We start from the raw sequence: 112,381 nt of genomic DNA, 5'->3' as shown, positions 1-112,381 counted from the left end.
GCCGTCGGCGGTTTCGTCATCCCGTTCGGCCTCGGCTACGCGGCCGGCGTCGTCCTCGGGGTGTCGGTGGGAGCGGCGCTGTTTCTCGGACTGGCGATGGCGGCGACCTCGCTGGCGACGAAGTCGCGCATCCTCTCCGACCTCGACCTGCTCGACACCCGCATCGCGGGGGTGCTTCTGGGCGGCGCGCTCGTCTCCGACGTGGGCGTGCTCGTCGCGTTCGCGGGCATCATCGGCTTCGTCGAGGCCGGGTCGGTCGACCCGCTGAGCATCGCCGTCATCCTCGGCAAGGCGCTGGCGTTCTTCGCCGTGACGCTGTTCATCGGCGACCGCTTCCTCCCGCCGATGTGGACGAAACTCGAAGCGCTCCGCGAGCAGTACGGCTTCGTCGACAAGACGACGGCGTTCACGTTCGCGCTCCTCGTCGCGCTGGTGTTCGCCGAACTCGCCGCGCTGGCGGGCCTCCACATGATCATCGGCGGCTTCATGGCCGGGATGTTCCTCCGGCAGGCCGACATCACGCCGGGGCTGTACGAGCACATGGAGAACGTCATCTACGACCTCGCTATCGGCTTCTTCGCGCCCATCTTCTTCGTCACCGTCGCCTTCGAGCTGACGTTCGACGTGTTCACGCAGAACCTCGGACTGCTCGTGCTGCTGGTCGCCATCGCGTTCGTCGGGAAGATCGTCGGGTCGTGGCTGTTCTCGCTACCGACGAAGCTCACCTCCCGCGAGGGGCTGGTCATCGGCTTCGGGATGAACGGCCGCGGCACCGTCGAGATAATCATCGCCTCCATCGGCCTGTCGGCGGGCATCATCGACCAGCAGATGTTCTCCATCCTCGTCTTCATCGCCATCTTCACGACGGCGCTCGTTCCCGTGACGATGACGTGGGGCGTCAAACTCCTGGAGTCGGCGGGCGAACTCGTCCGACTCGACGAGGACGAGACGGCCAGCACGGCGGACTGACCGCTCTCGCCGACCGGGAAGCGAACCGAACCGAACCGAATCCGCGGAGAAGAGCTACTCGGCGTGGGCGTCCTTGACGCCCTCGACGGTCTCGCGGACCGCGTCGACGCCCTCGTCGTGCAACAGGTCGCCGACGACGATAACGTCCGCGTGCTGTCCCATCTCGTAGGCGGCGTCGTAGCTGCGGATGCCGCCGCCGTAGAACAGCGTCGAGTCGTCGAGCGCGTCCTGCGCGGCCTGCACCTTCTCGGTGTCGCCGTACATGCCGGAGTACTCGACGTAGACGATGTCCTGGCCGAACATCTTCTCGGCGACGGCGGCCCACGCGGCCACGTCGTCGACGGTCTGGTCACAGTCGGCGTCGGTGAGTTGCGCGACGGAGGCCTCCGGATTGAGGACGATGTACGCCTCGGTGTGCGTGCGCTCCCAGTCGAGGCCGTTCTCGATACGGACCCACTCCTTGTGCGCGCCGGTGACCCAGAAGGAGTCGCCGGCGTTGAACACCGTCGGGATGAGGTAGCCGTCGAGGGCGTCGTCGTCGACGACGACGCCGGGGTTCGACGGTTCCTGGTACAGCGGTACGTCGTACTCGGCGCAGGCGTCGACGACGCGCTGCATCTTCTCGGTCGTGATGTCGAGCGTGCCGCCGATTTCGATGGCGTCGGTGCCGGTCTCGCAGGCGTCGGCGAACGTCTCGCCGTCGACGAGCGGTTTGTCGGGATCGATTTTGAGGATGTGGTCCCACGATTCCCACGGCAGAGTCATTGGACTGTGTACTCCGGGGAGTCGTTAAAAAGAGTGCGGAACGATGGTTCCGGACGACCAGCGACCAACGCGTCAGGGAGTCTTCGAGGCGCTGACGCTCCCCGCCGTCGACGACGTGCGTGACGGACTGGAGCGGTATCTGGAGACGAAGGAGCGCGTCGACGAGTTGGAGGCGAAAATCGAGAAGTCCGACGACCTCGTCGGCCAGATAGTGTACGAGCTATACGGACTGACCGAGGAGGAAATCGAAATCATCGAGGAGGCGGTGGCGGACGAGTAGTTCCTCTGTGAGTGAGGCCGCTGAGAAGGTAACAAGCCGGTCTACTCCCTCAACTAAACTCGGTCTCGGGTAGCGTCGAAACTGTCCGCTCCACAGTCGTCGCAGGTGATTCGGATCCAGTCGTTCGGGATACTGGAATGGATTTTCACGTCGGAGCTCTTGCATTCGGGACATGACACCCAGCGAGCCAGTTCTTCGTTCATAACAGCTCCAACGTTTCTAGCGTTAGAAGGACCTCTGACAGTAGCACACTTACTGCGAGCGAACGAAGTGAGCGAGCAGGCCGACGACTGAACGGAGCGAAGCGAAGTGAAGGAGAAGTGCTTTTGGTCCAGCTTTTACCGAGCGAGCGGAGCGAGCGCAGAGTAAAAGGTGGGGGTTAGTCCGCTTTCGCCTGCCAATCCCGAATCGTATCCGCACCCACGCCTTCGACGCTCGCGGCCACGTCGTCGGGGTCGGCGTCTTTCAGTCCCGGCACGTCCGCGATTCCGGCCTCCCTCAGTTTCTCGGCCGTCTTCTCGCCGATGCCCGAGATGCTCTGGAGTTCGTCGCCGCCGACCTGCTGGGCCTGGTACTCGCGGTAGTTGCAGATGGGACAGCCGAGTTCCCACGGTTCGTCGCCGTTGTGAACCACGAGGTGGGGAAGTCCGTGTTCCTCGCACTCCTCGTCGGTGACTTCTATCTCGCCGCGGCGCGGCAGCGGCAGCGAGTAGTCGCACTCCGGATAGCGCGTACAGCCGACGAGCCGAGAACCGGAACGCAGTTGCTTGATTGCCAGTTCCCCCCCATGCTCTTGGCCGCACTCGGGACACTCGCCGATTATCAGGTCGTCCTGCTCGTCGGCTTCGTCGGCCTTGCACTGCGGACAACCGTGGACGAACGTCTTCCGTCCGGCGAGCATCTTCACGTGGTGGAGGCCGTGCTCCTCGCACTCGTCTTCGAGGATGAGCGGCTTGCCCGTCGACGGGAGCGGAAGGGTGTACTCGCAGTCGGGGTAGCCGTCGCAGCCGACGAAGTACGAGCCGTACCGGCTCTTGCGCACCAGCAGGTCCTCGCCGCACTCCGGACACGGGCCGAGCGTCTTGTCCGCCTTCAGGGATTTCTGCAGCTGCTTACCCAACTCGTCGCCCGACTCCATCAGCCCCTCGAAGACGGTTTCGAGCATCTCGCGGGACTCTCTCGTCACGTCCTCGAAGTTCTTCTCGCCGTCGGCGATGGCGAGCATGTCGGATTCGAGTTGGGCGGTCATCTCCTCGCTCACGATGCGGTCGGCGAACTCCTCCGAGGCGCTGACGACCGCGCGCGCGAGGCGGGTCGGCCGCGGCGGGTCGCTCTCGATGTAGTTGCGGTCGTACAGTTTCTGAATCACGTCGTGGCGGGTCGCCTTCGTCCCGATGCCCATCTTCTCCATCGTCTCGATGAGTCGCGACTGGCCGTAGCGCCGCGGCGGTTGGGTCTGTTTGGCCTCGAAGCGCGTGTCGGTGACGGCGAGCTCCTCGCCCTCGGAGACGTCGGGGACGAAGCTCTCGGTGTTGTTGAAGTACGGGTAGACGGCGTGGTAGCCCTCCTTGACGAGCCGCTTCCCGTTCGCCTTCAGCGACAGCGGGTCGCCGTCGGCGTCGACGTCGGCGACGACGCGGAGGTGCTCCCACTTCGCCGCCTCGGCGACGGTGGCGAAGAAGCGTCGGACGACGAGTTCGTACACCTCGTACTCGTCCTCGGAGACGTCGGCCGAAGACGGCAGTTCGCCCGTCGGGTGAATCGGCGGGTGGTCGGTCGTCTCCTCGTCGCCTTCCGTCGGGTCGAGTTCGTCGAGTTCGAGCAGCGACTCGGCGTCGTCGCCGAAACGACGGGTGCCGACGAACTCCGAGACGAGTTCTTCAGGATCCAAATCGTCGGGGTAGACGGTGTTGTCGGTGCGCGGGTAGGTGATGTAACCCGCCGTGTAGAGGTCCTCGGCGATGCTCATCGCGCGCTGGGCGGAGTAACCGATACTCCCCGCCGCGCGGATGAACTGCGTGGTGTTGAACGGCGCAGGGGGCTTGTCAGTCCGCGTGCGGCGGCGAACCGACTGCACCGTCGCCGACGACGCGGTCCGGAGCGTGTCGTACACCTCGTTCGCCGTCTCCTCGTTCCAGACGCGCTCGGCCTCGTTGCCGTCCTCGTCGGGGTAGAAGTACTGCGCCTCGAAGTTCTCGCCCGATTCGCCTTTTTCGAGGTCCGCGAACAGTTCCCAGTAGTCCTCGGGGTCGAACGCGTCTATCTCGCGCTCGCGGTCGACGATGAGCTTCAACGTCGGTCCCTGCACCCGACCGACGGAGATGAAGTCGTCGCCGAGTTGGCGGGCCGACAGCGAGAGGAAACGCGTCAGCGCCGCGCCCCAGACGAGGTCGATAATCTGTCGTGCTTCGCCCGCTGCCGCGAGGTCGAAGTCCAGGTCTTCCGGATTCTCGAACGCCTCGGTCACCTCGTTTTTCGTGATGGAGGAGAAGCGCACCCGGTCGATGGGGACGTCCTCGTTCACGTCGCGGACGAGTTCGTACGCCTCCTTCCCGATGAGTTCGCCCTCGCGGTCGTAGTCGGTGGCGATAGTCACTCTGGAGGCGTGGCGGGCGAGTCGTCGCAGTGCGGCGACGATGTTCTCCTGCGTCGGGTGTTTGTCGATGGGCGCGTCGATGAGTTCGACGGGTTCGACGTCGCGCCAGTCGTTGTACTCCGGCGGGAAGTCGACGCCGACGACGTGGCCCGACAGCCCGATGCAGCGCTTGCCGCCCCACTTGTAGACGTTGACGCCGTTCATCCGCTCGGCGTCGGCGGACTCGCCGCTGAGGATGTCGGCGATGCGCCTCGCGGCGTTGTCCTTCTCGGTGATTATCAGTTCCGGCCCCTTGCTCATTGGCAGGCGATATGCGAAGGGGCGGCCTAAACCTTTCGCGGTCGTTCACGGCGAAACCGCAAGCGGGCGTGGACGCGCGCACGTGGGCCTCGCGCGGCGCTCGCATGCTCGCGCGCGTAGTCGACTGTACGAACGTCGCGACGGGCCGGTTCAGACGTGCTCGTCCAGGAACGCCCGAATCCGCTCGAACTCCTCGACGAGGTTCGAGCGCGTCGTCGTGTGGTGGCCCTCGTCCTCGAAGACGAGTTTCTCGACCGGTACACCGCGTTCGCGCACTCGCTCGACGATCTGCTCCGTCTCGCCGACGGGGACGCGCGGGTCGTTCGCGCCGTGCTGGACGAACAGCGGGCACTGGATCCGGTCGACGTCGTGAATCGGACTGATGGCTCTCAGCAGCTCTCGGTTCTCCAGCGAGCCGTACTCGGCGCTGCGGTGGTCGCGCCGCCACTCGCCGGTGTTCTCCAGAAACGTCTCGAAGTCGGCGATGCCGACGAACTCGACGGCCGCGGCCCAGACGTCGGGATACTCGGTGATGGCGGCGAGCACCATGAACCCGCCGTAGGAGCGGCCGTAGGCAACGATTCGGTCGGGATCGACTTCCTCCTGTTCGTACAGCCAGTCGACGGCTGCTCTGATATCCTTCACCGAGTCCATCCGCTTCTCGCGGTCGTCGAGGTGGGTGTACGCCTTCCCGTAGCCCGACGACCCGCGGACGTTCGGTTCCAACACGGCGTAGCCCTCGTTGAGGAAGAACTGCTTGGTCGGGTAGAACCACGGCCGTCGCTGGTGCTCCGGTCCCCCGTGGATGTCGACGATGGCCGGCGTCGCGCCCGGTTCGGCGTCCTCGGGGAGCGTCCAGTACGCGGGTATCTCGCGGCCGTCGAAACTCTCGTATCGTACCGTCTCGGCGTCCCGGAACGTCGACCGGGGGATACCGACGGTGTCCAGCGGCGTCCACCGCGTCGGTTCTGCGGTCGCCGCGCAGTCGTCGTCCGACGCCAGTTCGCCGACGTAGACGCCGAACGGTTCGTCGTTCGCCGAGAAGGTGAACGCGAACCGCTCGCCGTCGGGACCGAGCGTCACGTCGGTAGCGACGCCCTCGCGGAGGTCGACTTCCGTCGCGTCGACCGCCGTCTCGTCGGTGAGTTCACCCGCGTACAGTTCGGAGTAGCCGTCGACGTTGCGGCCGTAGACGACCGTTCGAGAATCGCGGTCGAAGACGAACTCCTCCAGATTCCACTCGCCGCCGTCGGCGACCCCGGCGATCGTTCCCGATTCGAGGTCCAGTCGACCGAGGTAGCTCGTATCGGCGTCGTGGTTCGTCACCAGATACAGCGCGTCGCCGTCGGGGCCGAACGCCACGCAGTCGTAGCTGGCTTCGCCCTCGGGGGTGACGACGCGCGCCTCGCCGGTTTCGAGGTCCAGAACCGAGAGCTCCTGGTCGAAGCTCGCGTGCGCCTCGCGGAGCGCGAGCCGCTCGCCGTCGGGCGACCACCCGAGCACTTCGAGCCAGCCGTCGGACTCGAAGACGCGTTCGGCGTCGTCGGGGCCGCCGTCGCGCGCCTGGACGTACACGTCGAACGCCTGCGCGTCGCGGCGGTTCGAGGTGAAGGCGAACTGGTCGCCGTCGGGCGACCAGCCGCCCCACCCGTGTATCGCCTCCGGACGTTCGGTCAGACCGTGAGTCGTCCCGTCGGCGGCGTCGTAGCGGAACAACTGGTCGCGCTCGTCGCTGCCCCGGTCCATCCCGAAGACGAACTCGTCCCGTGTCGGCGACCAGTCGACGAACGAGATTCGCTCCTCGAACGCGGTGAGTCGCGTCGGCGGCGCACCCGCCTCGTCGAGCGTCCAGATTTGGGGGGTGCCGGTCGTGTCGCGGACGAACGTGAGACGCTCCCCGTCCGGTGAGAACGCGGGTTGCTGGGCGGCGTCGATGCCGAGGTAGCGAGCGACGTCGTACTGTGGCATGCTTGCACAGTGGCCGCGGGTCGGATAAGGATTCAGCATCCGGCGAGGGGTTGCCGCGAGTGCGGTGGCGACAGTGGTTGTCGCGAGGCAGTGGCGACGGTGGTTGCCGCGAGTGCGGTGGCGACGGCGGTCGCCGCGACCACCGCCCACGTCGCTCGCCGGAAGCCGTGGCCTTATGTGTCGAACCGCCGAGACTCACGAGAGAACGTGTCGAAGCAGAGCGAGAGCCGCATCGATATGACTACCGGCGCGATTTCGCCGAAACTCGTCGCGCTAGCGTGGCCGCTGGTCGCCGGCAACCTGCTCCAGACGTTTTACAACCTCGCGGATATGTTCTGGGTCGGCCGCGTGAGTCCGGAGGCCGTCGCCGCCGTCTCGCTGATGTTCCCCCTCTCGTGGATGTTCGTCTCGACGGCGATGGGCATCACGGCGGCGACCATCGCGCTCGTCTCCCAGCACGTCGGCGCGGGCAACGACCGAGAGGCCGACCACGTCGTCGGCCAGACCATCCTGCTCACCGTCGGCGTCGCGACGGTGCTGTCGGCGTTCGGCCTCGCCGTTCAGGAGCCGTTGTTGCGCGCGATGGGCGCGACCGGGCCGGTGTTCCCCGATGCGCTCGCGTACATCGAGGTCATCTTCCTCGCGCTCCCGTTCACTTTCTGTTTCTTCGCCTTTCGCGCGGCGCTGCAGGGCGCGGGCGACACGAAGACGGCGATGTGGCTCATGGTCGGCTCCGCCGGCCTCAACGTCGTCCTCGACCCGTTCCTCATCCTCGGCTGGTGGGTGTTCCCCGAGATGGGCACCCGCGGGGCGGCGGTTGCGACGTTCATCTCGCGGGCGCTCGTGACGGTTGCCGGGGTTTACATTCTCCTCCGCGGTGACTGGGGCGTCCGCCTCCGCGTCCCCGACCTCCGGCCCGACAGGTCGGTGCTGAGGAAACTTGTCGAGGTCGGCTACCCGGCGACGCTCGACGGGTGGGCGCGCAGTTTCGCCGCCGTCGCCATGGCGACGCTCGTCGCGCAGTTCACCGTCGCCGCCATCGCCGCCTACGGCATCGGCGTCCGCCTGATGTCCGTCTCGTGGACCGTCTCGGGGGCCGTGGGCCAAGCGACGGCGACGGGCGTCGGCCAGAACCTCGGCGCGAAGACGCCCGAACGGGCGGCGGAGGTAACGTGGAAGGCGATGGGCGGCACGATGGCCGTGCTGTTCGCCGCCGCGGCGCTCGTCTTCGCCTTCCCCGACGTGGCGATGCGGATCTTCGTCGGCGACGAGGCCGTCGTCGCCGAGGGGGTTCGCTTCCTCCGCATCATCGCGCCGTTCTGGGCGTTCTTCGGCGGGACGATGGTGATTCAGGGCGCGTTCCGCGGCGCGGGCCAGACGAAGGTGGCGATGGCGCTGTCGTTTCTCTCGCGGTGGATATTCCGGGTGCCGGTGGCGCTCGTCCTCGCGTTCGCGTGGACGGTGCCGTTACCGGGTGGGATGGCGGTTCGCGCGCTCGATTGGGGCGTCGACGGCCTCTGGTGGGCGTTCGCCGTCGGCGCGATGGCGGCGTTCGTCGTCGCCGTCGTCTGGTTCCAGCGCGGCGGGTGGCAGACGGGGGTTCTGGAAGAGTCCGAGTCGCGGCCGTCGGCGGCGGACTGATTCGGCGAACTCCGCCAATCACGGACGGAAGCTCTAGCGGCCGCGTCCACGCGAACGTCTCGCGGAGACCCGTCCGAGCGAAAAATCGGCTCCCCGACCGCGGGACTACGGCCTCGCCTCGAAGACCAGACTGGTTTTCGTCTCGGCGGCGCGGCGGAAGCGCGTGAACCCGGCCTCCGTGACGACTTCCCGCGTCCGTTCCTCGCCCGCCTGTGCGCCGAGACCGTACCCGACGTCCTGGCTGAGCGAGTTCGGCGTACAGGCGACCGTCGAGATCGAGTACGCGAGGCGACCGAACGGGGTGAGGTTGTCTTCGACTCGGTCCTCGGCGTACGGCTCGACGATCATCCAAGCACCGTCGTCGGCGAGTGTCTCTCTGACGTGAGCCGCCACGCCGACGGGGTCGCCCATGTCGTGAAAGCAGTTGAACATCGTCACGAGGTCGTAGTCGGTGCCGTCGTACCCTCTCGCGGTCGCCACCTCGAACTCGACGCGGTCGGCCACGCCCGCGGATTCCGCCCGCTCGCGCGCCACCGCTATCGACGCCTCGTGGTAATCGACGCCGACGACCGTCGACTCGGGATACGCTTCGGCCATGCGAATCGTCGGTGCGCCGTGTCCGCAACCGACGTCGACGATTCGCCCGCCCGCTCTCAGCGCGGCGTCGGTCCCGTCGAGCGACTCTATCCAGTCGATGAGATAGGCCCCGTACGACGGTCCGAAGAATCGCTCCGTGCCGTGAAACACGTCCTCGTCGTGTTCGTGCCAGCCGATACCCTCGCCCGTTCTGAACGCCTCGCGGAGTTCGGGTCCGACCTTGGCCGCCGACGCCACGAGCTGGAACGCGCCCGGCATGAACACCGGACTCTCCTCGTCGGCTAACACGTACGCCTGCTCGGGAGTGAGGCGGTAGCGGTCGGCCTCCGGGTCGTAGGTCACGTACCCGCCGGCGGCCTGCGAACGCAGCCACTCGCGGACGTATCGTTCCGCGGTGCCCGTCTCCGCGGCCAACTCGGCGGACGTAACCGGTCCCGCCTCGTCCAGCGCCGCGTACAGACCGAGTTCGTCGCCGATGACGGCCAGCGCCGCGTGGACTGTCGCACCGAGGTCGACGAGCGACGTTCCCACGAGGTCGTTCAGTTTCCGTTCGTCGATCGGGTTCGTTTCCGTGCTGGTTTCCGTCGTCATAGTGTGCCCGCCTCCCCGTGAAAATCGCTACGGGTGCACGTGTTAGATAGTTACTTCCCGACACACCGGCGGCTGCTGACGGTGAGTCATCCGGTGACGTTTCTGCAGCGACTGTCTCCCGTGCGGACGACGGTCGGGAGTACGGTGTCCGAGCCGAGCGCTACTCGTCCAGTCGCTCTCTGAGCATCCCGTTGACGCTGCCGGGGTCGGCGCTGCCGCCGGTTTTCTGCATCACCTGACCGACGAGGAAGTTGATAGCGCCGCCCTCGCCCGCGTGGTAATCCTCGACGGCGTCGGGGTTCTCCTCGATGGCCTCCTCGACGGCGACGACGACCGCGTCGTCGTCGGCTTTGCCGAGTCCTTCCTCGTCGATGACCTCGTCGGGGGCCATCTCGTCGTCGAGCATCCGCCGGAGGACGACCTCCTCGGCGTTCTTCGTCGTGATCTCGTCCTCGGCGACGAGTTCGACGAGGCGGGCGAACTCGTCCAGTCGGCTCTCGACGTCCTCGATGCTCATGTCGCGGTAGTTGAGTTCGCCGAGCAGGTTGTCGGCGACCCACGTCGCCGCGAGGTCGGGGTCGAACGTCTCTGCCACCTGCTCGTAGAAGTCGGCGACTTCCTTCGTGGAGGTGAGTTTCGAGGCGGACTCGGCGTCGAGGCCGTACTCCTCGCGGAAGCGCTCGCGCCGCGCGTCGGGCAGTTCCGGAATCTCGATGGTCTCCTTCCAGCCGGCGACCCGCAGCGGCGGGAGGTCGGCCTCGCGGAAGTAGCGGTAGTCCTTCTCCTCCTCCTTGGTCCGCATCGAGACGGTCGAACCGTGGGCCTCGTTGAAGTGCCGCGTCTCCTGTTCGACGGTCTTGCCGCGCTGGACGAGGTTCCGCTGCCGGGACGCCTCGTAGGTGAGCGCCTTCTCCGCGCCCTTGTGACTGGAGATGTTCTTCACCTCGGTGCGGTTCGCCTCGTCGAGTACGTCCTCGGGAATCGAGCCGTCGTCGCGAATCTCGTCGGCGGGGACGAGACTCAGGTTCGCGTCGATGCGGAGCGAGCCGTCGCGCGTGGAGTCGAACACGCCGAGGTACTCGAGCACCTCCTCCAGTTTCGCGAGGAACGACCGGACCTCCGACGGACTGCGGAAGTCGGGTTGGGTGACGATCTCCATCAGCGGCGTGCCGGCGCGGTTGTAGTCGACGAGCGTGTAGTCCGCGCGGTCGATGGCGACCGTCCGCGAGTCGAGGTTCCCCGCGCCGTCGCGGACGTGTTTGATGCTGCCGGGGTCCTCTTCGAGGTGCGCGCGGCGGATGCTCACCTCGCGGGTTTCGCCTTCGACGGTGAACTCCAGTGTCCCATCCTGACAGATGGGGGCGTCGTACTGCGTGATCTGGAAGTTCTTCGGCAGGTCGGGGTAGTAGTAGTTCTTCCGGTGAAAGCGGGTCTGCTCGGGGATGTCGGCGTCGAGCGCCTTCCCCACCTTGACGGCGGCCTCGACGGCCCCCTCGTTGAGCACTGGGAGCGCACCCGGGAGGCCGAGACAGGTCGGACAGGTTCGGGTGTTCGGTTCCTCGTCGGCGGCGGCGTCGGTCGAACAGCCACAGAAGATCTTCGTCGCGGTTTCGAGCTGGACGTGGACCTCCAACCCGATGACGACGGCGAGGTCGCGCTGTTCGAGCGCTTGCGCGGTCATTACGCGGGCTATGACGGCCGGTGGCTAAACAGTAACGCCTCGGCGCGCCCGCGGCGTGTGCCTCCGGCGCGTCCGTCGTCGACGAACTCACCGACGACCGGCGGGGTGACCCGGCCACGTAGTCACTCCTCGCCCGAATCGAATCCCGGAATTTCGACCGATTCGAGCGCTCTCGGCGAATCGTCCGCTCTCCGTCTGACGTACTTTTATGAAGACGGAGCAGCGGTGTATGTCCATGAGTAACCGGGTGGAGGAACTCGAATCCCAAGTGTCGGAACTGAGAGCCGCAGTCGACGGCCTCACCGAAGAACTCGTCGAGACCAAAGAACGACTGCGGCAGCTGGAGGCGGCGACCGACGCCGAACCGACCGCCCAGTCGTACGCCGGCGCGGAGGCGGCCGACGAGGCGTCGGCGTCCCCGCCCGAGCCGGAGGCCGAAGAAGCTAAATCCACCGAGGAGAAGGCTCAAGAAAGCGAGTCGGAATCCGACGAAAGCGACATCATCGTCGCCTGAGTCGGCGGTCCGACTCCTTCCACGAGCAACACATGCACATCAAAGAGCTCGTCCTTGACAACTTCAAGAGTTTCGGGCGCAAGACCCGAATCCCGTTCTACGAGGACTTCACCGTCGTCACGGGGCCGAACGGCTCCGGCAAGTCGAACATCATCGACGGCGTGCTGTTCGCGCTCGGCCTCGCCCGAACGCGCGGCATCCGCGCCGAGAAACTGACCGACCTCATCTACAACCCCGGTCACGAAGACGGGGAGTTCTCGGGCGGTGCCCGCGAAGCGAGCGTCGAAGTCGTCCTCGACAACGAAGACGGGACGCTCGACCGGTCGCAAGTGACCACCGCCGCCGGCACCGACAGCGTCGGCGACGTCGACGAGATCACCATCCGCCGCCGGGTGAAGCAGACCGAGGACAACTACTACTCGTACTACTACCTGAACGGCCGGTCGGTGAACCTCTCGGACATCCAGGACCTGCTCTCGCAGGCGGGCGTCGCCCCCGAAGGGTACAACGTCGTCATGCAGGGCGACGTGACCGAGATAATCAACATGACCGCGTTCCAGCGGCGCGAGATTCTCGACGAGATCGCGGGCGTCGCCGAGTTCGACGCGAAGAAGGACGCCGCCTTCGAGGAGCTCGAAACCGTCGAGGACCGAATCGGCGAGGCCGACCTCCGCATCGAGGAGAAGGAGGAACGCCTCGACCAACTCGCCGACGAACGCGAGACGGCGCTCCAGTACAAGGGGCTCCGCGAGGAGAAACAGGAGTTCGAGGGCTACCTGAAAGCCGCCGAACTCGAGGACAAGCGCGCCGACCTCGAACGGACCACGGGCAAAATCGACTCGAAAGAAGAGACGCTCGCGGAGCTCCGCGACGAGCTCGACACCCGACAGGGTCGACTCTCGCGGCTCGAAGACGAGTTAGAGGAACTCAATCGCGAGGTCGAACGCAAGGGCGAGGACGAACAGCTCCGCATCAAGCGCGAGATAGAGTCGGTCAAAGGCGACATCAGCCGCCTCGAAGGCCAGATAGAGAACGCCGAGGAGCGCAAGGAGACGGCCGAGAACGAGCGCCGGCAGGCGTTCGTCGAGATCGACCACAAGCAGGAGAAGGTAGACGACGTCGCGACGCAGATGCGGCAGGTCAAGGTCGAGAAGGCCTCGATAAAGAGCGACATCGTCGATAAGCGGACGACGCTCGCCGAGATAGAGGAGGAGATAGCGAACGTCGACACCGAGTTCGACGAACTCAAATCCGACCTCGCGGAGCGCCGCGAGCGCGTCGAGGAACTCAAATCCGAGAAGAACGAGAAGCAGCGCGAGAAGGACCGCCTGCTCGACGAGGCGCGGCGGCGCTCGAACCGCGTCAGCGAGGCGCGCGACGACCTCGAAGCGGCGCACGAGTCGATTCCGGAGCTCAAAGCGAAGCTGTCGGAACTGCACAGCGAACTCGACAAAGCCGAGAAGAACGAGTCGAAATCCCGGGAGATCGTCTCGGAGTTCCGCGAGAAGAAGCAGGCGCTGCAGGACGACCTGAGCGACGTCGAAGACGACATCCGCTCGAAGCAGTCCGAGTACGCCGAACTCGAAGCGCGCGCCGGGCAGAACGGCGACAACTCCTTCCCGCGCTCCGTGACGACCGTGTTGAACGCCGGCATCGACGGCGTCCACGGCGCGGTCGGCCAGCTCGGCTCCGTCGATGGCGAGTACGCCGTCGCCTGCGAGACGGCCGCCGGCGGGCGACTGGCGAACGTCGTCGTCGACGACGACGGCGTCGGCTCCTCGTGTATCGACTACCTCAAATCCAGAAACGCCGGTCGGGCGACGTTCCTGCCCATCACGAAGATGCAGAACCGTCGCCTGCCGCGGAAGCCGAAGGACCCCGGCGTCGTCGACTTCGCGTACAACCTCGTGGAGTTCGACGGTCGGTACGACAGCGTCTTCTCGTACGTGCTCGGGTCGACGCTCGTCGTCGAGGACATGCAGACCGCCCGGCAGTTCATGGGCGACTACCGCATGGTGACGCTCGACGGCGACCTCGTCGAGAAGAGCGGCGCGATGACCGGCGGTAGCCGCGGCGGGTCGCGCTACTCCTTTTCCAAATCCGGGGAGGGTCGCCTCGAACGCATCGCCAAGGAGATATCGAAGCTCGAAGACCGGCGGCGGTCGCTCAACGACGAGATTCGAGAACTGGAGAGCAAACTCGACGACGCCCGCGAGCGACAGTCGAACGCTGCCGACAAGGTGCGCGCCATCGAGGGCGACGTCGAGCGAGTCGAGGGCGACCTCGACGACGCGGAGTCGAAGATAGCGGAGTTGGAGGCGACGCTCGAGGAGCTGGAGGACGAACGCGACTCCGTCGACGAGGAGATGAGTTCGCTCGACGCCGAAATCAGCGACCTCGACGCCGAAATCGCCGACGTCGAGGGCGAAATCCAGGAGCTGGAGGCCGAGCTCGCCGACTCGAAGATTCCGGAGCTGACGAGCCGCGCCGACGACGTCCGCGCGGACATCGACGGCCTCGAAGACCGGATGGACGGGTTGGACAGCCGACTCAACGAACTCCAACTGGAGAAGGAGTACGCCGAGGAGGCCGTCTCCGACCTCGAAGAGACGGTCGAGAGCGCCCAGAACCGGAAAGCCGCCGCCGAGGAGAAGATAGCCGAGGCGGAGGCCGCCATCGAGGAGAAAGAGGCGGTACTGGACGAGAAACACGAGGCGGTCGAGGAACTCGAAGCGGAACTCGTCGAACTCAAAGCGGAACGGAGCGAGCTCCGCGACGAGCGACGGGAGGCGAAGAACGAGCGCGACGAGCAGAAGGAGACCGTCTCGCGGGCCGAGTCGCGGCTCGAATCCCTCGAGAGCGCCAAAGAGCGCCTCTCGTGGGAGATAGACGAGCTCGAAGCCGAGGTCGGAGAGTACGATCCCGAGGAGATTCCCGACCACGAGACGGTCGAGGAGAACGTCGAACGGCTCGAAGGCGAGATGGAGGCGCTCGAACCGGTCAACATGCTCGCCATCGACGAGTACGACTCGGTGAACGAGGACCTCTCGGACCTCCAGGAGCGCCGCGACGTGCTCGTCGAGGAACGGGACGGCATCCAAGCGCGCATCGAACAGTTCGAGACGCAGAAGAAGCGGACGTTCATGGAGGCGTACGAGGCCATCGACTCGCAGTTCCAGCGCATCTTCGAGCGCCTCTCGGCGGGGTCGGGCGAACTCCACCTCGAAGACCCCGAGGACCCGTTCGAGGGCGGCCTGACGATGAAGGCCCAGCCCGCCGACAAACCGATTCAGCGGCTCGACGCGATGTCCGGCGGGGAGAAGTCGCTGACTGCGCTGGCCTTCATCTTCGCCATCCAGCGGCACAACCCCGCGCCGTTCTACGCGCTCGACGAGGTGGACGCCTTCCTCGACGCGGCCAACGCGGAACGAGTCGGTCAGATGGTCGACGACCTCGCGGGCGACGCGCAGTTCGTCGTCGTCTCGCACCGCTCGGCGCTGCTCGAACGCTCCGAGCGCGCCATCGGCGTGACGATGCAGGGCGACAACGTCAGCGCCGTCACCGGGATTCGGTTCGACGCCGACGAGGAGGCGGAGGGAGACGAGACCGGCGGCGACGGAGACGACTCCGACGGCGGCGATGGGGACGACGGCGACGGAGACGCCGACGAGGGACTCGCCGCGGAGGTGAGCGCCGATGACTGAGTTCGCGGGGAACGGGGACGGACCCGCCGTCGACGTCGACGCTATCGACTCCGACGAAGACGAGGTCGAACCGGTCGAACTGCTCGTCCAACTCGCCGAGGAGGGCGAGATAGAGCCGTGGGACATCGACATCGTCGCGGTCACCGACGCGTTCCTCGAGCGCCTCGACGCGACCGACCTCCGTACGTCCGGCCGCGCGCTGTTCTACGCGAGCGTCCTGCTGCGGATGAAGAGCGACGAACTGCTCGCGCCCGAGGAACCCGACGAACCGGAACCCGAACCGTGGGAGATGGCGATGGAGGGCGGCGACGACGCGGCGCCGGGTTTCGACCCCATCGACGCGCTCGAAGACGAGATGGACCGCCGCCTCGAGCGCCGGAGCGCCCGGGGGTCGCCGGAGACGCTCGACGAACTCGTCCACGAACTCCGCGAGGCCGAGCGCGGGTCGTGGTGGAAGCGCTCGCGGGAGTACGACACCACCGCCTCGCCGCGCGGGTTCAGCCGCGGCACGCAGACGCTCGACTACCACGCCGCCGACGACCTGCGGCGAGACGGCGAGCCCGGCGAGGCCGACGTGACCGGGACGACGCACGACGAGCACATGGAGGACACCATCGAGGCGGTCGAAGCGCACCTCCGCGAACAGTACGAGAACGGGCGCGACGAAGTGCTGTTCGCCGAACTGCAGGGCGTCGGCGGGCGGCCCGTCGAGACGTACCTCGCGCTGCTGTTTCTGGCGCACCGAAGCGTCGTCACGCTCGAACAGGACGACCTCTTCGGCGACCTCTGGGTGCAGGCGAGAGACGAGGAACCGAAGAAGACGCCGGCGGTCGCGGACTGAGCTCTGTAGCGGCGCTCCGCGACGCCGGCGACGCGGCGAGATATCCGCCCGAGCCGTTTAGTCGAGTTCCATCTGCCGGGCGTGTTCGAGCCACTCCTCGAGCGACGACGAGTGGTAGCACCTGATCTCGCCCTGTCGGACGTCGTAGTCGACGACTCCGGCCGCATCGAGACGTGGCAGCTTCGAGTGGTGGACGTCGATCCGAACCTCGTTTCGGGAGGGAGTTTCGTCCGTCTCCGTTCCCGCTGCCTCGCACTCGCACACGGCGTCGACGACGTCTTCTACTCCGGTTACGTCGTTGTCCATCCCGTAGAGGTGATAGAGGACGTACCGAAGGCGAGCGACGCTCAAGAGCTCGAAGACGGTGTCGAGCTCCGAAGTAACCTCCTCGCGCCGTAGCAGTTGGTTCCCCACGTCGGCGGCGTTGTCCCTGGACCCAGTTTCTTTGAACTCATCGTCAGACATCCTACCCACAGTACAACGTCTTCGTAGTAAATGTTAAGGCCACCACATTATCAGGAAATCTAAAATTCGGTGTATCGAATTCGGAAGCGGTGCCCGAACCGGGAGGGCGCCGCCCGCTCGGTTCGGCCGTCCGGAGAAACGGATGCTCGGACAGTCGCTGTTCAGTCGAGGTAGTCGCCGACGAGGAGGTCGACACGCTCGCGCGTCTCTCGGGGGATGGCATCGGCGGGCGTGTTGATGGTGCCTTCGAGCGCGTCGTGTGCGCCGCACTCGAACTCCTCGGGGAGCGTACGGATGGCCTCCTCGACGGTCCGCTTGATGGCCTCCTGGTTCTTTTCGGCGTTCTCGAGGACCTCTTCGAGCGTCACCTCGTGGTCCTGTTTCCAGACGTCGTAGTCGGTGACGCCGGCGACGGTGGCGTAGGCGATCTCGGCCTCGCGGGCGAGTTTCGCCTCCGGCACCGCCGTCATGCCGACGACGTCCCAGCCCTGTCCGCGGTAGAACTCGCTCTCGGCGCGCGTCGAGTACTGCGGTCCCTCGATGCAGACGTAGGTGCCGCCCTCCTGAACCTCGGCGTCCGTGACGGACTCCGCGGCGTCGGCGAGGTGAGAGACGAGTTCGGGGCTGTACGGTTCGGTGATGGGCTGGTGGACGACGATGCCGTCGCCGAAGAACGTCGAGGTACGGTGTTTGGTGCGGTCGAAAATCTGTCCCGGCACGACGAGCGTTCCGGGCGGGAGCTCCTCTTTCAGGCTGCCGACGGCGTTGGAGGCGAAGATGTACTCGACGCCCAGTTTCTTGAACGCGTAGATGTTCGCGCGGTACGGCAGGTTCGTCGGCGACCTGCCGTGTTTCGGGCCGTGTCGCGGCAGGAACGCGACTTCGCGGCCCGTGTCGCCGAACTCGCCGACGGTGACCGGTGCGCTCGGCTCGCCGTACGGCGTCTCGATCTCCTCTTCTCGGGTGTTCGACAGCGGCAGTGCCTCGTAGATTCCGCTTCCACCGATGAAGCCGATCGTCATGGTCCTACTGGCCACCGTGCCCACCTAAGAACACTGGTTCTGTCGTCTTCGGTACCGTTACGCCCGAGTCGCACTCGGGCGGTACGGCAGGTCGAAACGTCCGACCGTCTCGACGACCGTCGCCGAGACGCCCGACCGTCACCGAGACGTCTGACCGTCGCCGAGACATCCGACCGTTGCCGAGACGTCTGACCGTCGCCGAGGCCGCTCTCGACCGGACGCCTCACAGTCCGAGACGGGGGCGGATTCGCCTCTGAAACCACGTCGCAAGTTCGATGCTCGGCCGTTCCCTCGTCAGTTTGTACATCGGCACGAGTTCCGGCGAGAGTTTCGACTTCGGCTGCCCGGAGCGCGGGTCTATCGCACCGTGTAAGTTGTAGCGGGAGACGCCCGCCTCCTTGGCGTCGCGGATGATCTGCCAGTCGAGCAGTTCGTTCGCCGGAACGTCCTCGAGCGGTCTGGCACCGCCCTTCCACCACCACGTCGTGTCGCCGAACTGAATCGCTATCTTCCCGCCGACGTACTCGCCGTCTCTCAGACAGACGTATGGTCGGGCCTGCTCGTCGGGGAACGCCTCGTAGTAGTCGACGACCTGTTCGGGACTGGTGTCGAAGTAGGTGATGTCCGACTGCTCGAACCGCGCCCGGATGTGCTCGGCGATGCGGGCCGCCTCGGAGTCGCCGCCGACCCGTACTTCGCACCCGGCGTCGCGCGCTTGGCCGATCGCGCGGCGGACCGACCGGGAGAACGACCTCTTGATCTCGTCGAGGTCGCGTTCGAGATCGACGATGTACGTCGCGTCCATCTCGACGTCGAAGCCGTTCCAGACCCACGGCCGGAAGTCGTCGTAACGGTCGGTCGTGTGTATCTGGAACCGGTCGGGGTCGAACCGGTCGTCGACCCACTCGATGCAGCCCTCGACGAACCGTCGGTGGCGACGCTCTCGCTTCCTCGTTTTGAGCTTCCCGTAGTTCGAGAGAATCGGCCCGAGGTGGAGTATCGATATCCCCTCCGGCGGGGATTTCACCAGTTCGAACGGCCCCTTCCGCTTCTCGAAGAACGGGAACAGTCCGACCGGTTCCTCGCCCTTGTAGCCGACTAACCGGTGGAGCGACGCGTCGGCCTCCGACGCGATGACGCGGAGGACGCCGGACTGGTGAAACGGCGTCGCCATCGGCGACTGTCCGACCAGATAGTCCCACTCGTCGTCGGTGCTCGCGTGTCGACGGATTGTCACAGTCATGCGAAAAAACCGATGCTGGAGGCTGTGGACGTCTTTTCCAGGTTCGTGGCTTCGCCTCCGAGGGAGGGCCGTCGCGGCGCGCTCTCAAGGAACGGGGCCGGGCGTCGACTCGACGCAACCGCGGTGCCGACTACCGAAGGGAGGCTTCCTCTCCGCGCTGTCGAGCGTCGAACGCCGAACCGGTGAAGCGGCATCCCCGCAGCCGACTGTTCGGGCCGTCCGTCCCAGTCGCGCTCTCTACACGCCGTCTCAGAGAGCCGCTCGGCCGATGTCGACATACGGAGTCGTCACCCGGTGCCCACATCAGTTCTTTCTAGAAGTTCGTGATTACCCGCGGCGCGTGGTATTCACCGCTGCGGACCAGTGTCGTCTGACAGATTGAGTCGACCAACCGGAGCGCGATACCCGACGGCGTCGCCGCAATCGTCGGGGTTAGGGCGTTAAAGCGGCAATTCAGACTGGTTCGTGGTAGCCACTATCAGGAGAGTTGAAGTAGTTCGCTGTATTTCACGTGACAGTGACAGCGCCCTCTTATAAAAGTGAGCTGACAGATGGCGACCTCGTCAGGCCGATGCTCCGGTTGGCAGTGCCAATGGTCGTCATCCAACTGCTCCAAGTGATGTACAACGTCGCGGACACGTTCTGGTTGGGTCTCCTCTCGGCGAACGCCGTCGGCGCGCTGAGCCTCGCGTTTCCGATGATCTTCTTTCTCATCTCCATCGGCGGCGGCTTCACCGCCGCGGGGACGATTCTGGTCGCGCAGTACACCGGCGCGGACAGCGACGGGTCCGCGGACCTCATCGCCGGACAGACCATCTCGTTCGTGACGCTTCTGGCGGTCGCTATCGGCATCTTGGGCTTCTTCGTCACCGACCCGATGCTCTCGCTGCTACCGACGGACGCCGAGACGGGCGCCGACATCGTCCCGCTTGCGGGTGACTACATGCGCCTGTTCTTCCTCGGATCGCCGTTTCTCTTCGGCTTCTTCATCTTCTCGTCGCTGATGCGCGGCTACGGCAACACGCGGGTTCCGATGCTCGTGATGGTCGTCAGCGTCGCCATCAACGTCGTCCTCGACCCGCTTCTCATCTTCGGCTGGTGGGTGTTCCCCCGGATGGAGATAGAGGGCGCAGCCATCGCGACGATTCTCGCCAGAGCCGTCGCGGCGGCCATCGGGATGTACGTCCTCTTCAACACCGACGTCGGTCCGGACGTTCGTCTCGAACATCTGCCGCTGCAGTTCGACCGCGTCCGCGACATCGTCTCGCTCGGCGTGCCGACGGCGCTCGAACAGTCCACCAGCGCGCTCGCGATGATCCTCATGACCGCGATGGTCGCCACGTTCCCGCCCGCCGTCGTCGCCGCCTACGGCCTCGGCAACCGACTCACCTCGCTCATCTTCCTCCCGGCGATGGGGATGGGGCAGGCCATAGACGCCGTCGTGGGGCAGAACCTCGGCGCGGGCAAACCGGAGCGGGCGGCGCGGGCGGCGAAACTCGCGACGAAACTCGTCGCCATCGTGTTGCTCCCGCTCGCCGTCGTCGCCGCCGTCACGCCCGAACCCATCGTCGCCGTCTTCCTCGGCGCCGGCGGGCCGCGGGCGGCGGAGACTATCGCCCACGCGAGCGACTACCTCCGCATCGCGTCGGTGATGTTCGTCTTCATGGGCGTCCTTCAGGTGATGCTCGGGACGTTCCGCGGCGCGGGCAACACGAAGACGGCGCTCGCCATGTCGGCTATCACGCTGTGGGTCGTCCGCCTGCCGGCGACGTACGTCCTCGTCTTCGTCGAAGGCTGGGCCGAGACGGGTATCTGGGTCGCCGTCGCCCTCGGCGACATCGGCGGCGCTATCGTGGCCGTCGCGTGGTTCACCCGCGGCACGTGGAAGAGCGCCGTCGTCGACACCGACGACGGGGAGTCCACGAAGAGCGAGTGCGCCGCCGACCGGACGCCGACCGACGACTGACGGGAGTACGGAACGAGTCCGCGGCAAACCGTCGCCGGAGCCGACACACAATCGTCAGAAGACCGCTTCGATGATCGATTCGAGCGTCTCCACGTCGTCGGTCAGCGAGACGCGCTCGTCGTCCGGGTCGTGCCGAATCACCTCGAACTCCGCTAACTTCGGCAGGTGAACGTGTCGCAACGTGATTTCGACTCGTTCGAGATGGTCCTCGGTGACGTCGCTCGGCGAATCGACCTCCCGAAGTGCGGTCTCGTACACCAACACCGGGAGCGTCATCGCCGCCTCCGCCTCGCGCAGCGCCAACAGCGCGTGTACTCGGCGCTGGCTACTGAGGAGTCTACTCGTCGTTACGGCTTCCGTGTTCGATTTCTGTGCCATTCTTTTTCCCCTGTTTCCGTTAGTTGAATTCGTGTGTAACAAGATATGATATCCCGCTGTCAGAATTACGTCCGGATAGACAGCGTCAGACGGGAAAAGACCGACCGTTCACTCAGTTCCACAAAAAGGCGTACAGAGTTCGGTTACGGGGTCGAAACACTGAGTAACGGCGACGACACCGCGGTTCCCTCCGTCACCCACATCCTCACACATCAATAATCGTTCATTTCGTGGTCTCGGCGTCAGGAGATACTCTCTCGTAGCGAGGGTCGACAGATATCGACGTTCGCGCTCGCTCGGCGACGGCGGTCGCAAACGCGGACTGAACAGAATGGATGAGAGTGACACGCATCTGACGGTGGTGGGGACCACGTTTCGATGCGTGCCGGTTACGGCTATGCAGTCCACCGATATGTGCTTTGTGTGATTAACTGAGTGAATCGTCGAGGAAACGGTCACGCACACGAACGGGAAGTATGGCCTCGCGTAATACAAACGCCTTTGCGGCTGGCTGAAAAAGAGAGAACGACCGTCTTCGAATCCACTCGGAGGCGATGGTGGGGACCATGAGTTCAGAAAATTCACAACAGCAAGCGGTTGGGTTGCTCCAACAACTCGGGTTGAAAGAGTACGAGGCGAAGTGTTTCGTGGCGCTCTCTCGGCTACCGAAAGGGACGGCAAAGCAGATAAGCGACATCGCGGATACGCCCCGGACGAGGGTGTACGACGCGATTCGGGTTCTGGAGGCCAAAGGGTTGGTCGAGATTCAACACACCAGCCCGCAGCAGTTCCGGGCCGTCTCGCTCGGAGAGGCGACGCAGACGCTGCGCCGACAGTACGAGAACCGCGTCGACCAGCTCTCGGCGATGTTGGAGGACATCGAGCCGGTCGAACTGGACGAGGACGACTCGACCTCCCAGGAGGTCTGGGGGCTGTCCGGGACGAGCACCATCGCGGCCCGAGCGAACAACCTCATCGAAAACGCGAGCGAGGAGGTCGTGCTGATCGTCGGGTCCGAGGGGATGCTGACCGACGCGCTCGTCGAGAGTCTGGACGATGCGACGGACCGAGGAGTGCCGGTGCTCGTCGGAACCGTCTCCGAGGACGTTCGAGAGCGACTACAGCAGCGGGTGGGCGACATCAACGTGTTCGTCTCCGAACTCAAGTGGCTCCACGAGTCGGAAGCCACCGACACCGACGACGAGGTCAGCATCGAGCGCATCCTCCTCGTGGACCGAAACACCATTCTACTGAGTTCGCTCGACCCGGGGACGATGAACGAACACGCCGTCTTCGGGCGCGGATTCGACAACGGACTCGTCGTCCTCACGCGCCGACTGCTGGCTTCGGGCCTCCTCCCGTCGCAGGACCCCGGCCGGAACTAACCGCCCGGCGTCGACGAACGAGGAACGACGAACGACGCGCGACGTTACGCGCTCGCCTCGCCCATCTCGTCTGCACCGCCGGGAATCACGCCGAGTTGTTCCATCATGCCCAGCGCGTGCGGACTGTTGAACTCCTCGGCGCAGCGGTCGCCGTCGAACCGGACGATGGTGATTCCCGGCGTCTCGACGCTCTTCCCGGTCGGCGGAACGTCCATCCCGCGGACGCGGAGCGTCCCCTCGTGCGTACCGGTGACCCGGTATCGGCAGACGACGCAGTCGTCGGCGACGATGAGGTCGTCGACGTGGACGGTGAGGTCCGGCATCGCCTCGCGGTACGTCTCGATGAGGGTTCGGTACTCGTCAACGCCGTGGAACGACCGTTCGAGCTGGTAGTGCGTCGAGACGTAGTCGTCGGCGAGCGCCTCGTCGAGGACGCCGTAGTCACCTTTGCTCCACGCTTCGTCGGCGACGCGGCGGAACTGTCTCTCCATCTGGGTTTGCGGTTCGGTGGTTGCCATATCTATCACCAACAATCGTTTACGACTCGCAAGGAGATAGAGACTCGTTACGGACGGCGCGAGCGCGGGAGTTTCGGCAAGCTGCCGCACCAAAACGGTAATTTACTCGCCGTAAGTAGTTAGAACCCTAACTCGCAGATACTGGTTTTATTACAAGTCAGCGGCATTGACTGGTATGTCTACCCAAGAAGTCGAACTCCGAAGTACGGTCGCGGGGTTTACTGCGGAAGGAAAGCTCCACACGCTGAGTGTCTGGTTTATCCTCGCGCTCCGGCTGATGATGGGGGTCGCGTTCCTCCAGGCCGGTAGTAGCAAGCTTCTGGGCGGCGAGTTCAGCGCCGCCGGCTACTTGGCGAACGCGCCGGCCGCCAACGGCAGTCCGGCCGCGGACCTGTTCGCCGCGATGGCGCAGACGACCTGGTTCATGGAGTTCGTAAACGTCGCCGTCCCGTGGGGACAGATCGCTATCGGCCTCGGCATCTTGGTCGGCTGCCTGACGCGGCTGGCAGCGTTCTGGGGCGCGTTCATGATGGTGCTGTTCTACCTCGGAAACTGGGACGTCTCCCACGGCTACATCAACGGCGACTTCGCCTACATGCTGGTGTTCCTCTCGGTCGCCGCCTTCGGCGCCGGTCGGATTCTCGGACTCGACAGATACATCGAACAGTACGAAGTCGGCGGCCGACCGCTCGTCGAACGGTACCCGTGGACGCGGTACTTGCTGGGCTGAACCACCGACCGGACGACCGCACCGACCACACCGACCGGACGACCACACCGACCGGAGCGGGAGTCGGCGACGCCTCTCGCGACCTTAAATCACCATCCCCGACTCTAACACGGCGATGAGAACCGTCAGCACCGGAATGCTGACGAGCGTCGTCGAGAAGACGACGGCGCTGACGTACTCCGCCGCCGAGAGGCCGCCGACGGTCGCGCCGTCGGAGAACTCGATGACGAGGATGAGCGGCGTGATGGCGGCGGGCATCGCGCATTCGAGGACGAAGACGCGCGCGACCGTCGGGTCGGCGAAGCCGAGCGCGAACGCGACGCCGAGACCGACGACGGGGGCGACGACCATCTTGAGCGCGTTGGCGACGCCGACGCGCGAGAGCGCGGAGCCGTAGTCGGTGTTAGCCAGCTGGATACCGAGGATGAGCAGCATCACCGGAATCGAGGAGTCGCCGACGAGTTGGACCGTCTCCATCGCCGCGCCGTCGACGGGCGGGACGACGCCGAGCCACCGCGCGGCGACGGCGGCGATAACGGCGTAGACGAGCGGGACGCGGAGCGCGCGTTTGAACCCGTCGAGACCCGCCGAGCCGCCGCTTCGGGAGGCGATGTAGACGCCGATGGTGTAGACGAGCACGCCCTGCACTGCGAGGTAGAGCACCGCCGTGCTGCGCCCCGTCGTACCGAACGCGAACTCCGAGAGCGGGACGCCGTAGTTGCCGGAGTTCGGGAACGCGCTGACGAGGACGAGCGCGCTCAGAATCGGCTCGGGTTCGCCGAGCAGTCGACCGATTCCCTCGGAGACGAGAATCATCGCGACAGTGTAGGCGGCGACGCCCAGCGCGACCCGGGCGAGCGTCCCGCCGCCGAGCGTCGTCGTCGCGAGGCTGTGGAAGACGAGCGCGGGCGCGAGTACGTAGAGGGTTACCGTGTTCAACGGCCCGGGGTCGACGTCTTGGGTCCGCCCGAGCAGAAAGCCGATGCCCGCCAGCGCGAGAATCGGCAGTATCGCGGTGGCGAAGATAGAGACCAGTGACACGCTCGAAGCCACCCGGGCGGCGATACCAAACGTTTCGGATGCGGCGACCCGCGCGGCGACTCAGCCGGCCGATTCGCGGCGAGCGGTCGCCCGGCGTGCCCACCGAACGGCACCGACGACGGTCGCCGCTTCGAGGTACGCGAACACCGCCCAGAACGCGAAGAAGAACGTGTAGGCCGGGACGCCGAACTCGTTGAACAGCAACGTATCGAGGAAGAACGCGACGACGTACGCGGGGAAAGTCGCATAGAGCACCGGTTCGACGAGGGCACCGACCCGATTGAGCACGAGGAGGGCGACGAAGACGGCGAACACCGCGAGTGTCGTCGTATCGACGAGCGTGCGGCGGAGGGGGACCATAGGCGAAAATATCCGTAGAATCACATAACGTTGGCGTCGACGGCTATGTGAGAACGGTTCGCAGCGTCTCGCCGAGTTACGCGCCGACGCCTTCGTTGTCGATGAGCCGCCACGCGCCCGACCCCGTGGTCTCGACGAACTCGCGGCGCTCCATCTCCGCCATCACTTCCTGGAGGCGGTCCGGCTGGGCAATCTCCATCCCGATGGGGTCGACGTCGTGGAACTCGTCGAGGTAGTGGCGCACGTCTTCGAGTTCGAACGTCTCCTCGTCGGCTTTCACCATCACGCCCGAGATGAGGTCGACCATGTCCTCGATGAAGTTCCAGGGGTAGACGATCCACGCCCACTGTTCGAGGCGCTCGCCGACGTAGTCCGGTTCGAACTCGCTGGTCTGCAGCAGTTGCAGCGTCGCCGTGCGGACCTCGTCGGCGTCGCGCTCGCGGACGTACTCGTCGGCGCGCTTGATGGAGCCGCCGGTGTCGGCGATGTCGTCGATGATGAGTACGTTCTTCCCCTCGACGCTGCCCTCCGGCATCGGGTAGCGGACCTCGGGTTCGCCCGACTTCTGGGCGGTGCCGACGTAGTGTTCCATCTTCAGGCTCGTCAGGTCGTCCAGCCCGAGGAAGTCGCACAGACACCGACCCGCGAACCACCCGCCGCGGGCGAGCGCGACGACCACGTCCGGTTCGAACGACGACTGTTTCACGTCGTCGCTCACGTCGCGGCAGAGTCCGTAGATATACTCCCAGTTGGTGATAGTGCACTTGAACTCGTCGGGGAGGTCGCTCATTTCCGACTGTGACTCTGCCACGGCCGCACATAAGGGTTTACAGGTAGTCTCGTCGGGAAACGGGCGTCCTCCCGACCGACTGGAGTTGGACGACCGCCGGCGTCTCCCGAACGGTCGTGGCTCGCTCAGCGTCCGTATCGGTTCTCGTCTCGGATGAGCGAGCGAACGCGCTCGTGGGTGTCGACGAACGCCTCGTCGGTTCGGCTCCGGGGGCGGTCGAGGTCGACGTCGACGATCTCGCGGACCGTCCCCGGCCCCGGCGTGAGGACGACGATTCGGTCGGCGAGCGTGACCGCCTCCTCGACGTCGTGAGTGACGAACAGAATCGTCTTCCTCGTCTCCTCCCAGATGCGCAACAGCCGGTCGTGGAGGGTGCTCTTCGTCTGGGCGTCGACGCTCCCGAACGGTTCGTCCATCAACAGCAGTTCGGGGTCGACCGCCAGCGCGCGGGCGATACCGACGCGCTGTTTCATGCCGCCGGAGAGCTCCCGGGGATAGGAGTCGCCGAAGCCCGAGAGACCGACCAGGCCGATCATCTCCTCGACGCGCGTCTCGCGTTCGTCGGGGGCGACGTCCATCTGCTCCAACCCGAACGCGACGTTCTCGCGGACGGTCAACCAGGGAAAGAGGTGGTACTCCTGGAAGACGATGCCGAGGTCACGCGTGGGAGCGGTCACCGGCTCGCCGGAGAGCAACACCTCGCCGCCGGTCGGCGATTCCAGCCCGGCGACGATGCGGAACAAGGTGGTCTTGCCGCTGCCCGACGGGCCGACGATGCAGACGAACTCGCCGGCGTCGACCTCGAAGTCGACGCCCTCGAGGGCGCGAAGTCCGTCGCCGTCACCGTCGCCGTCGTCACCGTCGCCGTCGTCGCCGTACACCTTCGAGATGTCGTGAACGGCGACGCGAGGAACTCCGTCGTTCATCGCCACGCGAGCAGTCGCCGCTGGACGCGTTCGAACGCCGAATCCACCACGAGGTAGACGAGGCTCATCAGTGCGATGTAGGCGATGACGACGTCGACCGAGAGGTTGTTGGAGGCGGTCAGAATCGTCCGACCGACGCCGGGAACGCCGAAGATTTCGGCGGCGAGGATGAGCATCCAGGAGCGCCCGACGCCGGTCCTGATGCCCGTCAGAATCTCCGGCGACGCGGCGGGCAGCACGACCTGTCGAATCTGCCCCCACGTCGAGTTCGCCCCCAGCGAGCGCGCGACGTCGATGAGGTCCTCGGAGACGCCCTGGACCCCGCCGTAGGTGGCGTAGTAGTTGATCCAGAACGCCCCCGCGGCGATGATGAACGCGGCGCCGCCGTGATTGATGCCGAACCACGCGATGGCGAAGCCGATGAGCGCGAGCGGCGGCACCGGTCGAAGCACCCGGACGATGGGCGCGGCCACGTCGTCAAGCCGTTGACTCCACGCCAGCGCCACGCCGAGCGCTACCCCCAGAACGGTCCCGACGACGGCGCCGGGCAGCCAGTGGGTGACGCTCTGACCCAGCGCGGTCAGCATCGACCCGGAGGCGAGTTCGACCCAGAACGTCTCCGCGACGACGTCGGGCGACGGCAGGACGTACGTCGGGCTGAACAGCGCGGCGACCCACCAGATGCCGAGGAAGGCGACGACGCCGGACGCGCCGCGGACGAGTCGCGCCCCGCGGTGGGACCCGCCGATGTCGAAGGAGTCACCGAACTCCGTCTCGATTTCCGTGCTCATCGGTTCACTCGAGACCGTCGTAGACCGAGTAGTCGAACACCTGCTCCGCGGAGAGCGTCGAGTCCGTCTTCCCCAACCGGTTCGCGTACTCGGCGAAGATCTTCGTCCCGCTCTCGATCTCGCGGGGGTCGGTGATAAAGTTAGACAGCGGCGACTCCATCGCTTGCCTGGCGACGTCGACCGGCAGCGACTGCTCGCCGACGACCGCGCTGGCGTGTTCCGCGGCCGTCTCCCTGTTCGAGGAGATGAACTCCGTCGCGCGCCGGTGTTGGCGGACGAACGCCGCGGCCGTGTCGGAGTCTCTGACTTCGTCGGCCATCAGCGTCACCGCGGCGGGTTGGCCGGGCATGAAGTCGGCCGCGACGTCGATGAACTGGTACGGGAGGTCGTTGGCCGCGATCTTCGTCGGCACCGGCTCCATGATGCTCGTCCCGTCGAACTCCTCGTTGGCGAGGCCCTGGAAGACGGCGTTGGCGCCGCCCGCGCCGACGATGTCGACGTGTTTGCCCGGTTCGAGGTCGTGCTCGTCGACGAGCCAGTACCGAAGGAGGATGTCCGGAACCGACCCCTCGGGGAAGGTGCCGAACGTGAACCGCTCGCCCGTCTCGCTGCGCCACTGCTCGAACGACCCCGCGGGGTCGTTCGGGTCCCACATCTCGGCGAATCGGTCGTGCGCCAGGATGCCCATCGGCTCCTCGATGTTGGCGGCGACGACCTTCGCGGCGATGCCGCGGTCGACGACGATCATCGCCGGGACGATACCGAACATCGCTACGTCGATGTCGCCCGATGCGTACGCCTTCACGATGCTCGGCCCGTCGGTGAACTGCTTGCCCTCGACGCTCGCGTCGAGTTCGTCGAAGTACCCCTCCTGGTCCATCACGAAGTACTGCATGTCGGGGTATATCGGCATGTACGCCACCGTGAGCGTATCCGACCCGTCGCTGCCGAGGACGCCGGTGCAGCCGGCGAGGCCCGTCAGGGCCGCGGCGCCGGAGCCGGCGAGGTACTCTCGTCGCGATAGTTCGCGACTCGGTCTGGTCATATCCCCGTTAGGGTCGGCTCGCTTATGCCGGAACGGCTGTCGGTAAGGGTCACCCGGAGTCTGGACGCCTCGCCGTCGAGAGCGCTCGCTCGAACGCGCCGTTGGTCGGCTGGAACGCCGAAAACAGTCGTTCCGGGCGCTCGGTGTCCGTCAGAGAAAGCGGTGGTTTTTACCAAAAACGGGAAACTATCTGATACGTCGGTCTGCACAGGCCCGACGCCGTACCGGTCGAGATGGTGTCCGAGCGGACCGCTCCGGCCGACGACCGACTGCGGCGCCCGCGGCGTTCACCACCCGTCCGGCGAGACGCCGACCAGTCCGGCGCTCACGTCCCAGAGCCGACGCCGCGTCGTCTCGTCGCCGACCGACGACGCCGGCCGAACCTCCGCGGCGTCGACGTAGACGCCACCCCGTCCGGCGGGCCCGGTGGCGTCGGCCGCGGCGAGGATGCTCTCGGTCCCCTCGTCGAGAGAGCGCGTGAACCCGAGCGGCAGACGAGAGAAAGCGGTGAGCAGCAGGCGACCGCGGAGCGACGCCCCGCGCGCGAGGTTCGTACTCGGGACGAAGCCGGGGTTGACCGCGGCGGCGGTGACGCCCGCGTCGTCGGGTCCGTCCCTCTCACCGAGTCGTTCGGCCAGTTCCTCGGTGAACAACACGTTGGCGAGCTTCGACCGCGCGTAGGCGTCCATCCCGTCGTAGCCGCCTCCGGAGAAGAGGTCCGAGAAGTCGAGTTCGCCGCGTTCGAGCAACCCCGACGAGACGGTGACGACGCGCGACGGCGCTGCGGCCCGGAGCAGCGAAAGCAACTCGTGCGTCAGCAGAAACGGCGCGAGGTGGTTGACGGCGAAGGTGCGTTCGATGCCGTCGGTAGTTAGCTCCCGAGACGACGAGAAGACGCCCGCACCGTTGACGAGCAGGTCGAGTCGGTCGTTGCGGGCGCGGAACTCGGCGGCGAGCTTTCGGACGGCCGACTGTGAAGCGAGGTCGGCTCGATAGAAGGCGACGTCGCCCTCGGTTCGCTCGCGGAGGTCGGCGGCGACCGTCCGGCCGCGTTCTCGGTTTCGGCCGACGATGGCGACCGACGCCCCGCGGTCGGCGAGTCGACGCGACACCGACGCGCCAAGACCGCTCGTCCCGCCCGTGACGAGCGCGACGTATCCGGCCGCGCTCTCGTCCGGCAGTTCCATACCCTCCGCTCGGTCGGGGCCGCCAAATACCCTCCTCCCGGCGAGGCGGAGCAGCGACGGGCCCGCTCGGGCGGTCGGTGCGTCGGTAGCTACATCCGTCCGACGACGAAACCGTGGACCATGGACGACGAAACGACGTTCCGCGAGGTGCAACGGTTCCGTCAGCGCTGGCTCTGGCTGCTCCTCGGCGGAGGGTTCGCGTTCTCCCTGCTTCTCGGCCCCGTCTCGATACTCGGCTTCGCCGTCTTCGCTGCGGTCGGGCTGTTGCTCTACAACGCCCGGCTGGAGACCGAAGTCCGAGACGACGGGGTCTACGTCAGATTCGCCCCGTTCCACCGCTCGCCGCGGCGAATCGCGTGGGAAGAGATCACCTCCGCGGAGGCGACGGCGTACAGTCCTATCGGCGAGTTCGGCGGGTGGGGCGTCCGGTGGCGGCCCGGAGCGGTCGCCTACTCGGTCAGCGGGAGCGAGGCCGTCCGCATCGAGCGGACCGACGACCGAGACGTCGTCGTCGGCTCGGAGCGCGCCGCGGAGTTCGCCGCCGCCATCGCTCGGGCGCGCCGGCAGTGAGCGGACGCTCGGCGCTCGGCTCCGGCGTCAGCGAACCGTGCCCGCGCCGAGACGGGCGAACCCGAGCGCGTGCGTCGAGTACGTCGCGTCGTCGCACCGCCCTCGGAGCGCGTTCTGGGCGGCGACGACGCGGCGGTCGAGTAGCTCGGTCGCGGCGCTGAGGTCCGCCGGGCGCTTCGACGGCATCCCCGCGAGCACGAGGCCGTGAAACAGCGCGTTCAGCGGGCGGGCTTCGGGTCGCGTACTCCGCGCCAGATCCAGCAGCGCGAGGTGACCGCCGGGACCGACGAGGTCGGCCCAGTCGTCGACGGCGGCGGCGGGGTCGGCGAGCATCCCGGAGACGAACGAGGCGACGACGGCGTCGGCTCCCCTCACTGGGGGCCTCGTCGCGTCCGCGCGGGCGACGTGGACGTTCGCCCAGCCCTCGCGGGCGACTCGCTCGCGGGCGACGGCGAGCATCCCCGGCGAGAAGTCGAGGCCGACGACAGTGCCCGAGGAGCCGACCCGCTCGCGGAGGTACGCGAAGTTCGCACCCGTCCCGCAGCCCATCTCGACGACGGTGTCGCCCGGAGCGAGGTCGAGCGCCGCCGCGGTGCGTTCGCGGAGCGTCGACACGCCCGGACCGTACGTCGCCAGCGCGTCGTACACCCGTGCCCAGCGGCTGTAGAACTCTTGCGCGGTCGCGACGCCGGACGACGACGCGCCGGTCGCGGTCGCGTCCGGGTCGGCGTCCCGGTCGCTCATCGCAACAGCTCTCGAACCGCGGCGGCGACCGTCGGCGCGTCCGGGCCCAGCACGTACGTGATGGGTTCGATGCCGTAGCTCCCCGTCTGGTACAGCACGAACGTCTCGTCGAGGTCCACGCCGTCGAGGGCGGCGGCGACGGCGTCCGTCGGCGCGTCGGGGTCGAACTCGATGCTCTGGTAGCCCGCCGCTTCGAGCGACGCGACGATGTCGGGGTCGTAGCGGACGTTCACCGCGGCGCGGACCGGTGCGCCCGCGCTTCGCGCCGAGAGCAGCACGGACGCGACGTGGCCGCTCGCGCCGAACTCGGGGTCGCCCGCGACGGTGGCGCGACCTTTCACGTCGAAGATGCGCCCCGGAACGGCGGCGACGCCTTCTATCTCCTCGGCGTCGGGCAGACACTCGGCGAGGTTCGAGCCGACGTGGGGGATGAGTCCGGCGAAGCCGCTGGCGTTCGTCAGCGTCCGCAGGCCGCGTCGGACCGACGACAGCACGCGCTCGGTGGCTCTGAGCGCGCTGTCGGGGTCGTGAACGTCGAACTCCCCCTCGAACTCGGCGAGTTCGGGCATCGCGTCCTCGTGGAGGTCCGCGAGCAGGTCGCCGTCTTCGAGGTGCCGGATGAGCACCTCGGCTTCGACGAGCGCCTGCAGCTGACTCATCTCGCCGGACGCCAGCCCCTCGGCCACGCGTTCTACCAGGTCTCTGACGCGCTCGTCGGCCTCGACGGCCTCGTTTCGGGCGACGCGACCGTGGGCGTACTTTGAGACGGCGCTCTGGCTGACGCCGAGCGCCTCGGCGACCTCCTGTTGGGTGAACTCCCTCTCTCTGAGTTCCGCGGCGAGCATCGATCGGAACGTCGGGAGGAACTCCTCGACGACGACTTCCTCGACGAACTTCATTTCTCGCCGTGGAACTCGGGGTCGTCGCCCAGCCGCGACGCCTGCGGACCGCGCTGGCCCTGGTACTTCGACCCGCGTTCGACGCCGTAGGGGCGCTCGGCGCGCGTCTTCAGTTCGGTGAAGATGAGTTGGGAGACGCGCATCCCCGGCGAGAGCGCGACCGGTGCGGTGCCGAGGTTCGACAGTTCGAGCGTTATCTGGCCCTCGTAACCGGGGTCGACGATACCGGCGGTCGCGTGGATGACGATGGCGAGGCGACCGAGCGACGAGCGACCCTCGACCGTGGCGATGAGGTCCGGCGGTATCTCGACGCGCTCTTTCGTCGTGCCGAGCACGAAATCGCCCGGATGGAGGATGAACTCGTCGCCCTCGTCGACGTGGGTTTCGGTGACGTACTGGCCGATCTCCTCCTCTCTGTTGGGGTGGATACAGGAGATGTTCGTCCGCTGGAACTCCAGGAACTCCTCGCCGAGTCGGAGGTCGATGCTCGCCGGTTGCACTTGCATGTCGAGGTCGTCGAGCGGGTCGACGACGAGGTCACCGGCCTCCAGCCGTTCGAGGAGGTCCACGTCCGAGAGTATCATACTGGGGTGGCCGCGTGCCAGCACGTAAAATCTCCCGGTCGCCTCGGACGGCCTCGCCCGCGTCGACCGACCGTCGGTCAGCCCACGACTCCGAGCAGGAACACGACGAACGCGACGAGGCCGGCGACGCCGAGCGCCGCGTCGCTATCGAGGCCGCGGGCGTGTTCGAGGCCCGCGCGCCAGACGAACAGTTGCCACCCCGCGACGACGAGACCGACCGCGAACGTGAGGGGCCAGTCGAGAAACGACTGCAGTTCCTGTAGCTGCTGGAGCAGCACCTCGGGGTTCTGCGAGAACGACGTCCCGCGGACGACTCTCGACGCCGCGACGAGACCGACGGCCGACTCGACGAACATCGGCACGCCGCCCCACGCGGCGACGGCCAGCGTGTCGCCGAACGTCCCCCGGCCGCCGCCGCGTGAGAGGAGGTGGAGGAAGACACCGACGACGAGCCACCCGAGGAGCGACGAGAAAAACACGACGGGGAGAAGTCCCACGAATCGGTCCCAGAGCTCGTCGCCGAGGTTCAACTCCCGGGTCTCCGGCTCGTCGCAACCGGGCCAGTCGTCGCCGTTGTCCTCGCAGACCCAATCCGGCGGCCGGTTCTCGTTCTCGACGGTGATGGTCGTGTCCAGCGCTTCGCTGAACTGCCAGCCGACGAAGCCGACGGCGGCCGTCGTCAGCAACGCCACGACCACGGCAAGCACGAGCGCATATCCGAAATCGAGTCCGGGCGCGCGCTCTCGGAAGTACTCGTCGGGGTGGAGGAGGGGTGTGCGGGGCATCGTCCGCGTCGACTCGGTACTCGGTGATAATTCTTATCGATTGACCATATCCGTCGTTCGCGCGAGCGCGGCGGCCGTCGCAGTCGCGGCGAGCGCAGCGACGCCGTCCGGTAGGGGTTCGACCGCCGCTCCGACGATAGCAGGTGATTTACCGCGGCGTCGGCGAGAGATGGTATGAAGCAGGTCATCGTCGCCCGGACCGACATCGGGATGGGCCGCGGGAAGCTCGCCGCGCAGGTCGCCCACGCCTCGCTGTCGGCGTACGAGGACGCCGACTCGCGGACGCGGAAGAAGTGGAAAGGCGAGGGGCAGAAGAAAGTCGTCGTGAAGGCCCGAGGCGAGAAGGAGCTGTTCCGCCTCGCGGACCTCGCCGAGCGCGAGGGACTGCCGAACGCCATCGTCCGCGACGCCGGGCACACGCAACTGGACCCGGGAACGGTGACGGCGCTCGCCGTCGGTCCCGGTCAGGACAACCTCGTCGACAAGGTGACCGGCGACCTCTCGCTGTACTGATCTACGGTCTCGCTTCCGCGGCGGCGACGTCGACGAACTACAGCGCTTTTACCGCCACCGCCGCAACCGCGGGTATGAACGCACCGAAGCGAGGGACGGACGCGGCGAGGCGACGCTGATGCACGAAGCGCACCCCATCGAGCGCGAGGTCGGCATGGAGTACTACGTGAGCGACGCCGACGGAATCGGGGGCGAACTCCGCGTCGAACCCGAGGATTTCCGCGTCCGCGAACTGGAGGCGTTCGACGCCGCGCCCGTCGACTCGGACCCCGGCGCGTACGCGAACCTCGTCGTCCGCGCGACGCTGCGCGGCTGGGACACCAACGACTTCGCCGCCCGCCTCTCCGATTCGCTGGGCGTCAGCCGCGAGCGCATCTCGTGGGCGGGGACGAAGGACAAACACGCCGTCACGACGCAACTGTTCACGATTCGCGGCGGCGACCCCGACGACGTGCCGGACGTGCGCGACGCCGACGTAGAGGTCGTCGGCCGCGCCGGTCGCGACATCTCTTTCGGGGATCTGGCGGGCAACGCGTTCGGGATTCGGGTTCGGGACGCCCGAAATCCGGAGAACGTCGGCGAGATAACCGAGCAGTTGCGCGAGTTCGGCGGCGCGGCGGACGACGAAAACGCCGGCGACGCGCCGGTCGTCGGCGTCCCGAACTACTTCGGCCAGCAGCGCTTCGGCAGTCGTCGCCCCGTCACCCACGTCGTCGGCCTCCACGTCGTCCGCGGCGAGTGGCGCGAGGCCGTGCTCTCGTACGTCGGCAATCCGCACGAGAACGAACCCGACGAGACGCGGGAGGCCCGCGCCGTCGTCGACGCGGAAGCCGAGCGCACCGACCCCGACTGGCACCGCGCGCTCGACCGGATGCCCGGTTACCTTCGCTACGAGCGCTCGATGCTCCACCGCCTCGACGAGGACGGCGCGGACTCCGACGACGACTGGCGACACGCGCTCGAAGCCGTGCCGTCGAATCTCCAGCGATTGTTCGTCAATGCCGCGCAGTCGTACGTGTTCAATCGAATCCTCTCGGAGCGACTGCGTCGCGGTCTGCCGTTCGACAGGCCCGTCGAGGGTGACGTCGCCTGTTTCGCCGACCGCGACGCGCCCGAAGGCCTGTTCCGGCCGGACACCGACCGCCTGCAGAAAGTCACGGGCCGCCGCGTCGACATCGTGGGCAAGCACTGCGAGCGCGGCCGGGCGTTCGTCACCGCGCCGCTGGTCGGAACGGAGACCGAGTTGGGCGACGGCGAACCGGGCGAGATAGAGCGCGAGATTCTCGCCGAACTGGACCTCGAACCGAGCGACTTCGACCTCCCCGGAAACTTCGAATCGACCGGGACGCGCCGGGCGATTCTGGTCCGGACGCGGATGGAAATCGAGGAAGAGCCGCTGAACTTCGAGTTCTCGCTCCCGTCGGGGTCGTACGCGACGGCGGTGATGCGCGAGTATACGAAGTCGGGGCCGCTGGACCTGTAGTCGGCGGGCGAAACGAACGGAGTTATAGGCCGGCGAGGCCCAGATTCGGTATGCACTGCGGCCGGTGCGGCACGCCGTTGGAGAAGCCCGGAGACTACTGTCTGACCTGCCGCACCGGCAACTGCGACGCCGTCGTTCTCGACTGTTCGCGCGAGCGAGCGACGCTCACCTTTTTGGACGAAGATGCGGTTCTCGGCGAGACGACGGTGACGACGATGCCCGAGACGGACGAGGAGTCCGGCGTCGTCGAACTGCGGAACTTCGCCGGGCGCGTCGCCGACGAAGTTCGGCGCAAGCGACCCGAGACAGTGTACGCGGCGGGCGACCGCGACGTCATCCGCGAGACGCGCGCACAACTGCACTACGAATTCTACCGCGTCCGCGACGACGACCCCGTCGCGGCCGTCGTCGAGAGTCGCGGCGAACGCACGCTCGAAGTCGTCGAAGCGTCGCCGGGCGAGAAACTCGGCGGGTCCCACACGACCATCATCGGCGGGCGGAAAGGGCGGAAAGCCATCGGCGTCGTCGCCGGCCATCCGCACGTCAAGAAGATAATCCCCGGACCCATCGACGCCGGGGGGAAGGGGTCGCGGACGAGTCTCCGCGCGAAGGTGACCCGCGCCGACAGTAACGGCAACGTCCGGTTTCTGCTGCGCGACGGGTCGAGCGTCCAGGAGAACCGCGTCGTGACGACGGCGATGGACCGCGAGACGGGCGAGCGCGTCCGCGACGACCTGAACGACGCGCTCGCCGACGCGGAGCTACGACCGGCCGACTGAACAGTCGGGAGCGAGTCGGGGAGCGGACGTTCGGAGGCGGTTCGGAGGCGGTTCGGGGCGGTGTCCGGTCTCAGTCGGCGGTACCGTCGCGCGTCTCGAACTCCGTGTTCTGTCGGTCGGTGTCGACCCGTCGCGTCGGCTCACGACTCGAAAGCGTGCTCTGCAGCAGCGCCTGGAGTCCCCGCCGGAGGCGCTCCGAGGCCGCCTGTCCGGAGATGCCCAGCTTCTCGCCGATGTCCGCGAGCGAACAGCGGCGCGGCACCTCGAAGTACCCCGCCTCGAACGCGGCGGTTAGCACGGCTTCTTGGGCGGCGGTCAGCCCGTACCGCGTCCGGCCGTTGGGGGACCCGCGGTAGAGTCGGTGAAGCTGGAACGAGAGTCCCGTATCGATGCAGCGCTGGCGGTACGCCGAAACGGACGCGCGGTCGGGAAACTGCATCCGGAGTGACCACCCGTCGACGGTCGCTTCGGCGTTCAGAAGCACCGCGTCCAGTTCCGTTCGGGCGTAGTACGTCGAGGCGTCGTCGCCCTCCGGACTGAGGGTGATTCGGTACTGTCGCCAGCCGTCGGCCTCGCAGAGAACGACCGCGTCCGAGACGGTCGGGTCGTCGTCGAGCGCGGCGTCGAAACCGCCGAGGCCGTCGCCGGTCGCCTGAACCTGTAGGAGGCTGGTCCCCGTCTCCCGCGCGTACTGCTGGTCGAGCGTGACGGTCACCCCTGGCGCGTTCGCTAACGCACCTTCGAGGATCGAACTCGAAAGGGTGAGTTCAGCGATGAGCATCTGTGGTTTGTCTCGGTCTATGTCAACTCACAGCACGGTTAGACAAAAACGCATCGCCTATCCGACGGTGGGGTGGTTTCGACCGAGAGGGCGGACCGAACAGGGCGGCATAGGAGTGTGTCGCTACGTCAGTTCTTCGACAGCCGCGAGGTCGACCCAGTCGTGAATCACGGAGCTGTCGGACTGTTCGACGGTGTCTCGGTCGCGGTCGTACGTGACCGCACCGACGTCGTCCAGTTTCGGGAGGTGGATGTGACGAAGCGACACCAACAGACTCCGGAAGTGGTCGGATTCGACATCGTCGAGACACTCGACTTCCCACGCGGTCATCGTGTCCGCGATGTCGCAGACGTCGACGGTCTCGCCGTCCGCCTGATGGAGGTAGTACAACACGTCGCGCCGACGCCGATTCGACAGTGCGTCGAACGCTTCGTCCAATCGCGCGCGGTCGACGACCGTCGACGGTGCGTGCGTCGGGTGGTCGCTTCGACGTCCCAGCGTATGATCGTTTGACATGGTAAGGTGAGCACCCGGGAGTTCCCAGCGCGCATAGGAACCGACCCTACATTTCCCAAACTGTGGCGCTTTCACAGCCATGGTTTTATATAAAGGTCCGGCGAGCGCTCGGTACCACCCCCGCCGGGTCGAACGCGGACTCGTAGGCTTTATCTGTCCGCTCGGGATAGATGGCAGCACTATGGCCGACAACAAGGCACGACAGACCGGTAGCTCGGGGCGCTTCGGCGCACGCTACGGTCGAGTCGCGCGCAAGCGGGTCTCCGACATCGAATCCGAGATGCGAAACGCCACCGTCGACGGCGACGACGTCAAGCGCCTCGGCACGGGCATCTGGGTCAACAAAGAGACGGGCGAGAAGTTCACCGGCGGCGCGTACCGCCCGGAGACGCCCGGCGGACGCTCGGTCCGACGCTCCATCCGCGCGGCGCTCGACGAAGACGAGTAACCACACATGAGCTACAAGTGCTCCCGCTGTAAGCGCGACGTCGAACTCGACGAGTACGGGGGCGTCCGCTGTCCGTACTGCGGTCACCGCGTGCTCCTGAAAGAGCGCGCTCGCGTCGTCAAAGAAGTCGACGTGAAGTAACCGCGAACCAGTGTCGCATCTGAGCGTTCTCCGCTTTTCGTACCCCGACGAGCGGCGCGCTCGCGTCGTCGAGCGGAGCGTCCGCGTCGAAGTCGGCGAGATCGACGACGAACGGTCGCACGCGAGCGTCGCGAGGGAGGAGGCAACCGTCGAGGTACGCGTCGAGGCCTCGGACCTGGTCGCGCTTCGTGCGGGCATCAACTCCTGGACGCGGATGGTCGCCGTCGCAGAGCGCGTGTCGGAGCTGGGCGCCGACTCCCTCGCGGGAGAATAAATACGGGGCTTTTTCAGTCCGGCGCGCATCGGACCGACTATGCAAGGAAGTCTACCACCGGAAGCGCAGGAGAAACTCGAGGAACTGCAGGACCTTCAGGAAACCGCGCAGCGCGTCAGCGCGCAGAAACAGCAGTCCGAGAGCACGCTCTCGGAGTCGAAGACGGCGCTCGAAGCGCTCGACGACATCGACGAGGACGCGATGATGTACCGCGAAGTCGGCGAACTGCTCGTCGAGACCGAGTACGACGAGGCCCACGACCAGCTCGAAGACCGCGTCGAGAGCCTCGAGATTCGCGTCGAGCAGCTCAAAAAGCAGGAGGAGCGCGTCCAGGACGAGTTCGAGAGCCTGCAGACCGAGCTCCAGCAGATGCTGCAGGGCGGCGGCGCGGGCGGCCCCGGCGGTCCCGGCGGGATGGGCGGCCCCGGTGCAGGCGGCGCGTAGATGAACGCCGACGCCGAACCGAGCGACGACGAGGTCGTCGAGACGGCCGCCGACGCCGCCGAGGGCGTCATCTTCGCGCACTACAAGCAGTCCGACGTGCGCGACGTGGACGTGACGGTCACGTTCGAGGACGGCGTCCTGGACGTGGACGTGTACCTGAACGCGCCCGACGACGACGCCGACCCGGAAGCCGTCGCCGACGAAGCGGCGCTGGCGGCGCGCGACGCCGTCGACGACCTGTTCGCGGCGAGCGAGTAGCCGCGACGGCCGCGGCGGCCGCTTTCTGTCGATACTCACCCCCGAGCGAGGCAAACAGTTATGTTTTTAGATGGTAACTGTTAACACATGGCTATCGGTGGTCGAGACCGCAGCGGAACGACGGCGCTGGACAGACTCCGGTCGCACTACAACCGAGTCGACCTGCGCTGCCCGCAGTGCGGGTACAGAGACGAAGACGGACAGTGGACCGCGCGGACGACGGGTTCACAGGTGTTGTATCGCCACGTCTGTCCGAGCTGCGGCGAGATTCGGACCCGGACGCTTCGACTGAGTCAGTGACTCGACGGCGACGAAGACGCGCCGGCGTCCGATAGCGGTAGCGTTCTCTCGAACACCGGTTCTCGACGGCCGCCCGTCTCCGCTACGGAGAGCGCGAATCGGCGAACCAGAAGCCGACCGCTCACGCGAGGAAGAAGATGAGGACGCTCACGAGTATCGTCGCGCAGGCGATGGCCGCGGCGAACGCCCCGCCCATCGAGACGGCGACGTTGGCGTGACTGGCGAGCGTCTCGGTGCGGTCGTTGCCGAAGACGGTCACCTCGGCGTGTTCGACGGCCATGCCGGACTCGACGGGTTCGCAGTCGGCGACCGCCTCCGAGACCAGACGGCGAATCAGCGACCTGAGTTCGTCGCGGTCGATGGCGGCACCGACCTGGTTGTCCGCCTTCACCGTGTTGACGATGTGCGTGTCGGTGGTCATCACTTCCGCGGCGTCGACGAGGCTACCGCCGTCTCCGACGACGCGTTCGGCCCCCGCCGCTTCTGCGTCGTCCTCCGTGCTGGGTGCGCTGACGACCTCCGGGTCGTCGGGAGACGTCGACTCGACGGCCTCACAGAGGTCCGAGACGATGCTGTCGCGGAGCCCCGGTTCCATGTTGTTGCCGTCGACGAGCACGTACGCCGTTCGCTGTCCCTCGACTTCCGAGACGGCGACGCGGATGCCGAGCGGCCCGATTCCCTCCCGCGGTGTCCACTCGGTCGGGTCCGAGGCGACGCCCAGACGCAGTCGGTCGGTGCCGGCGTCAGAGAGCGCCCGGCCGACCGCTCCGGCCCCGCGAATCATGTCGAAGGAGCGCCGACTTCCGGGCGTGACGTGGCCGAGGTCCGGACCTTCGAGGCCGTTGTTGCAGTTGTGGGCGTCGACGAGCAGCACGTCGTCCAGTCCGCTGGTTCGCGCCTCCGTCGCCGCCGAGAGCCCGACCGAGTACTCCACGTCGTCGGCGAAGTTCGGAGCGAACGTCGAGACGACGAGCGCGTCGTCGCCGAAGCGTTGGCCGACGAGTTTCGCCTCGCCGGAGTCGACGCGGACGCTCTTGCTGGCTTCGGTGCTGTACTCGATGCGCTCGTGGGCGCTCTCGGCGGCTTCGAGGATGGTGTCGACTTCGCGCTCGGTGACGAGGTTGAAGTCGTGACCGGCGGTGGCGTGCGGCGGGAACGCCAGCCCTTCGCTGCGTCGGGCGACGCGTTCGGGGAAGTTGCCGCCGCCGATCTCGCCCATCGGACCGGGGTGAATCATCGGGAGGACGAACCGCGCCTTCTCGTCGCCGTCGGCGTCGCGGAACGCGAGGACGGTGACGGGGACGACCGCTTCCTGGCCGAGTTGCTCGAAGAAGTCCTCCAGTTCTCGGGAGCCCTCGGCGATGTGGCCGATGAACCCGCGGATGAAGTCGAGGACGGAGACGCCGAGGCTGTTGCGCCACGGTCGGTCGATGACTTCGAGGAAGGCGTAGACGCTCATCGCGTAGATGACGCACATGACTCCGAGGAGGACGAAGTGGTCGGGCGTCAACGCGGAGACGACGTCGGGCGCTTGCTCGGAGCGGGCGAAGTACGGCATCAGGTACGCGTCGAGGACGGGACCACCGACTTCGAGGTAGCTGAGCGTCCCGCTGTAGATGAACAGCAGTACCGCCGAGACGACCGTCTGGATGCTCGCCGGAATCGACGCGACGAGGATGGACGAGCGCGACACGGCCATGATGACGAGCAGGCGGAGCGCGAAGATGGACGCGAGCGCGACGACGAGCACGTCGTAGACGAATCGCTGGTCGAGCGAGGCGAACACGGCGACGATGGCTGCGACGGTGAGCAGTCCGACGAGGACGATCTCGCAGGCCAACGCTAGAAGCGACGAGCGGTTGGGCGTCAGTCGCCCGCCGAGAAACCGGTCGACGCCGGTGGTCGCGACGCTGGCGACGACCGTCGGGATGCCGACGAAGAAGATGCCCTCCCAGGCGTCCTTGCCGACGAAGAACAGCCCTCGCCACGTGCCTTCGCGGAGGCCGGAGTCGAACGCGCCGACGCCCGCGATGGCGGCGATGAGCAGCGCGAACCCGAGGCTCGCGTACCACGAGGGCGCGCGGAAGATGAACCGCGACAACCCGGCGAGGTTGCTCTGCGACGCTGTCATGCCGACGAGGTTGTGGGCGTGCCTCCTAAAACCTCGCTACTTGTTGCGACGAAGCGACAGTCACCCCCGCTGTCAGTCCGGACGGACGGCGTCTTCGGCGGCGCTCGTGTCGCTCAGTTCTCGCAGCGGGCGATGAAGTTCTCGAACACTTCCTGACCGCGCTCGGTGTGGGCGACTTCGGGGTGCCACTGGACGCCGTAGAGGTCCCGGGAGGCGTCGCTCATCGCCTCGATGCCGCAGACGTCGCTCGTCGCGGTGTGGGTGAAGCCCTCGGGGAGCTCCTTCACCTCGTCGGCGTGACTCGCCCAGACGCGGGTCTCGGGCGCGAGCGAGCCGACGAGCGGGTCCTCGTCGTCGAGAATGTCGACGGTCACGTCGGCGTAGCCGCCGTAGTCGCCCGACCCGACGCGCCCGCCGAGTTCGGTCGCCATCACCTGCATGCCGAGACAGATGCCGAGGACGGGGATGTCGAGGTCGAGATACTCCGCGGAGCGCCCGGCGCGGTCGGCGTCCGGTCCGCCCGAGAGGACGACGCCGTCGGCGTCGACTTCCTCGGGTGGGGTGTCGTTGTCGACGATGTCGGTATCGACGCCCGCGTCGCGCAAGGCCCGCTGCTCCAAGTGTGTGAACTGCCCGTGGTTGTCGATGACGACGACTCTGGTCATAGCCGGGGTTGGACCGACGAGCCTAAAAACGAATCGGACTCGGGTCGAAGTGAGCACGTTCGTGCATCGCAGAACGTGAGAGTCGGCTGTTCTCGTGACGCCGGACGGGAGCGAACTCGAACCGCGGCGGTGAAACTTTCACGAACGGTCGTCGGTCGAGCGCTCGAACCGCTCGCTCGCGGACCGAAAGCCGAACTCGGCCTGTTCGTCGCTGCGGCGCTGCTCGCGCGTCGCCAGCGCCTCGGTGTCGGGGTTCACGTCGTCGTCGACGCGGGCGAAGGAGTTGTGAACTTTCGCGTGACACCATCGGCAGAGTGACACAGTAATCTCGTGGCTGGGTTCGGCGTCGTCTCTACCGTTGTCGGCATCGCCGCCGTGATACGAGAGGTGGTGTTCCTCCAACAGCGGGCGCGCCGAGGACTGGTGCGCCATCCGAATTTCCTCCAACCCGCAGCGGACGCACTCGCGGCCGTCGGTGGTCGACCGGTACTGCGGGCAGTCGCGCCACTCGCAATCTTCCTCGCCGGCGAGACAGCAGTAGTCGTCGGCCCGGCGCGCGCGGGCGAACTCGGGGTCGTCGCCGGCGTGCGACAGCGCGTAGCGGCAGCGGCCGTCGCCGGTCAGGTGGTCGCACCGCTCGGCGAACTCGTAGGGGTCGTCCACGCCGACCGGCGTTCCCTTCGGCGTCTTCTCCATGTAGTCGCCCCTCGGTTCCGACGTTACTTGAACGCTCGACGTTCGTCGTTCACCAGAAGAGAGCCTCCGTTTCGAGCGTCTCGGGCTCTCGGTCGCGGACGTGCGTCTTTTCTCCCCCTACCGGATAGATTCGAATACATTTACCTCACGAGTATTATTCGAGTTCGAAACAGAGTATAAAATAACTCAAGAGCTACTTCCTATGAAACGGTAGTTTCAAAACCCCGGATGTTGGTAGATGGATTACAACCAGATCACTGCTGGTCGTCGACGCCAGCACGGGCGCGAGCTATCCATGAAAGACAACTCACCATCTCACACCGGGCACTCCTACGACACGGACCGCTACCGACAACGACACGAAGCCATCGTCGACCCCGGCGAAACGGATCTCTCGTTCGCTGTCATCGACGCGATCGCGGCCGTGGAAGGTGTCGACCCCCTCGACCTCGACCCCTTCATGCACGAGTCCATCAACCCCGACGCGCTGAACAATCTCTTCGCCGGAACCGAGCAGACGAGCCTCGGCGGCTCCGTCGCGTTCGAGGCGCTCAGCTACACCATCGTCGTCGAGAGCCACGGTCGAATCACCGTCTACGAGCAGAAAGACGGCGGCGGACGGCGGACGCTGGCGGCCGGAATGCGGTAACGTCTCCTGACGAGCGAATCTGACACACTTTTGTCGCTCCGTCGTAACGCCGAGTCGTGCAACTCGTTCACGAGGGGCGGCCGATAGCGAGCACCGTCGAGTTCGCGGACACCGTTCTCGAACAGAGCCGCGGGCTGATGTTCCGGCGGTCGGTCCCCGACGACTACGCGCTCGTCTTCCGGTTCGACGAGGCGGAGCGCCGAAGCCTCCACATGCTGTTCGTCCCGTTTCCGATCGACGCGCTCTGGCTGGTCGACGGCGAGGTGACCAAGCACGCTCGCCTCTCGGGGTGGACCGGCCTCGGCTGGGGCACCGCCGACACCATCGTCGAGCTCCCCGCCGGAGCGGCCGACGGCGTCGACGCGGGCGACTCCGTCGAACTCGTCGAGTGATGTTGCGAGAAAGCGAGCGCGGGCGACGCATCCGACTGGCAAGTTCTGTCGTACCCCACAGGTTGATACGTGGTGGCGTCCACCGGGCATCTACAATGTCGGACCACACCGGCACGGAGGATAGGGTAAGTCGCCGCGAGGCGACTGGCCGAGAAATTCCGCGCCCAAGATAACTTCTCGACCGACGACGCGAACGCGGCTGCCACCCCGTTCGCAGCGTCGCTCGACGGACGCGACGTACTGCTTTTGGATACGACGCTCAGAGACGGCGAGCAAGCGCCGGGTGTCTCGCTCTCGACGACCGAGAAGGTCGACATCGCACGCGCGCTCGACAGAGCGGCGGTGCCGTTCGTCGAGGCCGGGAGCGCCTGCACCGGCGCGGGCGAACGCGACGCCATCGCCCGCGTCGCCGACCTCGGTCTCGACGCGACGGTGACGAGTTTCGCCCGCGGGGTCCGCGCCGACGTGGACCTCGCGCTCGACTGCGGCGTCGACGGCGTGAATCTCGTCGTCCCCGCCAGCGACCGCCACGTCGAGGGGAAGGTCGGCACCGACCGCGACTCGGTCGTCGAGACGACGGTCGAACTCGTCGAACACGCCCGCGACCACGGCCTCTGGGTCGAGGTGCTCGGGGAGGACGGCTCGCGGGCCGACGTCGACTTTCTCGACCGCCTCGCCGCGGCCGCGCACGACGCCGGAGCCGACCGCTTCTGTTACTGCGACACCGTCGGTCACGGGAGTCCAGAGCACACGGAGCGCGTCGTGTCGCGACTCGCCGAACACGGCCCGACGAGCACCCACGTCCACGACGACCTGGGCTTCGCCATGACGAACGTCCACGCCAGCCTCCGGGCGGGCGCGGATCTCGTCCACGCCACCGTCAACGGCGTCGGCGAGCGCGCGGGCAACGTCGCGCTCGAAGAGGTCGCGGTCGCGCTCTCGCACTGCTACGGCGTCGACTGCGCGAACCTCGACGAACTGTACTCGCTCGCACAGACCGTCGCCCGCGCGACGGAGACGCCGCTTCCCCCGAACAAGGCCGTCGTCGGCGAGAACGCCTTCGCCCACGAGAGCGGCATCCACACCGACGGCACGCTGAAGGACGAGGCGATGTACGAGCCGTACCCGCCCGAGACGGTGGGCCGCGAGCGCCGCCTCGTGCTCGGCAAACACGCCGGCCGCGCCGGCGTCCGAGCGGCGCTCGACGAGCACGGCGTCGAGGTGACCGACGACGAACTCGCGCGAGTCGTCGAGCGCGTCAAGGGCCTCGCGGAGCGCGGAAAGCGCGTCACCGACGCCGACCTGCTCACCGTCGCCGAGGACGTACAGGGTCGCGCCCGCGAGCGACGCGTCCGACTCGTCGACCTGCAGGCGACCAGCGGCGGCGGGGTGCCGACCGCGAGCGTCCGCCTCGCCGTCGACGACGAGGAGCGCGTCGCCGCCGGCACCGGCAACGGCCCCGTCGACGCCGCCGTCGAGGCGGTCCGGACGGCGCTCGGTCCCGACGCCGCCTTCCAGTTGGAGTCGTACCACGTCGACGCCATCTCCGGCGGCACCGACGCCGTCGTCACCGTCGAAGTCGAACTCTCGCGGGGCGACCGGTCGGTGAGCGTCGCCGCGTCGGACGCGGACATCACCCGCGCGAGCGTCGTCGCGATGGTCGACGCCCTCGACCGCCTGCGCGCGCCGAAAGCGGTGGCCGACGTGCCGCCCGCCGACGACTGACCGCAGACGCCCGCCGCCGACTGGCCGCAGACGCCCGCCGACTGGCCACTGACGCCGCACGTCGCCACGGGGGCGACGACCGGAACTTCGCGGCGGCGTCTCAGGTGAGAGAACACTGCCGCGACGACAGCCGAAAGCGAGACGTGTCAACCTCACTCGAACGGAAATCGGCAGACAGCGTAGCGAAGGTGGACGTTTTACCTACCAAGATACTTATCAAGAACGACGACACAAATGGGGTATGGAACGTCGCCGCTTTCTCGCCCTCCTCGGAACGACCGCCGTCGGCGGAACCGCCGGTTGCACCGGACGGTTGTCGCAGTCCGGAGCGAACGTGCAGTTCCCGCCCGCCGCACGCGATGCCGACTTCGACCCGAAACTCGACGGCAGTCCGGCCGAACAGGTCGACGTCGGCTCTCGATTCGGCGTTCTCCGCCCGTCGAACAACGGACCGCACGGACTCGTCGTCTGGAACGACGGCCCGGCCCGCGAGATAACCGTCTCGGTGTATCGGAACTCGTTCGTGGCGTACGAGACGTTCGAGCGGACGTTCGACGTCGACGCGGGCGAACACGTGTCGCTGACGCTGCACCGGCCGGCGACCTACACGACCGTCGTCACCGTCGAGGACGCGACTGAGACGGCCGCGACGGTCGGCGTCGACCGGACGAACTTCGACTGCAACGACTCGGAGACGACCGTCGCCGTCCGCGAGAACGGACGGATGGAGTGTTCGACCTGGTCGACGATGATGGGATGCGGGCCGCTGTAATCCGACGACCTGAAAACGGAAGTGGCTCCACACCGAAGCCCGAGCCGTCACCGTGAACGAGTTCGTCGTCGAAGTGAAGCCGTCCGCGCGGCGGACCAACGGCGCGGTCGGAGCCGCTGTCGTCCGTCGCGGGACCCGTCGCCGTTTCGCAACGCGCGCCGACGCCGAGTCGTGGGCGGCGTCGCTCTCCGGCGGGAACGAGCCCCGCGTCTGGATTCGACTCGCCGACCCGCGCGACGACTCCGCCGTCGACGGATATCTCGTCGGCCGTCGCGGACGCGTTTCCCTCGACGGTGCGTACGACAAGCGCCGCCGCCGACTCCGCGGCGGGACCGAGAGCGAACAGTCGGGTTTCGACCGCTTCTGACTCCTTCGGCCGTTTCCGACCCCTTCGACCGTTCCCAGCCCGCCTCAGTCGCTACCGACCGGGAGCGCGTCGGTGTCGGCGTACTCGCGGACGTACACGTCGACGAGCGCTTTCAGCACGCCGAGGACGATGGGGCCGAAGAAGATGCCCATGACCCCCAGCGCCGCGACGCCGCCGAAGATGCCGACGACGAACAGCCCGGGGTTGAGACGCGCCTCTCGCCCGCCGATGACGGGGCGGAGGTAGTTGTCCGAGAGGCTGACGACCACGGTACCGTAGACGAACAGAAACCCCGCCGGGACGTACTGACCGGTGAGCGCCAGATACACCGACGCCGGAATCCAGACGACCGACGCCCCGATGAGCGGCAGCAGCGACAGGAGAACCGTCACGACGGTCCAGAACACGGCGCTCGGGAACCCAACGACGAAGAAACCGATACCGGTGAGGATGCCCTGGACGACGGCGACGAGGACGTTGCCGACCAGCACCGCCCACATGAGGCGGTCGATACGGGCGTGGAGTTCGTCCTGAATCGACGGTGGAAGCGGTATCGCCTCGTGAATCCACGCCACGAGTGCGGTGCCGTCGGTCAGCAGGTAGTAGAGTAGAAACAGGAGGACGGTGAGACCGATGACCGCGTTCGAGAGCCCGCCGAAGACGTCGACGACGCTGCCGACGAGCGTCGACCCGCTCCCCTGCGCGGAGCCGAACAGCGCTTCGACCGAGACGTTCATCCGAGTGAACTCCTCGAACTGCGTCGCCCCCGAGAGCAGGTCGCGGACGGCGGCGAAGACGGAACGTGCCTCTCTGAGGACGACTTGCACGACGAGGGCGACCGGCAGGAGAACGGCCAACGTCGAGACGGCGATGAGGGAAACGGCGGCGACGCGAGCGCCGACCACGCGTTCGAGTCGGCGGTGAACCGGCTTCAACACGTAGGCGAGAAGCACTGCGGCGAGGACGTACTGGAGAAACGGGTACAGCAGTAGAACCGAGAGTACCCCGGCGACGCCGATTGCGAGGAGAAGAAACGAGCGGTCACGCTCCATACCCCTTACAACGACCGACAACCGGATAAATCGAGAGGCTCGCGCCGACGCAGCGCTTCGGGACGGTGACGACGGGTCTCACGCGGCGTCGCGCGCGACGAGACGCGCCGCTCGGAGTATAGCAATCCGAAAAGCGCCGAGGGAGAGATTTGAACTACGCGGACTTCGCTCCCGCCGGTCGCTCGCCCTCTCGTTCAAATCACTCGGCCGGCGTTTACGTCGTTGAGCCTCGCGGCGCGATGAAACGCATCGCTCGGAGTATGACGGTCGGAGAAGCGCCGAGGGAGAGATTTGAACCACAGTCACTCGCTTACGCTCGTTCCCTGCTTCAAATCACTCCACTGTCGTTCACGTCGTCGAGCCTCGCAGCGCGATGAAACGCGCTGCTCGGAGTACGACGGTCGGAGAAGCGCCGAGGGAGAGATTTGAACTCCCGAGTCCGAATGGACAGTAGATTTCGAATCTACCGCCTTGGCCAGGCTAGGCTACCTCGGCTTACGTCTCCACAATCGCCCGCCCTCGTTTAATCGGTTTCGATTTCTCCGGGCGAATCACCGCTGTGGGAGACACTCACGACCGGCCAGTGGGTCTAAGTTCTCCGAGAACGCGTCTCAGGTACATGGATATCTCCGACGCAAGCACCGCTTGCGACCAGGTCCTCGACACGGTGAAAGGTGCGGTCATCGCGGACGACGAGTTCTTCGAGCGCATCATGCTCGGCGTGCTCGCCCGCGGTCACGTCCTCCTCGAAGACGTCCCCGGCACCGGCAAGACGCTCACCGCCCGCAGCATCGCGCAGGCGCTCGGTCTCAGTTTCTCCCGCGTGCAGTTCACGCCCGACCTGCTGCCCTCCGACGTCACCGGGACGAACATCTTCAACGAGCAGGACCGCAGTTTCGAGTTCTCCGAGGGCCCCATCTTCGCCAACATCGTCCTCGCCGACGAGATAAACCGCGCGCCGCCGAAGACGCAGGCCGCCCTGCTGGAAGCGATGGAAGAGGGACAGGTGACCGTCGACGGCGAGACCCACCAGTTGCCCAAGCCGTTCTTCGTCATCGCGACGCAGAACCCCGTCGAACAGGAGGGGACGTTCCCGCTCCCCGAGGCACAGGTCGACCGCTTCTCGGTGAAGACCGCCATCGGCTACCCCGAACTCGACGGCGAGGTCGAACTGCTGCGCCGTCGCGCCGGCCGCGACACGCGCAGTCCGACCGTCGAGACGGTACTCACCCAAGACCAGGTGCTGGCGATGCGGGCGACGCCCGAACGCGTCCGCGTCCACGACGACCTGCTGCAGTACATGGCCGAGATAACCCAGGCGACGCGTAACGACCGCCGCGTCGCCGTCGGTGTCTCCCCGCGCGGGACCCAGCGGATGTTCGAGACCGCCCGCGCCCGCGCCGTCTACGCCGGCCGCGAGTTCGTCACGCCCGACGACGTAAAGCGCGTCAGCCACCCGGTGCTGGCCCACCGCCTGGTTCTCACGCCGGACGCGAAAGTCTCGGACGTGGACAAAGCCGACGTCGTCGACGACGTGCTCAACTCCGTCGACGTGCCGACCGTCGAGTTCGAAGCGCGGTAGCGCGGACGCAACGCGAGTCGATTTTTCACCCGCAGCTTCAGTCGCGCAGCGCCGCCACGAGCGCGACGACGCCCAACAGGAGGAACACGAGCGCCGTCACGGGCTGCCCGCCGCCGGCGGCTTGGTACGCACCGTAACCCAGGACGGTCGCGACGATACCGACCGAGAGCGTCGACGCCGCGTGGACGAGTTCGGCGCGGGTCGTGTTCGTCTCCCGACCGAGCTGCTCGCCGATACCGATGGCGTTCTCGCCGACGTCCCACGCGAACACGGCCGCGAGAAGCCCGACGAGCAGCAGTTCGGGGCCCGACCCGGCGATACCGCCGAAGAGGATCGCCGCGAACAGGGCGACGCCGCCGGCGGTCACCGCTCGGCGTCCGCCGATCACCAACCCGACCGCGAGGACGACGACGCCGACGGCCGCCGCCGCGAGCGCCGTCGACGAGCTCAGCGCCGCCGCGACGAGACAGACGCCCGCGCCGACCAGCGAGAGCGAGACGCTCAGCAGCGCGGGTTTCCGCGTGATTTCGCTCACGAGGACCACCGCTCCCGCGCGCGAGCGAGTTCGGTCGCCAGCGACTCGTCGCGCCAGTCGATGACCCGGATGCCGGTCCGGCGCAGTCGGCTCATCCGGTTCCGGCGTTCGACGCGTGCGAGGCGGCGGCCGGGCGTCTCGTCGGCCGTCGGGTCGGGGCTGACGACGGTGACGAGGTGACCGTGGGCGTCGAGACGCCGCGCCGCGGTGACGACGTAGTCGTCGACCAGCGGCGAGAACAGGATGACCTGTGCGTCCGCCGGCAGGCGGCGCTGGAGGCGGCGGAGGCGAATCGAGGGGAAGAACGCGGCGTCCTCCGGCGGCGTCGGCGCGAGCGACGGATGCGTCGCCAGCAGTCTTCGCCCGCGCGCGCGGTGGTCTCGACCGGTTCCCGGCGGCAGCCAGAGGCTCTCGGCGGCGAACGTCGCCAACCCGACCCGGTCGCCGCCGTCCAGCAGCGCGACGAACGTCTCGCCGGCGGCCTCCGCCGACCGTTCGACGGCGTTCGGCGCGTCGGGTTCGGGCGCGAGGTACGAGCCCTCGCGGGCGTCGACGAGCAACACGACCGTCGCCGCCCGCTCCTCTCGGAACTCGGTCGTCGCGAGTTCGCCGGTTCGCGCGAGTCGGTTCCAGTCGACGCGCTTGAGCGGGTCGCCGCGGCGGTACTCCCGCGTCGAAGTGAACTCCAGTCCCGCGCCGGCGACGTCCGTCGAGATGCGTCCGGCGTACTGCGTCGTCAGGCCGCGAAGCGGGAGGTTCTCGGTCGCCGACAGCCGCGGTTCGCAGCGGAGCACCGTCTCGGTGCTCGCCGCCGTCGCGCGCTCGTTGCTCCCGCTGGCGTTGCGAGCGATAATCCGCATCGGCTCCCACTCGTGTTCGCCGCGCACCGCCCTGACGGCGTACGAGAAGCGCGCTCGCTTCCCCGGCCTGAGCGCCGTTCCGAGCCGAGCGGTCCCGTCCGTGACCTCCAACGCGGGCGGAACGCCGTCGACGACGCGGAGGTCGGGAAGCGTCGATTCGCCGACGTTTCGGACGGTGACGGTGACGCGAACCGTCTCGTCGGGTGCCGCCGTAGAGTCGTCGAGTTCGCGTTCGACGGCCACCGAGGGGTCCGGCGCGTCGCCGCCGTAGGCGTACGCGGCGTAGGCGATGCCCAGCACGCCGGCGAGCAACAGCGCCGGCTGGCGCGGCGAGACGAGAATCGCCAGACTCCCCGAGAGGAGTGCGAGCGCCTCGACGCCCGTCCACCGGTTCGTCTCGAAAGCGCTCATCGGCTCCCCTCCTGAATCGCCACGAGTTCGTCGACGACGCGGCGGGCGCTCCGCTCGAAGGGCGACTCGGTTCGGAGCATCGCTCGGACGCGAGCGACGAGCGACGGACGCGGCGGCGACTCCCGGAGCGCCGCGGCCGCGACGGGGTCGTCGGTCCACGTGCCGGCGTCGAGGCGTTCTTGCGCCTCCTCGGTCGTCAGACCGCCGTATCCGACGAGCGTCTCGCGCGCCGCCTCGCGGAGTCGTTCGCGGACTCGCTCTCGCTTCTGTGCGCGCCCGAGCGAGCGCTCGCCTGCGAACTCGACGTCCACGTCGTCGCCGGGCACCGGCACGTGGTATCGGAGTTCCGGGTCGTCGGTCGTCGTGGCGTGGAACGTCGTCTTTCGACGGGAGAGGCCGTACCGAATCCCCTGGACGAGCGCGAGCGCGCCGACGAGCGTCACGACGAGGTAGTCGAGGCCGAACGCCCCGGCGAGACCCCGGTCGACGACGACGGCGAAGCCGAAGACGGTCGCGGTGAGCCCCGCGAACGCGGTGACGGTTCTCACCGGCTCTCGTCTCCCTCGGCGTCCGCAGCGCCGTCGGCGTACGCCGACTCGATGCGACGGAGCGCCGAAACGGCGCGTTCCTCCCGGTCGGCGGTCACCGTTCCCTCGCCGTAACGGACGTACTCGAACAGTTCCGTGAGTTCGCGCACGTCCCCGCGGGCCATCCCCGCGTCCTCGGCGGCGACGGCGAACTCCTCGGGGGTGCTCGTCTGCGGACGCTCGACGTCGAGCAGGCCGGTCATCTCGACCCACGCTCTGTACACCTCGTTGTCGGTGTCGGCGTCGGCTTCGATTCGGTCGGCCGCGCGGCCGGCGGCCGCTCCGAGGGCGGCCACGTCGGGTATCGGGTCGGGCGTATCGTCGGTGCCGTCGACGACCTCGTCGTCGTCGCCGGTGGAGACGAACAGCAACAGCACCGCGCCGACGAGGACGACCCCGAGGATGGCCAAGAGCAGTATCGTCGGCGTCGTGAGCGTCTCGCCGGTCCCGGTGAGCCCCGACGAGCCCGCCGAGCCCGGAAACAGCGAACTGTTGGTCGAGTTCTCTCCGCCGCCGAATCCGAACGACGAGTCCGGGGTCGCACAGGAGGTGAGAAGCACGTAGAAGATGAGAACCAGGCTGCCGAACGAGACGGTGAACGCGAGGCCGAGGAGGTACGACCCGGTTTTGTATCGGGCGACGGCGTTCATCGCGACGAACGCGCCGACGATGGTGGGGGCGACCCACCACTGCGTCAGCCAGGGAACACAGAAGCTCAGCAGCGGGGCCGCTTCACTCTCGCCGTTCACGAACGGCTGTTGTTCTTCGGGAGCATCGCTGCCCCCGCCGAAACTACCGCTGTCGGAGGTACCGAGGCCGAAACTGCCGCCGTCGTCGGTGACGACCGCGGAGTCGAGGGTCGCGGCGGCGAGGGCGAGCGCGCAGACGGCGAGAGCGGCGAGACCGATCCGGAGGGCTGTGTCTCTCTGCACGACACGTGATAGCGTGGCAACGCCGTATAGTGGTTTCGACACTGACTCATCAGCCAGGAATCACGAACGGATCGCCGGAGAGACTCAGTCGGAGGTGGGAGGTTCGGGTGCGCGTTCGTCGACTAACGGAAACGAGTCGAAGTATCCGTCGTCGGCGCTCTCGACGATGGCGTCGTTTCGAGCGCCGTCGGCGGCGGCGTGGCGGTACGCCTCGGTTCGGCTCTCGTCGTCGCCGAGCGGAACTATCGAGACAGTGGTTCCGTCGGGGGTCACGCGGACGAGCAGGTATCCCTGCGGGAACGAACACGCGGCGGGCGTCGTCACCTGCGTCACGCCGTCGAACGAGTCGACCCGGCCGCCGCGAGGACGACCGTCGGAGACGCCGGAGACGCCGGACTCGTCGGACCCATCCGAGACGCCGGACTCGTCGGACCCATCCGAGACGCCGGAGACGCGGGCGGCCGTCGGCCAGTGGATGTGGCCCGAGACAGCCAATTCGACGCCGGCCGAATCGAGCGCCTCGACCACTGCGTCGGCGTTCCGGAGCTGGTAGTGGTCGGTGTCGGGGAACCGCTCGACGAGGCGGCCGACGTGGGTCGTCGGGTGGTGGAAGACGGCGACCGTCGGGCGCTCGGGGTCGACGGCGTCCGCTATCCAGTCGAGTTGTGCGTCGGAGATGCGGCCCGCGTGGCCCTCTCGGAGCGTCCCGTCGGCGTCGGAGGCGCTGTTGAGACAGACGACGTCGAGACCGCCCAGACGGGACCGGTACGGCAACTCGTCGGGACAGTGCGCGGCGACGAACGAGGACAGCGGGGGAGTCTGGTGGTCGTCGAACGCTTTCGGGACGTCGTGGTTCCCCGGGACGGCGAGGTACGGCGCGTCGAGTTCCGAGAGAATCTCCGCGACGCGGTCGAACTCCGGGGACGCCCCGTCCTTCGTCAGGTCGCCCGCGAAGACGAGTCCGTCGACGTCCCGCCGATTCACGTCGTCGACGACCGATTCGAGTCGGGATTCGGTCCGGTGAAACACCTTCCACGTCCCCTCGGCGTCGGCAGTGACGTGGGCGTCGGAGACGACGGCGAGCGTCGTCTCGGGTGCTTTCGGTCGGTCGAGATGCGCGAGTTCGGTTTCGCGGGTGGGGCCGGACATCGGTGTTCGGCGGGGCTAGCCCGTCCGGGCGGGTAAACATATCGGCCGCGTTATAATTTTGTGAGAGTAGCGAACGCGCGTCTTATTCGAATCTGCGGGCGAAGAAACTCTCTCACCATCGACGACGAGAGATCCGAGCCCCGTCTCTTCGAGTTCGGGTTCGTCGCCGAGGCGGCCGTCGACGCACGCTCGGCACTCCGACGTCGGGACGCGTCCGCCTCGGCGCTCGACAGACGCCCTGTGCGGTGACCGGGACTACTGATTCCCCGTCGGCGCGGACACTAGAAACGTTCTCGCACCTTTCCGTTCGAGGTACAGTTCGACGCCGCGTTCGCGCTGACGGTCGACGCAGGCGGGAACCTCCTCGGCGGCCAGGTCGGTTATGTCGATGCACTTCCGCGACTGCTCTCGGTCACGCCTCACGGCGATGCTCATACACGTACATTCGTACTGAGTGACTTGTAGGCGAGCCTAGCAGAGCGAAAGTGAAACTGAACGACGGCGTCGGGGTCGACTCGGCGAGCGCGGAGTCGACTCGATGAACGGCGGAGTCGACTCGATGAACGGCGGGGCCGACTCGACGAGCGGTGGGGTCGACTCGACGAGCGGCGGGAGAGTCGGGACTCCGGGGGTACGACCTGGTTGCGTTTCAGCGAACCGCGTCGGGAGAAGCGGTGGCTTCGGGGCGTTGATGTAAGCGGTGTCGAGCGGTCACTCCAGCGACTCGGCGGCGTACTCGGCGACGTCGGCGGAACCACAGCACCGACAGCGCTCGTCGTCCGCATCGAGCGTGGTTCCGCAGCGACGACACTCGTAGAACGTCGCGTCGCGCGTTTCCCGACCGACGACGGATTTGACAGATTCGAACATAGATACTCAGGGGGCGTCGCGCCCGCTTGGTTGGTTGTGACGGTAGATACATTAGAAGGTTGTCCATCCGCGGTGAAAGTGTAAATTCCGCCTCCGTCATGCGATTTTGAACCGAATATGCGTGAGAAAAAGAAGGAGAAGCTACGGCCGCGGCGTCGCCGTTCCTGCGGCGTACGGGTCCGCTCTCGAAACCGGCGACCGGCGTCTCACAGACGTTCGAGCGGGAACTCCGGAGTCCGCGGGTCCAGTCTCGGGTGGATGTCAATCCGCCCACGTCCACCGCGAGTCGAGGACGTACCGATAGACGCCGCTGATGACGATTGCGAGGCCGTTGGCGAGTAGGTACGGGACGCCCCGCCACGCGACCAACCCGTAGAGGATACCGAGTTGGATCGGGATCGCGCTCCCGCGGACGAGGTTCGTCTTCACCAGTCCGGAGAGAAACGCGTTCGTCCCGGTGTTCTGAAACGCCTGGAACGTCCACGTGTTGTTCAACACGTACTGGAAGACGATGGTTATCTCGATGGCGATGGCGGCCGCCAGCAGGTAGTTTATCCGCCCCCGTTCGACGAACAGCCACAGCAACACCATCTGGACGCCCGCGGCGACCGCACCGACGATGACGAAGCGACGCAGGCGGACGGCGATGGGGCTCTCTACGAGGGCCCGCAGCAGCGCTCGGACCACGGTTATCGGTATCCGAGCGCGGAGAGGCGGGTTTCGACGGCGTCGTCGACGGCGTCGTCGGACGCGTCGTCGAGTGCACCCTCGCCGGCTCCGGCGAGCAGTTCGGCGTGTTCGACCGCCGGTTCGCGGAGTCGAGCGACGACCGACTCGTCCTCAGGGGTGGGAGCGACGGTTCGGTCGGTCTGTTGGTCGGGGTCGCTCGCTCGGTGGTACAGCTCCCGTGCGCCGGTCTCGGTGTTCTCGACGTAGGTCCACTCGCGCGTCCGCACGCTCACGAGCAGGTCACCGTCGTCGAGACTGCGGGGGATCGGCTGTTGGGTGACGTCGTCGCCGCGGACCGCGACGGAGACCACGGGGTCGGCGCCGGGGTCCGTGCCGTCGACGACGCTCGAAACGAGGCTCTCTCCGTCCCACTCCGCTGGCGAGTCGACGTCGAAGAGGTCGCAGACCGTCGGCGGGACGGCGTCGAGGCCGACGTGTCCGTCGATGCGCCGAGCGTCCGCGCCCGGGACGTCGACCACGAGCGGGACGTGGATGAGTTCGTCGTAGAGCTTCGGATAGTGGGCGAGGTGGCCGTGTTCCTGAAACTCCTCGCCGTGGTCGCCGGCGACGACGACGGCCGTCTCGTCTCGGTGTCCTGCCGCGTCGAGGCTGTCGAGGAGGCGACCGATACTCGCGTCGACCTGCCTGACCGCCCCCTGGTACAGCGTCCGGAGGTCCGAGAGCGTCCGGTCGCCGACCTCCCACCCGAGGCCGGTGCGGGTGTGCGCCAGGAGCATCCGGTGGGTGCCGAACATCGCCGAGGAGACCTCGCGGATGTAGCGCGGTGCGGGGACGTAGGGGGTGTGGGCGTCCATGTAGTGAACCCACAGGAAGAACGGCTCGTCGGCGTCCTCGACGAACGACGTCGCCGCTCGCTCCACGTCGAGCATGCGCGAGGTGTCGAGAAACGGCTTGTCGTCGCCGTCGCGTCTGAGCCGCGAGGAGAGCCGTCGGAACGGCGAGGCGGCGAGCTGGAGCCACCCTTCGACCGTCGGGTGAGCGGCGAGATAGCGGCCGTAGAGACTCGACCCGACGTCCGCGACGAACGGCTCGAACTCGTCGAACCCCTCGTCGAACCCCCAGTGGTCGGTGAGGAACCCGTTGGCTGCGTTGAACCCGCCCGTCTCGACGCCCGCTTCCGAGAGCGTCTCGGCGAGCGTCGGCGACTCGCTCACGCCGATGCGACCCGTATCCGCGAACACGGGACGCGAGGCGAGCAGTCCGGGGAACGAAAACGGCGTCCAGTTCCCCGTCGCAAACGCGTTCTCGAACACCGTCCCTCGGTCGGCCAACTCCTGTAGTACGGGCGTGTGCCGATCGGAGTCGTACGGACTGATCGCATCCGAACGGAGCGAATCGACCGTCACGAGTACCACGTTGGAGATGTCGGCGTGTGTCGTCATGGGTAGCGAGCCGTGTTGCCACAGACTGGCGCCCCTCTGGTCTCCACCCGACCGCCGTTTCCACCGACGCTGTCGACGAGGCGGTCCAGTCAGTGTCGAAGGCGTGGACGCCAGTAACGTCCTCCCTACGCAGGTCACCCCTGTCACAGTTTCGGTTTCGACGATTGGCGTGAATCGGGGTCGTTCGGGCTCGAGAACGCTGATCTACCCTGTCGGCGCCACCCTATCGGACGGACGCGCTCGGCGATGTGACGACGTCCAGACCCCGACTGTAGTAACGAATCGGCTCTCCGTCGGGCCGAGCGAAGCCGTTCGCGCGAAAGAGCGTCTCGGTTTCGACCGTCGCGTCGGCCGGATACAGCGTCCACGAGTCGTGGTCGACATCGGTGTACCGAACCGTCCCGTCGGGCGCTTCCGTGTAAAACCGGTAACGCTCGGTCAGGAACGCCGCCAGCGGGTCGTCGGCCGAGGAGAACGGGTCGCCCGTCGGCCAGTAGGTCGCCCGGTAGTGTGCGGGTCTGTCGCCGGGGTGGAGTCGTCGACTCCGAAACTCGACGCGGCCGTCGTCGAGTTCGAGCGAGATTCGGGCGTAGTAGTACGGGAGGTGGTGGAACACCCGCGCGCCGAGGACGCTCAGAGCCCCCTGCGCGTCGAGATTGAAGAAGTACACCGCCGGTTCGCCCTCGTAGGTGACGTACGTTCGGAGGTTCAGTTCGGGGAGCGAGAGCCCCAGCCGCCGCGGGAGCCCTTTCGGGCGGACGCTCACGTTCGTGAACGGTACCACCGAGAGCCAGCCGGACCCGTCGTACTCGTCGACGGCGAGCGCCTCGGGGAGGTGGTCGGCGAGGCGGTCGGGGTCGACGCGCCAGTTCTCGAACAGGAGATGCCGCCACCCCATCGCCAGCGGGAGTACCATGCTCGCGCTACGAGCGAAGGAGGTAGTAAGCTTCGGTCGGAGAGGCGACACCGAACGAACCGCGAACCGCGAACCGCGAACCGCGAACCGCGAACCGCGAACCGCAAACCGTGAACCGCGAACCGACGGCTCTCTCTCTCACACGCTGCGAATCGCCTGCAATTACGCTTTCGTCGCGTAGGCACAACAGAGTGGTCGACGAGCAACTTTAGCTCCGTTTTACTAAGTTCAAGAAAAGAAACATGTAGTAAAATATTTACGCGCGGTGTGGAACCGTCTACCGTGACTCAGCATAACAGGCGGACGTTCCTGAAGTTCACCGGCACAGCACTCGGCGGTCTCGCACTCGGCGCGGGGACCGCAGCAGGCGCGACAGGAGCGGACGACCGGTTCCTCGTCGACCTTCGCGAGGTCTCTCGCGCGGACGTCCCCGACAGCGTCGAAATCGTCCACGACCTCTCGGAAGTCGACTTGCTGGTCGCCCGCGGCGACGCCGCGGCCGTCGGCGGGGCGGCCGCGACGACGCCGGACGTGACGGTGTATCAGGCGAACGGCGGCGTCGCGGCGGAGGCCGACGGTCCGAAAGCGAGCGAGGAGAGCGCGAGCCACAACCACGACGGCCCCGCGACGAACACCGAACTCCAGTGGGACAAGCGCGTCCAGAACGTCGGCGACCTGACCGACAAACCCGGCGACGGGACGTTCGTCCACGACGTGACGAAGGGCGCGGGTACGCGCGTCGCCGTCGTCGATTCCGGCGTCTACGACGCGCACCCGGACCTCGCCGACGTGGTGAACCCCGAGCTCTCGGCGAACTTCACGACCGACGGTATGGACTTCCGGCCGAACGGCGCGGGCAGCCACGGCACCCACGTCGCCGGAACCATCGCGGCGACGAACAGCAACGACGGCCCCGCCGGCGGCGTGCTCGGCACCGCCCCGGAGACCGAACTGCTCTCGCTGCGCGTCTTCTCCGGCGTCGAGGGCGCGACCGGCGATACGCTCATGGCGCTCGTCTACGCGGCCAATCAGGGCTGCGACGCCGCCAACATCAGCCTCGGCTACCCGTATCCGTACGTCGACCCCGAGCAGTTCCCCGAACTGCTCGCCATCAAAGAGGCGTACCGCCGCGTCGCCGCGTACGCGCGCGAGAAGGAGATGGTTATCGTCAACTCCGCCGGCAACGACGGCCTCGACATGGACGCCGAGGGTATTCTGAGCCTGCCGACCGAGGTCGACGGTATCTTCGGCGTCTCCGCCACCGGCCCAATCGGCTACGGCTGGGGCGGCAAGCACTCCGACAACGAGGAGAAGTGGCTGACCGGGAATCGCCTCGAAGAGGAGACGACGGACCCGGCGTTCTACACGAACTACGGTAGCGCCGTCGAGGTCTCCGCCGCCGGCGGTGACGCCGACCTCGACGCGCTCGACGGCGGCGTCGAGGGCGCAGAGCGCGACCTCGTGTTCTCGACGGTCAACCTCGTCGAGGAGGACGGCTCCGTCGTCGCCGGCTACGGCTGGAAGGCCGGAACGTCGATGGCCGCGCCGCAGGTGTCGGGAGCAGTGGCGCTCGTCCGCTCGCTGCGACCCGACGCCGGTGCCGAGGAGGTCGAGGCGCTCATCCGAGACACCGCCAGCAGCGTGAAGGATAGCGACGACGCCTACCACGGCGCGGGTCACCTCGACCTGAAACGACTGGTGAAAGCCGCGCAGTAAGCGGGTACTCGGCCGACCGCTTACCGTTCGCTTCGCGCGTCCGACGTTTCGAGTTCCTCGACGCGCCGTTCGAGTTCTCGCACGCGTTGCTGCAGACTCGGTGACTCCTCCTCGTCGACGACGGCCGATTCGAGTCGTCGGACGCGGTGGACCAACCCGCTGAGCGGTTGCTCCGTTCGCTCCGACGAGGAGCCGGCGTAGTCCTCCGCCTCCGCACCCAACACGTGGCGCTCGAGCGTTCGTACCCGTCGTTCCAGTCGGTCTACGTCGCTCATCGTCCCTGAGCGTACTGCGTTCGGCGGGATGTATCCTCAGATACGCCAATCGTGCGACTGGTTTCTGAGCGAGACGACGACATCCGCTCTCGACGAACCGGCCCCAGTCGCCCAGATTCCGTTCTATAATCTAAAACTACTACCTCGTTCATGTTCGAGACGAAGAGTTTAAAAAAGAAAAGAGGGTTAAACTCTCGAAGATGTCGAACGAATCGGACGAAAGGACCGACTCGACGTCAGCGGTGGGGACCCGTGTGGACGCCTCCGGGGCGGAGCGAGGGTCGCCGAACACGCACGTTCCGCCGCCGCTACCGCCGGACGATGGGGACGCCTGGTACGCACCCGACGTTCGCGCCCAGTACGAAGTGTACCCTGGCGTCGTCGCCACCGTCGAGGAGACGCGGACGGGGTTTCACTACTCGATACGCGAACCGTCGCTCGGACCGCGCGGCGAAGTCGCCCTCGAACGCGTCCGCGAGTACTTCTCGTCGGTGAGTCGGAGTCGACCCCTCACCAGAGAGGGCGCGAAAGAGCAGGCCGAGCGGGGTCTACCGCCGAAGTACGAGCGAGCGCTCGACCGACTCCTCGAGACGTCGCCCGCCACGCGCCGCCGCGTCGACTACTTCGCGCTCTGCGAACTCCGCCTGTTCGACGACGTGACGCCGCTGGCACTGGACGACCGCATCGACGTCGCCGACGTCGGCGGAACGACGGCCGACTTGCTGGTCCACACCGACGACTACGCACCCGCGACGACGACGTTCACCGACGACGCCGAGTTCGTCGACCGGGTCGCCGGCGAGCGCCTCACCCGCTACGAGGTTCCGTTCTGCGGCTTCGGCGTCGAGGTGGTCGTCTACCGCGAGCGCGTGCTCGGCAACGACCGATTCACGACGAAGTACGCCGTCTCCGAACCGGACCTGCTGCCGGGCGACGAGGCGCTCATCGACGAGTGCCGTGAGCGCATCTGGGAGGCGAACGTCGACGGCGTCGTCGAGGACCGACAGGCGTTCGTCCGCAACCGCGCCCGGCAGTTCCTCTCGCGCCGGCTCACCGCCCGTAACACTCGTGCGTGGCTCGACGCGACCAGTTATCGGCTCAAAAATGCGCTCGCGGAGTACGGCCTCGCCGTGCCGCCGGTCGATAGTCGATACGCCTCGGACCGCCTCGACGACCTGGTGTACTACGTACTGCGCGATTACGTCGGCGAGGGGATTCTGACAGTCCCGCTGCGCGACCCGCACCTCGAGGACATCGAGGCGAATCGTGTCGGCGAGCGGGTGAAAGTCGTCCCGCGGGCCGACGTTGCCGCCGACACCCGAATCCCGACGAACCTCACCTTCGAGGACGAGACGAGTTTCGTCAACGTCGTCGTCCAACTCGCCGCCAGCGACGGTACGGAACTCAACGGTAGTTCGCCGAGCGCGAAGGTGAACCTCGACGTGCCGGACGTCGAGGAGACGATTCGCTGCGCCGTCGCGCTCCCCGTCATCTCTGAGGGCGGTCCCCACGTCTCGATTCGGAAGCAGTCGCCGAACACGATGACGCCCGTCGACTTGGTCGAACGCGGCGCGCTGTCGACCGAGTTGGTGACGCTGCTGTGGATGCTGTACGAACACCACGGCGTCGTCCTCTTCTCGGGACCGACCGGCGTCGGGAAGACGACGTTGATGAACGCGCACATGCCCTTCATTCCGTTCGACGAGCGACCTATCAGCATCGACGAGGGCTCTCGCGAGGTGAATCTCCCGCACGAGACGGGCGTCTCGCTGACGACTCGCGACCACGAGAGCGAGTACAAACGCGTCACGATGGCGGATTTGATGACCGAGACGAACTACCTGAACCCCGACGTCGAGGTCATCGCCGAGATAAACACGCCCGCCTCGTTCGAGACGTTCGCGGAGACGCTCAACACGGGCCACGGCGTCATCGGCACCACGCACGCCGAGGACGTCGAGAGCCTCGTCAACCGCGTCGTCGAACAGGGGCTGCCGGCGTACCTCCTGCGCGAATTAGACCTGGTCGTCTTCCCCCGCCGCGTCGACGGCGAGCGCTACGTCGGCGACGTGGTCGAACTCCTCACCGAGTCCGAATACGAGGCGCTGCGCGAACGCGGCGTCGACGGCTGTGGCGTCGTCGATAAGGAAGGCTCGAAAGTTCACTGGAACCGCGTCGCCTGGCGCGGCACCGACGGAGAGTTCGACATCGACTACCGACACCCGCAACGCGGTGACGACGCGCGTCACGTCGGCTTCCGGGCGTTCGACCGACTCGCCGAGCGGACCGACAGGGAAGTCGAAGCGGTCGAGGCCGAGTTCCACAGAAAACACCGGTACGTCCAGTATCTCTGCCGAGACGGCGTCGAGGACTTCGAGACGCTGTTCGCCTTCCTCGCGGACCTCAGAACCGACGAGGCGGCGACGGTCGAACGCGCGACGCACGCAGTAGCCGACGGCGGAGAGGGCAGTCGAACGGAGCGTGCAGACGCGGAGGGCGGTCCGAGATGAGCGTCCGTTCGGCCCCCTCCCGTGGCGGGCACACTCTCTCGGTCCCGGACAGGGCGCTGTATGCGCTGTTCGCCAGACACGCCGATTCCCGACGCCACGTCGGCGACCGCCGACACTACCGTGGAACAGACATGCGAGTTAGTTTCGACGTGTTTCTGGCGCGGGTGTACGGCGCGTCGTGGGTCCTCGGCGGAACCTTCGCCGCACCGACGTTTCTCGTGTTGACGGCGCTCGACGCGAACGCCGTCGACGCTCTCGCGGAGATCGTCGAGTCCGCGACGCCGTTTCTCGCGGCGGGCGACCTACCCGTTCTCTCGCGGGCGACGCTCGCGGTCGGCGTCGCCCTCGTCGTCGGTGTGGTCGGTAAACGCGCGGTGATCCGACTCGGAGGACTCTATCTGCGGTGGACGGCCGCGGCGCGGCGGTCCGGCATCGAACGGACGCTTCCCGGCGCGGTACGCTATCTGCACGCCCTGTCGTCGGGCAGCGACGGTCAGCGGGCGATGCTCAGGAAGGTGGCCGACGGCGACGCCTACGGCGAGACGGCCGTCTCGATTCGGAAGGCGCTCAACCGCGCCGCGCTCACCGGCAGCGTCGAGGAGGGGCTTCGGCGCGTCGCCCGCGACACCCCGTCTCGGGACCTGCTCGCGCCGTTTCTGCTCAAGTTCCGCGAGCACGCGAGTCAGGGCTCGGACTCGCTGTCAAACTACCTGCGGATGGAGAGTCGGATGCTCGGCCACCGCCGGGAGCGCGCTCGCCAGCGTGCGACCGGCTTTCTCGAGCTCGTCGCCGAACTGTTCATCGTTCTGCTCGTGATGCCGACGCTGCTCGTCATCGTCCTGACGGTGATGAGCGTGCTCGCACCGGGGCTGTCGCAGCCGATTTCGACACCGCTCGGCGGCGTTTCGACGCGGGCGCTCGTCGTCTACGGCAGCGCCGCGTTCATCCTCGTCGTCGGCCTCGCCGCCAGCGCGCTCGTCTCCTCGCTGCGGCCGCCTGGGCAGACGAACAGCTACCATCGACCCTCGAACCCGCTCGAACTGCTGGTGACGTGTGGTCGGAACCCGGCCGCAACGGGCGTCGTCGTTATCGTTCCCGCGGGCGTCGTCGCGGCGCTACTGTGGCGAAACGGCGTCCACCCGCTGAACGTCGGCCTGCTGGGGTACGTCGCGTACGCGCTCCCCGTCGGTGCCGTCGCCGTTCGCCGAGCGAAACTCGACGACGCGAAAGACCGCGAGATACAGGAGTTCGTTCACGCCGTCTCCGGCCACGTGAGTCTCGGGCGACCGTTTCCCGAAGCGGTCGAACTCGTCGCCCGCGACGTCGACCTCGGGGCACTAAATCCGGACGTCGCGGATCTGGCGTTCAACCTCTCGCTGACGACGAACGCCGGGTCCGAGGAGGAACTCCGCCCGGCGGCGCTCGACCGGTTCGTCGAACGCGTCGGAACGCCGTTGGCCGCGCAGACGATGGGGCTCGTGACGGGCGCGCTCGACGCCGGGAGTGACGCGGAAGCGGTGTTCGACACGCTCCAGACCGAGATCGGTCGCTTGTACCACGACAAGCAGGCGCTCCGCTCGAACATGCTCGTCTACGTCGCCGTCGGGTGGACGACGGCGCTGCTGGTCGCGGGCATCGCCGTCGCCGTCAACAGCTACGTGCTCGACGGGTTCGCCCAGCTGTCGACGCTGTCGGGCGGGACGGGCGCGACGCTCGACCCCGACGCGGTGCAACCGGCGCGCGACCGGTTCCGTTTCTACGCCGTCACGCAGGCGACGATGCTCGCCTCCGGGTGGTTCGCCGGAACCGCCAGTCGGAACTGGTACGAGGCGCTCCTGCACTCGGGGTTGCTCGTCGCCGTCTGCTACGGCATCTTCGCGGGGGCGGGGATGATATGAGGGGCCGAAACGCGAACGCGAGGTGGTCGCGCCGCGCGCAGGCGAACGTCGTCGGCGTCGCCCTGCTTCTGGGCGTCACCGTCATCAGCCTCGGCGCGCTCACCGCGAGTATCGGCGTCGTCGTCGAAGAGAACGCCGCCAGCGCCGACGCCACCCGCGTCGCCGCCGACTTCGACGCCGCGCTCGACCCCGTGGAGACGACCGGCCCGGCCCGCGGCCGAGTCTCCTTCACCGACGGGTCGCTGCGAACCGTCGAACGTTCGGTCCGCCTACTGAACGACTCCGGCGTTGTCGTCGAGCGCCGCGTGGACGGTCTCGTCTACGAGTCCGGCGATCGCCGGGTGACGTTTCTCGGTGGGGCCATCGTCCGCGGCCGGCCGGGCCGGGCCGTGCTGTACGAACCGCCGCCAGTCGCCGCCTCGGACGGCGTCCTCCTCGTCGGTGTCGCCCGCCTGAACGCCGCCGAGTCGACGGCGATTTCCGGTAGCCGCGCGTCGAGCGTCGTCCTCGAAACGAACGTCACTCACGAGCGCCGCAGCCTCGCCGAAGACGAGTACCGCCTCGCCGTCGAGACGGAGACGCCGAAACCGTGGGAGCAGCAGTTCGAGGAGTCGGGTGCGACCGTGACGAGACACGATTTCGACGGTGACGGTATCGAGAGCGTCGTCGCCGCGTTCCCGGGAGAACGGGTCGCGTACGTCGTCGTTCACGACATGCGACTGGAGGTGCGTCGTGGCTGACCGATGCGGTTTCGGCGGCCGGAACTTCTCCGGTCGCTCGCCGCGATCGCGGGACCGCGCGATGGCTCCGGCGGTGGGGAAAGCGCTCGAAGTCGGTGTCGTCCTCCTCTACGTCGCACTCGTCACGACGACGCTGTTTGCCGGCGTTGTCCCGGAGTACCGGACCGCAGTCGCTCGCGACGTGAGCGACCGGGTGCTCGTAAGCGCCGCCGAGAACGTCGAAGGGGCGGTGCCGCCGGATACCGCACACGTTCGGAGCGAGCAGCGAGTGTCGCTGCCGGCGACGATACGCGGCGCGAACTATCGCATCCGCGCCGCAGACGGCGAGTCGGGGACACCGGCGGCGCTGGTGTTAGAACACCCCGACGCCGAACTCGGCGGTCGGTTGGCGCTCGCGTTACCGGACCGCGTCAGCGCCGTCGAGGGGTCGTGGACCAGCGGCGGGGCGCAGTCGGTCGTCGTCGAGGGCGACGAGACGGGGGTCGTCGTCCGCCTCGTCGACGGTGCGGCCCCGTCAGAACCGTCGGAAACGGAGCGACTGACCGCGCCGACGCGACCGGAGGTGTCGACGTGACGCGCGACGAACGCGGGCAGGCGAACCTCCTCGTGCTCGCCGTCGCACTCGTCGTGCTGACCGCCGTCGCCGGCATCGGCGTCTCGCTCGCCGACGGCGCACTCGAAAGCGGACAACGTGACGCGATGGAGCGACGGGCGGCCACCTCGCTGGCCTCGCAACTGGTATCGGCGGACAGTTCGACGACCGTCCGCGACAACGTCCTCGACAGTGACGCGGTGGAGAGTCTCACTCCCGCCGACCTCGAACTGCTCGCCCCCGGCGTCGCGAGTGCGGACGTACGCGTTCAAATCGGCGAGTCGACCGTCGTCGAACGGGGGACGCCGAGCGGTGGGGCGACAGTTCGACGCGTCGTACTCGTAGCCGACGAGACGACCGAAAACAGGCGGGTGAACGTCTCCGATTCGGACTCGGTGACGCTCCCGCGGCGGACGACTCGCGTCGACGTCTCCGTCGACACCGGCCCCGAGACGACCGTCGAGACGGTCCGGGTGAACGACCGCGTCGCTCTCCACAGCGAGGACGGCCTCGACGGCGAGACGACGCTGCGAACGTCGCGGTACGAGACGCTGACGCTCGACTTCGACGTCGAGGGGTCGGAAGCCGAGGTGGCGCTCGCGTACTACCCCGAACGGACGACCAAGGCGGTGTTGACGGTGACCGTCGATGCGTGAGCGGAGTCTCTGCCGGCGGCGCTCGACCGGAGGCGGGCCGCGTTCGAGCGCCCGCGGGCAACTGTCGCTCTCGGCGGTCGAAGCCGGTATCGGCGTCGTGTTCGTTCTCGCGGTAGCTGCGAGCTTCGGCGTCGCGCTCCCGGAGACGGGCGCACACGAGGCGCAGCTCGACGCGTACGCCGAGGACTCGATAACGGTGCTATCGAGCGAACCGCCGCGCCACGGCGGCGTAACGCGACTCTCGGAGGTATCGTCGTCGCCGTCGACGTTCGAACGCGAATCGGCCTCGCTCGAGCGTCGGGTTCGTCGCATCGTCCCCGAGAACGTACTGTTCCGCCTCCGCACCCCGCACGGCTCGGTCGGGTTTCGAAAGCCCGCCGGCGTCCCCGTGGGCCGATCGACGACGACGACGGTAAACGGAGACGTGACTATCTGGGTGTGGTACGCGTGAGTCGTCGGGGTTCGGAGGTGAGGCGCGAGCGGGCGCAGCTCGTCCTCGTCGCCGCCGCGGTCATCGCCGTCGCCCTCGTCCCGATGGCCCTCGCCTACCACCAGCTCGGCTACCACGAGGACGTAAGCGCCAGTTCCGAACCGGTGACCAACGGCGAAAACGTCAAACGCGCGCTCGACAGAGCGGTTCACGCGTCCGCGACGCGCCACGACGGCGAGTACGGCTGGGACGAACGCGGCGCGGCCGTCGACGCGTTCGAAGAGACGTTTACGGGCTACGTCGACGAGATCGAATCCTCACGAGTCGAACGCGGCGTCGTCTATCGAATCACGGCGAACGAGACGGTCGCACAGCGATGGGCCGAGAAGAACTGTCCGGCGGGACCGAACCGCGAGTTCGGCCCCTGTGAGTCGTTCGACGGGGTCGTCGTCCAGGAGCGAGCCGGAGAGTCCGTCGTCGTCGCCGTGGGTCTCGACGTTCGGGTGACGACCGACCGAGGGGAACGATGGATGACCGACGTCTGGCGCGTCTGAGGCGACGACAGGAAACTGCGCAGTGGCACGGCCGCGGGCCCGCTGAGTGCCGTGCAATGTCATATTTTTGCGTCAGAACGTTTACGAAGTGGTTCGGTAACCCCTCGAACGATACAGCGGTGACGAACATCTCGATACGCCATCGATAGTTACGAAGTTGAGGATGGTCCCCGTGTATCGTCGGTCTGTCGCGGAACGGCAGTTGTCGTTCGGCCGCTCCGGAGGCTAATATTGGTTGCTTGCGGACGACACGGAAGACAGAATGCCCTCCGTGAAAGTTTCAGAAGAAAATCATGTGTTTCGTAACACACCTCGGTAGTGACCAGAGGCTATGAGCCGCATAACAAGATAGCTGTTCGATATCGAACACTTGAGGGATTCACGGATGGGTGGAAAACACATAGAGGATAGTCATTCAGAGACGATGGCACCGTCTCTACGTCGTATATATGCGCCCAGAGGGGCAGTTAGAGAGGTCAGAGAGAGGAGCGAGTTCGTCGTCGCGGTCGTTCGCCGGTCGCTTCGGGAGGCCGAGATCAGATGAGCCGAAAAAGCGCGGGAGACGTGGAGGACGAGAGCGCTCGACGGTCGAACGCGGGACGCCTCCGAGACCGGTTCACCGCCGTCGCGAGGTCGCTCTCGGCGACGAACGTCGTTCTCGCTGCGGCGCTCGTGTTTTCGGTCGGGACGGTCGCCTACAGCGTCAGCACGGACGCACAGCGCGAGCAGTACACCGAACTGTACGTTCTCGGCGACGCCGAAGACGGTCAGCCGACGGCCTCGACGTATCCCGATGAACTCGTCGTCGGCGAACCGACTCGGCTGCTGGCGGGAGTCGAAAACCACGAGGGCACGACGCAGCGGTACACGCTCATCGTCCAGCTCCAGCGGGTCGACGCGGAGTCCGATTCGACCCCGGAACCCGCCGTGACCGAGACGCAGCGCGTCGGCCAGTTCGAGCGGAGCGTCGACTCGGGCGACCGGTGGCGGATTTCGCACCACGTCGTTCCCGAACGGCGAATCGGCGGCGAGAGAGCCAGACTCACGTACCTGCTCTACCGCGGTGACGTGCCGCAGCGGCCGACCGTCGAGAACGCGTATCGGACGGCCCACATCTGGGTGAGTGTGTCCGATGAGTGATAAAACGCGTCCAGAGACTTCTCGATGTGCAGTCGACGCCTCGACGTCTCGAGTCACAGTGATGGGTTCGACTGGAAACGCGGTTGAACGCGGTCAGAGACGGAATATTCGGCTGGTGATGGTGTCGATAGCGGGAGGAATCGACGAACAGACAGAGAACGAACAGCAGCGCGACAGTACGCTACGGACCCACGAATGAATCCGCACACTCACCCGACGAATATTCTCAGTTTCGACGTCGAGCACTGGTACTCCGCGACGCTCCTCGGTGGGAATGTTGGCGATTCGGTGGACAGGATACACGAATCGACGGATATCGTTCTCGATACCCTCCGGAGATACGACGCCGTGGCGACGTTCTTCATCGTCGGTGAGGTTGCCGAGACGTATCCGGAGATCATTAGAAAGATAGCGGACGACGGACACGAGATCGCTTCGCACGGACAGACACACACGCCGATTTTCGATCTCACTCCGGAGCAATTCGAATACGAACTTTCGGCATCCGCGGACGCATTAGAATGGGCCTCCGGCGACCGTCCGATCGGATTTCGTGCGCCGAACTTCTCGGTGACACGCGAGACCGAGTGGTCGATCGACGTGCTCGAGTCGAGCGACTACGTCTACGATTCGAGCGTCTTCCCGATGAAGACGCCGATGTACGGCGTCTCGAAAGGGTCACTGCGGCCATATCTCGTCAACTCGGAACGACCGTTCGAACCGACGACGGACACGACGACGGGGGAGAGTCGTCTCGTCGAGTACCCCATGGCGGTCACCGACACCCCATTTCGGTTGCCCGTCGCCGGGGGGTTCTACGCGCGACTGTTCCCGATAGAGCTTCTGGAGTGGGGAATTCGGCGGCTCAACAGACGCGGTATCCCGGCGACGCTCTACTTTCATCCCTGGGAGTTCAACCCTGCAGTGTCGACACCCGACCCTCCGTTCGCGAACCGCTTCATCAGTTTTCACGGCATCGACCGCACCGCCGCGAAACTGGAGCGACTGCTCCAGACGTTCGAGTTCGACACACACGCATCTGACCTGACCGGCCGCGGCTGGCGCGAACTGGCCACTGGACTATCGACGGGTAACGAATCAATATGAGTGACATCAAAAAGACAAGTACGACGACGGCCGAACTGACAATCGAACGCTGCAGCAACTCGTACGAGTGGGACCGGTTCGTCGAGCGGGTCGACGGCCCACCGTACGCGCTGTGGGGGTGGGGGGACGCCGCCGAACTGTACGGGCACGACCGGTGGTATCTCGCCGCTTCCAGAGACGACGACATCGTCGCCGCACTCCCGCTCGTCCACATGAAGAGTCGTCTGTTCGGGTCGAAACTCGTCTCTCCACCGTACGGTGAGCGAGGGTCGGTGTTGCTCGACGAATCCGACCTCACAGCCGATCGGGCCGCTACTCGCCTGTTCGAACGGACACGAGCGTTGGCGAACGCACTTGGCGTCGATTTCGTGAGTCTCCGCGGAAGTCGCGTCATGCAAGCGCCGGCTTACGAACACAAGAACCGTTTCGTGACGTATCGGGTGCCGCTCGAATCGACCGAAACCGTCTGGGAGAACATCAAAGACAGTCGCCAGCGACAGATAACGCAGGCAGAAGACGCGACGCTCACCTTCCGAACCGGCGAGACCCTCGGCGACCTCAAAGCGTACTACGAGTTGTCCCTTCGGTCGATGCGGGGACACGGGACACCGCCGCACTCTTTCACGTTCCACAAGACGTTGTGGGATACCCTCGGTGAGGACAACGTCCACCTCGGAATGGTCGAGCGAGACGGCGAGTTGATAAACGCTATCTTGGACTTCTCGCTCGGGTCGACGGTTTACCAGTGGGGCGTCGTCAATGACTACGAGTATCGCGACCTGAACGGGGGGAGCCTCGCGCTCTGGAAGTCGCTCGAACGCGCCGCCGAGGCCGGCCACGAGACGTACGAGTTCGGTCGGACTCGCGAGGGGTCGGGCGTCTACCTGTTCAAGAAGAGCTTCGGCGGACGGAAGACGTGGTACGACGACCTCCACTACTTCCCCAGCGGGTCGGGTGAACTCCCGCATCCCGAGGACGACTCGTACGACCAGGTCAAGAAGGTGTGGCGACGGCTTCCGATTCCGGTCACACAGTACGTTGGTCCGCAGATTCGGGGGAAGATCAGCCTATGAGTCTGCACGTCGCCTACGTCGTCGGACAGAGCACCGGCGGGCTTCCACACTACACTGCCGAACTCGCGAACGCCGTGTCGAAACACGCCGAGGTAACCGTGTTGAAACCGGACAAGACGAGTGCCGACGACCTATTCGACGACGAAGTCGAGGTCATCGACGCTTTCAAACCCATCAGCGTCTCGATGCCGCAACTGTACAGTTTCGAGGTCAATCCGTTCGACTTCGTCCGCGGGATTCGCTCCTACGACAACCTCAAACTCCTCGACGAACTCGACCCGGACGTCGTCCACGACACGTCCGACATGTTCCCGCAGGTGAAGCTCTACGCCGCCAAACACAACGTCGGCGAGCGCTGGCCGTTCGTCGTCACTCGACACGAGGTGGCACTCGATCGGTTCTCACTCTCGCGGCCACCGGTGTTCGTCGAAGAGGCGATGCTCGCCGCGCTTCCGGACGTCCACGAATCGCAGTACATCGTCCACTCACACAAACAGAAAGCGGCTCTCTCCACCCACGGTATCGACGACGATATCATCGAAGTCATCCCCCATGGCGCGTACGAGGTGTTCGGCACGCACGAGGACGTCGACGTCGACGTCGACCCGAACAGCCTGCTGTTCTTCGGCCACATCGTCCCGCCAAAGGGCCTCGACACGCTCGCAGCAGCGATGCCGCTCATCATGCGCGAGATTCCCGACGTGAAGCTGATGGTCGCCGGCGAAGGGAACCTCCCGCGAAAACTCAAACGGTTGCAGAAAAACCATCCCGAGAACGTCGAGGTGCACAATTACTACTTGCCGAACGACGAGGTCAAGAACCTCTTCGGACGCGCCGAAATCGTCGTCGCGCCGTACCGCAGCCAGGGCGGCACGAAAGGCCACAGCGGCGCGGTGTCGACGGCGTTCTCCTTCGGGAAACCTATCGTCGCGTCGACGGCTGGGGAGTTCCGAGAACAAGTCCAAGAGAGCGGTGCGGGGAGAGTTGCCCCGCCCGAGGACCCCGAGAAACTCGCAGCGGTGCTCATCGACGTTCTACAGAACGACGAGAAGCGAGCGACGATGCGAGAGAACAGCCTCAGGATGGCAGAGCGGCTCTCGTGGAGTAGCATCGCCGACCAACATCTCGACCTGTACGAACGACTCGCAGGGCGACAGCACGCAACCCACTCACCAACAGCAAGCAAATGAGAGAACAGAGTTCGGAGAATCTGGAGAAACCTCGGACGACTACTACCCGCCGACATCTGCTGAAGTCGAGCGCGGTAGCCACTGTTCCGTTCGCCGCCGGGTGCCTCACGACTGGACGCCGTGATCTGCTCGACGCCATCGCGGACAGCGTACACCAGGAGGAGCCGCCGACCGCCCCTGGAAACAAACCGGTCGACACTTCCGAGATGACACTCGTCTTCGAAGATTGGTTCGAGAGCGGCTCGCTCGACCGTTCGAAGTGGCGAACGAAGTTCCCGTGGGACGCTCGGACGCACAACTTCGACGCTTACGCCGCCGACGAGAACGTCTACGTTGACGACGGGAAACTCGTGCTCAGAGGCGAGAACAAGCCACAGGAAGGGAAGTCGTACACGACCGGGGTCGTCTCGGCGAAGTACATCTTCAGCCCCGGCTACTTCGAGGGCGTGATGAAGGTGCCGCCGCGGTTCCCCGGGTCGTGGCCGGCGTTCTGGCTCACCTCCGCGTCCTACTGGCCGCCAGAGGTGGACATCTTCGAGTTCTTCGGTGCCGACCCGGAAGTGTACATGACGTACCACTACGATGGAGACGGAGAGGGAAGCGAACAGGTGCGAGGGACGTACGAGGGGCCCGACTACAGCGCAGACTACCACGAGTTCAGCGTCGACTGGGACCCGCCGCACCGCGTCATCTGGTACATCGACGGGGAAGAACGGTTCCGTTACACCGGCGACAACATCAAGTTCGAGAATATGTATCTGATTCTGAACTTCGGACTCGGGGCCGAGTTCTTGGGCTATCCGAGCGCGGAGAATCTCCCGGCGACCTACGAGATAGAGCGCGTTAGAGTCTGGGAACGGTAACAAAAAAATATCGCGGCGTGGTCCTCTGCTGTCGGTGCTCTGCTCGGGGATCAGGACTCAGTTCGTGAAGTCGGTCTCCGCGCCGTCGAGCGTGGTGACGACGTCGCCACCGAACGTCGATATATCGGTGATCTCGCCTTCGAGGAGCCAGTACGCGTCGGTTCCGCCGACGACCTTGCCGAAGATTTTGCCGCCGCTCACTTGGTCGTCCGGATTGATCGAGGAGCGAGGGACGTCGGCTTTCAGTAGTCTACCCGTAGACTCGACTATGTACTTGACGAGACCGTTACTGTCGTCCGCACGCTGGACGCGGAGCAACTGAACCGGTCGCTCGTTGACGAGCACGTCGGCGTCGCCGTCGAGCGAGAGTCCTTCGAGTTCGCCCTCGAAACCGAAGACTGCCTGGCCGTCGCTCACCGAACCACTCGCCGAACCGTCCGAGACCGACGCCTCGCTGCTCGCACCGCTGTCAGCTTCGAGGCTTCCGCTGACGGATAGCTCGTAGTTGGCCGTTCCCGAAGACCCGCTGGCGTCGATGGTGAGCGTGTTCGGTAACGACGAACCCGACTCCTCGTCTTCGTCTCCTTCGGTGTCACCTCTTCCGTCACTCTCCGTCTCCGGGAGCGTATCGGGGTCGACGTACTGGTTGTCGATGAACACCTGCAGGGGACCGCTGTAGTCGAACTCGGTTATCTGGCCGTCGTACCAGAAGCCAGGCAGGTCGTTGCTGCGCTCCGTGACCGTCCCGCTCGCGGAGGTTCGGTCGTCTGAAACCGTGTAATCCGCGGGGAAGTTCGTCTGAAGGTCTATGTTGCCGCCGCTCGCGGAGAACTCGAACGACGCTTCACCGCCGTCGTACTCCGAACGGAGCCAGAGATAGTGTTCCCTGGCTTCGGAATCGTCGCCGCTGGAATCCTCCTCGGAGCCGTCGGTGTTGTCAGAGTCGTCGCCGTTCGATCCGTCGTCCGAGCCGCCGTCGGAGCTGCCGTCGTTTCCGTACTCCCAGACGCGAGCCCAGTCGACCACCATCTCCTCGTCCCAGTTGGCCGATTTGTCGGTCGTGCCGACGCGGTCGATGTGGATGGTGAACATCATGTAGAACGGTGCGCCGTTGTTACACGATTCGACGATGGTGTCGGCGGTACGTTCGGCGACGAGTTGACCGTCGACGTAGTGTCGAATGGCGTCCTCCTGCCACTCGCAGCCGTAGATGTGGAAGTTCTCGGTGAGGTCGTCGCCCACGTCGTAGCTCGCGCCGTCGTCCTCGTGAGGGCCGTTTGGCTGCGTGTCCGAGGAGTAGTGGATGTGGTGGTGCGACTGCGTGTAGTCGCTCGAGGAGCCGTCCGTCTGGAACAGCTCGACGAAATCGATCTCCGGCGGCCACGCCTCGCTGTTCGGCTTCGCCCAGAACGCCGGCAGGAAACCGACACGCTTGGGGAACTTGATTTTCGCTTCCCAGTAACTACCGGGACCGAAGTACTGCTTGTCCTTCGTGTTGACCGCACCCGCCTCGATTCCGTTGTCGGGTGATGCACCGATGCGCAACTGTCCGTCGGTGATGTTGACGTACTCTTCGGAGATGCTCTCCGGCGAGGCGTTCGTCTCCATACCCCAGCCGAATCCGACACCCCAGTTCGAGGTGTCGAGCGACCCGCTATCGAAGGTATCCTCGAACGCGAGCGTCCACTCGTCTTGGTTTTCGGGGCCTCCTTCGGTCACTGCTGCGACACTACTCGCTCCGGCACCGATTCCGCCGAGTGCGGCGGCACTCGCACCGGTGAGTTTCAAGTAGTCTCGTCGGTCCAAAAATCCGCTGTCGTCCTCGTTTTCGCCACTGTGCGTCTCGCCTGACAGTTTGTCACGTGCCATGCGTACGACTTCGAGACAGTAGTTAGCACTAATAATTCTTTTCTTTATGAATGTGTTGAATATACGAGACTAGTTTCCTACACCTAGTATATCTAGATTGAAAAACAAACAAATGTTTGAGAATCTATTAGTAGAGGACAAATTGTTTAAAAATGAAAACAGTTCACACTAAGCTGTTAGAAGATATGTCTGTAAATAGGTATTGGTATCCGGATATTGGGTTACTAGCATAGGATGTCACTATTAAAGCGGTATATTCGACTGACAGTATATTTATAATACCAGATACCAGCGGTATACAATAGGTGTTTGACAATAGGTGGTCGAGAGCCAGGATAAGTGCCAAAATATAATTTGTATTTATTTTACACTCACCGGTAAAGTCCAAGCTGGTATCCTGTGCGAACGAGCGGGCGAGCGCATCCCAATACCGACCGGCTCGAGTGTGACTTACGTGGTAACAGAGTAACCACTAACCCCGTTCAGAAACTCTACCACGTATGTGGCCCTGGGGACACCTCGCGTTCGGGTACGTCTGGTACTCGGTATGGAGTCGGACAACAACGCGCGAACCACCGACCGAGGTTTCGACTCTCGCAGTCGTGCTCGGGACGCAGTTCCCCGACCTCGTCGACAAACCGCTAGCGTGGGTGTTTGGCCTGCTCCCGAGTGGGCGTTCGCTCGCTCACTCGGTACTCACCATGGCACTCGTCGTAGGTGTGCTCTATTTCCTCGCCCGAAAGTACCGACGAACCGACCTCGTCACCGCGTTCGGTATCGGCTACGCGTCGCATCTCGTCGGTGACTCTCTCTCCGCGCTTTTCGACGCCGAGTACGGAGAGTTGGCATTTTTACTGTACCCGCTTATGTACACCGACTACGGAGAGGAGTACGGTTTCCTGTACCGTTTGGCGCAGTTGGACATCGGTGACTTCCTCGGCCCGCAGTTTCTCGTCGTCCTCGCCGTCGTCGTCCTCTGGATAATCGACGGAGCACCGGGACCGGGGGCGCTCGGTTCCCTCCTGAAACGCGCGTACGACAGACTCGCCGGAACGAGCCAAAGCGAGTCAGAACACGGCGGTTGACGCTGTTTCGGCGTCCGAAGTTCGCATATCTGTATCCTTACGGTAGCCGACGATGGTCGGGTCCTTTCCGGGTCGGTCGACGCGGAGTGTGACCGTCGAGAACCCGAGGTTCTGCAGTCGCGTTCGCAACTGCTCGGCGTTGTCGTGGGCTTCGACGTAGACGAATCGACAACGGTCAGCCGAGAGGGATTCCGCCAGACCGTCGATGACAGCTGGACCCGTCCCCTGAACGTCGATTTTGACGACTGTCGGTGCAGGTATTTCGCCCCGTTCGACGAGTCGGTCGCCCGCTATCGTTTCGGTGGAAAACGAACCAATCGGGTCGCTGCTGGGGTAAATTGTGTCGAGCGAGCCGTGCTGTGCCCCCGCTTCGTCCGTGTCGTACAGGTAAAACGTCGCCGTCTCGATGCGGTCGGAGAGCGGCCGCTGCTGGATTGGAGTTTCGATGCCGTTCGCCGCGAGGTTGACGCGCAATCGCTCGACGTTCGGCGGATACGGTTCGAAGGCGACGACAGTGCCGTCCGTCAGCAGGCTGTCGATGAGACAACAGTAGATACCGATGTTCGCGCCAACGTCGTAGAACACGTCGTCTTCCTCGATGTGCGCGAGCAGATGTCTGAGCACCGCTTCTTCGTCCCAGATGCGGTTTTCGATGTTGTTCCACTCCATGAACGTCGCCGGGTAGAAAACGGCGCTCGCGTCGTCGACCGCAAGACGGTACGTCGGCGAGACTCGCAGATACGCGTTCACTGCGGACTGGTACGCCTTCACGCCGTATGTGTAGACGGGCGTCCCCCACAACAGGTCTGCGAGTGAACCCACGAGCGACATAGCAATCGGGTCAACATCGACTGACTAAACAGTTCGTCACGTCTCCGCCAGAAACCGATGGGGATGACAGATTCTCTCCCGGTTGTACGTCAACAGTCGCAGAGTAGCGCCTGCTATCGGTTACGGTCCATCGAACACAATGTCGCGATACCGACTGTCCGGTCTGCGCGAACAGACCTTAATTACCTGTCACATTGTGGCTTCTCACAGCACATGGGGGATTCACCAAGATGACGACGACTACTGGACATTGGGATTCTGTTATCGTACCGGCGAACTTCTCGATAAACGCCGTTGCCTGTCTGCGGTCGCTTGCACCAAGAGACGTCCATACCATCGTCGTCTCTGAGCACGACGATGTCCCGGCCTTCGCCTCGAAGTACTGTAACGAGAAAGTACTGATGCCGTCGCCGTACGACAACTTTCCGGCCTACAAAGAATCGCTTCTCGCACTGGCGACTCGACCGGACGTACGGACGGTCGTTCCCACGCGAGAGATGGATGCGTACATCCTCTCGAAGTACCGCGAGGAGTTCGCAGAACACGTCACCGTCGGGTGGCCAACGTTCGACTCACTTCGCACCGCTCAAGACGGCAAGGAGTTGGCGGAGGTCGCAGAGCGACTCGACATCCCGGTTCCGAAGACAGAGACGCTCGACGAAGTCACCGACTGGGACCGAAAACTCATCGCCAAACAACGGTACTCGCTGCTCGCGGAGGATTACGTCGACTTCCTCGAACCGGGGACGTGTGAAGGGAGGATGGACCCGATATACCTCGAATCCGGGTCCGAACCCGACACGGATGCGATAATCGACGAGATGCTCGGCCACGTCCCCATCACCCAGGAGATCGTCAAGGGCGTGGAGTACTCGTTTCGTGCGCTCTACGACCACGGCGAACCGGTCGCGACGAGTCTTCGGCGGCAACTACGCGGGAAGACGTACGCGGGCGGTATGAGCGTGTTCCGCGAGATGACCCACGACCCCGAGGTGGAGGAACTCGGGGAGCGACTGCTGACACATCTCGACTGGCACGGCTTGGCATCGGTGCAGTTCATCAAAGACCACGAGAGCGGCGAGTTTTACTTCCTCGAAATCAACCCCCGAATCTGGGCGTCGGTGCTGCTCGACGTGCGTGCCGGTGCCGACTATCCGTACAACTACTGGCTCATGACGCAGGGTCGGACGGACGAAATCGATCCGGGGTACGAAGAGGGTGTAGCCACACACCTCCTCGCTGGAGAACTTCAGTACCTCTGGAGCGTCGTGCGACACAACTACCCAAACGTCGACAAACCGTCGATTCGGACTGCTACCTGGGAAGTCGCGTCGTCGATCTACGAACATCCCCACTTCGACTTCGTTAGTTTAGACGACCCGCGGCCGTTCGCACAGGGCATCCTCAACACACTGTCGCGGGGTCGATAACTCGATGTCGGCGCACAGACGCGCCGTAACCGGAGTCGACAGACGATCGAGTAGCTTCGAGGTATCGAGACTGTATCGAATCCGAACACCCACAGCGTGGACGAGAACGGTAACACGGAGCTAACAGATGGATCTCGGTCGCTCATCGTTTAACATGGTCCTCTCGAAGGGCGGCGGCGCCCTCCTGATGTTTGCCGCCGTCACCTTCTTCGCGCGGAGTCTCGACTCCGCGCAGTTGGGGATCTTCTTCCTCTTTTTCGCCGTGCAAGGGCTCCTCTCGATTCCGGCCGACTTGGGCCTCCGCGGCGCACTGGAGAAACGTCTCAGCGAAGGACAGAACCCCGAGACGGTACTCGGGTCGGCGGTCGCGTTCAAACTAGTGTTGCTGGCGATAGTGTCGCTCGCGATATTCGCGTTCCGACCCTGGTTGAACGATTACCTCGGTGCGGACCTCGCGAACCTTCTCATCGCCACCGTCGTGCTTCGAGAGCTGTCGTTGCTGTACATTCACGCGGTTCGTGGCGAACTTCGAGTCGGTGAGACCGCCCCCATCGAGTTCGCTCGACGACTCACGTGGGTCGTCGTAGCGATACTGCTCATCACACAGGGTTTCGGCATCCGGGGTATCGTCTACGGCCTCATGCTCGGGTCCGTCGTCGCGTTCACGTGGGCGTACGCGAAGTGCACGACCAGTATCGGTAGACCCTCGATAGCGGAGACGAAGTCGCTTTTTGTCTTCTCGAAGTACGACACTATCAACTCCGTAGGTGCCGAAATCTATCAGTGGATGGACTCGGCGTTCATCGGGTTCTTCCTCGCTGCGCAGTTCGTCAGCGCGTACGAAATCGCCTGGCAGATAACTCTTCTCGTCATCATGGTGAGCAAATCTATCTCGCTGACGCTGTTCCCACAGATCAGTCAATGGAACGCCACAGCGTCCATCGACCGTATCGAAGAAACCGTGTCGACAGCCATTAGTTTCGCCGTCTTCGTCTCGATTCCGGCGATTATCGGATCGATGCTCTACTCGACCGAGATTCTGCGCTACATCTTCGGTCCCGAGTACACCATCGCCTCGATGGTGCTCGTCATCCTCATGATAGAGAAACTGTTCCAGTCGTTCAACGACATCGTCGGCGACTCCGTCCGCGCCATCGACCGTCCGGATCTCGCTGCGAGAGCGACGGTCGTCTCGGTCGGAATCAACTTGATTCTCAACCCGGTGCTCATCGTCTCTATCGGATTCGTCGGTGCCGCCATCGCGACGACCGTCTCGTGGATGGTGAACACGGTGCTCCACACGAAGTACCTCTCGCAGTACATCACTATCGACATCCCGTACAGACTCGTCGGCTGGTACGCCGTGATGTCGGTCGTTATGGGTGGGATTCTGCTCGGTGTGAAATCGGTGCTCCCCGTTACCGGCCTCGTACTCCTAATCGCACAGGTCGGACTCGGTACAACCATCTACCTCGTCGCATCGGTCGTCGTCCCGGACGTGCGAAGACAGATCGTTCTCCCAGGGCTGCGGGTCATCGGTTCACAGGTCTATTGGCGCTGACGTTCCTGGCTCTCGTCTCATCTCTGAGACATGATAGTCAACTGAAAATGACGTACCGGCGGAAATGAGAGAAATTATATGTGAATCAATCTGGTAAATATCTTGAATTTGGGCTGTCACGTTGTTTCGCCTTTGGTAGCTCGTTTACCAGTCCGGAAACCGTCACAGCCGAACTCTACCCATGTCACGAAACATTACACAAACCTCACAGAGGGAGATGCCCGTTGAGTGGAGTCCAAAAGCGATAGTGACGCTCATCGCCGGACTGCTCGTCGTGTTCTGGGGGAGCACGCTCGTTTCCACGTCATCGGGGATACTGCTCGGTGTTCGGGTACTCGCCGCGAGCGCACTGTACCTCTTTCTCCCCGGCGCACTGTTGGTACGGCTTCTCAACCTCCGAATCGGGTCGTTCGGTCCGTTCACTATCCTCTCCGTTGGACTGAGTTTCACCCTCTTGGCCCTGGTTACCGTCCTCTCCAGCGTCGTGTTCCCGATCTTCGGTGTCGGCGCGCCTCTCGGGTTCGTCCCGCTCGCGCTCACACTCACGCTGGTCATCGTGGGCCTCGCAGTTCTCGTCTCCTCGACGGAGACGACGCTCCCTCACCTCCACTACGAGTTGGACGCCTCACCGTGGGTTCTGGCGCTCGTCGCGTTTCTCCCGGGTGTCGCCGCAGTTGCCGCCATCGTGATGAACCAGTTCGGGTCCAACGTCGGTATGTACGTGTTCGTCGTCGCGACGGCGACCATCGTGGGACTCGCTTTCCTTCAGCTCATCCCACAGCAGCTCTATCCGTTCACCATCTTCGCCGTCTCAGTGTCGATGCTCCTACACCGGAACTTGCTGAGCGAGCACGTCATCGGCGCCGACATACAGAGCATGTTCTACACTGCGACGGTCGTCGGCAACACGCAGATTTGGAGTCCGGCCATCGGTGGGTCGTCGCTCGCCGTTCCGATGGTGAGCGCCGTTCCTGCCGCAGTGACGGTTCTCACCGGTATCGAACTGACGACGACGTACAAAGTGGTCTACGTCCTCCTGTTCGCGCTCGCTCCAGTCGGACTGTTCTATCTCACGCGCGAGATTTTCGACACCGACATCGCACTATACGGCAGTCTCCTCTTCACATTCTACCACCTCTCGTTCTACTTCACGCCCGACAAGCAGTTGGTCGCCGAACTGTTCGTAGTCGCGCTATTGCTCGTGTACTTCGGGACGTACTTCGAGACGCCCGGAAGCAAACTCGCGGGCGTACTGTTCACTGTCGGCCTCGTCTACAGTCACTACGGGGTGGCCTACGTGTTCGGTTTCGCGCTTCTGGCCGCAGTCGTCGGTCTGTTCGTGGTACAACGTATCGTCGGAGACGTCGAGCATCGGCTCTCGCTTTCGTACCCCGTTCTACTGTTAGTCGGTGCGACAGCGTGGTACGCATACTCGTCGCCGGAACTCATCGCCACGCTCCAGTCGGTCCCCCTGAGTCTCGCCGACCAAGTGGTGACGCTCCTTCAGACGGGCCTCGTGGAGGGTTCGGGCGGGAGCTACGTCTCCGAGGGCTCCGGGACGCTCGACGACATGCATCTCGCACTCTACATTCTCCTCACGGTGTTCCTCGGCGTCGGATTAGCGTGGCAGGTACTCACTCAACTGTACGAAATCCGCACCGGACAGTCACCCGCGTACGTCGAGTACACCGCGCTGGCGATACCGCTGTTCGTCTTCCTCGGGTCGTCGTACTTCTTCACACTCAATCTCTGGGCCGACAGAGCCTATCAGATGGTGCTAATCGTTCTCGCCCCGTTCATGCCCATCGGCTACCGAATACTCGCAGAGAAGATGGGTGTGGTGATTCGTCGTATCACGCCACAGAGCGTCGTTCCAGAAGGAACGAGTTGGGCGGTGCTAGCTGTCCTCCTCGTCGTCCTCTTGGGGTTCAACTCCGGGTTCCTGTTCGCGGCTATCGGGACCTCCCACAGCGCGACGTTCAACGGCGACGCACACGACTACGTCTTCGAAAACGACGAGCGAGCGGGTGCGGGGTGGCTCATCGCCAATACGAACGTCTCCGAGACGGACGCGTACCAACCGGGGGATGGGAACAGCGCACGAGAGATACCGATCTTCACCGATACGGTGACTAGCCAGATGCTCAGGTCGGAACTTCCGGAGAGCTACTACAACACCGAGACGAGACAGTTCAAAAACGAGTGGAGTCCTCAGTTCGAAATCGAGAACATCGATAGAGGGTACGTGTACATCCGCGAACGGGGCGTCTCCGAGACGAACACCGACGTTCCGACGAGTAGGCTATCGAGCGACAACGAGACCGAGATCACGTCCACACACAACGTCGTTTACAACAACGGTGCGGCCACCGTCGTCAGCGTCAGACCTGCAGCCTTCGCCGACGGGACGGTAGCACAGAACGAAACCACCGCGAACGGAACGACTCAACAGCGTCTCGCACTAGCAAACGGCGACAACGCAGAGGCACCGAAACAGACCGTACACGACGCGTCAGCGTGGGACCGATGAGGGGAACGAACGACACACCGGAAGTGGAGAGCAACGGGGCCGACACACCGCTCGTCTCCTACATCATCGCGACGTACAACCGCGTCGACGACCTCGTCGAGGCCGTCGAATCCGCACTCGACCAGCAGTACCGGCCGATAGAAGTGATCGTCGTCAGCAACTCGACCGACCGGATCCGCGAGGACGAACTGTTCGGCGACGGTGGTCGGTTCGACCGAGACGAAGTGCAGTACTACCACTTCGCCGAACGGATGGGTGCGCCCGGTGCGAAGAACGCCGCCATCGAGCGAGCGTCTGGCGACATCGTCGTACAGATGGACGACGATGCGGTCTTGGCCGACGACACCGCGACGGACGAAGTCATCAGGCTGTTCGAGACGTACGACAACGCCGGAATCTTGGCGTTTCAATCGTTGGACTACTACACCGGCGAGATAAAGATCGACGAGACGCCCGACCCGCCCGAGTTCCACATCGAGCCAGACGAACAGTTCTGGACGACGAGTTTCATCGGGATGGGGACGGCGTTCCGACGAGAGGTGTTCGAACAGGCAGGGCTGTACCCCGACAACTTCGTCTACGGCTTCGAGGAGATGGACCTCTCGATACGCGCCCTCGACGCGGGGTACGACATCCTCTACACGCCCTCAGTCGCCGTGTACCACAAGAAGACACCCGAGGGGCGACTCTCCGACAAGGAGACCAAAGAGCGCCTGGTCGAGAACAGAATCAACATCGCCGTTCGGAACCTCCCGTGGCGATACGTGCTGTTTACTAGTGTGATCTACTCGGTCTACGTCGTCCTACTCACGAGAAGTTTCTCTTCGCTCACGAACGTCTTTCGCCGCCTGTACAAGAAACGTGACCGCCTGTATGCTGAGCGGGACGTCGTCGACTCCGAGACGATAAAGCACATCAAATCGAGTCAGACGATGCTGTTCCTCTGGTGGTACGGCCCGCACCCGAAGCGCATCCTCGGACGGGACGGGAATCTCAGTCGTCTGAAGTGGGAAGTGTGAACCGGCGCGCTTCGGAGTCCTCCCCGAGGCCGTCAAGTCGAAACGGAGAGTCGTAATACGTCGCGAAGACGACCAGACGCCCGAAAAACGCCACCGACGAGCGGTAACGTCCTATTGCGCGGCCGAGTAACCGCAACGAACCGAGGTGGCTTGGCTACAGGAACATGCACCGAATCCCATATACGACAGGAGAAGCCGTGGAATCGAGAGAGAGCAGTGTCGAGAACGTCGCCCAGCGAATCGCAGAGCGTCGGAAGTGTCTCTGAAATACCAGTTATCGAATGTGATGTAACAAAACCAAAAACAGACCGAAGGATACGAACGTTTCTGTAAAAATAGGGGATTTCCGTGCCAATCTCCAAAGTCCCCGGACTCCTATGTACTCCATAACAAGATACGCGCTTGTCATCATCTCCATAGAGGGTCATACCTAATGGATGGGAGTTATTTCGAAGACGGCTACTCGGGTCTGGGGTCGGTATCGGGAGGGGAAAAGTACGCGCTCGGAGTGGTGCTCGACGGGGAGGACGACCACCATCTGCTCCGTCTACTCGGTCGTACCGCACAGCTCGGGCATCCGCTACTCGCGGTTCGGCGGGACGGGACCGTGCTGTACGCCGTCGGGGTCGGCGACGAACCCATGGAGGTACACCAGGAAGTCGACTACGTAGGGGGCGACGGAGAGACGGCACGTGAGGTGCTCGTCGAACTCGCGCGGACGTACGGCCTCCGCGGACTCGTCGTTCACGAGGACCCGAGCGCACCGGTCGACCTCGAGGCCAGTTTCGAGGCGCTCGAAGCCGAAGATACGTTCGCAGTCGAATCACTGTCGCGGCTGACCGAAGCGGCGGAGTCGGACCACGCGCCGGTCGTCGTCGGACTGCCCGCCTACAACGAAGAGAAGGCCGTCGGCTCCGTCGTCGAGAAGGTGCGTAACTACGCCGACGTGGTCGTCGTCGTCGACGACGGGAGCACGGACCGAACCGCAGAGCGGGCGTCCGAGGCCGGTGCCGTGGTCGTCAGGCACTCGGAGAACCGCGGCTACGGCGCGGCGCTGCAGACGCTCTTCACCGAGGGAAAACAGCGCAACGCGTCGAGTCTCGTCGTCATCGACGCGGACGGACAACACGACGCGAGCGACGTGCAGCGGCTCCTACGGCGACAGCGGGAGTGTGAGGCGGACATCGTCATCGGGAGTCGGTACACCGGTAGCGTGACGAGCGAGATTCCGCTCTACCGGCGCTTCGGTCTCTGGGTCATCAACGTCCTCACGAACCTCGGACTCGGAACGCTCCGCAAGGAAAACCGCATCGGAGACACGCAGAGCGGTTTTCGCGCGTACGGACCGAGAGCCATCGAGTCGCTGGCCGAAGACGAGACGCTCGGGTCGAACATGCAGGCCAGCACCGACATCCTGTTTCACGCCCGAAAACGGGGGTACGAGATCGACGAGATCGGTATTCGAATCCGGTACGACCTCGAAGACACCTACACCCAGAACCCACTTTCGCACGGCTACTCCGTGGTGAAAGGTGTCCTCCGGCTCATCGAGCAGGACCGACCGCTGACGACGCTCGGCGTTCCCGGGTTCGTCAGCGCGTTCGTCGGACTCACCCTCGGTTACTGGTCGGTGTTCGAGTACGGACAGACCGGCGAGTTCCCGCTGGTGCTCGTCGGAGTGTCGGGTCTCCTGTTGCTCGTCGGGTTCTTCGCGAGCGTCGTCGCCATCGTCCACCAGTCACTTCGAGACGTTTAACCGAGCTAACACAGCGAAGTCCGGACCGGAGGGCACGCGTCTGCGGTCGTCGACGCCGGACGTTCCGGCTCTCCACGCGCTCGCGGGTCGTCATCCCACCGGCAGAATCGTCGAGAGTCGCTGTCGCAGTTCGTTGACCTCCGAGCGGTCGATAGCGCCGAACAGCACCGCCGCGACCAGGAAGACGGCAAAGCCCACCGGCGGGACGACGATCAACTCGACGACGTCGCCCTCCAAGACGAGCGGGAGTCCGTAGACGGGGACGGCGGCGACGGCGCTGGTGGCGACGATTCGTCCGAACCGGAGGTCGGAGATGGGGTCGAATCCGATGCGGCGCGCAGAGAGGATGTGGAACAGGAGCATCGACCCGTAGCCGATGCTCGTAGAGACCGCCGCGCCGACCGTCCCGTATCTCGGGATAAGCAGCAGGTTGAGCACGAGGTTGAGCGTCGCGGACGCACCCGTCGCCAGAATCAGCAGTCGGAGTTCGCCCTTCCCCTGTCCGACGGCGAAAATCGGACGGGCGACGGCGAATCCGAGCGTACCGGGGAGCAACAACACAAGCGGAGCGACGGCAGCGAGATACTCGGTTCCGAAGTACAGCGAGACGAACTGCTCGGCGAGCGCACCGATGCCGAGACACATGATGGTCGTGATGAGGACGACGTAGCGCGTCGCCCGGCTGGTGACGTCGGTCACGGTGTCGATCTTGTTCTCGGACCACCACTCCGACGTCGACTGGAGCAGCACCGTCTGCATCGCCGTCGGGACGAACCAGAGGAACTCGGCGACGATGAGCGCGGCGTTGTAGTAGCCGGTCTGTTGGGCCCCCGACAGCGTCCGGAGGAGTATCAGGTCGACGTGGTACAGCGAACTCGTCAGGAGGATGAGGACGACGCTGAACGAGTTGTACGACAGCAGTTCCCGTCGGGGGAAATCCGAGGGGACGCGGCGGGTTATCGACCCGAGCGAGACGTACCTCGAGACGAACCAGAACACCGCGATAGCGACGACCCCGCGGGCGACGATACGACCGACGAGAACGCCGACGACGCCCCATCCGATGGCCGCCAGCGGTACGCCGACCAGCGCGAACACGACCCACCGAGCCATCTTGGTCGGCTCGGAGATATGCTCGTAGCCGAGACCCATCAGCGTCCCGCGGCCGATCGCCCAGAGCTGCCGGATGACGACCAGCGCCGCGAGCATGTAGAAGTAGATCTCGAACTCGGGGCTGAAGAAGCGCTGGACGAGACCGAGTTGGAGGACGACGAGAATGATGACGACGGCGGCGAACGCCAGGGCGAGCCCCACCTGCATGTAGTACGCGAAGACGTTCGAGTTCCAGTCGGCGTCGGGACGTTGCTCGGCGATGTACTTGCGTATCCCGTCGAAGATGCCGGCGTTGATGACGATCATCGTGACGCTGAGCACGGACATCACGAACGCGTAGTCGCCGTACTCGGCGCTCGTCAGCACCCGAACGAGGATCGGCGTAATCGAGATCGAGAGAATGAGTACGCCCACGTCGGAGCTGAATATCGATAGAAATCCACGGACGACGTTCCGTCCCATCTAAGGTACTGTCAGAAGCGCTGGGCATAAGTATAGCGTCGGATACACGTTCGCTGACCAGTGTGACCGACTCTCATCCCGCGTACCGGCACGCGAGCAAGTAGCGAACGGCGGAGGAGACGCAGCTCGAACGGTTGACACGGGAGGCGAGACGGAGCGACCGGCCGGAAGTGAGGAGACGACGTACGGTTCAGGTGTCGGTTCCGGCGCGTCGTTTGGCCGCCTTGATGAACCGGTACGCGCGCCGTCCGCCCAGCGTCGGGAGCAGGAACTTCACGAACCGCGGTTCGAACGGGTACAGTTTCACGGCGGAGACCAGAAGCGGACGCGCCCGGTCGAACTCGCCGTGCATGACGAGCAGGCGGCCGACTCGGTAGGCGGCCCACGCGCGGAACTTCCGACCGAACAGGCGGCCGTACTCGCGGGCGAGCGGGTCGAACTTCTCGACGAACAGCCGCCGGGAGACCAACGCGTCGTCGACGTCGTCGGTGATCCGACCGGGCGAGTCCGTCTGATAGCGGATGAGCGGTTCGCGGATGCCGGCGACCGAGCAGTGCCTCGACAGGCGGACGTACCACTCTAAATCCTGCCAACTGGGGAACCGCTCGTCCGGCGTACCGACCTCCTCGACGAGCGCCCGTCGGACCATCACCTTCGAGAACGTCCCGATGACGTTCCGACACAGCAGCGTCTTCGTGAGGCCGCCGTGGGCGACGGGCGTCACCGACTCCAGTTTCTCGCCGTCGCTGTCTATCACCTGCGTCCCGGTGTAGACGAGTCCGACCTCGGGGTGAGCGTCGAGCACCGCGACCTGTTTTTCGAGTTTGGTCGGCAACCACTCGTCGTCGTCGTCGAGAAACGCGACGTACTCGCCCTTCGCGGCCCGTATCCCCGTCGCGCGGGCGGCGGACCCGCCGCGGTTTCGCTCGTGGCGGATGACGCGGACGCGGTGGCGGCCGTCCGGGTTCAGCTCGTCGAGAACCGGCGCGGCCGGCCTCGGAGAGCAGTCGTCGACGACGAGGAGTTCGACGGCGTCGTACGTCTGGTCGAACACCGACTGGACCGCAGACCGGAGATACGCCGGCCGGTCGTAGGTCGGAACGACGACGCTGACCAACGGACGGGATACCGCAGACATACCCACCACTGCGACTGCCAGTTAGTTGAACATTGCCTCCGTGAAACGTCGTATCACCGCAGGGGAACATCGTGTCAACTGACTTTAATTTTTTATGAGAAGACAGCGATATCTCTGTATATGGCAGTTGTAGAGAGCGCACTCGTCGCAGTGCTTCTCGTCAGTGTGTTCCTGGTGGTGTACGCCTACGCGCTGTATCCGCTCGGGCTGTGGGCGGTCGCTTCGGTCGTCCCGGCGACGACTCCGCGGTGGGGGCGAGACGAGCTTCCGGAGGTCGCGCTCATCGTCGCCGCGTACAACGAGGAGGCCGTCATCGCCGACAAGCTGGAGAACTGTCTCGAACTCGAGTACCCCGAGTCGAAACTCGACGTCGTCGTCTTCTCCGACGCCTCCTCGGACCGAACCGACGACATCGTCAGGTCGTACGCCGACCGCGGGATTCGCCTCGAACGAATCGAGGGCCGCGTCGGGAAGACGGCCTGTCAGAACGAGGTCGCCGAACTGGTCGACGCCGAGGTGCTCGTCTTCTCGGACGCGAACTCGATGTACGAACCCGACGCGGTCCGCGAACTCGTCTCGTCGATGGGGCCGGACGTCGGCTGCGTCGTCGGCGAACTCCGGCTCTCCCGCGAGGACGACGACGTGGAGGGCGAGTCCATCTGGTGGCAGTACACCCGCTTCATCAAACAGCACGAGTCCCGAGTCGGGTCGGTCGTCAAGGGCAACGGCGCCATCTACGCCGTCCGCTCGGAGGCGTACGTCCCGCTGCCCGCCGACGCCATCAGCGACTTCGCCGAACCGCTCTCGATTCGCAGCGACGGCTGGCGCGTCGTCTACCAACCCGCCGCAGTCGCCCGAGAGCACACCGCAAAGAGCGTCGACGCGGAGCTCAACCGGAAAGTCCGTATCACGACGCGCTCGTGGCACACGCTCGCGCAGTACCTCCACCTGCTGAACCCGCTTCGGTACGGCAAATTCTCGGTGAAGTTCGCGAGCGACACGGTGCTGTGGTGGAGCACGCCGATGCTCTCCGCCGTCGCGTTCGTTTCGCTGGGAACGCTCGCCGCGCTGACCAAGTCGCTTCTGTACGTCGTCCCGTTTCTGGCCGGCGTCGGCTTCCTGCTGTTCGGCCTCGTCGGTTATCTCCTCGAAGACGGGCGACGGAAGGTGCCGACCGTGTTCCACGTGCCGCACTACTTTCTGGTCGGCAACTACAGCCTCGTCGTCGGCGCGTGGAACTTCGTCAACAGCCGAAACGTCGTGACGTGGGAGACGGCCAACGAGTCGTCGACCAAAGAGTAAACTCGCGGGGTCGCCCGTGAGCTCCCGGCTCTGAACGCCTACCGACGCCGTCGAGCGGAGCCGTCAGTCGACAGCGACGCGCCGCCCCGCGATGTCGGTGACGAGGTCGTCGTACGCCGAGAGGAGTTCGTCCCACGAGTACTGCCGCCCGAGTGCTCGGGCGTTCGCGCTCAGTCGCGCTGCGAGCTCCGGAGACGACGACAGCTCTCGAATCGCCGCCTCGAACTCGCTCACGTCGCGGACGAGCGCCGTCTCGCCGTCGACGATGTCGATACCCTGCGCGCCGACGGGCGTCGTCACGATGGGCAGGCCCGCGGCGAGGTAGTCCATCATCTTGAGCTTCGTCCCCGATCCCATCGTGAGCGGACAGAGCGCGATGTCGGCCATCGCGAGCGCCCCCGGCAGGTCGTCGACGAACCCCGGCGTGTAGACGTTCTCGCGCGTCGTCTTCGGCGGGTCGCGGCCGACGATGACGAACTCCACGTCCGACAGCACGGGAGCGTACTCGTCGACGATGCGGCGGGCGGCCTCCTCGTTCGGTTCGTAGTCGCACGCGCCGACGAACAGGCAGACCGTTCTGTCGTCTCCGACGCCGAGTCGCCGACGGACCGCCTCCGGGTCGCCGCCGGCGGCGATGTCGTCGTAGTTCGTCCCGTTCGTGACGACTTCGCATCTGACGCCGTCGGGAACGTCGAACGCCTCCCGGTCGGCGGCCGACTGGAAGACGACGGCGTCGGCGTCGTCGATACCCGCCTGTTCGTGCGCCCGGAGATTGTCGACCGCGCGCCGTCGAATCGGTCCGGGAATCGACCGCGAACGCAACTGCTGGTCGAGCAGGTCGAACATGGCGTTGTGCTTGTTCAACAGCAGCGCCGCGTCGTAGTGGTCGGCGAGCAGTCGCGCCGCGCCGAGCACCTGCGGCGACTCGCTGCAGACGACGTCGAAGTCCACCGGACGGCGACGGACCGTCCGAACGGTCAGCCGCGTCTGCAGCCGCTCTATCGGCGTGTCGGAACCGAGCCCCAACAGCGCGTTCCAGAGGTAGATGCGCGTCGTCTTGTAGTCGAGAAACGGGTTGTCGAGGTCGAGCGCGTAGACGCCGGGCGGGAACTCCGCGCCGTCGGCGTCGGGGTACGCGAGCCACACGCGACCGGTGTCAGCCAGCGCCTTCGTCGTCTCCCAGATGCGGACTTCCTCGCCGTTCGACGGCGGGTAGACCGGTCCCCGGTGTAACTGTAAGATATCTAATCCCATTTTGGGACAAGTCAGCAGTCACGTAGATAGCGTTTGTGCCGACTGCGACCGCCCGCCGACCGAAGCGTCGGACCCAGCGGTTCAGTCGCACCGAGCGAGAATCGCTTCGAGCGCCCGCTGCATCTGCGGACCGAGCGTCTCGGGGGCGTTGCGTTCCGCGACCCGTGCGGCCGCGGCCGTCCCGAGTCGGTGGCGTCGGTCGGCGTCCGAGAGCAGGTCGTCGAGCGTCGACGCGAGCGCCGTCGAGTCGTCGGCGTCGACGAGAACCCCCGTCTCGCCGTCGGCTATCTGCTCGTCGATACCGTAGCCGCGACTGGCGACGACGGGCAGGCCCGCCGCCTGCGCCTCGATGACGACGTTCGGGTACGCGTCTATCTCGGAAACGTAGGCGAAGAGGTCCGAAGAGGCGTACAGCCCCGCGACGTCGCTCACGAATCCGAGCGTGTGGATTCGCGCGTCCAGCGGGTCGTCGTCGACGCGTTCGTCGATGTACTGCTCGACCGCGTCGTAGTACAGACCGTCGCCGGCGACGACGAAACTGACGTCGTCTCGGCGGTCGCCGAGTTCGACCATCGCGTCGACGAGGCGGCAGACGCCGAGGTACTTCCCGTGGTACTGGAGGTTCGTCACGGTCAGAACGGTCATGGTCCCGGTGGCGTCGGACGTCCCGTCGGCGACGGCGGTTCGGCGGTACTGCGAGGGCGTCACCGGGCCGGCAACGACGCGAATCCGTTCTCGGGGACACGACGTCCGCCGAGCGAGCGTCTCCGCCAGCGACTCGGAGACGGCCACGAAGCCGTCCGCGTAGCGAAACGTCGCGCGGGTGAGCGCCGAGAGGCCGAGGTACCCGAGCCACCGAGCCCACTGGTTCGTCCGACGGTACTCTGCGCGCTTCTCGTCGTGCTGTCTGAACAGGTCGCCGTTGGCTCTGACGACGAGCGGCACGCCGTACAGCAGGCTGAGAACCACCGCGACGATGCCCAGCATTCCCGAGCCGTTGTAGACGACGAGCGCGTCGGTGTCGCCGCCGCGGAGCGCCGCACGCCCGCGCCGGAACTGTGAGACCGCTCGCTCGAACGCGCTCGCGTCGGAGTCCAACGAGACGACGACGCTCTCGGCGTCCATCGCCGACAGCGGCGCTTCGAGTTCGAACGGCCGGAGGTCGGTGAAGCCGACGATACGCATCAGGTGCGCGCCACCTCGGGGTCGCTCTCGGTCGAACCGCCTCGTCGCATCGACGCGCGCGGTCGTTTTGTCGCTCCTGCTTCGCCCATTCACGTCATCACTCAGGAGCAGCGCCCATAACTGTTCGCCGGATGACGACACCGGGACGGGGCGAGTCGCCCGAGACGGACCGGTAGCCGTCGAAAGGGGTCGTCGATCCCGCCTATCACCGGAGAGGATACTATCTACGTCGACACAGTATCTCCATCCAAATACAATATGGGAGAAATAATACATACTATAATAGCGGTGCTCTCCGAACGTGAGCGTACCGTAGCGGAAGCGCGGTGACTGTGGAGAGAGCGAACATCTATGACCGAGAAACAACGCACCGACGTCGTCGATCGATCGGAGCAGAACCGACGCAACAGTTCCTCGACCAGCGTCGCCCGGCGCGTGGCTCCGTCGGGATTCGACCGACCGACGCGCGAGCGGGCGCGCTCCACGCGATGGGTCGTCGCGGCGGGTGTCAGTGCCGCACTGGGCGCGCTCTTCGTGGCGGGCGGCTGGTTTACGCAACGGTGGCTGTTCGTCGCGCTGGGTGCCGTCGCACTGTACGTCGCGGCGCTCGCGTACTATCTCGCGCCGGACACGTCGGTCTCGGAGGCGGTCGCAGAACGACTCTACTGGAGCTACGTCGACGGGCGTGACGCCCTCGACGCGTCGGCCGCCCACGTGTACCTCCCCTCGGTGTCGACGACCGACGGGGAGCGCGACGTTCGGCTGACGCTCGTCGACGACGCGGCGGACTCGTCGGTGAGACCGTCGCGAGAGACGTCGTCGGAACCGCGACATCGGCCGGTCGGTGCGGGACTGCTCGAGTCGTACCTCGACGAGACGAACGAGGCGCTCGCCGCGAATCCGCGTCGCCTCGCCGACCAACTAGCCGAGGCAGTCGTCGACGGATTCCGTCTCGCCGACACCGCCGAAATCGTCGACAGCGCCGACGAACGAGTCACGTTCAGACTGACCGGCTGCGCGCTCACGCCGCTGACGCGGTTCGACCATCCGACTGTCTCGCTTCTCGGCACCGGGATGGCAGTGGGGCTCGGCCGCCCGGTCCGAGTCACCGCCGAACGAGACCGAGACGACGACAGTTGCCGGGTCGACTGTTTCGTCGAGTCGTAGCTCGGTTCGTCCTCGAGTCGTAGCTCGGTTCGTCCTCGACCGGCAACGCTCACGACCGACGAGTAGCCCGAACGAATCAGAATCCTATGTAGAGGTCGTACAGCCTGAGCGGCACGTACAGTCCGAACAGCGCCAGTTGGACGACGAGCGCGTGTCGCGCGCGGACGACCCACGGCGGGCGGTGGTGGGACGGAGACGCGAGTTCGAGTGCGACGGCGAATCCGGAGAGGGCGATAGCGAAGACGAATCCGGGTGTGAGCGCGTCGACGACCGCGAGCCAGAGCGTTCCGAACGTCGTCCAGACGGCGGTGACGAGGACGAGGCGGTGCGGACCAGTCGACATCAGGTCGGCCCTCCCGAACTCGGGGTCGGCGGAGCGACCGAGGCATTGGCCTGGTCGCTCGCTCCGACCGTCGTCCAGAAGTGCACCGACCGATAGGCGTTCGCCCTCGTCGGCTCGGCCGGCGGCGACTCCTCGTAGAGCAGCAGCTGTACCCGCTGGTCGGCCCCGACGCGCTCCGGTCGGAACTCGAACTGGCGAACGGCGGTCTCGCCGGACGCGACGCGCGTCCCGAACCGAGCGAGTTCCGAACTCTCGCTGACCGTTCCGGTGTCGCCGTCGACGTCCTGAAGCAGCACGACGACGGTGTAGTCGACGGCTCTCCCCTCCTCGTTCTCTATCTCGACGTAGAGGTCGCTGGCCTCGCCGGCGACGACGTCCGTCGGGTAGTCGCTCGCGGTCAGCTCTCCGGCGTCGTCTTCGGTAAGCACCGAGAATCCGGTGAACGTCTCGCCCCGTTCGGGGGTGACGACCGCGTACCCGATGCCCCCGAAGGCGACCAACACGCAGACCACCAGTAGCGCGGTGACGACGCGTTCGAGGCCGCTCGACGCGGAGAGAAACGACGTTCCGCGCGGGAGGGTGACACTGAACCGACGGTCGGGCGGGGTCGACCATCGGCGCTTCGCCGCGACCAGGAGACCGACGGCGTTCACCGCGCCGACGGCGGCGATGGCGGGTCCGGCGAACAGGCCGATCGACGAACTGGCGAGGACCACGCCGAGGAGCGCGGCGACGACGAGACTCGTCCCGACGGAGAGGACGAGTCGATGACCGAGCGTGAGCCGTCGGACGTCACCCCCCAACCGCGCGGTGGCCTCGGCCCGCGGAAACAGCGCCGAGACGACGGCGTACCCCGGGATGAAGGCGACGTAGACACCGCCCAGGAAGGCGATACCCGGCGACGGAACACCGAGCGTCGACGCCAGTACGACGTAGCCGACCAGAAAGCCCGCACAGACGGCGAGGTCGAGAAACTGGGCGGCGAGCGATTCGCGAACAGACACAGTTCGGATAACTGTAATCTAGCACATAAATCTATTCTCATGAATGGAAACTGACTGTTGTGGCGACCGTCTCGTCTCCGATATCGATTCGAGTTCGCGGCGGCACTCCGTGGTCGGTCCTCGCGCGTCCGTCGACGGGGCCGCGGCGTCCGGCGAACGGGAATAGAAAATCTAGTTGTAAATACGTGTTTACCCGAAAAATCAGAAGATTTACCTTCGACTGTACAAACTGCGGTTATGCGTGGGGAGCAGAGTCTACACGAGGATATGTGAAGCTATGAAATTTGATAGTTCCGGGAGATGGTTTACGCTGAGTCGGCGTCGCGGACGTCCCACGCGACCTGTCCGCCGAGCGACCGAGGCAACGGCACGGGCAACGTAATTCGAAGAACTCCGTACAAAAATCCAATATCTATGACGAAAAACCACGGCTACAACACACCGAAGAAAGGTACCGCCGACTGGAACGTACCACTAAACGAGAACTTCAAAAAGATCGATAAAGACGTCGAGGTTCGGGACGTCGAGTCGAAGCTCGACACGTACGAACCGGCGGCAGGGACGAAGTTCCTGGCGACGGACACGGGGAACCGATACATCGGCGACGGCGAGCAGTGGAACCTCGCACCGCTGCCGCGGCGCGGGGCGGTCGGCGACCTGACCGCGCAGAACCGGTTCCGCATTCCGGCGCGAGAGCAGGACCCCGAAAACGCGGAGGCCGGCGAACTCTGGCTTCGGACCGACGAGAACGCGCTCAAAGTCCAGATGGCCAACGGCGTGCAGACGCTCGCCAGCGGCGAGAGCTCCGGCGATGACGGTCGCGGCGACACCGGCGGAACGACCAACGCCGACGTCACTATCGACTTCGCCGACGACTCGTACCTCGACAAGTTCGACGCCCGAAAGTCGGAGCAGAACTCCATCGTCAACGGCGAGAAGGCGCGAAGCGACACGGCGCTTCAGGTGCAACTCGAAGAGGGAAGCCACTACGGCACCGACATGCAGTACTACTTCAGCGACAACGGCATGTCGGAGCCCGAGGAGCTCTGGATCCGCTACTACCTCCGCCTGGACCCCGGTTTCGACGTCACCTCCGACGGCGGGAAACTCCCCGGCCCGGCGGGAACGTACGACAGCGGCGGATGGGGCGGTAAGCCCGCCGACGGGACGAACGGCTGGTCCGCGCGGATGGCGTTCATGCCGGCCGACGGCGGCGCCGAACTCTCGTACTACTGCTACCACGCAGACATGAACAACTGGGGCGAGTGGTGGAGCTGGGACGGTACCATCGAGACCGGCCAGTACTACCAGATCGACAGCTACGTCAAGCTCAACACGCCCGGCGAGAACGACGGTATCCTCCGCGGCTGGATCGACGGCGAGCAGGCGATGGAGAAGACGGACATCCGGTTCCGCGACACCGAGGACCTGAAGGTGGAGTCGCTGTGGTTCAACATCTACCACGGCGGCAGCGACACCTCGCCCAGCGACAACTCGTTCTACTTCGACAAGCTCCAGATGTCGACGAGCGGGCCGCTGGACTGACGCGAACGAGTCACCCGAACCGAAGCGCCGTCACGGGCGACGGCGCGGCGACTCCCCGCGGCTATTTTTCGATTCCGACGGCGCCCAGACGATGGCGTCGGAGAGAGAGAGGGTGTCGTAGAGATGTCGGTAGAACCGGAGATTCCACGGCGTGTGGTCCGCCCTCGGCGTCGGGCCGAGTCTGAGCGCCGGGTACAGCGGTAACACGTCGACGAAGCGACGTTCGTCGATACCGAGGCCGGCGCAGTACGTCGAGACGCAACGTCCGACCGCGCGCGAGAACGGACAGTCGCGGAAGAACGCGCGGTTCGTCGCCTCGGCGTAGCTCTCGAACGCGTACAGCGCCGTCTCGACGACGAGTTTCAGGAAGTCGACGAGCGGGACGCCGTCGGTGCGGAAGTACTCGAAGTCGATGACCGACCGGACTCCGAGGTCCGCGTCGAGGAGGATGTTCGTCCCGTCGTAGTCGCCGTGGGTCGGGCCGAGAAAGAACTGCTCGCAGTCGGCGAATCGGTCGACGTACGCGCCGGCGCTCGGCAGCGTCGACGTCGAGAGGCGCCGTCGTTTCTCGTCGCTGTCGTACGTTCGGACGTCGGCGGTCGCTTCGGCGAACGTGACCAGCCACTCGGTGGCGTTCGAGAGGAACCGCTCCGCGCATCGGTCGAACCGCCGAAAGGCGTAGTGGGCCGGTCGGCCGCCGAGGAACTCCTTGAAGATGACGGGCGTCCCGTCGACGCTCTCGACGGCCAGCGGCGTCTCGACGGTCGCTCGGAGCCGGTCGGACGACTCGACGAGTTCGCGGAGTCGGGTGAGTCGCTCCCACTCGCCCAGGACCTCGGCGTCGTCCCACCTGGCGAACCGACAGACGGTCACCGGGTCCTCGTGTTCGTAGACGAACAGCGTGATGTAGCCGGTCGGTCCGCGCGTCCCGCTGTACAGACTGTACGTCAGCGCCGACCGGTCGGCGTCGAATCGGTCGGCGACTCGGTCGAGCAGTTCGTCGATCATGAGGCGTCGGCGCCGATCTTGTACGCCGGTGTGAGTGCACCCAGCAAACGCGCGGTTCCCGGCGGGAACGGGACGCGCGAGAGCGACTGCGGGGAAATCGAACTGTGCAGACACGTGCCGAGCGACACCAGTTTCCGTCTGAGAAACGCCGCGAGCAGTCGCTCGTCGGAGAAGACGAACGCCGGCGAACGCCGATTCGGCACGGCGTACGAGACCGTCACGTTCCGAAAGCCCGCTCGTTCGAGCAGGCGAACGTAGCCGCGTTCGGAGTGGAGACGAACCGACGGCGAGCGACGGCGGCCGCCCGCATCGAGGACGGCCCCCTCGACGGCCGCCGGGACGACGGCGGCGAGGCGGTGAACCGGGTCCAGTCGGTTCCACTCGCTCACCAGGAGTCGGCCGTCCGGGCGAAGCCACTGGCGGGTCTGTCGGAGAAACGACCGCTGTGCGCGGACGGGGTCGTCCGACGACTCGTCGGCCCCGACGTGTTTCAGCACCCCGTTCACCACCACGACGTCGAACTGATCGTCGCCGAGCGGGAGCGCCGTCGCGTCGCCGTGGACGAGCGTGAGGTTCTCCGTCTCCGCGGATTCCTGCATCGCCGCGGAGAACCGCAACCCGTCGAGGTCGGTGTCGACGGCGACGACGTGGTCGGCGCGGCGGGCGAGCGAGCGGGTGAGCGCCCCGCATCGACTGCCGAGTTCGAGCACCGTCTTCCCCGCCAACGGTTCGATACGGACCCAGTCGGCCTGGTCGGGGTTGAGCCACGACTCGTACTCGAAGTCGGGGCGGATGCGCCGGAGCTCCGACTCGAACTTCTCCGCCCGCTTGAACGGCGTCATGTCGCCGACACGCAGCGCATCGACGAGCGCGTCGATCTCCTCGGCGGCACCGGCGTCGTCGTCGACGTCGAGCAGTCGAACGATGCCGTCGTCGTCCACTCGCCAGTCGCTGTGACACTGGCCGTTCCGCGACTGCTGTCGACGGCGGAGACGGGACCCGCAGTCCCCGCAGACGAACTCCAACTCCGGTGGCCACATCGATACACCACTGTAGTTCCGACTACATATTATATGTTGTTCACTGTACTATTATATGCTCGTACGTCGTAGACGGTGTGTTTCTCGACCGAGTTACTGTCAGAATTTGGATATCACAGCACACTTACGCGTCTGGCACGCGAGTATGTCGTGCACCATGACCGCGGAAGCAGTTTTCCGAGTGCGTCGACAACCTCCCTCAGCGATGTCCGGAACTCGTTCGAGTGTACCCGTCGCAGATGGGGCGTTGGCGAATGGCTGAGGACGACAGACCGACCGGCCGCTCGTCGGACGCCGCGTCGCTGCCGCGCCGCGACCTTCTGACGGCGGTGGTCGGCGTGGCCGGCGTGTCCGGTCTCGCGGGCTGTCTCGGCCTGTTCGACTCCGACGGCTCTCGGGGAGACGGACGGACGCCGGACGGCGGCGAGGTCGGGGGGACGCCTCCGTCGATCGTCGTCTGGGAGGACCGCGAGGGTATCGTCCGCGCGGAGACCGAGAACGGCCCCATCGAATCGGGGCGACGACCCGCGGCGGTCATCCAAGCCGCACTCGACGTGTCCGCCCAGCAAGCCGGTATACAGAACGTCGAGGTCGTCGGCAACTACACGGTCTCGCGGCCGGTCCACCTCCAAGAGCGGACCGTGTTGAACCTCAGAAACGCTCGTCTCACCGCCGGCGGAAACCACGCGGTGATCTCGGTGAACAGCATCTCCCAGGCGGCGGTCGTCGGGGGTCTCCTCGACGGGGACAATCAGTCCGACGGCGAACAGTATCTCGGGGTGCTCGCGCTCAACAACGCCGACCAGGTCGTCGTCGACGGCACCGAGGTGCAGAACGGCGGGTACTACGGGGTCAACCTCTACGAGTGCAACGACTGCGTGCTCAACGGCATCCGAGCGCACGACAACTTCCGGCACGGCATCCATCCGGGAGCCGATACGGAGGGTCGGGGGTACTTCAACTGGCTCACCCACTGTATCACCGACAACAACGGCGTCGACGGGGTCAACGACAGGGGGACGACCGTACCGGGCGAGTCGCTCGACAACGCGTTCTACAACTGTCTGAGTCGGAACAACGGACGGAGCGGCTTCATCCTCGACGGCGGCGTCGGAGCCGACGAGGTGGCCGCGCGGTTCGACGTCGTCGGCTGTCGGGCTTACCGAAACGGAAGCCACGGTATCCAATTGACGAACTGCCGCGTCTCGGCGGTCAACGTCGTCACGCGGTCGAACGGTCAGTCCGGTCTCCTGCTCAACGGCGGGGTTCAAGCGTCGATTCTGAATCCGCGGTCGGACGACCACAGCGGCCCCAACGCCGGTGGAATCACGATTCGTAGCAGCGATTCGGCCGCACCGAGACACGTGGTCGTCTACGGCGGAGCGTCGACGAACAACAGTCACAACGTCCGCATCGCGTCGGGGTCGAACACCGGTCCGATAACGCTCCGGGACATCGACCTCCGAGGGGCCGAGAGGCGACCGCTCTGGCTCGGCGAGGACGCGCCGCCCGAACTGACCGTCTCGAACGCATCGGGCTACCGCACCACGAACCGGGGGGACCAGACGGAGAGCGGCGACGGGTCGGCGTCGACGTTCCGGTGGGAGCACGGCCTCGCCGAACAACCGCGGTCGGTCAGCGTGACGCCCGCCACACCCGCCGCCGCGGGGCCGTTCAGCGTCACGCACGACGGGGACGCCATCGAAGTCACGTATCGCACGGCGCCCGAGCAGGGCGACGACAACCTCCGCTGGTGGTGGAGCGCGAACGCCTACTGACGGGTCTCGTTTTATGGCGTATGCGCCCGTCGACAGACACGATGACAGTCAGAGAGAGCCTCAGTCGACGACCGACCGAAGCGGTCGCGCTCGCCGTGTTCGCCGCGGGCGTCGCCGCCTTCGTCATCCTCCACACCGTGGTACTCGTGACGAGCCGCGGCGGCGACCTCCTCGCACAGGTCCGTCTGGTGTGGTTCGCGTTCGTCGTCGCCGCCGCCGTCGCCGCCGCGTATCTGGTCGCCGAATCGACCGGTCGACTGTAGCGGGATATCGGATAGATAGACATTTCGTTGACAGAAACGATGTTTAATACCGTCGGCATTCGCACAGAGTTCCTATGACCATTGCCGTGTCCAGAGCGACGGGCACAGACCGCGAGTCGTGGAACTCGTACGTCGAGCGAGCGCCGCACGCGACGCCGTTTCACCGATTGGAAGCGCTCGAAGTGCTGCGCGACGTGAGCGACACGACGCTGCATCTGCTCGTCGGGCGGGAAGGCGAGGAGGTGTTTGGGATATGCCCGCTGTTCGAGGGGAGCGTCGGACCGTTCTCGTCGGTTCGCTGTCCGCCGACCGAACACGACGTGCCGTATCTGGGCCCGGTGTGGCTCGACGTCAACCACCTCTCACAGCGGAAGCAGGAGATGTGGAACCACCAGTTCGTCGAGGCGGTCTGCGAGTGGATCGACGAGGAGGTCGACCCCGACCACCTCGACATCCGAACCGTCGACCGTTACCCCGACGTGCGTCCGTTCATCTGGGCCGACCTCGACGTGCGCCCGGCGTACACGTACGTTCTCGACCTCGAACCGGGGCCCGAGGAGATCAAGCGTCGCTTCAGCCGAAGCACGAGGCGGTACGTCCGCGACGTCGACGACCACGACATCGCCGAGCGGGGCTACGAGGGCATCGAGTACGCCGTCGACCAGTACCACGAGCGCTACGAGAACGCCGGTGTCTCCGTCGAACTCTGCAAGGCGCTGTACGACGCACTCCCCGACGGCTGCGTCAGACCGTACGTGCTCTCCGTCGACGACCGGTTCGTCGGTGCGAGGCTCACCGTCGAACTCGACGACACGATATACGCGTGGGTCAGCGCGGCCAACGTCGAAGAGGCCGAGGTGCCGGTCAACGAACTCGTCGAGTGGTACGCCATCCGCGACGCCGCCGAACGAGGGCTCTCGCGGTACGACTTCGTCGGGGGGATGGTCCCGAGCCTCTGTCGGTACAAGTCGCAGTTCGCGCCGGTGCCCAGAGCGCTGTACCTCGTGCAGCGGCAGCGGCCGTGGATGCGCGGGGCGTCGATGCTGTACAACCGACTCCCGGAGCGCGTCCGGTCTCTCGTGTAAACTTCCCCACCCTACTCCCTCGACGCCGACGCGCCGCGGAGGCGGAGGCGCTCAGAGCGACTCGTAGATACCGATGGCCCAGTGGTCGGGGCCGAACAACCGCCCGCCGAAGCCGATGTTGCCGTCGACGGCGCAGCGCCACCCGTCGCCGACCGGCCAGGGGTCGAGGTGGTGCATCCGCCCGGAGTTCCACCCCAACCGCTTCTCCGTCCCCTCCAGAATCGGCGAACTGTGGAGTTCGCGGTCCCGGTACGTCGAGGGCGTCAGTTCGTCGACGACGTACCCCCGGAGCCGGTGACCGTAGCAGGCCGCACAGTCCTGGAAGAACGCGACGACGTCGCTGTCGCGGACGAGCGGTCGCCCGCCGGGACGGGCCGCGGTCGGCCGGCCTTCGACGACCGGGTTGCCGGCGTGGGGCGTCCAGTCGTCGGCTTCGAGTTCGTCGCTGTAGAACGCCAGGAGGTCGGCACGGTCGTCGTCGCTGCCGGCGAGCGCCCACCACCGGTCCTCGTGTCTGAAGACGACGAAGTCGCACAGAAAGCGGTCGGGCGCGACGAGTTCCGCCACCGGCGACCAGCCGCCCGGGAGCGAGTCGGTGCGGTAGAGAATCGGGCTCGCCGGCGTCTCGCGGTTCCAGCGCTCGGGGAGCATGTAGTAGCGGTCGTCCCACCGGAACACGTACGGGAAGGCGAGGTGGTCGTCGGTCTCGAGGACGACCCGGTCGTACGACCAGCGTCTACCGTCGTCGCTCTCGGCGTGGGCGATGGCGGCGGTCGGCGTCCGGTCGCGGTTGAACACCTCGAAGAACAGGTGCCAACGGCCGTCGGGGGTGACGAACAAAAACGGGTCGGCGACGAAGTCAGCGTCGCCGAAGTCGGTGACGTCCGCCGCGGTGACGACGGGGTTGACGACGCCGCGACCGGGGACCAGCGAGAACGGGCCCGGCGACGGCGTCGGCGTCGCCCGCGGTTCGCCGTAACCGTCCCACGGCGACTCGCCGACCGGACTCGTCTCGGACGCCGCGTGAGCGCCGTTCGTGAGCAGTTTCGAACGATGGAGACGCTCGCCGGCCAGCCACGCCGCGTCCCTGATAGATTTCGAGTCACCGGGTCTGAACCGGGGACGGGTCATCGGACGGTCACTCCCGCGCCCGAGTGACCGGGCGAGTTCGGAGGCGCGCACCGCCGGACGGGCGCGCACCGCTGGCTGGGAACCCTCCACCGGCCGATCGTACTCGGGGACGTCGCCACCTGCGATTCGACGCGAGCCATACCGTGTCAACGTTGATGACAACCAAAAAACATGGGCTGCCCGCGGAGAACGGCGGGTCGCCCGCGGCAACGTATATGGGCGCGTGTCCTGTGAACTGTCGTATGAGTGTCGTCATCCGACTAGCCGCCTCGCAGACGCGACGCGAGGCGACGCGACGTGGGCGTAGGTGAGCGATGGACGTCGAGATACACCACACGATAGAGAGCGTTCCCCGCGAGGAGTGGGACCGCGTCGTCGAGGAGTCGCCGCACGGGAGCGTCTTCCACCGGTATCACTGGTTGGCCGCCGTCGAGCGCGGGTGCGAGAGAACGGGGCGGTACGTCGTCGTGTCCGACGGCGACGCGCCCACGGGCGTCCTCGCGGCCGCCGTCGACGACGTGCCGTTGACGCCGTTCGAGCGCCTCTGCTCGCCGGAGCCGGGGTTCGGCGGTCCGGTCGTCGCCGACGACGAGGAGGAGACGCTCGACGCGCTGCTCGACGCCGCCGAGCGCATCTGCGAGGACGGCGTCGTCGCGCACGTGTTCCGAACGCTCGACGAGGAGACGGTCCGGTACCAACGTCGACTCCGAGAGCGCGGCTACAGCCAGACCGTCGCGAGCTGTCGGTTCGTCGTCGACGTAACCGACGGCTGGGACGCGGTGTATGGACGGATGAGCAGTTCGCGTCGGCGCGCGATACGCTCGGGACACAAAAACGACGTCCACGTCAGAGACGAGGTCCCCGACCGGAGCGACCTGCGCGCGTTCCACCGTGGGTACAGACGCGTCATGGACCGCGTCGACGGCGACGCGTACCCGCGGTCGTTCTTCGAGCGGTTGCGGACGATGGACGACCGAGTGAGACAGTTCTCGCTGGAGGTCGACGGCGAGCCCGCGGGAAGCATCCTCGTGCTCGTCGACGACGAGCAGTCGACGGTCCAGTACTTCTTCTCGGCGGTCGAGCGCGAACACTTCGAGTACAACGCGTCGGAGCTGCTGCACGAACACGCGATACGGTGGAGCATCGACAACGACTACCGACAGTACGACTTCGGCGAGACGAGTCCCGACTTCCGGGACGGGCTGTTCCGATTCAAGGAGCGCTTCGGTGGGCGCGCGGTCCCGACGCTGTCGTGGGAACGCGGCTGTGCGCCGGTTCGCTGGAACGCCTTTCGGCTCGGTCGACACCTGTATCAGACGGCGAACCGGCTTCGAGAGGAGCGGACGTAGGCGGGTCTGTCGGGGGAGCGGATGCGGGAGCGAGCGACGAGGCGGCGGACGCTCCCTCCTCGGTCCGGTTTTTCGCCACCAGATACGACTCGAAGCCGCCGTTGTCGTAGACGCGGTCGACCGTCGAGCGGTTCTCGAGTCGTTGGAAATCCGCCGGGGTGTAGCGCCAGAACCCCCGGTAACCGGGGTAGAACGTCGGGTTCTGCTGCCGGCCGAGTTCGGTGACGAGCAGGTACCGGTACTCCGGCGGACCGTCGGGAGGCGGCGCGCCATAGGCGAAGTGCATCGGCGGGTTCGTCCCCTCCGAACGGATGTTCTCGGGGTCGTCGACCTCGTATTCGAGCATCTCCTGAAACCGCGACTGGGTCGTTCCGTACTCGTCGATGAGCAGCGACTCGTTTCGGTGGTCGAGCACCCACTCCATCCCCTCGACTTCGCTCTGGGTTATCTGCCCGTTGGCGCCGTTGGACAGCGGCGACGCGTACAGCGAGAACACCGAGAGGAAGACGATGGCGGCGAAGCCGACCGAGAGCGCGCCGAGAAGCGTCGACCGCTGCCACGAGCCGCTCGCTCGCGCCCACAGCGCCGACGCTCCGAACCCGACGAGTATCGGCGCGGTGAACCGAGCGTACCGAGAGATTCGGGTGAACCCGACCGTGAGGTCGACGAAGAACGCGAGCACCGAGAGACCGGTGAACGCGGTGAACACCGCGAGGAAGAACAGCGAGACGTCGCTCAGTTCGGTGTCGCCGCGGAGCAGTCGCACCAGCAGGTAGCAGGCGAACACCGCCCCGAAACTGACCAGCAGCCCGAAGACGCCGTAGGTGTACAAGCCGGTCTGGAGCAAGTCGACGAGGCGGGGCGTCGTCCGAGCGGCGGTGCCGCTCAGGTTTCCGAACTCGGAGGACTGGACCGCCTCGAGCCCGAGTAGGCGCGCGAAGACGAGGTACGTGCTCCCCGCGATGGACTCGTACGTGTAGTACCACGCGAAGAAGAGCACGCCAGCGACGGTCCCGACCGCCAGCACCGGAACCGGCCGACCGCTCCGTCGAGCGGTGGCGCGCCCGTAGAGTTCCGGCGCTTTGGCGAGCGCGAACAGACCAAGGAGAAACAGCGTCGTGAGCGGGTGAAAGAAGACGACGCCGACGACCGAGAGCACGAGCAGCGACGCGTACCGCGTCCGTCGCTCCCACGCGCTCGTCCGGAACAGCAGCGCCAACACGAACGGAACGAAGGTGAACGCGAAGACGCTCGGCGAGAACATCACGTTCTCGAAGCCGAACAGCGGGAGGTACGCCACCGGGAGAACGAACAGCACGTCGCGTCGCCGCTCGGTGACGGTGTCGAGCAGGAAGTAGAGGCCGCCGAGGTAGAACAGCGAGAAGAACGGCGGCAGCAGGTTCACGAGCTCGGCGGTGTCGAGCCCGGTGGCGTGCGAGAAGACGCCCGTGAGCGCGTTCAACCCCGGGTAGTAGTTCTCCGGGTCGAGTCGCCCGGTCTGTGCGAGACTGTCGACCATCCCGACGAACGACAGCATGTCACCTTTGCCGACGGCGAACAGTCGGTACCGGAGGTACGGCAGCGACAGCAACAGTCCGTTCGCGCCGAGGAGAAGCGCCACCCCGTATCGCCACCCGGGGCCGGTCGTCTCGTCGGCCTCTCCGTCGCCGCCGACGGCGACGGCGCGCAACACCAGCAGCTGTCCGACCACGAACGCACCGCAGATGGCGAGCCAGAACCAGACGGGGTACGCACCGTAGAGATGTATCTCGTACGCCGTCGCCGGCGGACCGACGGCGATGTACGCCCCGCAGAGTGCGAGCGAGGCTACACCGACGAGAGCGAGAAGTTTCGTCCGAAGCCGTCTCCGGTCGTCCATGTACTGAGACTGCGTGCAACGCCGCGTGGCTTGTATGTTGTGTAGCGTTCACGGAGACGACAGGTCGGTATGCTCCGTTCGAACACGGTAATCACAGATTATCAATCAGTCGAACAGCAATGCGAGGCGGCCGGGGGCGTCGAGGGGCGAGTTCGCGTCACTCGACCGATATCTGTTCGACGTCGTCGCTCTCCGCGCCGGTTTCGACGTCGAGTTCGCCGCGGAGCAACTGTGTCGCTCTCTCGCGGTCCTCCGGGTAGCCGACGTCGACGCGCCAGCCTTTCAGGCGGAGCACGTCGATAGTGCGTCCGCTCTGGATGAGGAGGTTGATGGCGTCGCTGATCTCGTACTCGCCGCGTTCGGACGGTTGGACGAGGTGGCAGGCGTGGAAGATAGCCGGCGTGAACGTGTAGAAGCCGGTCATCACGAGGTTCGACTGCGGGTCCTCCGGTTTCTCGACGACGTCGGTTATCTCGCCGTACGGGTTCGTCCGACAGACGCCGTAGCGACTCGCCTCCTCCCACGGCACCTCCTCGACCAGAAACGCCGCGTCGGCGCGCTCCTCCTGCTGTCGCTTGACGACGTCCGAGAGGTTCGCCTGGAAGATGTTGTCGCCGAGCATCAGGATGAAGTCGTCGTCGATGTGCTCTTCGACCGTCAACAGCGCGTGCGCGAGTCCGTTCTGCTCGCGCTGGTGGGCGTACGTGATGGGGATGCCCTCGAAGCTATCGCCGTAGTGGCTGATAATCGCCTCCTTTCTGTAGCCGACGACGACGATGAACTCGTCTGCGCCGAGTTCGGCGAGCTGCTCGAAACAGTGCGTCAGGATGGGTTTGTCGTCGACCTCGACCATCCCCTTCGGCTTGTCGTCGGTCAGCGGCCGGAGTCGAGTCCCCTTCCCCGCCGCGAGTACTACTGCCTTCATACCGAGACTATGCGACGCCGAACGGTATTACTATACGGTCGCTACGGCCCGCAGAAACTAGCTCTGGTTGATACAATCTCTCACAGAACATCAACAAGTGATGACAGTTCGCTGGACGAACATCTGTTTTTATATCCGCGTCCCCGGCAGTTTCCCACGATGCAGGTCACCGTCATCGGCAGCGGCTACGTGGGGACGACGCTGGCGGCGTGTCTCGCCGAACTCGGACACGACGTGACGAACGTCGACATCGACGAGGAGATCGTCGCGGCCATCGAGGGCGGCGTCGCCCCGATTCACGAACGGGGGCTGGACGAACTCGTCGCCGAGCACGGCGGCGAAACGCTCCGAGCAACGACGGATTACGCGGCGGCCGCGCGGGCCAAGGTCGTCTTTATCGCGCTTCCGACGCCGACGGACGCCGAGGGACGAATCGACACCTCGATAATCACGGCGGGCGCGGAGCGACTCGGCGAAGCCTTGGCGGAGAGCGAGGAGCCGCCGTTGGTCGTCGTCAAGAGCACCGTCGTCCCGGGGACGACCGAGAACGAACTGATTCCGGCGCTCGAACGCGGGTCGGGGCTGACCGCCGGCGAGGGGTTCGACGTGGCGGTCAACCCGGAGTTCCTCCGCGAGGGGACGGCCGTCGACGACTTCCTCCACCCCGACAAGGTCGTGTTCGGCGCGGCGAGCGCGCGCGCGTACGAAACACTCGACGAGTTGTACGACCCGCTGTTCGCACAGACCGACACCGCGGTGGTCCGGACCGGCGTCCGGGAGGCGGAGATGATAAAGTACGCCAACAACGCCTTCCTCGCCTCGAAGATCAGCCTCATCAACGAACTGGGGAACATCTGCAAGGAGTTCGGCGTCGACGCCTACGAAGTCGCCGACGCCATCGGCCTCGACGACCGAATCGGGCCGCAGTTCCTCCGCAGCGGCGTCGGGTGGGGCGGGTCGTGTTTCCCGAAGGACGTCGCCGCGCTCATCGCCGCCGCCCGGGACGTCGGCTACGACCCGGAACTGCTCGACGCGGTCGTCGGCGTGAACGACCGCCAGCCCGAGCGGTTGCTCTCGCTTCTCGACGACCACGTCGACGTCACCGGCGAGCGGGTCGCCGTGCTCGGCCTCGCGTTCAAATCCGGCACCGACGACGTTCGTAGTTCGCGGGCCATCCCGACCATCCGGGGACTGCTCGACCGCGGCGCGACCGTCGTCGGCTACGACCCCGTCGCAACGGAGAACATGCGGACGGAGTTCCCCGACATCGAATACGCCGACAGCGCGGCCGAGGCGCTTGCGGGTGCGACCGCCGCCGTCGTCGTCACCGATTGGGACGAGTTCGCGGCGCTCGACGAGGAGTTCGACGCGATGGAGCGGCCGGTCGTCGTCGACGGCCGCCGCGTCGTCGAGCGGCGAGACGGTATCGAGTACGAGGGGCTCACCTGGTAGTCGGGCGCAGAAAAACGGGACCGCGAGGAAGCACACGAACCGAGGGTCGACGGGGCGCGGCGGGCGTCGTTACGCGCCGTAGCCGTCCGCGCCGTAGCGACCTTCGCCGTAGAACGTCTCGACGTCGTCGCCTTCGACGACGGCGTAGCCGACCGTCTCCGGCTTGTGCCACTGTTCGTCGTCGACGCTTCCCTCCTCTTCGACTCGAATCTCGACGCTCGTGCGCGTGAGGTTGCGGTAGCGGAGCGTGCACGGGTTGTTGCCGTTGAACGTCTCCACGTCGGCGACGAAGACGGGGTTGTCGTACGACTCGTCGAACTCGACGGTCTGCCAGCGGTGGTCGACGTCGGCCGCGTGGCCGGCCTCGAACGGCGCGCCGCCGATCGTTCCGGTGCCGGGTTCGATGGCGACGTAGCCGACGACTTCGTCGTGGTGCCAGCCGTCGGCTCCTTCCTCCTCCTGGAGACGCGTCGCAAACCGGCGTTTCGAGACGTTGCAGTTCCGCGAGACGACCGCCTGCCACCCGTCCGTGGACTGCGGCTGCGTGAGGACGACCGGTCGCTTGGCGAACGGTTCGTCGAACGAGACGCCGGTCCACTTCGTCGCGGCGCTGACGGTGCCCGCTTCGACGTGGAGGCCCTCGACTACGGGCGCTCCCGCCTCGACGACGAGGCTGCCGACGACTTCCTCGACGTGCGGACCGTCGAGGTAGTTCCACTCCTGAACGCGGTAGTCGAACGACTCACCGTCGACCTCCTGAAGCCGCGAGGTCGCCGGTTGGTAGCCGTTCGCCGAGACCGGGAGCGCGACCACGACGGGGCTGGAGTACGAGGAGTCGAACGCCTGCGTGTCCCACTGGTGCGTCGCAGTGAGACGGTGGGCTTCGATGTCCGGTGCGGAGGCTGCACTCGCGCGCTGCGCGGCGGCTTGGGTGCCGGCGACGCCGAGGACGAGCGAGGCTTTGAGGACGCCACGTCGGGTGTAGCGGGACTTTGAGCGGGCGGCTTCGGTCGAGGTGTCGGACTTTCTCATTTCGAGTTCCCTCTGTTCAGTAGTACAGTCAGATGACCGGTTATATAACTTTCTAATTAATTAAGTGTGAGTGGACTTACGCTAGTCGAGGAACTACTGACAGGGACCAATATCACCTCTAACGCTCGTTAAATCGGTTTTCAGACACCCCGTGTATGATATGAAATCTGGTAATTCTCACAGATTAGGTGTGATAGAGAAGTAATATATCAGAATCAGCACCCAAATTGCCGCCCGGGACGACTCGTGTCCGGAGGCGTCGAAAACGGTTGTCCGGAGAAGACTCTCCAATCTGGACGAACGTAGCGGCCAACTACTGACAGTAGGCGTCGAAAACGAGCAGCGACGGCGTCAGACTCGGTCAGGTTCGGACGCGAAACAGTCCAGTAGCGCTCCACTAGCGACGATAGTACAGCACCTAGGCACGGGAACGAATCCGCTACCCGGTTCGGAAAACGGAGCGTCAGCGGCGAAGAGCGTCACTGCGTCGGTGTGGGCGTTTCGTGTGTCAAACGATTCGTCGAAATAGAAACGAGTTGGCCGAGAAACACCTACTCTCGGATAGCCAGAATATACTAAACCCGGATAGTTCCGTCTGTCCCGTCGGTGCGAAAGTGCATGACACGAGAGAATCAGACCCGAAGACGGTTTCTCGCGGGGAGCGCGGCGACACTCGGTTCGCTGTCACTACTGGCGGGCGGTGCGGGTGCGCAGGCGTCGACGCGCACTATCGCCGTCGTCAACGCGACCGGTGACGGGCCGGCGAAGTACCGATTCAGCGTCGACGGCGACGTCGAGAAGGCGACGGACACCGGCGGGGCGCCGAACCAGTTCGCCTCGCTCGACGACGACGACACACTGAGCGATGCCACCGCGGAGGGGCGCGTCTACGGTGGCGCGGACGCGTACCAGTTCGCCGGAACGGTCACGAGCCTGGTCGTCGAGGGCGGCGCGGACGTCTACGTCGACGGCGAAGCGGTCGACCCCGACGAGTTTCCCGCGCCGGGCGTTCTCGCTATCACCGGCGACGGCGAGTACGCGTTCGCCGTCGACGGGAACGTCGAGAAGACGACGCTGACCGGCGACGCGGACGTCCCGCCCGCGTCGCTCAACGACGCCGACAGCGTGGAGGGAGGGTCCGTCGACGGGTCGGTGTTCGGCGGCACCGACGCCTACGTCGTCGACGGCGACATCACCGAGTTCGACCTCGACGGCGGACTGACGGGGTATCTCGACGGGGACGTGTACACTGGTCCCGCGGATGGGCAAGCCGACGCCGGGAGCGCCGAAGACGGCGGCGACGCCGCCGGTGACGACGGCGACGCCGACGAGGGGGGCGAGGCTCGATCGACACCCGAACTCGTCTTTCCGGACTGCACCAGCGTCCGGGTCACGGGCGCGTTCGAGTCGGCGTCGCTGGAGGTGCTCGTCGAGGACGGCGACCCCGAGACGACGCCGATGGAGCAGGTGTACGAGTACGACAACGCCGACGGGGCGACGGAGGCCACAGTCGCGGTTCCCGATGGGGAGTTCGGCCCCTATCAGGTCGTCGAGGCCGCCTCGGTCACCTACGGCGACGGCGAGGAGACACGTGCGGTCAATCCCGAGGCCGACGCCTGCCGCGAGGAGACGTTCCCCGCGGTTCGGGACGTCGAGTTCCTCGACTGCACTAGCGTTCGGGTCGCGGGCGCGTTCGAGGGGCTCTCCATCGAGGTGCTCGTCCAGGACGACGTGCCGCCGACCACGCCGATGGAACAGGTGTACACGGTTGAAGGCGACGGCTCCGAGGAGACGACGGTGAGCGTCCCCGACGACGAGTTCGGCCCTTACCAAGTCGCCGAGCGAGCGACGGTCGTCTACCCGGACGGCGAGCGGGTCGACGTGACGAATCCGAGCGCAGATAGATGCCGTGACGAGACGTTCTCGGGGGCGTGAAAGCCACTGCAACGCGACGTAACCGCCGATTGTCCGACCGAAGCCGTCGGTTGGGCCCGTCTGTCGGTGCCGGCGACGGTGCGTGTCCGGCGATAATCGCGCTGTTACTGCTCTCTTCGGACGGCCAACGACGGGTTGTCGACCGGCCGGATTCGGTAACGTTCACGGTGTTCTGATAGTCAGATAAATACACAAGTATACTTGCCTGAAAAAAGCTTAAGATGCAACTCAATGAGGCCTTAGCCGGAAGCGGAGAAATCAATGAAGGAAACACATACAAGCCGCCGTACGTTCCTCGCTGGCAGTCTCGCGACCCTCGGCGCAACCACGGCAACCATGACCGTTCGAGCACAGCAATCTGAGTGGAAGCACGTCGTCGTCTCGGGCACCCCGGGTGCCGGGCCGGTCCGGTACGAACTGGAGGCGACCGACACGCTCGAGAAGACCACCGAGACGGGCGGCGCGCCGGTCGACGGCGCGTCGGTCAACGCGAACGACGTACTCGAAGGGAGCTTCGCCAGCGGCGTCGTCGTCGGCGGCGTCGACGCGTATCGTTACAGAGGCGACCTGACGCTGCTGTCGGTCGACGGCGACGCGACCGTCTACCTCGACGGAACGCAGACGGACCCCGACAGCGTCGGTGAGGATTACGACTACCTGGCGGTCGTCGGCGACGGCTCGAAGGCCGACTACAGTTTCGAGGTCGACGGCGACGTCGCCAAGACGAACATGACAGGCGGCGCGCCGACCCGCTACGCCTCCGTACAGAACGCCGACGGCGTCGACGCCGGGTCGGTCAGCGGGTCGGTGTTCGGCGGTACCGACGCCTTCCGGGTCGCCGGCGACATCACCGAGTTCGACCTCTCGGGCGGCACGGCGTATCTCAACGGACAGGAGTACACCGGACCGAGCGGCGGAGACGGTTCCGGCAGAGGCGAAGGCGACAACCGCGGACAGACGAGCGACGGCTCGGAACCGGGCGTGAAGTTCGTCGACTGCACCACCGTCGAAGTGACGGGCAGTTTCGACCAGGTGTCGCTGTCGGTGCTCGCCTCCGACGGCGGGTGCGGCCCCGGACCGCGCTTCAGCGAACAGGAGTACGTCTTCGGTCTGAACGCCGACGAGGTCGTCGAGGGAACGACCACCATCTCGCTCCCGAGCGGCTACTTCGCGGCGTACCAGGTCGTCGAGTCCGCCACGGCGGAGGGCACCAGTTCGATGTCGGTGTCGAACCCGGACGCCGACGCCTGCCGCGCCGAGATGGAGTCGCAGTTCGAGGACTGCTAGTCGGTCGAACCGGTCCACCCGGTCGAATCGCTCGCGGTCGTCTCCAGGTCGGTCCGGGCGCGTCGTAAGATGCCCTCCCAGACGCCGAACAGCGCGCTGTCGAGTTCGTAGGCGCGGTTTATCTTCCCGACCCACTCGTCGTCGGCGAACAGCAGCGCTTGGAACCGACGGACGTCCGGCGAGAGCGACTCCCGACGGCCGGTGTAGTACGCGACGCTCTCCTCTCGCGTCCGCGCGAGCAACTCGGGCGGCACCTCGATACCCGACTCGCGGGCGACGGAGGCGAACCACTCGAGGTGGAGTATCGCGTCCGCGAGGACGAACCGCTCGACGAACCCCGAGACGTGCGAGAGCGCGGGTCTGCCCTCCACCAACACGTCGCCGGGCGTGCTGTACTGCGGAACGGTGACGTGCGGGAGGTCGCTCGCGTACCTGCGCGATATCCGCGTGAGTCGGTGCTCCGCGAGCGCGTTCGGTCCCGCTAACGCGAGTTCGTACCACAGCGGCAGCCACTCGCAGAACGGGTCGCAGAACGCGGCGTCGGCCAGCAGCGTCGCCGCGATGGAACGGGCGACGCTCGGCTCGACGTCGGTTCGGTTCGCTCGCATCGCGTCGACACCCGCCGCCGCCTCCTCGTGGAACC

At 65.7% G+C, this 112,381-nt stretch carries 106 protein-coding genes, 1 tRNA gene and 2 pseudogenes (2 of these 109 running past the window's edge); 55 read left to right on the top strand and 54 right to left on the bottom strand.

Annotated features, from left to right (window positions below; translation table 11 throughout):
- On the top strand, window positions 1-969 hold the 3' portion of the coding sequence (locus tag FCF25_RS10390; protein WP_117592345.1) for a cation:proton antiporter. It extends 276 nt beyond the left edge of the window; 969 of the gene's 1,245 nt are visible here — the last part of the coding sequence; its start codon lies beyond the left edge, outside the window; its stop codon occupies window positions 967-969.
- A 54-nt stretch (window positions 970-1,023) separates the two neighbouring features.
- Here the strand turns inward: FCF25_RS10390 and FCF25_RS10385 are convergent, their stop codons facing one another.
- Entirely contained in the window at window positions 1,024-1,734 is a 711-nt protein-coding gene (locus FCF25_RS10385) for a phosphoglycerol geranylgeranyltransferase (RefSeq protein ID WP_117592347.1), read from the bottom strand.
- Window positions 1,735-1,825: 91 nt separating this feature from the next.
- Between FCF25_RS10385 and FCF25_RS10380 the strand changes: the two are divergent.
- Window positions 1,826-2,014: pseudogene (locus FCF25_RS10380) on the top strand (restriction endonuclease); the annotation flags it as partial.
- Window positions 2,015-2,067: 53 nt separating this feature from the next.
- Here FCF25_RS10380 and FCF25_RS16075 read toward each other — a convergent pair.
- The 3 genes from FCF25_RS16075 to FCF25_RS10365 form a co-directional block, all read right to left on the bottom strand.
- Window positions 2,068-2,349 (bottom strand): hypothetical protein, encoded by a 282-nt coding sequence (locus FCF25_RS16075; protein ID WP_137049393.1) that lies wholly within the window; start codon window positions 2,347-2,349, stop codon window positions 2,068-2,070.
- A gap of 44 nt (window positions 2,350-2,393) precedes the next feature.
- Complete coding sequence (locus FCF25_RS10370; protein ID WP_137048624.1) at window positions 2,394-4,910, bottom strand: DNA topoisomerase I; 2,517 nt, start codon at window positions 4,908-4,910, stop codon at window positions 2,394-2,396.
- A gap of 150 nt (window positions 4,911-5,060) precedes the next feature.
- Window positions 5,061-6,878 (bottom strand): S9 family peptidase, encoded by a 1,818-nt coding sequence (locus tag FCF25_RS10365; protein ID WP_137048622.1) that lies wholly within the window; start codon window positions 6,876-6,878, stop codon window positions 5,061-5,063.
- 237 nt (window positions 6,879-7,115) lie between these two features.
- Here FCF25_RS10365 and FCF25_RS10360 point away from each other — a divergent pair, with 237 nt between their 5' ends.
- Window positions 7,116-8,519, top strand: a complete 1,404-nt coding sequence (locus tag FCF25_RS10360) for an MATE family efflux transporter (RefSeq protein ID WP_137049392.1) — start codon at window positions 7,116-7,118, stop codon at window positions 8,517-8,519.
- A gap of 105 nt (window positions 8,520-8,624) precedes the next feature.
- On the opposite strand, the gene FCF25_RS10355 is transcribed toward FCF25_RS10360, so the two are convergent.
- Window positions 8,625-9,707 carry a trans-aconitate 2-methyltransferase gene (locus tag FCF25_RS10355; RefSeq protein ID WP_137048620.1) on the bottom strand — a complete coding sequence of 361 codons (1,083 nt, stop codon included), beginning with the start codon at window positions 9,705-9,707 and terminating at the stop codon, window positions 8,625-8,627.
- A 160-nt stretch (window positions 9,708-9,867) separates the two neighbouring features.
- Window positions 9,868-11,388 (bottom strand): Asp-tRNA(Asn)/Glu-tRNA(Gln) amidotransferase subunit GatB, encoded by a 1,521-nt coding sequence (gatB, locus tag FCF25_RS10350; protein ID WP_137048619.1) that lies wholly within the window; start codon window positions 11,386-11,388, stop codon window positions 9,868-9,870.
- 235 nt (window positions 11,389-11,623) lie between these two features.
- On the opposite strand from gatB, the gene FCF25_RS10345 reads away from it, so the two are divergent.
- From FCF25_RS10345 to FCF25_RS10335, 3 genes are read left to right on the top strand one after another with little or no spacing between them, the layout of a single operon-like run.
- Window positions 11,624-11,902 (top strand): chromosome segregation protein SMC, encoded by a 279-nt coding sequence (locus FCF25_RS10345; RefSeq protein WP_117592356.1) that lies wholly within the window; start codon window positions 11,624-11,626, stop codon window positions 11,900-11,902.
- A gap of 32 nt (window positions 11,903-11,934) precedes the next feature.
- Complete coding sequence (gene smc / locus FCF25_RS10340) at window positions 11,935-15,606, top strand: chromosome segregation protein SMC (protein ID WP_137048617.1); 3,672 nt, start codon at window positions 11,935-11,937, stop codon at window positions 15,604-15,606.
- Window positions 15,599-16,447, top strand: coding sequence for a ScpA family protein (locus tag FCF25_RS10335; protein WP_117592359.1), 849 nt, complete (start codon window positions 15,599-15,601; stop codon window positions 16,445-16,447). The genes smc and FCF25_RS10335 overlap by 8 nt, the downstream gene beginning before the upstream one ends.
- 57 nt (window positions 16,448-16,504) lie before the next feature.
- Here the strand turns inward: FCF25_RS10335 and FCF25_RS10330 are convergent, their stop codons facing one another.
- From FCF25_RS10330 to FCF25_RS10320, 3 genes are all read right to left on the bottom strand, one after another.
- The gene (locus FCF25_RS10330) at window positions 16,505-16,912 is read right to left on the bottom strand and encodes a hypothetical protein (protein WP_117592361.1); all 408 of its coding nucleotides are present in this window, start codon (window positions 16,910-16,912) and stop codon (window positions 16,505-16,507) included.
- Between the two features lie 161 nt (window positions 16,913-17,073).
- Window positions 17,074-17,934, bottom strand: coding sequence for an S-methyl-5'-thioadenosine phosphorylase (mtnP, locus tag FCF25_RS10325; protein ID WP_137048615.1), 861 nt, complete (start codon window positions 17,932-17,934; stop codon window positions 17,074-17,076).
- 223 nt (window positions 17,935-18,157) lie between these two features.
- The gene (locus tag FCF25_RS10320) at window positions 18,158-19,177 is read right to left on the bottom strand and encodes a GNAT family N-acetyltransferase (RefSeq protein WP_137048613.1); all 1,020 of its coding nucleotides are present in this window, start codon (window positions 19,175-19,177) and stop codon (window positions 18,158-18,160) included.
- 571 nt (window positions 19,178-19,748) lie between these two features.
- On the opposite strand from FCF25_RS10320, the gene FCF25_RS10315 reads away from it, so the two are divergent.
- A complete protein-coding gene (locus FCF25_RS10315) occupies window positions 19,749-21,143 on the top strand; it encodes an MATE family efflux transporter (RefSeq protein WP_137048611.1) in 1,395 nt (464 codons plus the stop codon).
- A 54-nt stretch (window positions 21,144-21,197) separates the two neighbouring features.
- Here FCF25_RS10315 and FCF25_RS10310 read toward each other — a convergent pair whose 3' ends face one another.
- Window positions 21,198-21,521, bottom strand: coding sequence for a hypothetical protein (locus tag FCF25_RS10310; RefSeq protein WP_117592368.1), 324 nt, complete (start codon window positions 21,519-21,521; stop codon window positions 21,198-21,200).
- Window positions 21,522-22,087: 566 nt separating this feature from the next.
- Here FCF25_RS10310 and FCF25_RS10305 point away from each other — a divergent pair.
- Window positions 22,088-22,906 carry a TrmB family transcriptional regulator gene (locus FCF25_RS10305; protein ID WP_117594126.1) on the top strand — a complete coding sequence of 273 codons (819 nt, stop codon included), beginning with the start codon at window positions 22,088-22,090 and terminating at the stop codon, window positions 22,904-22,906.
- 44 nt (window positions 22,907-22,950) lie between these two features.
- Here FCF25_RS10305 and FCF25_RS10300 read toward each other — a convergent pair whose 3' ends face one another.
- A complete protein-coding gene (locus tag FCF25_RS10300; RefSeq protein ID WP_137048610.1) occupies window positions 22,951-23,424 on the bottom strand; it encodes an ester cyclase in 474 nt (157 codons plus the stop codon).
- A gap of 175 nt (window positions 23,425-23,599) precedes the next feature.
- On the opposite strand from FCF25_RS10300, the gene FCF25_RS10295 reads away from it, so the two are divergent.
- Window positions 23,600-24,154, top strand: coding sequence for a DoxX family protein (locus tag FCF25_RS10295; protein ID WP_137048608.1), 555 nt, complete (start codon window positions 23,600-23,602; stop codon window positions 24,152-24,154).
- 84 nt (window positions 24,155-24,238) lie between these two features.
- Here the strand turns inward: FCF25_RS10295 and FCF25_RS10290 are convergent, their stop codons facing one another.
- The 7 genes from FCF25_RS10290 to FCF25_RS10260 form a co-directional block, all read right to left on the bottom strand.
- Complete coding sequence (locus FCF25_RS10290) at window positions 24,239-25,195, bottom strand: AEC family transporter (protein WP_137048606.1); 957 nt, start codon at window positions 25,193-25,195, stop codon at window positions 24,239-24,241.
- 60 nt (window positions 25,196-25,255) lie between these two features.
- Entirely contained in the window at window positions 25,256-25,555 is a 300-nt protein-coding gene (locus tag FCF25_RS10285; protein WP_137048604.1) for a hypothetical protein, read from the bottom strand.
- Window positions 25,556-25,631: 76 nt separating this feature from the next.
- Entirely contained in the window at window positions 25,632-26,345 is a 714-nt protein-coding gene (locus FCF25_RS10280) for a phosphoribosyltransferase (RefSeq protein WP_117592379.1), read from the bottom strand.
- A gap of 125 nt (window positions 26,346-26,470) precedes the next feature.
- The gene (locus FCF25_RS10275) at window positions 26,471-27,271 is read right to left on the bottom strand and encodes an ABC transporter ATP-binding protein (protein WP_137048602.1); all 801 of its coding nucleotides are present in this window, start codon (window positions 27,269-27,271) and stop codon (window positions 26,471-26,473) included.
- Window positions 27,268-28,062, bottom strand: coding sequence for an ABC transporter permease (locus FCF25_RS10270; RefSeq protein ID WP_137048600.1), 795 nt, complete (start codon window positions 28,060-28,062; stop codon window positions 27,268-27,270). Before FCF25_RS10270 ends, FCF25_RS10275 begins: the two co-directional genes overlap by 4 nt.
- 4 nt (window positions 28,063-28,066) lie before the next feature.
- Window positions 28,067-29,107 carry an ABC transporter substrate-binding protein gene (locus tag FCF25_RS10265; RefSeq protein WP_137048598.1) on the bottom strand — a complete coding sequence of 347 codons (1,041 nt, stop codon included), beginning with the start codon at window positions 29,105-29,107 and terminating at the stop codon, window positions 28,067-28,069.
- A 287-nt stretch (window positions 29,108-29,394) separates the two neighbouring features.
- A complete protein-coding gene (locus FCF25_RS10260) occupies window positions 29,395-30,294 on the bottom strand; it encodes an SDR family NAD(P)-dependent oxidoreductase (protein WP_137048596.1) in 900 nt (299 codons plus the stop codon).
- 120 nt (window positions 30,295-30,414) lie between these two features.
- On the opposite strand from FCF25_RS10260, the gene FCF25_RS10255 reads away from it, so the two are divergent.
- Window positions 30,415-30,864, top strand: coding sequence for a hypothetical protein (locus tag FCF25_RS10255; RefSeq protein WP_137048594.1), 450 nt, complete (start codon window positions 30,415-30,417; stop codon window positions 30,862-30,864).
- A gap of 27 nt (window positions 30,865-30,891) precedes the next feature.
- Here FCF25_RS10255 and FCF25_RS10250 read toward each other — a convergent pair whose 3' ends face one another.
- From FCF25_RS10250 to FCF25_RS10235, 4 genes are all read right to left on the bottom strand, one after another.
- Entirely contained in the window at window positions 30,892-31,608 is a 717-nt protein-coding gene (locus tag FCF25_RS10250) for a class I SAM-dependent methyltransferase (RefSeq protein WP_137048592.1), read from the bottom strand.
- Window positions 31,605-32,507, bottom strand: a complete 903-nt coding sequence (locus tag FCF25_RS10245) for a thiamine-phosphate synthase family protein (RefSeq protein ID WP_137048590.1) — start codon at window positions 32,505-32,507, stop codon at window positions 31,605-31,607. The genes FCF25_RS10250 and FCF25_RS10245 overlap by 4 nt, the downstream gene beginning before the upstream one ends.
- A complete protein-coding gene (gene dcd, locus FCF25_RS10240) occupies window positions 32,504-33,091 on the bottom strand; it encodes a dCTP deaminase (protein WP_117592393.1) in 588 nt (195 codons plus the stop codon). The genes FCF25_RS10245 and dcd overlap by 4 nt, the downstream gene beginning before the upstream one ends.
- A 77-nt stretch (window positions 33,092-33,168) precedes the next feature.
- Window positions 33,169-33,876: a Yip1 family protein gene (locus tag FCF25_RS10235; RefSeq protein WP_137048588.1), complete on the bottom strand. Its 708-nt coding sequence runs from the start codon at window positions 33,874-33,876 to the stop codon at window positions 33,169-33,171.
- 174 nt (window positions 33,877-34,050) lie between these two features.
- Between FCF25_RS10235 and pth2 the strand changes: the two genes are divergently transcribed.
- From pth2 to FCF25_RS10220, 3 genes are all read left to right on the top strand, one after another.
- On the top strand, window positions 34,051-34,389 hold the full coding sequence (gene pth2, locus FCF25_RS10230) for a peptidyl-tRNA hydrolase Pth2 (protein WP_117592398.1): 339 nt from the start codon (window positions 34,051-34,053) through the stop codon (window positions 34,387-34,389).
- Window positions 34,390-34,507: 118 nt separating this feature from the next.
- Entirely contained in the window at window positions 34,508-35,872 is a 1,365-nt protein-coding gene (gene truD / locus FCF25_RS10225) for a tRNA pseudouridine(13) synthase TruD (RefSeq protein WP_137048586.1), read from the top strand.
- Window positions 35,873-35,922: 50 nt separating this feature from the next.
- Entirely contained in the window at window positions 35,923-36,651 is a 729-nt protein-coding gene (locus tag FCF25_RS10220) for a DUF2103 domain-containing protein (protein ID WP_137048584.1), read from the top strand.
- Window positions 36,652-36,721: 70 nt separating this feature from the next.
- Here FCF25_RS10220 and FCF25_RS10215 read toward each other — a convergent pair whose 3' ends face one another.
- Entirely contained in the window at window positions 36,722-37,432 is a 711-nt protein-coding gene (locus FCF25_RS10215; protein ID WP_117592404.1) for a helix-turn-helix domain-containing protein, read from the bottom strand.
- A 123-nt stretch (window positions 37,433-37,555) separates the two neighbouring features.
- Window positions 37,556-37,948 (bottom strand): hypothetical protein, encoded by a 393-nt coding sequence (locus FCF25_RS10210; protein ID WP_117592406.1) that lies wholly within the window; start codon window positions 37,946-37,948, stop codon window positions 37,556-37,558.
- Between the two features lie 181 nt (window positions 37,949-38,129).
- Here FCF25_RS10210 and FCF25_RS10205 point away from each other — a divergent pair, with 181 nt between their 5' ends.
- The 6 genes from FCF25_RS10205 to FCF25_RS10180 all read left to right on the top strand — a co-directional run bounded on the left by FCF25_RS10205 (window position 38,130) and on the right by FCF25_RS10180 (window position 39,813).
- On the top strand, window positions 38,130-38,396 hold the full coding sequence (locus FCF25_RS10205) for a 50S ribosomal protein L37ae (RefSeq protein WP_117592408.1): 267 nt from the start codon (window positions 38,130-38,132) through the stop codon (window positions 38,394-38,396).
- A gap of 6 nt (window positions 38,397-38,402) precedes the next feature.
- On the top strand, window positions 38,403-38,537 hold the full coding sequence (locus FCF25_RS10200) for a DNA-directed RNA polymerase subunit P (protein WP_058580947.1): 135 nt from the start codon (window positions 38,403-38,405) through the stop codon (window positions 38,535-38,537).
- A 10-nt stretch (window positions 38,538-38,547) separates the two neighbouring features.
- A complete protein-coding gene (locus tag FCF25_RS10195; protein WP_117592410.1) occupies window positions 38,548-38,811 on the top strand; it encodes a KEOPS complex subunit Pcc1 in 264 nt (87 codons plus the stop codon).
- Between the two features lie 39 nt (window positions 38,812-38,850).
- Window positions 38,851-39,255 (top strand): prefoldin subunit beta, encoded by a 405-nt coding sequence (locus FCF25_RS10190; protein ID WP_117592412.1) that lies wholly within the window; start codon window positions 38,851-38,853, stop codon window positions 39,253-39,255.
- The gene (locus FCF25_RS10185) at window positions 39,256-39,513 is read left to right on the top strand and encodes a DUF3194 domain-containing protein (RefSeq protein WP_117592413.1); all 258 of its coding nucleotides are present in this window, start codon (window positions 39,256-39,258) and stop codon (window positions 39,511-39,513) included.
- A 126-nt stretch (window positions 39,514-39,639) separates the two neighbouring features.
- Window positions 39,640-39,813 carry an HVO_0649 family zinc finger protein gene (locus FCF25_RS10180; protein WP_305794155.1) on the top strand — a complete coding sequence of 58 codons (174 nt, stop codon included), beginning with the start codon at window positions 39,640-39,642 and terminating at the stop codon, window positions 39,811-39,813.
- Between the two features lie 121 nt (window positions 39,814-39,934).
- On the opposite strand, the gene FCF25_RS10175 is transcribed toward FCF25_RS10180, so the two are convergent.
- The 3 genes from FCF25_RS10175 to FCF25_RS10165 form a co-directional block, all read right to left on the bottom strand.
- Window positions 39,935-41,944, bottom strand: a complete 2,010-nt coding sequence (locus tag FCF25_RS10175) for a DUF2070 family protein (protein ID WP_137048582.1) — start codon at window positions 41,942-41,944, stop codon at window positions 39,935-39,937.
- Between the two features lie 113 nt (window positions 41,945-42,057).
- Window positions 42,058-42,609: a GMP synthase subunit A gene (locus tag FCF25_RS10170; protein WP_137048580.1), complete on the bottom strand. Its 552-nt coding sequence runs from the start codon at window positions 42,607-42,609 to the stop codon at window positions 42,058-42,060.
- 138 nt (window positions 42,610-42,747) lie between these two features.
- Window positions 42,748-43,305, bottom strand: a complete 558-nt coding sequence (locus tag FCF25_RS10165; RefSeq protein ID WP_137048578.1) for a hypothetical protein — start codon at window positions 43,303-43,305, stop codon at window positions 42,748-42,750.
- Window positions 43,306-43,600: 295 nt separating this feature from the next.
- Here FCF25_RS10165 and FCF25_RS10160 point away from each other — a divergent pair, with 295 nt between their 5' ends.
- From FCF25_RS10160 to FCF25_RS10140, 5 genes are all read left to right on the top strand, one after another.
- Window positions 43,601-43,954: a HalOD1 output domain-containing protein gene (locus FCF25_RS10160; protein ID WP_157972647.1), complete on the top strand. Its 354-nt coding sequence runs from the start codon at window positions 43,601-43,603 to the stop codon at window positions 43,952-43,954.
- Window positions 43,955-44,010: 56 nt separating this feature from the next.
- Window positions 44,011-44,346 carry a DUF192 domain-containing protein gene (locus FCF25_RS10155; protein WP_232819693.1) on the top strand — a complete coding sequence of 112 codons (336 nt, stop codon included), beginning with the start codon at window positions 44,011-44,013 and terminating at the stop codon, window positions 44,344-44,346.
- Between the two features lie 246 nt (window positions 44,347-44,592).
- Entirely contained in the window at window positions 44,593-46,071 is a 1,479-nt protein-coding gene (locus FCF25_RS10150; protein ID WP_254425855.1) for an alpha-isopropylmalate synthase regulatory domain-containing protein, read from the top strand.
- A gap of 241 nt (window positions 46,072-46,312) precedes the next feature.
- A complete protein-coding gene (locus FCF25_RS10145; protein ID WP_137048574.1) occupies window positions 46,313-46,843 on the top strand; it encodes a hypothetical protein in 531 nt (176 codons plus the stop codon).
- A 52-nt stretch (window positions 46,844-46,895) separates the two neighbouring features.
- Window positions 46,896-47,210: a hypothetical protein gene (locus FCF25_RS10140; protein ID WP_137048573.1), complete on the top strand. Its 315-nt coding sequence runs from the start codon at window positions 46,896-46,898 to the stop codon at window positions 47,208-47,210.
- A 44-nt stretch (window positions 47,211-47,254) separates the two neighbouring features.
- On the opposite strand, the gene FCF25_RS10135 is transcribed toward FCF25_RS10140, so the two are convergent.
- Together FCF25_RS10135 and FCF25_RS10130 are read right to left on the bottom strand one after the other, a co-directional pair.
- Window positions 47,255-48,262 carry an AI-2E family transporter gene (locus FCF25_RS10135; protein WP_137048570.1) on the bottom strand — a complete coding sequence of 336 codons (1,008 nt, stop codon included), beginning with the start codon at window positions 48,260-48,262 and terminating at the stop codon, window positions 47,255-47,257.
- A gap of 410 nt (window positions 48,263-48,672) precedes the next feature.
- A tRNA-Ser gene (locus FCF25_RS10130) sits at window positions 48,673-48,757 on the bottom strand.
- A 124-nt stretch (window positions 48,758-48,881) separates the two neighbouring features.
- On the opposite strand from FCF25_RS10130, the gene FCF25_RS10125 reads away from it, so the two are divergent.
- On the top strand, window positions 48,882-49,844 hold the full coding sequence (locus tag FCF25_RS10125; protein WP_137048568.1) for a MoxR family ATPase: 963 nt from the start codon (window positions 48,882-48,884) through the stop codon (window positions 49,842-49,844).
- A 37-nt stretch (window positions 49,845-49,881) separates the two neighbouring features.
- Here FCF25_RS10125 and FCF25_RS10120 read toward each other — a convergent pair whose 3' ends face one another.
- From FCF25_RS10120 to FCF25_RS10080, 10 genes are all read right to left on the bottom strand, one after another.
- On the bottom strand, window positions 49,882-50,379 hold the full coding sequence (locus FCF25_RS10120; protein ID WP_137048566.1) for a hypothetical protein: 498 nt from the start codon (window positions 50,377-50,379) through the stop codon (window positions 49,882-49,884).
- Window positions 50,376-51,650 (bottom strand): DUF58 domain-containing protein, encoded by a 1,275-nt coding sequence (locus tag FCF25_RS10115; protein WP_137048565.1) that lies wholly within the window; start codon window positions 51,648-51,650, stop codon window positions 50,376-50,378. Before FCF25_RS10115 ends, FCF25_RS10120 begins: the two co-directional genes overlap by 4 nt.
- Entirely contained in the window at window positions 51,647-52,198 is a 552-nt protein-coding gene (locus FCF25_RS10110) for a hypothetical protein (protein WP_137048563.1), read from the bottom strand. Before FCF25_RS10110 ends, FCF25_RS10115 begins: the two co-directional genes overlap by 4 nt.
- Window positions 52,195-53,169, bottom strand: coding sequence for a DUF4129 domain-containing protein (locus FCF25_RS10105; RefSeq protein ID WP_137048561.1), 975 nt, complete (start codon window positions 53,167-53,169; stop codon window positions 52,195-52,197). The genes FCF25_RS10110 and FCF25_RS10105 overlap by 4 nt, the downstream gene beginning before the upstream one ends.
- An 84-nt stretch (window positions 53,170-53,253) precedes the next feature.
- Window positions 53,254-54,318 (bottom strand): metallophosphoesterase, encoded by a 1,065-nt coding sequence (locus tag FCF25_RS10100; protein ID WP_137048559.1) that lies wholly within the window; start codon window positions 54,316-54,318, stop codon window positions 53,254-53,256.
- Between the two features lie 255 nt (window positions 54,319-54,573).
- Window positions 54,574-54,753: a hypothetical protein gene (locus tag FCF25_RS10095; protein ID WP_117592450.1), complete on the bottom strand. Its 180-nt coding sequence runs from the start codon at window positions 54,751-54,753 to the stop codon at window positions 54,574-54,576.
- Window positions 54,754-55,029: 276 nt separating this feature from the next.
- A complete protein-coding gene (locus tag FCF25_RS15620) occupies window positions 55,030-55,188 on the bottom strand; it encodes a hypothetical protein (RefSeq protein WP_168191234.1) in 159 nt (52 codons plus the stop codon).
- A 261-nt stretch (window positions 55,189-55,449) separates the two neighbouring features.
- Entirely contained in the window at window positions 55,450-55,875 is a 426-nt protein-coding gene (locus FCF25_RS10090) for a GtrA family protein (protein WP_117592454.1), read from the bottom strand.
- A gap of 2 nt (window positions 55,876-55,877) precedes the next feature.
- On the bottom strand, window positions 55,878-57,320 hold the full coding sequence (locus FCF25_RS10085; RefSeq protein WP_137048557.1) for a sulfatase: 1,443 nt from the start codon (window positions 57,318-57,320) through the stop codon (window positions 55,878-55,880).
- Between the two features lie 223 nt (window positions 57,321-57,543).
- Window positions 57,544-58,236 (bottom strand): YqjF family protein, encoded by a 693-nt coding sequence (locus tag FCF25_RS10080; protein ID WP_137048555.1) that lies wholly within the window; start codon window positions 58,234-58,236, stop codon window positions 57,544-57,546.
- Window positions 58,237-58,518: 282 nt separating this feature from the next.
- Between FCF25_RS10080 and FCF25_RS10070 the strand changes: the two genes are divergently transcribed.
- Window positions 58,519-59,952 carry a S8 family serine peptidase gene (locus tag FCF25_RS10070; protein WP_117592463.1) on the top strand — a complete coding sequence of 478 codons (1,434 nt, stop codon included), beginning with the start codon at window positions 58,519-58,521 and terminating at the stop codon, window positions 59,950-59,952.
- Between the two features lie 20 nt (window positions 59,953-59,972).
- Here the strand turns inward: FCF25_RS10070 and FCF25_RS10065 are convergent, their stop codons facing one another.
- Window positions 59,973-60,227 carry a hypothetical protein gene (locus FCF25_RS10065; RefSeq protein WP_117592465.1) on the bottom strand — a complete coding sequence of 85 codons (255 nt, stop codon included), beginning with the start codon at window positions 60,225-60,227 and terminating at the stop codon, window positions 59,973-59,975.
- A 242-nt stretch (window positions 60,228-60,469) separates the two neighbouring features.
- Here FCF25_RS10065 and FCF25_RS10060 point away from each other — a divergent pair, with 242 nt between their 5' ends.
- From FCF25_RS10060 to FCF25_RS10005, 13 genes and pseudogenes are all read left to right on the top strand, one after another.
- A complete protein-coding gene (locus FCF25_RS10060) occupies window positions 60,470-62,737 on the top strand; it encodes a type II/IV secretion system ATPase subunit (RefSeq protein WP_254425854.1) in 2,268 nt (755 codons plus the stop codon).
- Window positions 62,734-64,635 (top strand): type II secretion system F family protein, encoded by a 1,902-nt coding sequence (locus FCF25_RS10055; RefSeq protein WP_137048551.1) that lies wholly within the window; start codon window positions 62,734-62,736, stop codon window positions 64,633-64,635. Before FCF25_RS10060 ends, FCF25_RS10055 begins: the two co-directional genes overlap by 4 nt.
- Window positions 64,632-65,375, top strand: coding sequence for a hypothetical protein (locus tag FCF25_RS10050; protein ID WP_137048550.1), 744 nt, complete (start codon window positions 64,632-64,634; stop codon window positions 65,373-65,375). The genes FCF25_RS10055 and FCF25_RS10050 overlap by 4 nt, the downstream gene beginning before the upstream one ends.
- Window positions 65,368-65,949, top strand: a complete 582-nt coding sequence (locus FCF25_RS10045) for a hypothetical protein (RefSeq protein WP_174786376.1) — start codon at window positions 65,368-65,370, stop codon at window positions 65,947-65,949. Before FCF25_RS10050 ends, FCF25_RS10045 begins: the two co-directional genes overlap by 8 nt.
- Window positions 65,946-66,623 carry a hypothetical protein gene (locus FCF25_RS10040; RefSeq protein WP_137048548.1) on the top strand — a complete coding sequence of 226 codons (678 nt, stop codon included), beginning with the start codon at window positions 65,946-65,948 and terminating at the stop codon, window positions 66,621-66,623. The genes FCF25_RS10045 and FCF25_RS10040 overlap by 4 nt, the downstream gene beginning before the upstream one ends.
- Complete coding sequence (locus FCF25_RS10035; RefSeq protein ID WP_137048546.1) at window positions 66,616-67,074, top strand: hypothetical protein; 459 nt, start codon at window positions 66,616-66,618, stop codon at window positions 67,072-67,074. Before FCF25_RS10040 ends, FCF25_RS10035 begins: the two co-directional genes overlap by 8 nt.
- Window positions 67,071-67,607, top strand: a complete 537-nt coding sequence (locus FCF25_RS10030; protein WP_137048545.1) for a hypothetical protein — start codon at window positions 67,071-67,073, stop codon at window positions 67,605-67,607. The genes FCF25_RS10035 and FCF25_RS10030 overlap by 4 nt, the downstream gene beginning before the upstream one ends.
- A gap of 540 nt (window positions 67,608-68,147) precedes the next feature.
- A complete protein-coding gene (locus tag FCF25_RS10025; protein ID WP_137048543.1) occupies window positions 68,148-68,747 on the top strand; it encodes a DUF1616 domain-containing protein in 600 nt (199 codons plus the stop codon).
- 195 nt (window positions 68,748-68,942) lie between these two features.
- Window positions 68,943-69,275, top strand: a pseudogene (locus tag FCF25_RS16070) (polysaccharide deacetylase family protein); the annotation flags it as partial.
- A gap of 42 nt (window positions 69,276-69,317) precedes the next feature.
- Window positions 69,318-69,854: a DUF3473 domain-containing protein gene (locus tag FCF25_RS10020; RefSeq protein ID WP_232819699.1), complete on the top strand. Its 537-nt coding sequence runs from the start codon at window positions 69,318-69,320 to the stop codon at window positions 69,852-69,854.
- Window positions 69,851-70,927, top strand: a complete 1,077-nt coding sequence (locus tag FCF25_RS10015) for a GNAT family N-acetyltransferase (protein WP_137048542.1) — start codon at window positions 69,851-69,853, stop codon at window positions 70,925-70,927. Before FCF25_RS10020 ends, FCF25_RS10015 begins: the two co-directional genes overlap by 4 nt.
- On the top strand, window positions 70,924-72,117 hold the full coding sequence (locus FCF25_RS10010) for a glycosyltransferase family 4 protein (RefSeq protein ID WP_232819700.1): 1,194 nt from the start codon (window positions 70,924-70,926) through the stop codon (window positions 72,115-72,117). Before FCF25_RS10015 ends, FCF25_RS10010 begins: the two co-directional genes overlap by 4 nt.
- Window positions 72,118-72,323: 206 nt before the next feature.
- Entirely contained in the window at window positions 72,324-72,980 is a 657-nt protein-coding gene (locus tag FCF25_RS10005; RefSeq protein ID WP_157972661.1) for a family 16 glycosylhydrolase, read from the top strand.
- Window positions 72,981-73,037: 57 nt separating this feature from the next.
- Here FCF25_RS10005 and FCF25_RS10000 read toward each other — a convergent pair whose 3' ends face one another.
- Complete coding sequence (locus tag FCF25_RS10000; protein WP_137048541.1) at window positions 73,038-74,849, bottom strand: family 16 glycosylhydrolase; 1,812 nt, start codon at window positions 74,847-74,849, stop codon at window positions 73,038-73,040.
- 500 nt (window positions 74,850-75,349) lie between these two features.
- On the opposite strand from FCF25_RS10000, the gene FCF25_RS09995 reads away from it, so the two are divergent.
- On the top strand, window positions 75,350-75,934 hold the full coding sequence (locus FCF25_RS09995; RefSeq protein WP_137048539.1) for a metal-dependent hydrolase: 585 nt from the start codon (window positions 75,350-75,352) through the stop codon (window positions 75,932-75,934).
- On the opposite strand, the gene FCF25_RS09990 is transcribed toward FCF25_RS09995, so the two are convergent.
- Window positions 75,917-76,765, bottom strand: coding sequence for an FkbM family methyltransferase (locus FCF25_RS09990; protein WP_137048538.1), 849 nt, complete (start codon window positions 76,763-76,765; stop codon window positions 75,917-75,919). The genes FCF25_RS09995 and FCF25_RS09990 overlap by 18 nt on opposite strands.
- A gap of 401 nt (window positions 76,766-77,166) precedes the next feature.
- On the opposite strand from FCF25_RS09990, the gene FCF25_RS09985 reads away from it, so the two are divergent.
- The 5 genes from FCF25_RS09985 (at window position 77,167) to FCF25_RS09965 (ending at window position 85,061) form a co-directional block, all read left to right on the top strand.
- The gene (locus tag FCF25_RS09985; RefSeq protein WP_232819701.1) at window positions 77,167-78,195 is read left to right on the top strand and encodes an ATP-grasp domain-containing protein; all 1,029 of its coding nucleotides are present in this window, start codon (window positions 77,167-77,169) and stop codon (window positions 78,193-78,195) included.
- Between the two features lie 154 nt (window positions 78,196-78,349).
- On the top strand, window positions 78,350-79,756 hold the full coding sequence (locus FCF25_RS09980) for a polysaccharide biosynthesis C-terminal domain-containing protein (RefSeq protein WP_232819702.1): 1,407 nt from the start codon (window positions 78,350-78,352) through the stop codon (window positions 79,754-79,756).
- 247 nt (window positions 79,757-80,003) lie between these two features.
- A complete protein-coding gene (locus FCF25_RS09975; RefSeq protein ID WP_168191233.1) occupies window positions 80,004-82,286 on the top strand; it encodes a DUF2206 domain-containing protein in 2,283 nt (760 codons plus the stop codon).
- A complete protein-coding gene (locus FCF25_RS09970) occupies window positions 82,283-83,305 on the top strand; it encodes a glycosyltransferase family 2 protein (protein ID WP_137048534.1) in 1,023 nt (340 codons plus the stop codon). Before FCF25_RS09975 ends, FCF25_RS09970 begins: the two co-directional genes overlap by 4 nt.
- Window positions 83,306-83,738: 433 nt before the next feature.
- Entirely contained in the window at window positions 83,739-85,061 is a 1,323-nt protein-coding gene (locus FCF25_RS09965; RefSeq protein ID WP_137048532.1) for a glycosyltransferase family 2 protein, read from the top strand.
- A 90-nt stretch (window positions 85,062-85,151) separates the two neighbouring features.
- On the opposite strand, the gene FCF25_RS09960 is transcribed toward FCF25_RS09965, so the two are convergent.
- Window positions 85,152-86,636, bottom strand: a complete 1,485-nt coding sequence (locus tag FCF25_RS09960; RefSeq protein WP_137048530.1) for a polysaccharide biosynthesis C-terminal domain-containing protein — start codon at window positions 86,634-86,636, stop codon at window positions 85,152-85,154.
- Window positions 86,637-86,826: 190 nt separating this feature from the next.
- Entirely contained in the window at window positions 86,827-87,774 is a 948-nt protein-coding gene (locus FCF25_RS09955; protein WP_137048528.1) for a glycosyltransferase family 2 protein, read from the bottom strand.
- A 120-nt stretch (window positions 87,775-87,894) separates the two neighbouring features.
- Between FCF25_RS09955 and FCF25_RS09950 the strand changes: the two genes are divergently transcribed.
- Window positions 87,895-89,076, top strand: coding sequence for a glycosyltransferase family 2 protein (locus FCF25_RS09950; protein ID WP_137048526.1), 1,182 nt, complete (start codon window positions 87,895-87,897; stop codon window positions 89,074-89,076).
- 63 nt (window positions 89,077-89,139) lie between these two features.
- On the opposite strand, the gene FCF25_RS09945 is transcribed toward FCF25_RS09950, so the two are convergent.
- Complete coding sequence (locus FCF25_RS09945) at window positions 89,140-90,330, bottom strand: glycosyltransferase family 4 protein (protein WP_137048525.1); 1,191 nt, start codon at window positions 90,328-90,330, stop codon at window positions 89,140-89,142.
- 81 nt (window positions 90,331-90,411) lie between these two features.
- Window positions 90,412-91,515: a glycosyltransferase family 4 protein gene (locus FCF25_RS15615; RefSeq protein ID WP_168191232.1), complete on the bottom strand. Its 1,104-nt coding sequence runs from the start codon at window positions 91,513-91,515 to the stop codon at window positions 90,412-90,414.
- A gap of 351 nt (window positions 91,516-91,866) precedes the next feature.
- Between FCF25_RS15615 and FCF25_RS15610 the strand changes: the two genes are divergently transcribed.
- Entirely contained in the window at window positions 91,867-92,682 is an 816-nt protein-coding gene (locus tag FCF25_RS15610) for a hypothetical protein (RefSeq protein WP_168191231.1), read from the top strand.
- A gap of 76 nt (window positions 92,683-92,758) precedes the next feature.
- On the opposite strand, the gene FCF25_RS09930 is transcribed toward FCF25_RS15610, so the two are convergent.
- Together FCF25_RS09930 and FCF25_RS09925 are read right to left on the bottom strand one after the other, a co-directional pair.
- A complete protein-coding gene (locus FCF25_RS09930) occupies window positions 92,759-93,025 on the bottom strand; it encodes a hypothetical protein (protein ID WP_117592601.1) in 267 nt (88 codons plus the stop codon).
- Window positions 93,025-94,029: a DUF1616 domain-containing protein gene (locus FCF25_RS09925; RefSeq protein WP_168191230.1), complete on the bottom strand. Its 1,005-nt coding sequence runs from the start codon at window positions 94,027-94,029 to the stop codon at window positions 93,025-93,027. Before FCF25_RS09925 ends, FCF25_RS09930 begins: the two co-directional genes overlap by 1 nt.
- A 414-nt stretch (window positions 94,030-94,443) precedes the next feature.
- On the opposite strand from FCF25_RS09925, the gene FCF25_RS09920 reads away from it, so the two are divergent.
- Window positions 94,444-95,574, top strand: a complete 1,131-nt coding sequence (locus tag FCF25_RS09920) for a polysaccharide lyase (protein WP_137048517.1) — start codon at window positions 94,444-94,446, stop codon at window positions 95,572-95,574.
- A gap of 30 nt (window positions 95,575-95,604) precedes the next feature.
- Here FCF25_RS09920 and FCF25_RS09915 read toward each other — a convergent pair whose 3' ends face one another.
- Both FCF25_RS09915 and FCF25_RS09910 read right to left on the bottom strand, forming a co-directional pair.
- Window positions 95,605-96,582, bottom strand: a complete 978-nt coding sequence (locus FCF25_RS09915; protein ID WP_117592607.1) for a hypothetical protein — start codon at window positions 96,580-96,582, stop codon at window positions 95,605-95,607.
- Window positions 96,579-97,622: a bifunctional 2-polyprenyl-6-hydroxyphenol methylase/3-demethylubiquinol 3-O-methyltransferase UbiG gene (locus FCF25_RS09910; RefSeq protein WP_137048516.1), complete on the bottom strand. Its 1,044-nt coding sequence runs from the start codon at window positions 97,620-97,622 to the stop codon at window positions 96,579-96,581. The genes FCF25_RS09915 and FCF25_RS09910 overlap by 4 nt, the downstream gene beginning before the upstream one ends.
- 254 nt (window positions 97,623-97,876) lie before the next feature.
- Between FCF25_RS09910 and FCF25_RS09905 the strand changes: the two genes are divergently transcribed.
- The 3 genes from FCF25_RS09905 (at window position 97,877) to FCF25_RS09895 (ending at window position 100,748) form a co-directional block, all read left to right on the top strand.
- Window positions 97,877-99,400 carry a right-handed parallel beta-helix repeat-containing protein gene (locus tag FCF25_RS09905; protein ID WP_137048514.1) on the top strand — a complete coding sequence of 508 codons (1,524 nt, stop codon included), beginning with the start codon at window positions 97,877-97,879 and terminating at the stop codon, window positions 99,398-99,400.
- Between the two features lie 41 nt (window positions 99,401-99,441).
- Window positions 99,442-99,663, top strand: coding sequence for a hypothetical protein (locus FCF25_RS09900; protein WP_137048512.1), 222 nt, complete (start codon window positions 99,442-99,444; stop codon window positions 99,661-99,663).
- Between the two features lie 74 nt (window positions 99,664-99,737).
- Window positions 99,738-100,748, top strand: a complete 1,011-nt coding sequence (locus tag FCF25_RS09895) for a GNAT family N-acetyltransferase (protein WP_137048510.1) — start codon at window positions 99,738-99,740, stop codon at window positions 100,746-100,748.
- Between the two features lie 51 nt (window positions 100,749-100,799).
- Here FCF25_RS09895 and FCF25_RS09890 read toward each other — a convergent pair whose 3' ends face one another.
- Entirely contained in the window at window positions 100,800-101,879 is a 1,080-nt protein-coding gene (locus FCF25_RS09890) for a hypothetical protein (protein WP_137048508.1), read from the bottom strand.
- Between the two features lie 314 nt (window positions 101,880-102,193).
- On the opposite strand from FCF25_RS09890, the gene FCF25_RS09885 reads away from it, so the two are divergent.
- Window positions 102,194-103,228: a GNAT family N-acetyltransferase gene (locus FCF25_RS09885; protein WP_137048506.1), complete on the top strand. Its 1,035-nt coding sequence runs from the start codon at window positions 102,194-102,196 to the stop codon at window positions 103,226-103,228.
- Window positions 103,229-105,264: 2,036 nt separating this feature from the next.
- Here the strand turns inward: FCF25_RS09885 and aglF are convergent.
- The gene (aglF, locus tag FCF25_RS09880) at window positions 105,265-106,032 is read right to left on the bottom strand and encodes a UTP--glucose-1-phosphate uridylyltransferase AglF (RefSeq protein ID WP_117592622.1); all 768 of its coding nucleotides are present in this window, start codon (window positions 106,030-106,032) and stop codon (window positions 105,265-105,267) included.
- A gap of 159 nt (window positions 106,033-106,191) precedes the next feature.
- On the opposite strand from aglF, the gene aglM reads away from it, so the two are divergent.
- Window positions 106,192-107,484 carry a UDP-glucose 6-dehydrogenase AglM gene (gene aglM / locus FCF25_RS09875; RefSeq protein WP_137048504.1) on the top strand — a complete coding sequence of 431 codons (1,293 nt, stop codon included), beginning with the start codon at window positions 106,192-106,194 and terminating at the stop codon, window positions 107,482-107,484.
- 69 nt (window positions 107,485-107,553) lie between these two features.
- On the opposite strand, the gene FCF25_RS09870 is transcribed toward aglM, so the two are convergent.
- On the bottom strand, window positions 107,554-108,516 hold the full coding sequence (locus FCF25_RS09870; protein ID WP_137048503.1) for a hypothetical protein: 963 nt from the start codon (window positions 108,514-108,516) through the stop codon (window positions 107,554-107,556).
- Window positions 108,517-109,134: 618 nt separating this feature from the next.
- On the opposite strand from FCF25_RS09870, the gene FCF25_RS15605 reads away from it, so the two are divergent.
- Both FCF25_RS15605 and FCF25_RS09860 read left to right on the top strand, forming a co-directional pair.
- Window positions 109,135-110,451 (top strand): hypothetical protein, encoded by a 1,317-nt coding sequence (locus tag FCF25_RS15605; RefSeq protein WP_168191229.1) that lies wholly within the window; start codon window positions 109,135-109,137, stop codon window positions 110,449-110,451.
- 336 nt (window positions 110,452-110,787) lie between these two features.
- Window positions 110,788-111,738, top strand: a complete 951-nt coding sequence (locus FCF25_RS09860) for a hypothetical protein (RefSeq protein ID WP_137048501.1) — start codon at window positions 110,788-110,790, stop codon at window positions 111,736-111,738.
- Here FCF25_RS09860 and FCF25_RS09855 read toward each other — a convergent pair.
- Window positions 111,735-112,381 carry the 3' portion of a hypothetical protein gene (locus FCF25_RS09855; protein WP_137048499.1) on the bottom strand. The gene runs 115 nt beyond the window's last position, so only the last 647 of its 762 coding nucleotides appear in the window; its start codon lies beyond the right edge, outside the window — the gene reads right to left on this strand; its stop codon occupies window positions 111,735-111,737. The genes FCF25_RS09860 and FCF25_RS09855 overlap by 4 nt on opposite strands.

The sequence above is a fragment of the Haloprofundus sp. MHR1 genome (genome assembly GCF_005155585.1).
Taxonomy (GTDB): domain Archaea; phylum Halobacteriota; class Halobacteria; order Halobacteriales; family Haloferacaceae; genus Haloprofundus; species Haloprofundus halophilus.
This window is presented reverse-complemented; position numbering and strand designations above follow the sequence as displayed.

Excerpts from the sequence above, each read along its gene's own strand:
- pth2 (WP_117592398.1), top strand. The coding sequence starts at position 34,051 with ATGAAGCAGGTCATCGTCGCCCGGACCGACATCGGGATGGGCCGCGGG.
- FCF25_RS09945 (WP_137048525.1), bottom strand. The coding sequence starts at position 90,330 with ATGGGATTAGATATCTTACAGTTACACCGGGGACCGGTCTACCCGCCG.
- FCF25_RS09860 (WP_137048501.1), top strand. The coding sequence starts at position 110,788 with ATGACCGTTCGAGCACAGCAATCTGAGTGGAAGCACGTCGTCGTCTCG.
- gatB (WP_137048619.1), bottom strand. The coding sequence starts at position 11,388 with ATGACCGCGCAAGCGCTCGAACAGCGCGACCTCGCCGTCGTCATCGGG.
- truD (WP_137048586.1), top strand. The coding sequence starts at position 34,508 with ATGCACGAAGCGCACCCCATCGAGCGCGAGGTCGGCATGGAGTACTAC.
- FCF25_RS10125 (WP_137048568.1), top strand. The coding sequence starts at position 48,882 with ATGGATATCTCCGACGCAAGCACCGCTTGCGACCAGGTCCTCGACACG.
- FCF25_RS10220 (WP_137048584.1), top strand. The coding sequence starts at position 35,923 with ATGCACTGCGGCCGGTGCGGCACGCCGTTGGAGAAGCCCGGAGACTAC.
- FCF25_RS10025 (WP_137048543.1), top strand. The coding sequence starts at position 68,148 with ATGAGCCGAAAAAGCGCGGGAGACGTGGAGGACGAGAGCGCTCGACGG.
- FCF25_RS10330 (WP_117592361.1), bottom strand. The coding sequence starts at position 16,912 with ATGTCTGACGATGAGTTCAAAGAAACTGGGTCCAGGGACAACGCCGCC.
- FCF25_RS09950 (WP_137048526.1), top strand. The coding sequence starts at position 87,895 with ATGGCAGTTGTAGAGAGCGCACTCGTCGCAGTGCTTCTCGTCAGTGTG.
- FCF25_RS10035 (WP_137048546.1), top strand. The coding sequence starts at position 66,616 with ATGCGTGAGCGGAGTCTCTGCCGGCGGCGCTCGACCGGAGGCGGGCCG.
- FCF25_RS10260 (WP_137048596.1), bottom strand. The coding sequence starts at position 30,294 with ATGGAACTGCCGGACGAGAGCGCGGCCGGATACGTCGCGCTCGTCACG.
- FCF25_RS10015 (WP_137048542.1), top strand. The coding sequence starts at position 69,851 with ATGAGTGACATCAAAAAGACAAGTACGACGACGGCCGAACTGACAATC.
- aglM (WP_137048504.1), top strand. The coding sequence starts at position 106,192 with ATGCAGGTCACCGTCATCGGCAGCGGCTACGTGGGGACGACGCTGGCG.
- FCF25_RS10245 (WP_137048590.1), bottom strand. The coding sequence starts at position 32,507 with ATGAAGTTCGTCGAGGAAGTCGTCGTCGAGGAGTTCCTCCCGACGTTC.
- FCF25_RS10210 (WP_117592406.1), bottom strand. The coding sequence starts at position 37,948 with ATGTCAAACGATCATACGCTGGGACGTCGAAGCGACCACCCGACGCAC.
- FCF25_RS10285 (WP_137048604.1), bottom strand. The coding sequence starts at position 25,555 with ATGGTCCCCCTCCGCCGCACGCTCGTCGATACGACGACACTCGCGGTG.
- FCF25_RS10335 (WP_117592359.1), top strand. The coding sequence starts at position 15,599 with ATGACTGAGTTCGCGGGGAACGGGGACGGACCCGCCGTCGACGTCGAC.
- FCF25_RS10365 (WP_137048622.1), bottom strand. The coding sequence starts at position 6,878 with ATGCCACAGTACGACGTCGCTCGCTACCTCGGCATCGACGCCGCCCAG.
- FCF25_RS10000 (WP_137048541.1), bottom strand. The coding sequence starts at position 74,849 with ATGGCACGTGACAAACTGTCAGGCGAGACGCACAGTGGCGAAAACGAG.
- FCF25_RS10185 (WP_117592413.1), top strand. The coding sequence starts at position 39,256 with ATGAACGCCGACGCCGAACCGAGCGACGACGAGGTCGTCGAGACGGCC.
- FCF25_RS15605 (WP_168191229.1), top strand. The coding sequence starts at position 109,135 with ATGACACGAGAGAATCAGACCCGAAGACGGTTTCTCGCGGGGAGCGCG.
- FCF25_RS10135 (WP_137048570.1), bottom strand. The coding sequence starts at position 48,262 with ATGGAGCGTGACCGCTCGTTTCTTCTCCTCGCAATCGGCGTCGCCGGG.
- FCF25_RS09915 (WP_117592607.1), bottom strand. The coding sequence starts at position 96,582 with ATGATCGACGAACTGCTCGACCGAGTCGCCGACCGATTCGACGCCGAC.
- FCF25_RS10080 (WP_137048555.1), bottom strand. The coding sequence starts at position 58,236 with ATGGTACTCCCGCTGGCGATGGGGTGGCGGCATCTCCTGTTCGAGAAC.
- FCF25_RS09885 (WP_137048506.1), top strand. The coding sequence starts at position 102,194 with ATGGACGTCGAGATACACCACACGATAGAGAGCGTTCCCCGCGAGGAG.
- FCF25_RS15610 (WP_168191231.1), top strand. The coding sequence starts at position 91,867 with ATGACCGAGAAACAACGCACCGACGTCGTCGATCGATCGGAGCAGAAC.
- FCF25_RS09970 (WP_137048534.1), top strand. The coding sequence starts at position 82,283 with ATGAGGGGAACGAACGACACACCGGAAGTGGAGAGCAACGGGGCCGAC.
- FCF25_RS09930 (WP_117592601.1), bottom strand. The coding sequence starts at position 93,025 with ATGTCGACTGGTCCGCACCGCCTCGTCCTCGTCACCGCCGTCTGGACG.
- FCF25_RS09965 (WP_137048532.1), top strand. The coding sequence starts at position 83,739 with ATGGATGGGAGTTATTTCGAAGACGGCTACTCGGGTCTGGGGTCGGTA.
- FCF25_RS10355 (WP_137048620.1), bottom strand. The coding sequence starts at position 9,707 with ATGACGACGGAAACCAGCACGGAAACGAACCCGATCGACGAACGGAAA.
- FCF25_RS10280 (WP_117592379.1), bottom strand. The coding sequence starts at position 26,345 with ATGAGCGACCTCCCCGACGAGTTCAAGTGCACTATCACCAACTGGGAG.
- FCF25_RS09980 (WP_232819702.1), top strand. The coding sequence starts at position 78,350 with ATGGTCCTCTCGAAGGGCGGCGGCGCCCTCCTGATGTTTGCCGCCGTC.
- FCF25_RS09920 (WP_137048517.1), top strand. The coding sequence starts at position 94,444 with ATGACGAAAAACCACGGCTACAACACACCGAAGAAAGGTACCGCCGAC.
- FCF25_RS10190 (WP_117592412.1), top strand. The coding sequence starts at position 38,851 with ATGCAAGGAAGTCTACCACCGGAAGCGCAGGAGAAACTCGAGGAACTG.
- FCF25_RS10265 (WP_137048598.1), bottom strand. The coding sequence starts at position 29,107 with ATGACCAGACCGAGTCGCGAACTATCGCGACGAGAGTACCTCGCCGGC.
- FCF25_RS09985 (WP_232819701.1), top strand. The coding sequence starts at position 77,167 with ATGCCGTCGCCGTACGACAACTTTCCGGCCTACAAAGAATCGCTTCTC.
- FCF25_RS10310 (WP_117592368.1), bottom strand. The coding sequence starts at position 21,521 with ATGGCACAGAAATCGAACACGGAAGCCGTAACGACGAGTAGACTCCTC.
- FCF25_RS09995 (WP_137048539.1), top strand. The coding sequence starts at position 75,350 with ATGTGGCCCTGGGGACACCTCGCGTTCGGGTACGTCTGGTACTCGGTA.
- FCF25_RS10295 (WP_137048608.1), top strand. The coding sequence starts at position 23,600 with ATGTCTACCCAAGAAGTCGAACTCCGAAGTACGGTCGCGGGGTTTACT.
- mtnP (WP_137048615.1), bottom strand. The coding sequence starts at position 17,934 with ATGACGATCGGCTTCATCGGTGGAAGCGGAATCTACGAGGCACTGCCG.
- FCF25_RS10270 (WP_137048600.1), bottom strand. The coding sequence starts at position 28,062 with ATGAGCACGGAAATCGAGACGGAGTTCGGTGACTCCTTCGACATCGGC.
- FCF25_RS10100 (WP_137048559.1), bottom strand. The coding sequence starts at position 54,318 with ATGTCCGGCCCCACCCGCGAAACCGAACTCGCGCATCTCGACCGACCG.
- FCF25_RS09895 (WP_137048510.1), top strand. The coding sequence starts at position 99,738 with ATGACCATTGCCGTGTCCAGAGCGACGGGCACAGACCGCGAGTCGTGG.
- FCF25_RS10315 (WP_137048611.1), top strand. The coding sequence starts at position 19,749 with ATGCTCCGGTTGGCAGTGCCAATGGTCGTCATCCAACTGCTCCAAGTG.
- smc (WP_137048617.1), top strand. The coding sequence starts at position 11,935 with ATGCACATCAAAGAGCTCGTCCTTGACAACTTCAAGAGTTTCGGGCGC.
- FCF25_RS10215 (WP_117592404.1), bottom strand. The coding sequence starts at position 37,432 with ATGCTCATCGCTGAACTCACCCTTTCGAGTTCGATCCTCGAAGGTGCG.
- FCF25_RS09905 (WP_137048514.1), top strand. The coding sequence starts at position 97,877 with ATGGCTGAGGACGACAGACCGACCGGCCGCTCGTCGGACGCCGCGTCG.
- FCF25_RS10385 (WP_117592347.1), bottom strand. The coding sequence starts at position 1,734 with ATGACTCTGCCGTGGGAATCGTGGGACCACATCCTCAAAATCGATCCC.
- FCF25_RS15615 (WP_168191232.1), bottom strand. The coding sequence starts at position 91,515 with ATGCGTATCGTCGGCTTCACCGACCTCCGGCCGTTCGAACTCGAAGCG.
- FCF25_RS10050 (WP_137048550.1), top strand. The coding sequence starts at position 64,632 with ATGAGGGGCCGAAACGCGAACGCGAGGTGGTCGCGCCGCGCGCAGGCG.
- FCF25_RS09960 (WP_137048530.1), bottom strand. The coding sequence starts at position 86,636 with ATGGGACGGAACGTCGTCCGTGGATTTCTATCGATATTCAGCTCCGAC.
- FCF25_RS10250 (WP_137048592.1), bottom strand. The coding sequence starts at position 31,608 with ATGAGCGACCGGGACGCCGACCCGGACGCGACCGCGACCGGCGCGTCG.
- FCF25_RS10320 (WP_137048613.1), bottom strand. The coding sequence starts at position 19,177 with ATGACTGTGACAATCCGTCGACACGCGAGCACCGACGACGAGTGGGAC.
- FCF25_RS10200 (WP_058580947.1), top strand. The coding sequence starts at position 38,403 with ATGAGCTACAAGTGCTCCCGCTGTAAGCGCGACGTCGAACTCGACGAG.
- FCF25_RS10345 (WP_117592356.1), top strand. The coding sequence starts at position 11,624 with ATGAGTAACCGGGTGGAGGAACTCGAATCCCAAGTGTCGGAACTGAGA.
- FCF25_RS09900 (WP_137048512.1), top strand. The coding sequence starts at position 99,442 with ATGACAGTCAGAGAGAGCCTCAGTCGACGACCGACCGAAGCGGTCGCG.
- FCF25_RS10175 (WP_137048582.1), bottom strand. The coding sequence starts at position 41,944 with ATGACAGCGTCGCAGAGCAACCTCGCCGGGTTGTCGCGGTTCATCTTC.
- FCF25_RS10085 (WP_137048557.1), bottom strand. The coding sequence starts at position 57,320 with ATGACGACACACGCCGACATCTCCAACGTGGTACTCGTGACGGTCGAT.
- aglF (WP_117592622.1), bottom strand. The coding sequence starts at position 106,032 with ATGAAGGCAGTAGTACTCGCGGCGGGGAAGGGGACTCGACTCCGGCCG.
- FCF25_RS10010 (WP_232819700.1), top strand. The coding sequence starts at position 70,924 with ATGAGTCTGCACGTCGCCTACGTCGTCGGACAGAGCACCGGCGGGCTT.
- FCF25_RS10370 (WP_137048624.1), bottom strand. The coding sequence starts at position 4,910 with ATGAGCAAGGGGCCGGAACTGATAATCACCGAGAAGGACAACGCCGCG.
- FCF25_RS10160 (WP_157972647.1), top strand. The coding sequence starts at position 43,601 with ATGAAAGACAACTCACCATCTCACACCGGGCACTCCTACGACACGGAC.
- FCF25_RS09910 (WP_137048516.1), bottom strand. The coding sequence starts at position 97,622 with ATGTGGCCACCGGAGTTGGAGTTCGTCTGCGGGGACTGCGGGTCCCGT.
- FCF25_RS10170 (WP_137048580.1), bottom strand. The coding sequence starts at position 42,609 with ATGACCAGAGTCGTCGTCATCGACAACCACGGGCAGTTCACACACTTG.
- FCF25_RS10115 (WP_137048565.1), bottom strand. The coding sequence starts at position 51,650 with ATGAGCGCTTTCGAGACGAACCGGTGGACGGGCGTCGAGGCGCTCGCA.
- FCF25_RS10235 (WP_137048588.1), bottom strand. The coding sequence starts at position 33,876 with ATGCCCCGCACACCCCTCCTCCACCCCGACGAGTACTTCCGAGAGCGC.
- FCF25_RS10275 (WP_137048602.1), bottom strand. The coding sequence starts at position 27,271 with ATGAACGACGGAGTTCCTCGCGTCGCCGTTCACGACATCTCGAAGGTG.
- FCF25_RS09870 (WP_137048503.1), bottom strand. The coding sequence starts at position 108,516 with ATGAGAAAGTCCGACACCTCGACCGAAGCCGCCCGCTCAAAGTCCCGC.
- FCF25_RS09890 (WP_137048508.1), bottom strand. The coding sequence starts at position 101,879 with ATGACCCGTCCCCGGTTCAGACCCGGTGACTCGAAATCTATCAGGGAC.
- FCF25_RS10165 (WP_137048578.1), bottom strand. The coding sequence starts at position 43,305 with ATGGAGAAGACGCCGAAGGGAACGCCGGTCGGCGTGGACGACCCCTAC.
- FCF25_RS10005 (WP_157972661.1), top strand. The coding sequence starts at position 72,324 with ATGACACTCGTCTTCGAAGATTGGTTCGAGAGCGGCTCGCTCGACCGT.
- FCF25_RS10065 (WP_117592465.1), bottom strand. The coding sequence starts at position 60,227 with ATGAGCGACGTAGACCGACTGGAACGACGGGTACGAACGCTCGAGCGC.
- FCF25_RS09990 (WP_137048538.1), bottom strand. The coding sequence starts at position 76,765 with ATGTCGCTCGTGGGTTCACTCGCAGACCTGTTGTGGGGGACGCCCGTC.
- FCF25_RS10095 (WP_117592450.1), bottom strand. The coding sequence starts at position 54,753 with ATGAGCATCGCCGTGAGGCGTGACCGAGAGCAGTCGCGGAAGTGCATC.
- FCF25_RS10360 (WP_137049392.1), top strand. The coding sequence starts at position 7,116 with ATGACTACCGGCGCGATTTCGCCGAAACTCGTCGCGCTAGCGTGGCCG.
- FCF25_RS15620 (WP_168191234.1), bottom strand. The coding sequence starts at position 55,188 with ATGTTCGAATCTGTCAAATCCGTCGTCGGTCGGGAAACGCGCGACGCG.
- dcd (WP_117592393.1), bottom strand. The coding sequence starts at position 33,091 with ATGATACTCTCGGACGTGGACCTCCTCGAACGGCTGGAGGCCGGTGAC.
- FCF25_RS10055 (WP_137048551.1), top strand. The coding sequence starts at position 62,734 with ATGAGCGTCCGTTCGGCCCCCTCCCGTGGCGGGCACACTCTCTCGGTC.
- FCF25_RS10305 (WP_117594126.1), top strand. The coding sequence starts at position 22,088 with ATGAGTTCAGAAAATTCACAACAGCAAGCGGTTGGGTTGCTCCAACAA.
- FCF25_RS10300 (WP_137048610.1), bottom strand. The coding sequence starts at position 23,424 with ATGGCAACCACCGAACCGCAAACCCAGATGGAGAGACAGTTCCGCCGC.
- FCF25_RS10145 (WP_137048574.1), top strand. The coding sequence starts at position 46,313 with ATGGAACGTCGCCGCTTTCTCGCCCTCCTCGGAACGACCGCCGTCGGC.
- FCF25_RS10205 (WP_117592408.1), top strand. The coding sequence starts at position 38,130 with ATGGCCGACAACAAGGCACGACAGACCGGTAGCTCGGGGCGCTTCGGC.
- FCF25_RS09955 (WP_137048528.1), bottom strand. The coding sequence starts at position 87,774 with ATGTCTGCGGTATCCCGTCCGTTGGTCAGCGTCGTCGTTCCGACCTAC.
- FCF25_RS10255 (WP_137048594.1), top strand. The coding sequence starts at position 30,415 with ATGGACGACGAAACGACGTTCCGCGAGGTGCAACGGTTCCGTCAGCGC.